The organism is Myceligenerans halotolerans, assembly GCF_054782975.1.
On the sequence record NZ_BAAGRL010000045.1, the window covers coordinates 183,451 to 268,586 of the forward strand.

An 85,136-nucleotide genomic window follows, 5' to 3' on the forward strand; every position below is an offset into this window, starting at 1 on the left:
CGTCCACATGGTCAATGACCAGCGCGACGGCACCACCATCAGTCAGCTCACCCAGCACGCCGCCGCTGCGCACGCCGATGCCGTGATCCTGCCCGGCGACGCGCTCCTGTCGGCCGCGCGCGCTCGGCTGGAGAAGGAACTCGCCCGCGTCGATGCGAGATGCATCGTGGTCGGCGCCCCGAGCGCTCCCGCACGGGGAGTGCTCGAGCGCCTGATGCCGCGTCGAGACTTCGGCGCGGTCTCCCGAGGGAGGCACTCGACGAAAGAGCACTCCGCCGGGCCGGACTCTTCATGACACCCAGCTCACGTCGTCGTCCACCGCCGATGCCAGGCGCTTCAGGCCCCGTCGAGCACGCTCTCGTCGCACCCGTCGGTCTCGACCGGACCCGAGATCCCCACGATCGGCGGATAGGCCGCGACCGTGAGCTCCCAGCCCGCCGGGTCCGTGGCCGTGACGTACACGTCGCCGCCGTTCTCCGGATAGATCACCTCGGACACGGGCTCGAACCCGTGCTCGTCCAGGACGGGGTCGAGCACGGCGGCGAGCTCGGTGAGTCCGCCGCTGGGCTCGTACAGGTCGCCCTCGCCCAGGCTCTCGGCCAGGAAGAGTACGCACCCGCCGTCGGCCTGCTCCCCGAGGTGCGGGAAGCGGTCCTTGGGGGCCCACTCCACCTCGGGAATGTTCTGCGCGAGCGCGCCGACGGCGTCGTCGTACGCCGCCGCGTACTCCGTCGTCGCGGAGTCGAGCACGGGCGGCGGCTCGGCGGGGCCGTCGTCGTCACCGGCGGTGCAGGAAGCGAGCGCGCCGACGGCGAGCAGCGCCGCGCCGGTCCGGCGTAGGTGGGACATGGACCGCATCGGTCTCCTTGGTCGCGTTCACCGGTCATCGGGCCGACGTCGTTTCCGGCCCTCAGGCCCGGGACGCTACCAGCGCGAACGCTACTTTGTCGTCGCTCGCCGCGGTATGCGCGGTGGGGACCTTTCCCCATGCCCCGCGCTCGCCCGGCAGGACGGGGACGCGAGCACGGCCCGTGTCGCGCCCGGCGCCACGACCCGGGTCCCGGGGAAACTCACCGCGCCGCCGAGGCGCGCCGCTAACGTCCTGGTATGGAGTTCATCCTCACCCTGATCCTGATCGTTCTCTTCGTCATCCTGGTCGTCAACGTCACCGGCAACCTCGGGCCCTCGGCGAGGAGCCTCCGCAGGCTGGAACGCCGGTTCGACCTGCTGCTCGACCACCTCGGCGCCGCGGCACCCGGCACTGCCGCCCTCCCGGCGAAGATCCTCGCCGAGATCGACGAGCTCATCGCCAGCGGCATGACGCAGGAGGCGGCTCGGAAGTACGCCATGGCGTCCGGGACGGACGGAACCGAGGCCACAGCCTGGGTCCGGCAGCGTGCCAAGCCCCGCCCCGGCCGCGCGTAGGTGATGCGGTCGGCCGCCCGAGAGCCGACGCCGGGCGGCGCCGGCTCAGGCTAGGGTCGGCGTCGTGGCGACGATCGGACTGGCGGCGATGCTCGAGGCGCTGCATCCGCGGGACGCGGTGGAACTGGCGGTGTACGCGGAGGAGCGCGGCTTCGGCGGCGTGATGGCGACCGACCGGTTCCAGCCGTGGACGGCCCGGCAGGGGCAGGCGGGATTCGTCTGGGACGTGCTCGGCGCGCTGGGGGAGCGGACCGCGGGAGACCTCGGCCCGGTCGCCGTGCCCGGGAACCGGATGCATCCCGCGGTGCTCGCGCAGGCCTCGGCGACGCTGGCGGCGATGAACCCCGGACGTCACTGGCTGGGCGTGGCGAGCGGGGACGCCGTCGACGAGCACGTCACGGGCGACTACTGGCCCGAGGCGCCGGGCCGCATCGCGCGCCTGTTCGAGGCCGTCGACCTCGTCAAGAAGCTCTTCACGGCCGCGCCCGGCCGCGACGTCCGGTTCGCCGGGCAGCACTTCCGGCTGGAGGCCACCCGGCTGTGGACCACCCCGGAGACCGTCCCGGAGATCCTGGTCGCCACCGGTGGTCCGGTCACGGCGCGCCGCGCCGGCCGCCAGGCGGACGGCCTGATCACGATGGCCGCGCCGCCCGAACGACTCCAGGTGCTGCTGGACCGGTTCGCGGCGGGAGCGCGGGAGGCCGGCAAGGATCCGGACGCGATGCCGAAGGTGGTGCAGGTCCCCGTCTCCTGGGCGCCCGACGCGGCGCGGGCGGAGGAGAACCTGCTGGCGAACCCGCCGATCGGAGCCGCCCGGCTGCCCCGCTCCGACCTGCGGTCCCCGCACGACATCGCGGCCGTGGCTCGCCTGCTCCGGCCCGAGGACTTCGCCGGCCGGGTGCTCGTCTCGCACGACCTCGCGGAGCACCGCAAGCACCTGCAACGCCTCCTCGACCTGGGCTTCGACCGCCTCTACGTGCACGACACCGGCCCGGACCCGCGCGCCTGGCTGGACGCCTACGCGGCCGAGGTGCTCCCCGACCTCACGCAGTAACGCACCCGGAACCGCCGTCGGCCACCTGTCGGGCGGCGGCTGCTGTGGTCGGCGCCATGTCTGATAGTCGGCCGGATGTCGGGTGGTCGGCTGCCCGGGGAGCCGATCATGCGACATCCGGCCGACCACCCGACATCCGGCCGACTATGCGACAGCCCAGCCCAGCCGAGCCAGACGCCGGGAGACAATGCCGCCATGCACCGCCTCACCGTGTGGGCGCCCGACGGGCTGCCCGAGATCACCCCCGGCACCGACCTCGGCACCGCGATCGGCGACCTGCTCGCCGCGCAGGATCCTCGGGACCGGCCCGCCGAGGGTGACGTCGTCGCCGTGACCTCGAAGATCGTGTCCAAGGCGGAAGGGCGGGCGATCGCCGCCACGGACCGGGAGCAGGCCATCACCGACGAGACCGTCCGCGTCGTCGCGGTGCGCGAGCGCCCCGACGGCGCGCCCCTGCGGATCGTGGAGAACCGGCTGGGACTTGTGATGGCGGCCGCGGGCGTGGACGCGTCCAACACCCCCGAGGGGACGGTCCTGCTCCTGCCGCAGGACCCGGACGCGTCCGCGCGCCGGATCCGCGCCGCACTGCGGGACCGGTTCGGGCTGGCCCGGCTCGGCGTCGTCGTCACGGATACCGCCGGCCGGCCGTGGCGCGACGCGCTCGTCGACATCGCGATCGGCGCCGCCGGCATCTCGCCCACCGACGACCTGCGCGGCGGCACCGACAGCCACGGCCGCCCGCTGAACGTCACGGTCACGGCCGTGGCCGACGAGGTCGCCTCCGCCACCGAACTCGTCCGGGGCAAGGCGACGGGACGCGCGGTAGCGGTCGTGCGCGGCCTCACCCGGTACGTGTCCGACGACGACGGCCCGGGCGCGCGGACCCTCGTGCGCCCCAGCGCCGACGACCTGTTCCGGGAGGGCTCCCAGGAGGCCTACGAACGAGGCATCAAGGACGCCCGCGCCGCCACCACCTGACGTCGGCCACCGGTCGGTCGTATGTCGGATGGTCGGTCGGCTGTCGGATGGTCGGCCGCCCGAGTGACCGACCATCCGACAGCCGACCGACCACACGACATCCGACCGACCATGAACTCGCCGCGGCGAGAGCCCCTTGCGCCTACGCCGCCGACGTGCGCTCCGCCACCGGGGCCGGGTCGAGGGTCACCACGTCGATCCTCGAGTCCCGGCCGTCCGGGCAGGTCGCCAGGCCCACACCGCCGACGTACTCCTCGAGCGTCTGCAACAGCTTGAGCGGCGTCGCCAGGATCATGTGGAACCCGAAGTCCCGGAACGTATCCATCGCGGTCCGGGTGAACTCGGTGTCGGCCTTGTCGAACGCCTCGTCCAGGATCACCGAACCGTAGGCCGGCGTGCCGTCGTCCAGGGTCGAGAGACGGTAGCGCAGGGCCGCGGCCAGGCAGAACACGACCAGCTTCTGGCGCTGCCCGCCCGACAGCCCGGCCGACGACTCGTGCACGTCCAGCGTCAGCCCCGCCCCGTCCAGCTCGACGCCCGTGAACCGCACATGCCGCCGCGTGTCCAGGCACAGCGCACGCCACGCCCGGTCGGCCGGGTCCGCCGACGCCAGCCGCCGCATCAGGCGCTCCAGCCGGGGCATCGCCGTGCGACGGTCCGTCGCGAGGCCGTCCAGCGCGTCCAGGAACTCGCGCACCGCCGCGGGCTGCTGCTCCTTGACGCGGATCTCCAGGAACCGCCCGGGCGCGTACTCCGACCGGCGCAACGACTCGTTCACCGGCACGATCCGCTCCCGGATCACCGACGGCGCCTGCCGGATCTCGGCGGCCAGCCGGTCCAGCGCCCGCTGCGCCCCGCCGGACAGCATCTGTTCCAGCTCGTCCTCCAGCTCGGGCAGCCGCCGCGTGCGGATCTCCTCACCGAGCTCGAGATAACGCCCCCGGTCGCCGACGCCGGCCCCGATGTCCCTCGTGAGGGCCGGCCAGCTCCGCCGGAACTCCCCGAGCAGCTCGGTGATCTCCCGCTCCGCCGCGCCCGAACCACGCAGTCCCGCCTCCCGCTCGCCGTCGAGCGCGCGCGACACCACGAGCGACACCTCGTCGACCACGTCGTGCGTCACCGTCGGCCGCACCTCCGCGTAACGTCGCTCCAGCTCGGCCCGGTGCTCCTCCGGGATCGTGCCGGACACCGTCCCGCGCAGCTCGTCCACCACCCGCTCGATCGCCCGCCGGGCCGCCCGCGCCTCGGCGAGCACGTCCGCCGCGACGGACGCGGCCTCGCGCGCCGTGGCCAGCCGCCGCTCCGCGCCCGTGACGTCGTGCTCGGCGGCCGCCAGGTCCTGCGTCCCGGACAGGAGCGAGTCGAACGTCCGCTGCGCCTCCGCCAGATCCTGCTCGGCGGACTCGATGTCGACGTCGTGCCACTCACGGCGCCGCACCTGCCGCAGGGCGAAGACCCGCTGCAGGCGCTCACGCTCCGCGGCCGTCGCGGCGGCGACGGCGTCCTCGGCCGCCGTGAGGCGCGACTGCACGTCACGGGCCTTGCCGAGCAGGTGGTCGAGCTTGTCGGTGACGTCCCCGCCGAGGACCCACGTGGCCGGATCGGCCGCGCTGTCGTCCTTCGTCACATGATCGCCCGCATGCTTGACCTGACCCGCCAGGGTGACGGCGCGCTCCGCGTCGTCCAGGCCGGACGCGTCGGCCACGCACAGGTAGTCGTAGTCCGACAGGTGACGCTGCAGCCAGCCCGACGCCGGACCGTCCGCCACCTCCACCTTGTGGATCACGGAGTCCGGGCTCGACGCCGCACGCGGCGCGTCCTGGCGCACCCCCACCACCCGGTACTCCAGACGGGTCCCCAGATCCGCCGAGTCGACCGCGCGCCGCACCGCGTCCCGGTGCGCCGACGGCACCAGCAGCGTCGTGGCCAGCGGGCGCAGCACCCGCTCGATCGCGCCCGTCCAGCGCTCCTCGCCCGGACGGACCCGCAGCAGCTCCGCCGCGAACCGCAGCGCGGACTCGCTGATCCCCGTCACGTCGCACAACGCACGGCGCGCCGCCAGCAGGTCGGCCGGCAGATTGCTCCCCGACGTGCGCAGCGCCTGCACCTGCGCCGAGATCGCCGCGTGCTCCGCGGCGACCGCCGCGCGCGCCTCGTGCGCCTTGCGCATCTGCGCCGCCGCACCCGTCAGCACCGGCATCGACCCGGTCACGGCGCCGGACCCGGCACCGTCGCCCGCCGACAGCTCAGACCGCGCCAGTTCCCGCAGCGCGGAGAACTCCCCGAACGACTCCGGCGCCGCCAGCCCCACCGACTCCAGGTCCGCCGCCAGCTCACCACGCCGCGTACGGGTCAACGCAGTGATCTCACCCGCCCGCTGGAGCCGGTCACCCTGCGTCGCCAACGCCTGGCCGCCGCGCACCTGCAGCACGCTCACGGCCTGCCGGTGGGCGCTCGCGGCCTGCTCCACCTCGGCGTCCGCCGCGTCACGGTCGTGCGCCGCCGCGTCCTCGTAGCGCTGCGCGTCGCCCAGAGCGGCTGAGGCGAGCTCCAGCTTGAGCGCGTCCCGGTACGGCTCCAGCGAACCGTGCAGCGTCGCCGCCTGGACGGCCGTCCTCGCGCCGTCGTCGAACCGGCGGCACAGCGGCGCGAGCCGGTCCAGCGCCTCCACCTGCCGCCGCGCGTCCGCGATCCGGGAGTGGGCCCGCGACACCTCGGCGAACTGCTGCGCCGCTGCCTCGGCGAGACCGAACGTGATCGGCTCGTCCAGCATGTAGTCGCGGAACAGGTCGTCCAGACTGCCCAGGTTCTTGGCCGACTGCGTGCGGTGCAGCAGCACCAGAGCGCTCGGGTCGCCCACGCCGAGGCGCTCGCTGAACGCGGCCGCGAACCCGGCGTGCCGGTCCGACACCGTCGCCTCCGGCAGATGCGCGCGCAGGCCGGGGGCGTCGAGGCCCGTGCGGACGAAGGGCTCCAGCTCGAGGAGGTCCGCCTCGCCCGGCTGGTACACGTACAGGTCCGCGGCCTGCGCCGCGGCACGGCGCAGGAGCAGCAGGCGGACGAGCGTCGCGACCTGGCCGGAGCCGTTCTCGTACCGCAGCAGGACGCCGCTCCAGGTCGTGGCCGGGCGCAGCGTCTCGGCGACGGCCTCGCCCGTGGCGCCGTCGGTACGGTGCCGCCACGCGCCCCGGACGTAGCTCGTCACGGACCGGTCCTCGCGCCCGCCCGCCACGGCCGCGGCCGCCGCCGCGTTGAACCGCAGCTCCGACGGCGGCGTGAGGACGGCGGCCACGGCGTCGACCAGGGACGACTTGCCCGAGCCGGAGTGCCCGGTGAGCAGGAAGCCCTTGCGCGCGACGTCGACGCGGTGGTGTCCCGTGAACGTGCCCCAGTTGACCACCTCGATGCGGGCGAGGCGCCATTGTCCGGGTCGTGTGCTGTGCTGCAGGCTCACAGGCCCTCCCTGCTGAGTCGTGCGTACTCGGCCTGGACGGCCTGGATCTCGTCCGCCCCGAACAGGGTGCGCAGGACCGGGGACACCACGCAACGCCGTCCCGGGCCCACGTGGCGCAGGATCCCGGCCTCGACCAGCCGGTCCCACGCGGTCGCGATGCCGACGTCGAACCCGGTGCCGTACCCGGTCGCCCCGGTGCCGCTGCGGCGCCGGAAGGGGTGCAGGTGCTCGACGACGTCGTCGTGCTCGACCACCACCTCCTGCCCGGGCGACTCCAGCAGGCGCGTGCGCAGGTGCAGCAGGAGCACCGTGTCGAGGAAGGACAGCGGGACCTCCTGGACGACAGCCGGCGCGTCGGGCGCGGAGATGGCGTCGCGGACGAACGCGATCTGCTCCTCGTGGTCCACCACCACGTCCAGGTACATGTCGGCGAGCCGCCCGCGGACCGCGTCGAGGTGCGTGAGGAGGTCGCCCCAGGTCTCGTCGTCGGCGGCGGACAGGTACGGGCCACGGACCAGGGCCGCCAGCGACCGCCGGGCGGCGGCCGGCAGCGTCCCCGGATCGCCCGGCCAGAGGCGGGCGGTCGGCTCCGCCGGGATCGCGTCGGGGTCCGACGACGGCGCGCCGTGCGCGCTCTCGGGCGCGGTGGCGTGCTGCCCGGTGTCGTCGGGCCGCGCCGGCCGGACACCGCGTGCCGGTCCGCTTCCGCCCGGGCGGGAGTTGCTCAGATGTTCCATGGGTCCGGTCACGGGACGGGCTCCTCGAAGCGGTGGCGGGGTACTCGGGCGCGACGCAGGTTGCCCCGGGCTCCGGACCAGGTGATGTCCTCGCTGTCACCCTCGCGTCGCCCGTGCCGCTCCGCGAGCGACAGCAGCCCCACGACGCTCGCCAGGCCCTGCGTCGCGGGGTGGGCCCGGAGCACGTCGCCGACCGTGGCGCTGCCCCGGCGTGCCACGACGTCGTTCACGTTGCCGCGCAGCTCGTCCTCGTCGATCTCGGCGGACCGGGCGAGCGCGCGCAGGGCGGCCAGGTCGGTGGGGGCGTCGGCGGACGGCGGCCGGGGCCGCACGAGCGGAGCCGGGCGGTCGTCGGCAGGGTCGTGCGGGCGGATGCCGGCGGGGGAAGCCGGGGAGACGGCTCCGAGCTTCAGGGTCAGGCGGGTCGGGGTGTGCAGCGGTACCTCGTCGGCCAGTTCCAGCGCGGTGGCCTCGGCCTCGCGGAGCTGTCCGGCCAGCGCCTGCTCCTGGGGGAGGTCGCCGGAGCGTGCCGCCCGCTGGAGCGCGCGGCGCAGCGCCGTCATCGTGCCGGTGGTGTCGTCCGTCGCCGCGCGCAGGTCCCCGACGAGCCCACGCAGGGCCGCCACCTCGGCCGGGGTGAGCTCCGCCGCGGCGCCCGGCGCCTTCAGCAGCTGGGTGACGTGCGCGACGGCGTCGTGCTCGCCCGCGTCGAGCACCGCGCCGAGGTCGGTGAGGCTCCGGCCGGCAGGGGTCTCGGCGAGGTGGTCGACGCCGCGGAACACGTCGTCCACGAACGCGTCCCGGGCGGGGCCGGATTCCGTGAGCCCGCGGCGCAGCTCGGCGTCGGCCGTGGTCAGGGCGGTGCGCACGCGCAGCAGGTCGGCGGGGATGCCGGCCGTGAGGGCGAGGATCTCGCGGGCACGCTCTGCGGCGCTCGCGGGGCCCAGGGGCGTCGCGCCGCCGCGCCGGACGCTCTCGATCTCGGCGTCGAGCCGCGCCCGTTCGGCCCGGAGCGCGGAGAGCCGCGCCTCGGGGTCCGGCTCGACGGCGACGGCGAGGTCGCGCAGTGCGTCCAGGACGATGGACAGGCGGGTCGGCGTGGCGACGGGGTGCGGGCCGGCGAGGCCGGCGACGAAGGTGATCGCGGCGAGGGCGCCGTCGGACAGCTCGAGCTGCTCGGGGCCCGTTCCGCCGTCGGCCCGTGCGCCCGGGCGGCGCACGAGGACGCCGTCGCGCAGCCACTCGGACACCTGCGGCCCCGCGGAGTGCGGGAGCGTGAATCCCTGGCGCCGCAGCTCGGCGATGTCGTCCTCGAGTCGCTCGACGAGGTCGGCCTCGGGCAGGCGGCGGGTGTCCTGGCCGAGGTGCTGTCCGAGCAGGGTGATGGCAGCCGCTGCGTCTCCCGACCGCAGCAGCATCCACGCGGGATGCTCGGCGGCGAGGCGTCGCGCGGTGCGCGCGATCGAGACGGTGCTCATGAGCGCAGAGAGTACTGGGTTTGGCTGACCGGCATATGACGGGCCAATACCGGACGCCGGTGGTAGGCGCAACCGTTCGCCGTTCGCCGACTGATCGGACGTGACAATGGAAAACTAGATGAATAGGCTCGGGGCAGGGCAAGGCCTGCTGGCGGATCGCCGACCGGCGGGCCTTGTCGTGCGTCCAGCCAGGCATCACAGTGCGGAGGAACCGTGAGCACAGCAGCCGAGATCGTCGCCCGCGTCCGGAGGGAGCGGGATCTGAGCATGAGCGTGCTGGCCGAGCTGGCCGGTGTCTCGCGGTCCACCGTCAGCCGGATCGAGTCGGGAAAGTTCGAGCCCACATTCGCGCTTCTGCGACGCGTCGTCGAGGCTGCCGGTTTCGACATCGACGCGCGGCCCGACGGCAGGAGGACGTGCAGGTAGGGCCCGGATTCTCAGAGGTCGCGGACGCGCGGGCGGGCGCGTGCGCCGCGGCATGATCCCAGTGATCGCGCCGATCCGGGATCACGGACGCAGGGTCGTGAAATGGGTGAAACTTCCGCTACGTTGTCTGCGCATGCCGCTGGTAATCGACCGGAAGCGCGTGGGCGACATGAACGAAGAGGCCCGTCAGGGGACACCGACGGGAGGGGGCGAGACGCCCGCTCGTGCCGTGCGGCGCTCTGGGACGTATGGTCCGGATATGCCGAACGTCAGGATCCCTGCGGGGGTGCGGGAAGACGTCGAGACGCTGTGGAACTATCACGACCTGCGGCAGGATCCACGTGAGGTCGATGTGTGCATCGGCCTGGGCGGGCACGATACCGGGGTCGCCGACTACACCGCCGACCTCTACCACCAGGGGTACTTCCCCCAGATCGTCTTCACGGGCGCGAACGCGACGACCACGCTCGAGGCGTTCCCGCGCGGTGAGGCCGTGGGATACCGCGACCGCGCCGTCGCGCAGGGCGTCCCGGACGAGGCCGTCCTGGTGGAACCGCTCGCCCGGAACACCGCCGAGAACGTCGAGTACAGCCGCAGGATGCTCGACCAGCGTTCGATCGAGGCCAGATCGGTCATGTTCGTCACGAAGCCGTACCACCAGCGCCGCGTCTTCGCGACGTGTCAGGTCGTGTGGCCGGAGGTGGAGGCGTACTGCGTCTCCCCGCCGCTGCCGCTCGACGAGTACGTGTCGAGCATCGGCGACGTGGACCGGGTGATCGACATGCTCGTCGGCGACACGCAGCGGCTGACCGTGTACGCGGAGAAGGGCTTCATCGCGACGGACCAGGAGGTCCCGCCAGGCGTACAGGTCGCGTTCGATCGGCTCGTCGCCGCCGGGTACACGAGCCGTCTTGTCCCCGAGGAGCCGGTCCACGTCTGACGGCCGGTGTCCGGTGCCGGAGTGCTCCGGCATCACGGTCTTTGGGGACAAGTCTGGCGAGTCGCGAAGAATTCCGTTACGTTCGAAGGCATGAACTGGAAGCAGATCATCGCGCTCGTTGCGTCGATCGGCACGATCGCGAGCCCGATCGATCTGATCCCGGATGCCATTCCGATCCTCGGGCTGTCGGACGACGCGGTCGCCGTCGTCGTCGCCGGCTACACGCTCTACAAGGCGGTCACGGCCTTCCGTGCCGCCCGGGCCGCGAAGGCGGCCGGTGGAGCCGCCAAGGGGGCGGCGGACGCGGCGCGGGACGCCGCGAAGCCGACCGGAACGCCGCCGCCCGCTGGCAACGGCGCGAAGATCATCGTCGACCCGGGCGAGCAGCCCGGCGGGCGCCGGAAGTAGCGCACCGTCGCCCTGACTTCGGGGACATTTATTGACCTCGGTTGTTTGCCCGGTTCTGGTAGCTTCACTTCCATCATGAACGATGGGAGTCAGACGGTGCGCGAGCCGGGTGCGGAGCAGAACGTCGTGGAGGCCGCGGGGCCGGTTGCCGGGGATGCGGTGGCGCGCGAGGCGTCGGGTGCGGGCGAGGCGATCGAGGAGCAGGGGCACGGCGTCGGGCCGGTGCAGGACGCTGAGCAGACGGCCGGCGGCGACGAGGCGGCCGGCGGCGACGAGGCCGCCGGTATCGAACCGGTGGGTGCCGAGACTGCCGATGCCGGTCGCGTCGGAACAGAGGTCGCCGACGCACAGTCTGCCGGCACCGCAGCTGTCGGTGCCGAGCCCGCCGAAGCCGCGCCCGCCGGCGCCCAGTCCGCTGCGACCGAGCTTGCCGATGCCGATGCCGAGCCCGCCGAAGCCGAGCGGCGTGGGGGTGGCCTCGAGGAGAAGGCGGCCGAGGCGCTGCATGCCCTCGTCGAGCGCGGCGCCGAGAAGATCCCGGGCGACCAGGGCAGCACGGTCTCGCGCTTCGCTGTCGCGCTCCTCTCGTTCGGCAGCGCGATGGCCGAGCGCGGGCGGGACAAGGAGGAGAAGGGGGCGTCGGCCCTGGTGCGGGACGCGGTCCAGGTCTTCAAGAGTCTCGACGACGACCCGGCCAAGCAGCGCGAGGCGATGGGGCGTGCGCTCACCGACCTCAGCTCGAACGTCGTCGGCGACGAGGAGCGGGGCAAGGCGCTCGACGTCGCTCAGCAGGCCATGGGCTTGTGGCGCAGCGCGCGCGGTGCGACGTCGGGTCTGGCCAAGTCGGACGACGCGCTCTCGTTGCGCTCGCTCGCCGGGATGCTGCGCAAGAGCGGCGACGAGGACGGCGCCGCGCAGACCGAGGAAGAAGCGCGCAAGCTGGAGAAGTAGGGGCGCGGCGGGCGTGCCGCGTTCGCGGCGCTCGCCGGGGCGGCGGGTGGCCTCGCGTCAGCGCACCATGCGGAGTTCCGTGATGTTCGCGAAGTTGTCGTCGGTGATCCGGGCGCCCTCGACGACGAAGCCGTTGCGCTCGTAGAAGCGCCTGGCCCGGGGGTTGTCCTCGGCGACCCAGAGCTGGCACGGTGCGCCTGGTGGGACGACGGCGTCGAGCAGCGCCTGGCCGACCCCCGTCCCGTGGTGGTCGCCCAGGACGTACAGCATCCAGAGCTGCGTGTCGCGGACGGGCTCCACGCCGTGCTGTTCCCGTGCCGGTGACGCGTGCGCGAGGCCGACGATCTCGCCGTCGACCTCCGCCAGCGTCGGCGCGAAGCCGCGCATCAGTGATCGCTGCCAGCTCTTGGTCCGCTCGGCGAGGGTATGGGTCCGCCAGAAGTCCGCGGGAAGCAGGTCGCCGTAGGCGGTGACCCAGGTGGTGTGATGCACCCGGGCGCCGGCGGCGGCGTCGATCAGCTTGGCGGTCCGCAGTTTCATGGCCAGGAGCTTACTGACTCGCGTTCATCAGGGTCGCGGACTCACTTATCCGGTCCAGAAGGGTCTGCGGGGCCCTGCTGAACGTCCCTCAACAGCCGGGTTGGCTGAGCCGGCCCGGCCCGGCCCGGTCTGAGCCGGCCCGATCCGGCCCGATCCGCTGGACCGGCCCGGCGGTCACGCCGCGGCCTGGTCCTCGCCCGGGTCGTCCTCCGCGCGGAGGCGGGGTTCGACGCGGTTCTCCGGGCGGACACCCGACTTATCCGCGTAGAACGCGCGGATGCGATCCATGTCCGCCCGCACGTCGCCCGTCATGCGCAGCGACGGGCCCAGGCCCGCGACCCGCCGGTCACCGTCCACGTAGCCCAGGGTCACCGGCATCGCGGCCGCACGCGCGAGCCGGTAGAAGCCCGATTTCCAGTATCCGGAGCCGCCGCCCCGCGTGCCCTCCGGGGTGACGACCAGGTGCGAGACCGTGCCCGATCGCACGCCGCGCAGCAGCTGGTCGACCAGCCCGGCCGGGTCGTTCCGGTCGACCGCGACTCCGCCGAGTGCCCGGATCAGCCCGGCGAAGGGGCCGCGCAGCCACGAGTCCTTGATGAGGAACTTGATGTGCAGGTCCAGCTCCCACGCGATCGCGAGCATGAGGAAGAAGTCGGTGTTGGAGGTGTGCGGTGCCCCGACGAAGATCGTGGGCCGGTCCGGCGCCTTGCTGGGGGCGAATCGGTACCCGGTACAGAGCCAGACGAGTCGCGCTCCTGCACGCCGGACGGCGCGGGTGACAGCGGACGGGCGGGTGCGAGACATGGGCTTCCTTGAACTCGGGGAGATGTGATTCCCAGTCTTGCAGACCTGCGCGATCGTCGGGTTCCCGCAGCCTCACCCCACAGCGGTGCCGCCGGGCGCCGCCGCTACTACGTGGCTGCGCCGTACGCCTTGTCGATCTGTTTCATCCGCCGGTGCTTGCGCACGCCGCGCACGATCATCCACAGCCCGATCACGAACAGGATCAGCACGGGAATCATGAGGAACGGCAGCGTGATGCCGAGGAACGAGATACCGACGGCGGCCACGTCCTCCACCGTGCTCATCACCGGGGCGGCCGTCCCGCCGCTCACCGTGTTCGTGATGACCCGGCCGCCCGCCTTGGCCGCGTGCACCACGAGCGCCAGCACGATGCCGATGACCACGGTGATCCACTCGCCGCCCGCCATGAACGCCTCGGGATCCTGGACCGTGACCGTCTCGGACGACGCTCCGGCCCCGAAGGCGATACCTCCCGCTGTGGGCCGGATGATCGTCTGGACGACGTCGTTGACCGAGTCCAGGGCCGGGATCTTGTCCGCGGTCATCTCCAGCACCAGGAGTACCGCGAGGATGGCCATCACCCACGGGTTCTCCAGCCAGCCCCAGCCGGAGGGCAGCGTGAGGAGATCGCTGAAGCGGGACAACAGTCCGAGCAGGAGCAACGGGATCCAGGCGTTGACGCCGGCTGCCATGGCCAGGCCGCTACCGGTGGCGAGTTCGAGCATGCGACGAGTGTTCCACGGGACACCGACACCGCACCACGAAATGCCGTCCTTGTCCGATCCGTAATTTTCCGGAGCGCCGTGCGGGCAGCACCGTGCGCGCGGCACCGGTCCTGTGGGAATCCCTCATTCGTGGCGACCAGGGGCCTTGCTAAGGTCCCGAACAAATAAGCCGTCGGGGTCCTTGACGAGTGCGGTCGGCGTCTCCGGCGGCCCAGGACACGAAACGAGGTGGTTTACGTGAGGTCACGTCGAAAGCCCTTCCTTGTCGCAGTTCTCACCGCCGCGCTCCTGACGGCGGGGGCGACGATCATCCCCGGCACCGCGGCCCAGGCCGAGCCGGTCGAGTGCAGCTCGTCCGCGTGGAACAGCGGAGCGGTCTACGTCGGCGGCAACTCGGTCACGCACGCCGGCAGCGCCTGGCGCGCCAAGTGGTGGACCCAGGGTGAGGAGCCCGGCACCACCGGCCAGTGGGGAGTGTGGGAGTCGCTCGGAGCCTGCGACGGCGGCGGGGAGCCGCCGGTCGATCCCGGCGACGGGTTCGTCGTGAGTGAGGCCCAGTTCAACCAGTTCTTCCCGAGCCGGAACCCGTTCTACACGTACGCCGGACTCGTCGACGCGCTCGACGCGTTCCCGGCCTTCGCCACGACCGGCAGCGACGCCGTGCAGCGGCGGGAGGCGGCCGCGTTCCTCGCCAACGTCTCGCACGAGACCGGCGGCCTGGTCCACATCGTCGAGCAGAACACGGCGAACTACCCGCACTACTGCGACACCTCCCAGCCCTACGGGTGCCCGGCCGGCCACGACCAGTACTACGGCCGCGGACCCATCCAGCTCAGCTGGAACTTCAACTACAAGGCCGCGGGCGACGCGCTGGGCATCGACCTGCTGCACAACCCGAGCCTCGTGCAGAACAACTCGTCTGTCGCCTGGCAGACCGCGCTGTGGTACTGGAACACCCAGAGCGGCCCGGGCACCATGACCGGCCACGCGGCCATGGTGAACGGCGCCGGGTTCGGCGAGAGCATCCGGAGCATCAACGGCGCCATCGAGTGCAACGGCGGGAATCCGGCCCAGGTGCAGAGCCGCGTCGACAAGTACCTGAACTTCACCGGTCAGCTCGGGGTGGACCCCGGCGGCAACCTGTACTGCTGATCCGGACCCCGGCGAGGTCGGCAGTCCGTCGCGGCATTGGTGGCTCGACCAACCGATGCCACGACGGACTGCCGAACTCGCCGGGTGGCCCGGCGGCCGCGGCGCCCCGCCGGCCGCGCAGAAGGGACCGAGGCCAGGGGCTCCGCGGGCTCTCGGTCCCGCGGGTACGGTGGTGATATCGAGGGGATCTGCGACGAGGAGGTCCCATGTCCGACCGTACCGATGCTCCCCGTGCTCCCCGCTGCCCCCATGACCGCACGTCCTACGCTGCCCGCCGTTTCGTCCAGGACTTCGCCGAGGGCGGCAAGGAGCAGAAGAGGCTCCTGGGTGGCAAGGGCGCCAACCTCGCGGAGATGACCAACCTGGGCCTGCCCGTGCCGCCGGGCTTCACCATCTCCACCGGGGCCTGCCGGTACTACCTCGCCGAGGGCCGCGAACCGCCGGGGCTGGCGGAGGAGGTGGACCGGCACCTCGCCCGGCTCGAGGCCGAGCGCGGCAAGCGGCTCGGCGCGAGCGAGGACCCGCTTCTCGTGTCCGTCCGCTCGGGCGCGATGTACTCGATGCCGGGCATGATGGACACCGTCCTCGACATCGGGCTGCACGACGCCTCGGTCGCGGGGCTCGCGGCCGAGTCCGGCGACGAGCGGTTCGCCTGGGACTCGTACCGCCGGCTGATCCAGATGTTCGGCAAGACCGTGCTCGGCGTCGACGGCCGCCTGTTCGACGACACGCTGGAACGGATGAAGCGTGCCCGGGGCGCGGCGAGCGATCTCGATCTCGGGGTCGCCGACCTCCGGGATCTGGTCGCCGAGTACAAGGCGATCGTGCGCGGCCGGACCGGGCGCGACTTCCCGCAGGACGCCCGCGAGCAGGTCGGCATGGCGATCCGCGCCGTCTTCGAGTCCTGGAACACCGACCGCGCCCGGGCGTACCGGCGCCAGGAGCGGATACCGCACGACCTGGGCACCGCCGTGAACGTCATGGCGATGGTCTACGGCAACCTCGGCCGCGACTCCGGCACCGGCGTGGCCTTCACCCGCGACCCCGCCACAGGCCGGCCGGGCGTGTACGGCGACTACCTCCGGGACGCCCAGGGCGAGGACGTCGTCGCGGGCATCCGGAACACCGTCCCGCTGCAGGAGCTCGAGCACATCGACCGGCGCTCCTACGACGAGCTGATGCGCATCATGGCGAGGCTCGAGCGGCACTACAAGGATCTGTGCGACATCGAGTTCACCATCGAGCGCGGCACGTTGTGGATGCTGCAGACCCGCGTGGGCAAGCGCACCGCGGCGGCGGCGTTCCGCATGGCGGTCCAGCTCGCCGACGACGGCGTCATCGACCTGGACGAGGCGCTGCGGAGGGTGACCGGCGACCAGCTCGCGCAGCTCATGTTCCCGCGCTTCGACCGGGATTCCGGCATCACCGCGTTCGCGCGGGGCGTGCCCGCCTCGCCCGGCGCGGCGGTCGGGGCCGCGGTGTTCGACTCCGCGGAGGCGGCGGCCCGGCGGGCCGGCGGTGACCGGGTGATCCTCGTGCGGCGGGAGACCAGTCCCGACGACCTGCCCGGCATGGTCGCCGCGGAAGGGATCCTCACCAGCCGCGGCGGGAAGACGTCGCACGCGGCCGTGGTCGCCCGTGGCATGGGCAAGACCTGCGTGGTGGGCGTCGAGGGCATCGAGATCGACATGGAGCGGCGGCGGTTCACCGGCCCCGGGGGAGTCGAGGTGGCCGAGGGCGACGTCATCTCGGTCGACGGCACGACCGGTGCGGTGTACCAGGGCGAGATCGCCGCCGTGCCGTCGCCCGTCCTGCGGGATCTGGAAGGCGGCCAGGATCGGGAGACCGGCCAGGATCGGGAGGGCGGGCGCGGTGCCCAGGTCCCGGGCCGGGCAGGCGGCGCCGTCGTCGGCGACGAGGGCGGGGACGGCGACGCGGAGGGCGACGCCACGGCCGGCGTCGTGCGCGCCGTCCGCCGCCTGATGCGGCACGCCGACGACGTCCGGCGCCTGGGCGTGCACGCCAACGCCGACACCCCGGAGGACGCCGCGCGGGCACGCCGGTTCGGGGCGAGCGGCATCGGGCTGTGCCGCACGGAGCACATGTTCCTGGGGGAGCGCCGCCACTACGTCGAGGACCTCGTTCTCGCCGAGTCGCAGGAGCAGCGGGACAAGGCGCTCGACACGCTCCTCCCGCTCCAGCGCGACGACTTCGCCGGGATCCTCGAGGCGATGGACGGCCTTCCGGTCACCATCCGCCTGATCGACCCGCCGCTGCACGAGTTCCTGCCGGACCTCACCGAGCTCGCGGTCAGGGTCGCGGTCGCCCGGGAACGCGGCGAGCCGGAGCGCGACGACGTGCGCCTGCTGCAGGCGGTGCGCAAGCAGCACGAGCAGAACCCCATGCTGGGACTGCGCGGGGTCCGGCTCGGCCTGGTGGTCCCCGGGCTGGTCGCCATGCAGGTGCGGGCGATCGCCGAGGCGGCGGCCGCCCGGAGGCGCGCGGGCGGGACGCCTCGCCCCGAGATCATGGTGCCGCTGGTCGGCGGCGTCGAGGAGCTGGACCTCCTGCGCGCGGAGATCGACGCGGTCCTGGCCGACGTGCGCGCCGCCACCGGGGTGGACCTCCAGGTCCCTGTCGGCACGATGATCGAGCTGCCGCGCGCGGCGCTCACCGCCGGCCGGATCGCCGCCGCCGCCGAGTTCTTTTCCTTCGGCACGAACGACCTGACCCAGACGACGTGGGGGTTCTCGCGCGACGACGTGGAGGGCGCGTTCTTCCCGGCCTACCTGGACAAGGGCGTCTTCGCCGTCTCGCCGTTCGAGTCGATCGACGAGGAGGGGGTGGGACGCCTGATCGACATCGCGGTGGCCGAGGGGAGGGCCGCGCGCCCAGGACTCGTGATCGGCGTCTGCGGCGAGCACGGCGGCGACCCGGCGTCGATCCGCTTCTTCGACCAGGCCGGCCTGGACTACGTGTCCTGCTCGCCGTACCGGGTCCCGGTCGCCCGCCTCGAGGCGGGGCGCGCCGCGGTGACGGCGCAGGACGGTGACGGCGACACCAGCTGAGCTACTTCGTCCGGCTGCCGGCCAGGTCGCGCGCCTGAGCCGGCGGGCGTGACGCCGCGGCGGGCTCCGACGGGACGATCCGCCAGCACACGACCGCGGCGGCCAGGGTCAGGGCCGCGGCCACCAGGCAGCTGACCTGCAGCGCCCCCACGAAGGCCTCCCGGGCGGCGTCGACGACGTCGGGCCGGTCGCCCGCCGCGGCCACGGCGGAGGCGAGCGAGTCGGACACGCGCGCACCGACGTCGTCGGGCAGGTCCTGCGGGAGGGCGATGCGGGCGCGGTAGCCGAGCGTCACGAGCGATCCGAGGACCGCGACGCCGAGCCCGGCGCCCAGCTCGTAGGCGGTCTCCGAGATCGCGGACGCGGCACCCGCCCTGGCCGGCGGTACGGACGAGACGACGGCGTCCGTGGTCAGCGTCATCGCCAGCCCGACACCCAGCCCCGTGGGCACGAGGGCGAGGGCGAGCCACACGTAGTGGCCGGTGCCCTCGGCCGCGGCGATCGCGGTCATGCCGAGGGCCATGGCGGCCAGGCCGGCGGCGATCGCGCGCCCGCGTCCCAGGCGCGCCACGGCCACGCCCACCAGGGCCACGACGACGATCGACGCGAGCGTCGCGGGAAGCTCCGCGACTCCGGCCACCAGCGGGCTGAACCCGCGCACGAGCTGGAGGTACTGCGAGAAGAAGAACAGCAGCCCGGTGAGGGCGAAGATCGCGATGAAGTTGGCGAGCACCGCGCCGCTGAAGGCGGGAACGCGGAAGAGGTCGATGTCCAGCAGCGGGGACAGCGAGCGGTTCCGCAGGCTCCGCTGGCGGCGGGCGAACGCGATGCCGGCGCCGGCGGCCAGCGCGAGGGCGGCGGCCGTCGTGGCGTCGAGGCCGTCGCTCACCGCGTGCTTGATCCCGAAGACGAGCGGCACCAGCGCGGCGAACGACAGCGCGGCCGAGAGCAGGTCGAGCCGGCCCGGCGCGGGGTCCCGCGACTCGGGGAGCAGGACGATCCCGGCGCCGACGAGGACCAGGACCACCGGGAGGTTGACGAGGAACACCGATCCCCACCAGAAGTGCTCCAGCAGTGCGCCGCCCACCAGCGGCCCGGCGGCGGCGCCCGCGCCGGCGGCCGCGGACCAGACCGCGATCGCCCGCGTGCGCTCGCGCGCGTCGGGGAAGATCGTGCGGATCAGGGACAGGGTCGAGGGCATGAGCGTCGCCCCCGCGATGCCGAGCAGCAGCCGGGCGGCGATGAGCACCTCGGCGCTGGGCGCGAACGCGGCGAGCGCCGAGGCGGCGCCGAAGGCGGTGGCCCCGATCAGTAGCAGCCGCTTGCGTCCGATCCGGTCGGCGACGGTGCCCATGGTGACCAGGAGGCCCGCGATGGCGAGCGAGTACACGTCGCCGATCCAGAGCACCTCGGTAGCGGTCGCGTCGAGGTCGCGGGTGAGCGAGGGCACGGCCAGGTACAGGACGGTGCCGTCGATGGCGAGCAGCCCGACCGCCAGGACGAGGACGGCGAGCGCGGCCCACCGGCGGCCGGTGGACATCTCGGTGGCGTGAGCGGTCGTGGTCATGGCGCTTACTATACCGTCTGGTCGGTACAGTAAACGCGTGACGTCGCTTACTGTGGCAAGGTAGGGCGGCCGGACCGGGAGGGGTGCACGAGGTGAGCAGGGTTGCGGGACGTGACAAGGAGGCGACGCGGCGCGCGCTGCTGGACGCGGCGGCGCGGGTGGTGCGCGAACGCGGTGTGTCCGGGTCGCTGGACGACGTCGCACGCCGCGCCGGGGTCTCCAAGGGCGGCCTGCTGTACCACTTCGCCGGCAAGGACGAACTCCTGCGGGCCCTGGTCGTCGACCGCCTGGGACGGTTCCGGGCCGCGGTCCTGGCCGCCGTCGCCGACGACGACGAAGCGCCGGGCCGTCTCGTGCGGGCCTACGTGCGCGTGACCATCGACGCCGCGAAGGACGCCGCCGCGGCCCGCGAGGAACTGGCGCTCATCGCGCACCTGTCCACCATCGAGTCGGTGGGCGAGCTGGCCCAGCAGGACTCACGCCGGTGGCGGCAGGACCTCCGGGAGGACGGGCTGCCCGAGGAGCTGTGCGCCCTGGTGGTCGCCGCCGCGGACGGCGCCAGCGCCCAGCCCATCTGGGGCGACGACTCGACCGCGGACGAACTGGAGGCCCTGCGCGACCGCCTGCTGGAGATGACGTACGTGTAGGGGGTAGGCCCGCGCCCGGTCGAGCGTGATCTACCGCCCCGCGCGGACCAGGCCCGACTCGTAGGCCCGGACCACCATCTGGGTCCGGTCGCGCAGGCCGAGCTTGTTCAGGATGCGCGACACGTGAGTCTTGACGGTCTGCTCGGCGAGGACCAGCGCGTCCGCGATCTCGGCGTTCGACAGGCCGGCCGCGACCTGGCGCATCACGTCCAGCTCGCGGTCGGTCAGCGCGGACAGTGTGGCGTCGGGCCGGGCCCGCGCGTCCGGCCGTGCGGCGTAGTCGGCGATGAGTGCCCGCGTGATCTTGGGGGAGAGGAGCGCCTCGCCGTCGGCCACCACCCGGACCGCGTGCGTCAGCTCCTCCGGCGGGGAGTCCTTCAGCAGGAACCCGCTGGCCCCCGCGCGCAGCGCGGCGAACACGTAGTCGTCGGCGTCGAACGTGGTCAGCATGATCACCTTCGGTGGTGTGCCGGGCGACGCGAGGATCGCGCGGGTCGCGTCCAGGCCGTTCACCTTCGGCATGCGGATGTCCATCAGCACGACGTCGGGCCGCGTGCGCCGCACGACCTCGGTGATGCCCGCGCCGTCCTCGGCGGTACCGGCCACGGTGATGCCCTCGTGGGCGTCCAGGAGCGCGGCGAACCCCGCTCGGATCATCGACTGGTCGTCGACGATCAGGACGCGGATGTCCCGCTCGTGGGGGTCGGGGGAGGACATCATGAATTCAACCTATCCCGATCCCGGCGCCCGGCCCGCACCCGAGATTGGCTCTGGAGAGTGACGCCGCGCCCCGTACCGACCTCTTAGTCTGACAGTGATGGACCGCCACCGTGAACCCCGCCTCCCGGCCGTCATGCGCGCCCTGACCCGGACCGACACGGCCCCCGTCTCACCCGCGCGCCGCGCCGTCGTGTGGCTGTGGACGGTCGTCTCGGTCGGCACCGTCGTGCTCGTCGCTGTCGGGTGGCCCGTCACCGCGTCCGGCTACGGCACCCACCCGTCGGCGGCCATGGCCGGCATCCTCCTGCACTGCTCCGCCGCGGCCCTGGCGGTCCGGTGGCCCTGGGCGGGCCTGGGCGCGTCGGTCGCCGGGGCGCTGGTCCTGATCCTGATCACCGCCGGAGCCGCGCCCGAGTGGCCCTGGCCGTGGCCGGTCACCGTCCTGCTCACCCACTGCCTCACCGTGTTCGTCCTCGCCCTGCGCCACCCTTGGTACTGGGCCGCGTCCCTCTGGCTGGCCGGGGCCATGCTCACGGTCCTGGCGCCCGCTCTCACCGTCCTGGTGCCCGTGGCCTCCGACCGCGAGGCCGACGACGCCGTGATGGCCAACGGCGTCGTGCTGCTCTCACTGAGCGGTGCGTTCGCCCTGGTCGGGCTCCTGGTCAGGCTGTGGATCGCCAGCGTGGGCCGCGTCGAGGAGGCCCAGCGGCTCAGCGCCGCCGAGGTCGCTCGCCGTCGCGAGCTCGAGGAACGCAATCGCATCGCCCGTGAGCTGCACGACGTCGTCGCCCACTCCATGTCCGTCATCACCGTCCAGGCCACGACGGCCGCCTACCGCCTGCCCGGTCTCGACGACGCCGTTCAGCGGGAGTTCGGGGAGATCGCGGCCTCCTCCCGGCGCGCGCTGGGGGAGATGCGTGGCCTGCTCGGCATCCTGCGCGGCCAGGACACCGCGCCCACCGCACCGCTGCCCAGCCTTCCCCACGTCGCCGGCCTCATCGACTCCACCCGCGCCTCGGGCGTCGAGATCGCCTATTCGGGGACCGACGCCGAGGTGCCCGACGCCGTCGGGCTCACCGCCTACCGCGTCGTCCAGGAGGCCCTGAGCAACGCACTGCGGCATGCCCCGGGCTCGTCGGTCGCGGTCGCCTTCTCCTACGACGGCCACGATCTCACCCTCCGCATCACCAACTCCGCCCCCGAGCGGGCCGCCGAGCCGGCCCCGGGCGCCCGGCTCGGCCTGGCCGGGATCCGCGAGCGTGTCGGTGCCCTCCGCGGCACGGTGACGGCGGGCGCGCGGTCCGACGGCGGCTTCGAACTCGCCGCCGTCATCCCCGTCGTCGAGGACGAGGACCCACTACTCACGTAGGGGGTGAAGTTGGCTCCCGCGAGGGACGCGCCCGGTACGACCGCGTTCCTACCGTGGCGCCCATGACGATCGACACCCCGGTTCGCCCGGCCCGGTCAGCCCGGCCACGCACCGCACGCACCGCCCGCAACCCGCAGACCAACGACTACTTCGACCTCATGCGCCGTGTCGACGACGCCGGGCTCATGGAGCGACGGTTCCGCTGGTACGTATGGCGCACGGTAGCCCTGGCGGCGGAGCTGGCACTCGCGATCGTGCTGCTGCTGACGCTGGGCCAGACGTGGTGGCAGCTGCTGGTGGCGGCGGGTTTCGCCGTCGTCTTCACCCAGGGTGCGTTCCTCGCGCACGACGGCGCCCACCAGCAGGTGTTCACCAGCGGGTCGCGCAACGCATGGTTCTCCCGGATCATCGGCAACCTCGTGGTCGGGCTCAGCTACGGGTGGTGGACCCGCAAGCACAACAAGCACCACGGCAACCCCAACGTGATCGGCAAGGACGGCGACATCGCCACGGGAGCGCTCGTGTTCGTCCCGGGCGAGGCGGAGGGGCGGACCGGCCTGCTCGGCTGGGTGACCCGGCGTCAGGGCTGGCTGTTCTTCCCGCTGCTCACGTTGTTCGGCCCGGTGTTCCACGCGACCGCAATCCACGCCCTGGCCACCACGCCGGCGATCAAGCACCGGGCCGCCGAGTGGTCGCTGCTCGGGATCCGGCTCATCGGGTTCCCGGTGCTCGTCATCGCGTCCCTCGGGCCGTGGCTCGGTGCAGCGTTCCTCGTGGTCCAGATGATGGCGTTCGGTGTGTACATGGGGGCCGCGTTCGCGCCCAACCACAAGGGCATGCCGCTCATCCCGAAGGACGCCGAGGTGGACTTCCTGCGTCGCCAGGTGCTCACGTCCCGCAACATCCGCGGCGGCTGGTTCGTCGACTGGGCGATGGGCGGCCTGAACCTCCAGGTCGAGCACCACGTGTTCCCGCGGATGGCCTCGGGCAACCTGCGGCGGGCGCAGCCGATCGTGCGCGAGTTCTGCGCCGAGCGGGGGATCCCGTACACGGAGACCGGGCTGCTGGAGTCCTACGGGATCGTGATCCGCTACCTCAACCGCGTGGGGCTCGGGCACATCGATCCGATGGAGTGCCCGATCACGGCGCAGTACCGGTGACGTCCGGCCGCAGCGGTTCGAGGACGTTCGGCGAGGCCTGACCGTGAGGATCGCGACCGTTCAGCCCTGGACCGATGCGGCGACCAGCCAGGCTGTGAGCAGCACGATCACGACCATCAGCGCGGTCTCCCGGCCGGCACTGCGCTGCAGCGTGCCGCTCGCCGTGCGGGAGCGTCCCGCATGGCGCACCACCCCGCGACGTCGTGCCGTGAGCCGCGGCACGACGCCGAAGTGGTTGTACGCGCCGATCGCCCCGACGACCGCAACCACACCCATCTTGGCCAGCAGGAGCAGCCCCCAGCTGGTTTCCCAGAGCTGACCCGGGCGGTCGAGGATGCTGACCGCCAGCACCGCACCGGTCACACCGACCACCGCCACGGACAGGGCCGCGACGACGGAGAAGCGAGCTCCCATCAGCGCGGCGTCGAGGTCGCGCCCGTCCCGGCGCCGGTCGCGCAGCAGGAGCCCCATCGCGACGACGCCACCCACCCACGTGGCCGCGGCGGCGAGGTGTGCGACGTCGGCGGTCACGACGAGCCATCGCGGTTCGACGGTGTTGCTGTGGCCGCCGACGACGTGTCCGGCGCCCATCAGCACGGCGCCGAGGATCGCGAGCCACGACCCCGGCAGGGTGCGCCGGGCACCCGCCACCACCGCGACGGCGCCGGCCGCCTGGAGGCCGACGTCCCAGATCGTCGTGGGGGTGAGTGAGACTCGGATCGCGGATGGCGAGACGGCCGCCGCGAGATCGCCGTGCGCCACGAGCACCGACCTGGCGAGCACACGGACAGTGAGGCCGATGAGGACCAGCACGCCCGCCCACCGTACGAGCCGTAGCACGGACGGCACGTCGGCCTCGTCCCGGCCGCGCAGCACGAGGCCCGCGAACGCCAGACCGCCGGCGGCGACCAGGCCGCCCCAGAGCGCGGCAGCGCTGCCCAGCCTGGCCACCGTTCCCGCGGCACCGGTCACGGGGCTGTCCATCGCCGAGGGGTCGTGTCCCATGTCGTGGCCGTCGTCGGAGCCCGCACCGGAGTGTGACCCGGTGCTGCTGTCGTCGGCGCCGGTGTCGCCGGTGGTCTCTCCCGGGGCCGGCGTCGCGCCGGCCGACGGCTCGCCGGTGCTTCCGGAGGTCTCTCCTCCCGGGGCCGGGCCGGCGACCGTGAAGCTGAAGCTGCCTTCGAGGGGATGGCCGTCCTGGGCCGCCGCGGTCCAGGACACCGTGTAGTCGCCGGCGGTCAACTCGTCGGACGGGGTCGCCACCAGGACGAGGCCGTCCTCGGTGGCGACGTCGGCCGCGACGGTGCCGTCCGGGCCTTCGATCACCACCCCGTCGCCGAGCGGGCTCACCGGCAGCGTGAACCGCAGGGCGACCTCGGCGACCGGGGTGGTCGACGTCGACCCCGCGGCCGGTGCCGAGGAATCGAGCCGGGTGTGTGCGGTGGCGGACGGTGCGCACCACAGCCCGAGCAGGAGCGCCGCGAGCACCGCGGCGGCTGCCCGGGTCGCCACGGCGCCGGGATGCGGGCGGGCAAGGGTCTGGCGCATGCGCGGGCTCCTTCATGCAGGGGTGGTGCGCCGGCCCCGTGCCGGCACACCACCTGTCGGTCACATCGAGGCGAGGAGCTCTTCCATCGCCTGGATCTCGGCGTCCTGCGTGTCGACGATCGCCTGCGCCATCTCGATCGCGCCGGCGTCCTGGCCGGACTCGATCTCGGTCCGCGCCATCTCGATCGCCCCCTGGTGGTGCACGATCATCTGCTCCAGGAACAGGCGGCCGGCCTCGGGGCCGGCGGCCTCGCTCAGCATCTGCATGTCCTCCTCCGACATCATTCCCTCCATCCCCGCGTGGCCGGAGTGCTCGGAGACGCGCTCGGCGCCCCAGGTGTCGAGCCACTGGCCGAGCTGCTCGATCTCGGGGGCCTGCGCCGCCTTGATCTGCGTGGCGAGCTCGGTGATCTGCGGGTCGATGCCCGGCTCGGCCAGGACGACGTCGGCCATCTCGATCGCCTGCTCGTGGTGGGGGATCATCATCTGCGCGAACATGACGTCCGCATCGTTGTGCTCCGTGTGCTCGCCCGCCATGGTCGTCGTGTCCTGCGCGGGCTCCTCGGAACCCGAGCAGCCCGTGAGGGCGAGTGCGCCGGTCAGGGCGATGACGGACAAAAGAGTGCGCTTCATGAGGTCTTCCTCTAACTCGTCTCGGGGTAGCACTTGTCGGCACGGCCGTGCCGGGGCACGGTCGCGCTCTCCGGTCGGCGCGATGTGCGGCGCGGCCGGGTCTACGTCCGGGAGATGCAGAGCTCGTGCAAGGAAGGAGCGGCGACGGCGCCGACACCGGCGGGTGCCGGCATCAGCGGCATCGACCACTCGAGCGGGGCCCGCCACAGGAGCCGTCGTGCGGGCACGGCGAGGGCCAGGAGCGCGATGAGGATCATGAGACACATCGCCGTGGCCAGGTCGTGGCCGCCGCACCCGTCATGGCAGGCGCCCGTGCTCCGTTCGCCGACGGTGGGGACGTTCACGTTCTGTGCCGCCGTGCCGATGGCAGCCACAAGCTGTGCCGCCGTGACCTGCGCCCCCGAGGCGGGAGCGGCGACGGCGGAGGAGCCGTGCGGCACGTGGTGCGCGTGCGACGCCGGCGACCCGCTCATCGAGTGCATCACGACCACGCCGAGGATCACCGTCAGGATCACCAGCGCGCCGATCGGCCGTCGCCGAGGCCGGGCGACGGCCGGACGAAGGAGCGAGATCACGCGCACGGCACGGAGGCTATCCCACCGGCGGCGCCGATGAAAACGTCGTGCGGGTGCCGGCCGGGGGCCGGAGGTCCAGGCGGCGCAGGAGCTGGGCGTTGGCGGCCACGACGATCGTGGACAGCGACATGAGGATCGCGCCGACGGACATCGGCAGGACGAACCCGATCGGTGCGAGCACGCCGGCGGCCAGCGGCACGGAGACGAGGTTGTACCCGGCCGCCCACCACAGGTTCTGCTTCATCTTGCGGTAGCTCGCGCGGGACAGCTCGATCACCGAGAGCACCGAGCGCGGGTCGTCGCCGGCCAGGATCACCCCGGCCGACGCGATCGCGACGTCGGTGCCCGCGCCGATCGCGATCCCGACGTCCGCCTGGGCGAGCGCCGGGGCGTCGTTGACGCCGTCGCCGACCATCGCGACCTTGTGCCCCTCGTCCTGCAGCCGGCGCACGGTGGCCGACTTGTCCTCGGGGCGGACGCCGGCGAAGTACCTGTCGATGCCGAGTTCGTCGGCCACGGACCTGGCCACGGCCTCGGCGTCGCCGGTGATCATCACGACCTGCACGCCCAGGGCGTGCAGCGCACCGACGGCGTCGCGGGACTCAGGGCGGATCTCGTCGGCCAGCTTGAGCGCGCCGGCGACCCGGCCGTCGACGAGTACGTGCAGGATGATCGCGCCGTCCGCGCGCCACCGGTCGGCGACGTCGAGCTCACCGGTGCCGTGCTGTTCGAGCAGGTGCGGACCGCCGACGGCGACCTGCCGGCCCTCCGCGGTGGCGCTCACCCCTACCGCCGGGGACGACGTGAACTCCGAGGCGCCGGGTACCCGCAGATCACGAGAGCGTGCGGCGCGCACGACCGCGCGAGCCAGAGGGTGCTCGGAGTCGGACTCGGCGGCCGCGGCCAGCGCCAGGACGGTGTCCTCGTCGTCGCCGCCCGCGACGTGGACGTCGGTGACGGTGGGCTCGCCCTTGGTGAGGGTGCCGGTCTTGTCGAACAGCACCGAGGTGACGGTGCGCATGCTCTCGAGCGCGAGCCGGTCCTTGACCAGCACCCCGCCGCGCGCCGCGCGCTCGGTCGCGATGGACACCACCAGCGGGATCGCCAGACCGAGGGCGTGGGGGCAGGCGATGACCAGCACGGTGATCGTGCGCACGACCGAGGCGTCCGGCATACCGGCCGCGGACCAGAAGATCGCGGTGATCATCGCGGCGCCCAGGGCGAACCAGAACAGCCACCCGGCGGCGGTGTCGGCCAGTCGCTGGGCCCGGGAGCTGGAGTTCTGGGCATCGTTGACCAGGCGCTGGATGCCGGCCAGGGCGGTGTCCTGGCCGACGGCGGTGATCCGGATCCGGACCCCGGAATCGGTCGCCACGGTGCCGGCCACCACCGGGTCGCCCTCGGTGCGAGACACCGGACGCGACTCTCCGGTGATCATGGACTCGTCCATGCCGGCCGAGCCCTGCACGACCTGACCGTCGGCGGGTACCCGACCGCCCGGGCGAACGACGACGACGTCATCCACGCGCAGATCGGACGGTGTCACGGTGACGACGTGGTCGCCCTCGACGCGTTCGGCCTCGTCCGGCAGCAGCGCGGCCAGGGAGTCCAGCGCCGACGTCGTCCGGGCCAGCGACCGCATCTCGATCCAGTGCCCGAGCAGCATGATCACGATCAGCAGCGCCAGCTCCCACCAGAAGTCGAGCTGGTGGTCCAGCAGTCCGAGGCTCGCGCCCCAGGACGCGAGGAAGGCGACAGTGATCGCCAGCCCGATCAGCAGCATCATCCCGGGCCTGCGGGCGCCGATCTCGCTGACCGCGCCGGTCAGGAACGGCCGCCCGCCCCATAGGTACATCACGGTGCCGAGCACCGGCGAGACCCACGCCAGGCCCGGGACGGCGGGCAACGAGTAGCCGAGGAGCGTCGCGAACATTCCCGAGGCGGCCACGACCGGCACGGACAGGGCGAGCATGATCCAGAACAGGCGCCGGAACTGGCCGACGTGATCGCCATGGCCGCTGTGGTCGGTATGGCCCGCGTGGCCGCCGTGGTCCGTGTGGCCGACGTGCGCGTCGGCTCCGCCGTGCTGGTCGTGGTCGTGGTGGTCCTGGCTCATGGTGATCAGCCTTCGCTGGGTGGGACGGACGGGCAAGACGGCGGCGTGTGGGCCACTCATATATACCCTGAGGGGGTATCTACTCGGGGAATGTACCCACGCCAAGGGCCTCAGGGCAAGGCCGCATGACCGATGTTCCGATGAGCGTTGCCTGGCACCGTGTCCGTTCCGTTACTCTTGGGCTCGCCATGACCCTGACCCGTCGCATTCGACCGTTCCTCGCCGGTTCCCGGCGAGACCTCGCGCGCGTCCTGACGGTCATGTGCCTCGTGCTCGCTGTCATCGGCGTGCAGGCCGTATGCAGCGTCCACCTGGACGAGTCCGGCCACGGCGGCGGCGCGCACGCGGACGCCGTCGTCGTCGTGCCGGATTCCGGACACCACGGCGAGGGCAGGTACGACTGCCACGAGGGCGGCCCGGTGACGGCGCGGTCCGACCGGGCCCCGGCGTCGTCCCCGGACCTCGCCGCGGCGCCGGAGTGTATCGAGCCGTGGCGTGCCGCCGCCGGCACGCGCGACGCGCGCCAGGTTCCGACGGGCGTGGCCGTAGCCGCCGCGCCGTCGCTGCATGCCCTGGGGATCTCCCGGACGTAGACCACCCTCCGCCGGCGCGACCCCGTACGGGAGTCGACGTCGACGGGTTCAGCGCGCCCCGACGCGGGGCAGCGCGTGTGGTTCTCCTCCGATCAGAGAGGTCCCAGTTTCATGGAGCCCAGTTTCATCCTGACCCCGGCCGTGCGCCGCCGAGGTCGTCACCGGGCGGCGCGCCGCCCCGTCCTGGCCGACGTCGCCCGCGCCGCCACCGAGCAGGCCGGCGCCTTCGCCGGTCGTGCCGCCGTGGCGGCCGCGGCCGGCTCGGGCGTACTGCTGTCCCTGGTCGCCGTCCCCGCCCAGGCCGCACCGGCCGCCGGGTCGGTCGACACGTCGGTGGCGGGCAAGCCCCTCAATGGCGTGCTGGACGCGACCGGCCTCAACGCCGTGATCACGGAGGCGCGCCAGGCAGTGGCCGCGGCCCCCGTGGTGACCGTCGCTCCGGACACGGAGCTGAAGGTCGAGCAGTCGGCCGTCTCCGTCGTGCCGGCCTCGGAGAACGAGGCGTACCAGGCGGAGCTTGCCGCCGAGGCCGCGGCGCAGGCTGAGGCTGAGGCCGCCGCAGCCGCAGCAGCCGCAGCGGCCGCGGCAGCCTCGGCTGCCTCGGCTGCCTCGGCTGCCGCAGCGGACATTCCCGCCTCGGCGGCGAGTTCCGAGGTCGTGTCGGTCGCCATGCGGTACCTCGGGGTGCCGTACCTGTGGGGTGGGTCGACCCCGGCGGGGTTCGACTGCTCCGGGTTCACCTCGTACGTGTACGCGCAGGTCGGCATCAACCTGCCCCGCACGTCCTCCGAGCAGCGCTACGCCGGGACCGAGATCCCGTTCAGCGAGGCGCGACCTGGCGACCTGCTGTGGTCGCCCGGGCACATCGCGATCTACGCCGGTGACGGCATGCAGATCGAGGCGCCGGTCCCCGGCAAGACCGTCCGGTACACCGGGATCTGGCAGTCGGCACCGATCGTCCTGCGCGTCGGCTGACCTGACCGGCGTGAGGGGGCGGCACCTGCCCGCCCCCTCACGCCACCCGGATGCGGACGCTAGCCTGCGCCGACTACGGCGCGGGCGATCTTGCCGATGTCGGCCGGGCACACCCTGCAGCATCCGCCCACGATCCGCGCGCCGTCGGCGACCCACTGCTGTGCTTGCTGCCCGGAGTGCTGCGACGTACCCGTCCACGTGCGTCCCTGAGCATCCCAGCCCTCGCCGCTGTTGGGGTAGACGATCACCGGCTTTCCCGTGATCTCGCCTGCGACGGCGATCGCCGCTGACACGTCGGACGGAGCGCAGCAGTTGACGCCCACCGCCACGACCTCGGGCACGTCCCGTGCGAGGGCGAACGCCTCGGCCAGCGGTTGCCCGGCGCGTGTGCGATCGCCGTCGATGCTGTACGTCAGCCACGCGGGGATGCCGATCCCGGAGATCACGGTCATCAGCGCTTCGGCCTCGTCCGTGTCGGGGATGGTCTCGAGTGCCAGCACATCCGGTCCCGCGCCGGCCAGCACTTCGAGGCGGGGTCGGTGCCACGCCGCCAGTTCGGCCACGCTCAACCCGTACCCGCCCCGGTACTCCGATCCGTCGGCCAGCGCCGCACCGTAGGGGCCGACCGATGCAGCCACCCAGCGTTCCCGCCCGTCGTCGGCCACCTCGTCGCGGGCGGCTTGGCCCAGCTCGACGCTGCGCCGCAGCAGCCGCGCGGCGTCGTCCCGGCCGATGCCACGTGCCTCGAACCCGTCGAACGAGGCCTGGTAGCTCGCCGTCGTCGCGATCACCGCTCCGGCCCGGAAGAACGCCAGGTGAGCGGCCTTGATCTCGTCGGGGGCGTCGGCCAGCATCCGCGCCGACCACAAGTGGTCCGAGAGGTCGTGCCCGCGCGCCTCGAGCTCGGTCGCCAGGCCGCCATCGGTGATCAGGACGAGACCGTCCGGTTCGAGGAACACCACGACGCGACTCTATGCCCCGCGCGTTCGCGCTCTCGGAATGGCCACCAGCAGCGCGACCGCCCCGGGCGCCCGACGCCGGGGCGGGCCTGCCGCTCCTGCGGGAGGCAATACCCGCGAGGGGCACCGCCACGACCGACCAGGTCACGGGAACCTACGCCGTGCTCAGCGCGCTGATGACCGGAGACGACGCCGCGGCCTGCGAGCTGGCGGCGGCCCGGGTCGACATGTGCCGCGAGAAGGGCCTCATCGGGGCGTTGCCGCACGCGCTGCAGTTGCTCACCCAGGCGCACATCCTGCGCGGCGGCTACGCCGAGGCGGCCGAGTCGGGTGCCGAGGCGCGGCGGATCGCGCACGATACCGGGCAGGCGGGGCGGCTGCGGCATCTGCACGGCATCCTGGCACGCCTGGCCGCCCTTCGCGGTGACGACGAGGAATGCCTGCGCCTCGCCCGCCACGCTCAGGGCACGCTCCAGGAGCGTCACGGCTCCGGCTGGGGCGGCAGCGCACTGACCCTGCTCGACCTCGTGCGGGCCCGGTATGCCCCGGCGGCCGAGCGCATGGCGCAGACTCTGGACGGTCCGGTGGGCCACACCGTGATGGTCACGTTCGCGATCGCCGACTTCGTCGAGGCGTGCGCCCGGCTCAGCGAACCTGAACGCGCGATGGCGGCATTCCCCCGTTTCGAGGCCTGGGCCACGGCGAGCGGCCAGCCCTGGGCAGCCGCCGTCGCGCACCGCTGCCGCGCCCTGCTGGCCGTACCCGGCGAGGCCGAGGCGCACTACCGAGCGGCGCTCACGCTGCACGCCCGCGGTGGTCGCCCCTTCGAGCATGCCAGGACCCACCTGCTCTACGGCGAATGGCTGCGACGGGAACGACGTCGCGCCGACGCGGCCGGTCAGCTCCGCTCCGCCATGGACCTCTTCTCCACGCTGGGTGCCGTCCCCTGGGCCGAGCGGGCCGGGCGGGAGCTGGTCGCGGCCGGCGGGCGCGCTGCCCGGAAGGACCCGAACGGCGCCGGCGCCGCGCTCGACACGCTGACCCCGCAAGAGCTCCAGGTGGTGCGGCTGGCCGCGACCGGAGCCACGAACCGGGAGATCGGCGCCCAGCTCTTCCTCAGCCCCAGAACCGTGGGCTCCCACCTGTACCGGGCCTACCCCAAGCTCGGCGTCTCGTCACGCGCCGAGCTGGCGGACCTCGTCGCCCGGGCACGCCCGGCGTGACGGCCTCGGGGCGCCCGGCCGGCCCGCCTGAGGCAGCTCGAACGTGGTGAGGATGACTATGCGCACTGATCGGAAGGACGTCGACGAACCGTCCGCTCAGGACGGCACGAGCGTCGTCCGGCGCACCGGAAAGGGGCGCGGTACGCACGTCAAGGCCTCCTCGTGGTGCGTCTCGGCCGAAGAAGTAGCGATGAGCCGCGAGGTGGGTCCCGGGATGGGAGTCGACGCCAACGGCTGCGTCGCCGAATCTACCTCTTGGGGCGGAAACGAGGTCATGGCGGAGTACCACCGGGCGTACGTCTGACTCCCACATCGCTCAAGAAACGGCTGGTTCGATGCCGGGCCAGCCCTTTGTCAATCGCTTCTGTGATATGCGCCCATTTGTGCATCGTGTCAATCGCGCTGGTGATCGGGGTTCCGGGCCGCTCTGCTGTTCGATGCATCTCGCGCTGCCTCAGCGTTCACGACCGCCGCTCCCAACATGAGGAGGAAGTCGATGACGATCGAGACGAGCAGTTCCCGCGAGACCCAGGACCGCGCTGACACGGGCTTGTCGTTCGTGTGGCTGGAGATCACCGGAAAGTGCCAGTTGGAGTGCATCCACTGCTACGCCGAGTCCGGCCCGGCCGGCACCCACGGCGTGATGGACACCGCCGACTGGCGGCGCGTGATCGACGAGTGCGCCGAGCTGGGCGTGCAGATGATGCAGTTCATCGGCGGCGAGCCGACTCTCCACCCGGACCTGCCCGACCTTGTCGAGCACGCCTTGACGCGCGGGCTGGAGGTCGAGATCTTCTCCAACCTGGTACATGTCTCGGACCGCATGTGGGACACGTTCACCCGCCCCGGCGTCCGGCTCGCCTGCTCCTGGTACTCCACGGACCCGAAGCAGCACCTCCTGGTCACGAAGCGCAACACCCACGCCCGCACGCGGGAGAACATCGCCGAAGCGATCCGCCGCGAGATCCCGTTGCGCGCGGGCGTGATCGGGATGCTCGACGACCAGAACGTCGAGGCAGCCACGGCGGAGCTGAAAGCGCTGGGCGTGACCGAGGTCGGGGTGGACCGCCTGCGGCAGGTCGGGCGCGGCATCCGGGACCGTGAGGCGACGACGGCGGAGCTGTGCGGCAACTGTGGTGACGGCGTCGTGGCGGTCAGCCCGACCGGCGAGGTCTGGCCGTGCGTCTTCACGCGGTGGATGCCGGTCGGGAACGTCCGGGACGGCGCCCTGGCGGACATCCTGGCCGGGGAGGCGCACTCGGAGGCGACGGCGGAGCTACAGGCGGCGTTTGCGTCGCGACTCCCGGACTGCGGCCCGAAGTGTGGTCCCAACCGCTGCGACCCCGCGTGTGCGCCGTCATGCGATCCGGCGTGCAAGCCGACGTGTCCGCCGAGTTGCGGACCGTCATGCGGTCCGTGTGCGCCGAAGAAGCGCTGCTGGCCGTACTACCGGTAGCCCACTCCTTCCCCGGGTCAGTCTTGGAGCCGGTTCAGGAACCGTTCTGGGTCGGCAAGGAATGAACGGGTGAGCGTTACCGGCAGTGCGTCGTCGTATTCAACCTGCTCGATGCCGTGTTCGTCGAGTTGGTAGATGACCGCGGTGGGTGCGGCGAGCAGGATCGGTGAGTGCGTCGCGACGATGAGCTGGGCACCGTTCTGTACAAGTTCGCCGATCCGTGCCAGCAGCGTCAGGCATCCGGTCACCGACAAGGCGGCCTCGGGCTCGTCGAGTACGTACAGGCCGTCCGGTCCGAAACGATGGATCACGAGATCCAGGAAGGATTCACCATGAGAACGCTCGTGCGGGGAGACGCCGCCGTATGCGGGTAGCAGCGGAGGAGAGCCAGGGTCCCGGTCGAGGCGTTCGATCTCGGTCGACACGTTGAAATACGACTCGGCTCGCAGAAAGAACCCGTCACGTGGTCGCTTGCCCGCGTGACGCGCTATCCGTAGCAGGTCGGCGAGCGTGTGTTCGGCGGCGCGGGTGCTGAACGCGAAGTTTCGGGAGCCGCCCTCGGGGTTGAGCCCGCACGCGACGGCGATTGATTCGACGATTGTGGACTTGCCCGAGCCGTTGTCTCCGCACAGCATGACGACCGGATGATCAAGACTCAGCCCGTTCGTGAGTGCTTGGATTGCCGGCAGGTCAAAGGGCCAGCCGGCCGAGGGCAGGTCGATGGCACGCACGTCCCGCAGGAAGGCACCATGTTCTCGCGCATCCAGCTTGACCATGGCATTCATCCTGCCCTACCGCTGGGAGGCGGCGCATGGCCGAATTCACCGAGGAGACGTTGAGTGCACGGCGCAACCGCCTCGATGAAGCCCTGAGAGCCGGAGCACGAGACCTGGGGTGTGTGCTGGACGGGCAGATCACGCGGGGTTGGGGCGACCGCACAGCGGGTGTGTCCGGGACCCGAGGCGGTGAGCCGTGCTGGGTGCGTGTCGTGGGTGAAGACCCCGCCTGGATCCGCGACGACCCGACGTTCTGGACCGGGAACCTCGATGCGAACGTGATCTCGGGAGTACCCAAGCCCGCCCTGCTGGCCTGGACGGAACTGCGCGCCGAGGACCGCTGGTTCCGCATCGAGGTCCAGACCCTGATCACCGCGACCCCAGTTTCGCCTACCCCAGAACTCATCACAGATCCCAGGCTCAACTCCGCATGGTTCACGCGGCTCGCCGCCGCGCTCGACATGTTGGCCGATACGCCGACTGAGCGAGTCGTGCGCAGCCAGGATGAGGTCGCCCAGCAGTTGCGGCAGTACTTCGGCGACAAGATCGACCCCACGGTCGAATCGTGGACAACGACGCACGCCGACCTGCACTGGGCGAACCTCACCGCGCCCGACCTGACGATCCTGGACTGGGAAGGATGGGGGCGTGCGCCCGCTGGCTACGACGCCGCGACCTTGTACTGCCACAGCCTTCTTGTTCCCGAGGTCGCTCAGACCGTCCGCGCGCAGTTCGCGGACATTCTGGATTCACCGGACGGCCGCCGCTCCCAACTTCTGGCGGCGGTCCGCATGCTCCGCCGCAGTGAGATCGGTGACTACCTCGACCTGGTGGTTCCGCTGCACCACCTCGCGGATCGGATTCTCGGATGCTGAGATCTTGGTCCAGCCACGCATCTGAGGGGAACCGCGCTCGTGAATGACCATCTGCTGACCTACCGCGATCTCTTGCCACGCCACCTGGTGCAAGCCGTTGAAGAACTCGACTGCTCACCAGCAGGTGAGCCGGTGTACGGCTGGCATGACCGCACCCTGGGCATCAAGGTCCGCACCGCTGACGGCGGTGACGCCTGGCTCCGCATCGCTTCGGCCAGCGCCGACTGGGCTGACGAACCCGACTGGGTCGGCAACGCCGAGGCTGTTGGCCCGCAGTTCGCGGCCATCCCGAAGCCGCACCTGCTTGGGAGCCTCGACTGGGCCGACGGTGTCCGCATCGCGCGAGCCGACCTGATGACCTACGTTCCTGACCAGGCACTCGCAACCGGACTCGTACTCGATCACCCAGTTGACCTGCCCGATGTGTGGTGGCAGAGGCTGCGTGCAGGTCTCGGTTCCCTGTCAACGATCGACACCGAGCGCGTCATGGCGGATGAAGAGTCGATGTGGTTGCGCATCCTCGCGCTGTTCGGCGTCGAGGTCGATCCCTCGCGTGTCGATTGGACCGTCGCACACGGCGATCTCCACTTCGCCAACCTCACCGCTCTGACGCTGACGATCCTCGACTGGGAGGACTGGGGCTGGGCACCTGCCGGCTACGACGCCGCGACACTCGCGTGCGCCGCCGTCCTCCAGCCCGACGTCGCGGCCACGGTCCGCAATGTGTTCGCCGATCAGCTTACCGGGTACACAGGAGGGGTCGCCCAGCTCGCCGCCGCGTCCAAGTACCTCGCTTCCGTCGAACTCGGCGACGACACCGAGATCGCCATCCCTATCCGACGTCACGCGGAGAACATCATCCGCAAGCAGCTCGCTTCGTGACCTACGCGACCGGGAGGCGAGGCGCGGACCGCGCGAACACCGAGGCAGCGTGCCGAGGACCGGCCGCGTCGGGGAGGGCCAGCTCGAGGTCGAACCACGATCCGGGCACGTCGCTGCCCAAGGGCGGTTGCGTGCGACGCCAGCGTGACCGGACTCCATGAGCGGGCTGCGGGAGGACGAAGCCCGCGTTCTCGGCCGCCTTCTCGATCAAGTCCGTCCGGAGTTCGATTCCGGCCGACAGACCGCACACTCGGCGCAGGTTGGGATTCTGGCCGATCACGGCCCACAGCTCGCACAGGTCCTGCTGGACGCCCTCGCTGAGGCGCTGCACACTCCTGCTGCCGGCGCGGTGCACCCGGATGGTCGGTCGAGCGCCTACCAGGTTCAGCCCGGTCGTCGCGACCCGCAGTTGTTCGTGCAGGTCCGCCACTCGGCGGGCCTCACGTCGGCTCATCCCCATCAGCGCATCACATCCAGCGTGTACGTCGTGCCCCCATTGAGGTCCACGCGCCACTTCGGACGGTGCTCCTTGGTCAAGGGGAAGTGGAACCCGGCCGCGTTCACCGCCTGCGTGAGCTCCTCCATCGACATGCCGGCGACGTCGATGGCTGCCCGTGATGTCCACGCCGTCGACGGCGTCGCCGCCCAGACCTGACAAGAAGCCAAGCCCGAGGATGAGCCGTCCAGCCGGACGCGCACCGCGACGACCCCGGAGACCTCGATCCACCTGCCGGCGACTGCCCGCAGGGCCTCCACCAGCCGCGTCCACCGATCAGATGTCGCAGTCGACCCGCGATCCGCGGACTCGGCCGCGAAGTCCTCCCCGTCCTCGAAGATGGTCATCGCGTGCCCACCTCCACCTCAGCCACCCGGGACGCGCGGGTCGACAGGGTCAGGGAGTTCAGGGCCTCCACGACGCCGTGGTGGTCGATCGATCCGACGACGTAATCGGCGGCGTCCTTCACGGCCTGCGCCGCATTCCCCATGGCGAAGGCGTGATGCACCTGGTGCAACAGCGGAATATCATTCACGCCATCGCCGATCGCCGCAGTGTCATCAGGGTGAATCCCCCACCGCAGACGCAACGCATCCGCCTCTGTCGCCTTCGAAAGCCCACGTTTCGTAATATCCAACCAGTTCGGGCCGTTCGGAGTCGCGGTGCAGCCGGTGCCTTCGATCTGCGGCACGTATTCGGCGATGCCGGGTGCGTGCACGACGGCGCGGGTCACGTGCTCGGACCACAGCACCTTCTCGTGCACGACATGCTGGAGGCCGTTCAGGCGATGGGCCGGGAAGGGCTTGTTCACGCGCCATCCCACCCCGACCCGCTCCACCGCCATGGCCACCTGCGGTTCCACGGCCATCGAGACGGTGAACGCGGCCCACGGGTCGAACACCTGCTCGCGCAGGATCTCGAACGGACGACGCCGGTTCCCGGTCAAGGCCCCGGTGACCGCGCCGTTGGAGGCGATGAAGAAACTGCCCTTGACCAGTCGCAACTGCTCCGCGATCGGGAGGATGCCGACGACGGAGCGTCCCGTGCACGGCACCACCAAGATGCCCTTGGCCACTGCTGCGGCCACCGCGCGGCGCGCCGGCTCCGGCACGACATCGCCGCCCGCCGGGAGAAGTGTGTCGTCGGCATCGACGAAGGCCACCTTCACCGGGCGGCTGGCTGCCATCGTGGGTTGGGTTGTCATGTGTCGACCTGCTTCCGTCAGGTTGACCACGTTCCCGAACCGTCCACATCGGGTCGCGGGGGTTCTGCGTGGTCAGGTGTCGTCTGACGGTATGGCCGCTGGAAAACGCCGAGGGGTAGAACTTCTACCCCCTCGCGGAGGGGTACAGGTTGTACCCGTTACGCGTCGGCGAGAATGCCCATCTTGGCCGACAAGTACCGCACGTCATCACGGACGATGGCACTTGCCGACTCTGCGAGATCCATGACCGCTGAGCGCGCGAACAGATTGAAACGCGCCGTTTCCGGTGAGATATCGAGCGCCTTCTTCAGGAGGTGAACGACGGCGACCTGCTCGCCTTGCATGCTGTAGGCCCGAGCCGACTCGATCATGTGGAACGAGCGGCGGGTCGCTGACGGCATGGGGTTCAGGTCAACGTGTCCAGCTACGTCGACAGCCTCACTACCTCGCACCAGGTCGGCGTTCATCGTGATGGCGTAGGCATCGACCATGCCCCGACCAAAGATCAGGTACGGGTGTGTGTAGTCGTCCCCGAGCCGACGGGCCGCGTTGTCGGCGTGATCCCAGAACCGTTCCGCGTTCCCGCGCTGACCGATCTTGGCATACGACAGGGAAGCTGCCAGGTGCAGAAGGCCCCATCGGGCGAGGTCTTCCTGTCCGCTGTCCGGGCGCAGTAGATCCGCCGCTTTCATCGCGAGATCCACCCGCGCGTCGTGCCGCTCCCCGGCGTCACGGAAGACATGGTTCATGTACCAAGAGGCCGCGGCAATGGCCTGAGGGCTGTCCGCGTCCTGCGCGGCCGACATGGAACGGTCACCTGTGAGCATCACAAGTTCCGGCACCGGCTGAAAGGACAGGTAGAGCTGCGCGAGGTGATAGGTCTCGGCCAGGGCGACAAGAACTCGCCGCCGCTCGCTGCCTTCCCAAGCACGTGCCGCGTACTGCAAGTCCGCCAGGAGATCCGGGATCACCATGGCGACTCGTGTCCGATGGCCACCAGAGCCGTGCCACATCCGCCACGCTTCCTGGACGCGCCCGAGGAGAGCTCCGGCACTCTCTGGTTCCTCATCCCGGCGACCCAGAGCGTACGTCGTGAGAGCCTCTCGAACGGCCGGCAAGGCATCGTGCGCGGCCTTGGTGTAGCTGGAAGCCGAGATGCGTTCATCTCCCGTAAGCTCCGCGAGATCCTCAACCCCGAGCACCTCGGCGAGGCGGAAGAGCAAAGGGAGCCGAGGAACCTGAAGACGCCCGTTCTCAATCGCCTTGACCCACTCCGACGAGCGCCCGACGAGACCGCCCACGACGGCCCGCGTCTGTCCGTTACGCTCGCGGACTCGGCGCACTCGCCGGCCGAAGGGAAGTGCGTCGGGGGAAGTTCCATGGGGTGTGGACATCGTGGTCTCCGTTCCGAGTCCGTCACCCCGCACGGTACTCCGGTTCTCACACGAGGAGAACGGCCCCACCATAGGTGCCGCCGCTGTTCGAGGAGCCGCACAATCCCGCAGTAGACGGCTCCGGCCGATGTTCTGCCGTTCCCGGTCCAGCAACGTGTCGCGCAGTTCCTTCAGGCTGCATGCCCGTGGCAGGCTTTACCCGAGGCCCGAGAGGTGCGTGAGCTTGTCACGGACCGTTCCCGCAACCAGAGGGAGGGCATGGATGGCGTCGCAGGAACTGGCGAGCTTCGAGGAGCGGTGGGCCGAGTTCGGCCGGCTTGAGCGGCTGGTAAACCACTGGTGGTGGCGGCCTGGATGGCGGTTAGGCCGTAGCTTCTACACCTGGCACATCACCTTCGACAACGAAGGATCCGAGCCGCTGCACGACCTGGTCTCGCGTCTGCACGACGGGCTTGACGGCGTCGTCGGCCTCGACCCGATTCCGCGACGCTGGCTGCACCTGACGATGCAGGGCCTGGGGTTCACCGACGACGTCCCGGATACTGACGTCCGGGACATCGTCCAGGAAGCGACTGCTCGGCTGTCCAAGGTGCCGGTCTTCGACATGACCCTCGGCCCGGTTGAGGGCGACGACGAAGCAACCGGACTGCTCGTGCGCCCACGGGACGCCGTGCATGCGGTGCGGGATGCTATCCGCGAAACGATCGGCACCGTCTGGGACACCGTCCCCGAGGCCCCTGAATTCCGCCCGCACGTTTCCATCGCGTACTCCAACTCCGATGTGCCTACCGGGCCTCTGCGCGAACGCCTGGCCGTACTCCGCGAGCTGGAACCAGTGACCATCCCGATCCGCTCGGTCCAGCTCATCCGCCTCAACCGCGACCACCGGATGTACCAATGGGACACCATCACCGACGCGCCACTGGGTAGCTGACGATGGAAGGAGACTGATGGAACCGATCGAGATGATCCCCGTTGCGCGCGTGGTCGGCGGGCGGGCGGAGCCGACCGACGACTTCTGGGGTGGGACCCGGTCGATCATCCGGGTCGACGGCGACCGGTTCCCGGTCGAGGCGACCAAGGGACTGGAGGATTTCTCCCATCTGGAGATCGCGTTCTTCTTCCATCTGACCGACAAGGCCGACCTGAATCCTGGCGCGCGTCGTCCGCGTGACAACCCTGACTGGCCGGAGGTCGGGATCTTCGGGCATCGGAACATGCGCCGTCTCAACTGGCTCGGCGTGAGCCGATGCCGGCTCATCGCCGTCGACGGCCTCGATCTGCACGTCGAGGACCTGGACGCGGTCGACGGGACCCCGGTGCTGGACATCAAGCCGTGGTTCACCACGTTCGGCCCCCGAGGTGAGGTCCACGAACCGGCGTGGCCGGCAGAGATGCTCCGCGACTACTTCGCGCCCCACCGTGATGCGGACGTCCTGACAGATCGCCCCTGATGGCCTGATCAGGGCGAAGAGACGTCAGCGGAGAGCCAGGGAAGCAACCGAGACGACGGCGGCGAGCGCCAGGAGGCCCAGCACGATGTGTTCGTATCGTGCGTGGCCGAATCGCTGGAATGCCTGGGTGCCCAGGAACTGCCCGAGGAGTGCCGCGACGATGAGCGCGGGCCAGAACTCGTAGGTCTCCCAGACGCCAGCGATGAGCAGCGACACGACGCTCAGGGGAAGCCGGATCAGCGACAGGGCGACGAGCGTGTCGCGCATCGTGTGGGGCTTCAGGCCTCGGTGGACGAGGTAGTAGACCGTAGGCGGGCCGCCGAGCGACGTCGAGGTGCTCAGCGCTCCCGACAGCACACCTGCGGGGGCGGCCCACCGGCTGCTGACGGCGACCAGGCGTTCGCGCGACCGCAGCCGCAGGAGGACGGCGGCGATGGCGATGCCCGCGACGAAGAGTTGCAGGCCGGTGGCGGGGAGGGCGGCGAGCAGCCATGCGCCGGCGAGCATGCCCGGGGCCGACCACCCGGCGAGGGTGAGGGCTTCGCGAGGTTCCGGTCGGGGAATGCTGCGGCGCATCGCAAGGATGGCGACGTCGCAGACGGTTCCGGTGATCAGGATCGTCGAGACGGCTGCGGGGCCGCCGATGGTCGCGGTCAGCAGGGGAGCGCTGAACAGGGCGAAGCCGAATCCCGACAGCGACTGCACGATGCCGGAGACCAGGACGAGCGCGAACAGTGCGACGAGGAGTGCGGTGCTGCCCAGGTCGATCACGGCGGCTCCGCCCCGTCGCGTCCAATCATCAGCACGGCCGGTTCACTCGAGCGCCCGGTATTCGGCAGGAGGCTGCGCCAGTTCGGGGTGTTGCCGCCAGTACTGGTCACCGTGAAGACCCAGCATCGCCCAGTGCCAGGCCTCATCATGGAAGACCAGCTCGCGGAACGGGACGTCGTCCGACTCGTACGGATAGCACGCCAGGGCCGCCGCGTCAGCCTCGGCCTGTCCGAGCCCGCCGTAGCGGCGCATCACCCACGCGTAGCGGTGCCGCTCGCCGTCCAGGTAATCGGCATACTCGGCCTTGCCCCACGCCATGTGTCCGTGCGAAGACGAGGAGTGCATCGGGCGAGACCTCCGCGTGGGTACCCGGGGCGGCTGAGCGGCCAAGATATCCGACCCGAACAGGTTGCCGCCACCTGGTGAGCCCGCTTCTGGTCGGTCTGCCGTTGACGGCCCGCAGAGCCCGCCGTACGGTCCGAGCATGTTTCGCAAGAGCCCCGGCACCAGGAGCGCACGGTGAGTCGCGGAGGTGAGGTCTGGACTCTCCACCACTCCGGCGAGGCCATCGGCACGATCACCATCGACGGGGGTGATTTCCCCTGGCTGGAGGGCGCCTTCGAGCCGCATCCTGGGTTCGCGCAGTTCCAGCCTCTGTTCGATCGTGAGCTGGAACTGATCCACGCAGACCTGCCCGAGCAGGTGCCCACCTGGGAGTCGCTCTACGACCAGATCACGCGCCAGCTCTCCTTGCACGACCCGGACGGCCCGGTCGCCGAGTACCTGCTGCACATCGAAGGAGACCGGGCCTGGTTCCGGTGGAGCGACACCCCCTTCGAATGATCCGAGCGCTCGTCAGTCCTCCCGGTCGCCCGTCCAGGTGCGGACTGCGCCGATGGTTTGCGTGACGTCGTCGGGCAGAGGGTAGGGCAGGGCGTCTTCCTGGGCGCCCATCAGGCGTCGAAACTTTCGATGCTTGAAGGCGTCATCTATGTGGGCGAAACTTGGCCCTGGGGCGTCGATCGGTCCGACCGTATCGAAAGTTTCGGGGGGTCGCCGGGAGAAACAGTTCGAGTCCCTGGCCTGCACGACATGGATCAACAACGGAGTGACACCATGCGCAACAGGAAGACCCGCACGAACCTCGCCCGACCGCCGGCGCTCGTCATGCTCGTGGCGACGGCTCTCGCCGCCGGCGGAGCAGCTGCCGTCGGCGAAACGGCCGCGGCCGCGGCCGGTCAGCCGGTGGTGTTCTCCAGCGACTTCGAGAACGGCACGATCGAAAGCTGGGTGAGTCGTGGCGGCGTCACGCTCGAGGCCAGCGACGCGCAGGCCGCCTCGGGTGAGTACAGCCTGCTCACCACCGGACGCACCTCGGCCTGGAACGGGCCGGCGCACAACATGCTGGACGTCGTCGAGGCGCTGGGCGTGTACGAGTTCTCGGTGAGCGTCCGGCTCGCCGAGGGTGAGGATCCCGCCGACATCAAGCTCTCCATGGAGACCACCTCCGAGGAGACCGGCGAGACCAGCTACCCGGGCATCGCGACCGCCGCCGTCGTGACCGACGGGGCGTGGGTCGAGGTGACGGGGACGTACGAACCCGCCGAACGCGCGACGAAGCGCCAGTTCTACGTCGAGAGCAGCGACCCGACCCTGTCCTACTACATCGACGCGATCTCGGTCACCCAGCTCGAGGCTCCTCCGGTGATCGACCTGCCCACCGAGGAGTCGGCCACCGTCGACTTCACGGCCCACGAACAGGAGATCGACGGCTTCGGCTTCTCCCAGACGTTCGGCCGCGCGCAGAACCTGCGCGACCTTCCCGCCGACGCGCGCCGCGAGGTGCTCGACCTCCTGCTCGACCCCAAGGCGGGCATGGGCATGACCATCCTTCGCCTCGGGATCTTCGGGATCCAGCCCCGGGACCCGGGCGGTCCGGACGCCGATCCGCAATATGTGTGGGACGGCGACGACGGCGGTCAGCTGTGGCTCGCCACGGAGGCGGCCGACTACGGCGTGCAGCGTTTCTACGCCGACGCGTGGAGTGCCCCCGGGTACATGAAGACCAACGGCTCGGACACCGACGGCGGTGAGCTGTGCGGCAGCCCGGGCACGGACTGCGGCGAGGACTGGCGGCAGGCGTATGCGGACTACCTCGTGCAGTACGCGAAGTTCTACGCCGAGGAGGGCATCGACGTCACCGACCTCGGATTCACGAACGAGCCGGACTTCACGACGTCGTACGAGTCCATGCGGTTCGACGACGCGCAGATCACGGACTTCCTCCGCGTCTTCGGTCCTACGGTCGAGCGGTCCGGCCTGGACATCGATATCGCGTGCTGCGACGCCGCCGGCTGGGACCGGCAGGTGCAGTACTCGCAGGCGATCGAGGCCGACCCCGAGGCCGACCGGTGGGTGGACGTCCACACCGGCCACAGCTACGTCACCTCGGCCCGCGGCCCCCTGCCGACGGACGCGAAGACCTGGATGTCGGAATACGCCCTTCCGGCCACCGCCTGGAACGAGCTCTGGGACGGCGGGGGTGCCAACTCCGGGCTGGCGCTGGCCAACGACATCCACGACACGCTGACCGCTGCGCAGGTCAACGCCTACGTGTCGTGGTTCGGGGCGTCCCTGAACAACACGGCTGCTCCGATCCAGATCGACGGCGACACCTACCACGTCTCCAAACGCCTGTGGGCGACCGCCGCCTACAGCCGGTTCGTCCGCCCGGGAGCCCACCGCGTGACCGCCGGGACGGAGGGGCAGCAGCTCAAGATCTCCGGCTTCCGCAACGCGGACGGACGCCGCGTCGTGAACGTGATCAACAACCGCGACACCGCGCTCACCCTGGACCTCGAGCTCCAGGGCGCGGAGGCGGGCGATTCGCTGACCACCTACCGCACCGACGAGGGCCACGACCTCGCGGCGACGTCGAACACCGAGCTCACCGGCGCGTCCACGCGCGTCGACCTGGAGCCACGGTCGCTCACGACGCTCGTCATCGACGACGACGACGGCAACGGTGACGGCGAGGGCGACGTCTGCACCGCCACGGTCGAGACCGTCGGCTCCTGGCCCGGGGGCTGGCAGGGCCGGGCCACAGTCACCGCCGGCGACGCCGCGCTCGACGGCTGGGACGTCGCGTGGCAGATCCCCGACGGCCAGGAGGTGAGCCATGCCTGGCAGGTGGAGTGGGATCAGGCCGGCGCGACCTTCACGGCATCGGACGCCGGCTACAACGCCGAGGTCCCGGCGCGGGCGAGCCGGACGTTCGGTTTCGTCGCCACGGGCGAACCGGCGTCGGACCTGGACGCTTCCTGCAGCGGATGACCGGCCGGCACGCCGGGCGGGTGGTGCGAAGGATGTCCTGCCGTTTCGTCGCCGGCTCGGGCGCGCGCGGTAAGGATCTCGGGGACGTGAGTCTCGGCCCACTGCCGCACGGCGCGCAGCGGGACCAGCAGGGAGAGGCCGAGGTCGGTGAGGGCGTACTCGACGTGGGGCGGGTTGCCACCCAGGTCGGTGCGCCGCACGAGCCCGTCGGCCTCCATCGCGCGCAAGGTCTCGGTCAGAGCCTTGGGCGTGATACCGCGGATGTGGTTCTTCAACTCCGTGAACCGCTTGGGTTCGTGCTCCAGGGCGTTCACGACGAACACCGTCCAGCGGGCGCCGATGCGGTGCAGCACGGTGCGGCTGGGGCAGGTGGCAGCCATGACGTTGTATGCCTTGCCCATCGACGCCTCCCGGTAGCGTTGTAGATACCGGTAGCGAATCTATACCGTCCAGGTCATGAGCGAAAACCTTGCTGGCAAGCGTGTCCTGGTCATCGGCGGCGGCCGAGACGCTGGGCGGCTTCGACCATGTGGTCTCGACCGCCTCGGCGCACCGCGACGTCCCGATCCCTGACCTGGAGCACGCCAGGGTCGTCGCCGCGTTCGGCGCGAAGGTCTTCGGGCCGCTTCTGCTGGCCAAGCACTTCGCGCCGACGATGCCCGACGGCGGCTCGTTCCTGTTCTTCTCCGGCATCGTGGGCTGGAAGCCCAAGGGGGGCACCGTGGTCAAGGGCGCCGCGAACGCCGCTCTGGCAGCGCTGGTCACCCATCTGGCCGTGGAGCTGGGCCCGCTGCGGGTCAACGCGATCGCCCCGGGGATCACCGATTCCGGCGCCTGGGACGCGTTGCCCGACGAGCGTCGCACGGCCCTCCTCGGCAACGCCGCCACCGGATCCCTTCTGGGACGGGTGGGAAGCCTGGACGACGTCGCGGACACGGCCCTATGGCTCCTGGGCGCCGGCTGGGTCACGGGCGAGACCATCCACGTCGACGGAGGCACCCGCCACCGCTGAGAGGGATCTGAGCACGTCGAACTCGCACCCCGGTTCATCCGGATCGAAGCCGTGCTCGATCAGCCAGCGCGACACCACCAGACTGCGCAGTGACCACCAGGCGCGGATCACCTCCCGGTCCGCGCCGGCGCCGTAGCCGGCAAGCAGGTCGTCCAGTCGTTCCTCGTGCCCGAGCGTCAAGGTGGCGAGGTCGAACATGGCGTCTCCGGGGGCGGCCCCCGACCAGTCGATGACGCCGGTGACCTCGTCGCCGTCGACGAACACGTGGGTGATCTGCAGGTCACCATGGATGAACACCGGCTTCCACGGCCGGAGCGCGGCCTCGGCGATCTCGCGGTTGCGCCGGACGACCTCGGCGGGCAGAACGCCGTTGGCGAGCAGCCACGCGCACTCGCGGTCGAGTTCCGCCGCCACATCCTCGAGCCTGCGCCCCGGCCACGGCGGCAACGGCGCGTCGTGCAGCCTCCGTATGGCGGCACCCGCCGCAGCCCACGCCGCCGGCGACGCGGCCGACGGTTCGCCGAGGACTCCGAGCGCCTTGCCGGGTACGGCGGCGATCGCGAGCACGGGCGGCTCGCGCCAGAGGATCGCCGGGGTCGGTACCGGCGCCATGGCCATCGCCCGCACCTCGACGTCGGCGTGCGCCGGGTCGCCGTCGACCTTCAGGAACACGTCACCGACGCGCAGCGTCGCACGCTGACTGTGCGCGACGACCACTTCGACATCTTTCATACCGGCCATCCTGGCGAGGACGGCCGCCCGTGTCACCGGAATTGACCTGGGTGGTGACGGAGGTCGAACAGGGGGGCCGTCGGCTGTGACGAAGCGATCCAGGACGTGCCCCGCCCGCCTGGCCGACGCGCTGGCCTGCGGCCTCGTGGTGCGGGCCGCGGCTCGCACCGATCAACGGGTGGCGCAGAAGTCGACTGCCTCCTTCTCGAACTCGGCTTTGGTCCGGATGACGTGGACGGACTCCTGGCGTGCTTCGCTCCAGCGGACACGCAGGAAGTCGCCCTCGTCGAGCTTCTCCAGGTCGTCGCGGGAGACGTCCGGAGCGTAGGCCAGTCCTGAGGCGTCAGAAGTCGCCGACACGGTGTAGACCGTGGCGGGGTCCATCGCGTCCAGGATCTCGGGACCGATCACGATCGACGCGGTGCTGGCGTGCGGCTTGTCGGCGGGCACGTTGAACAGCGGGGCACCTGGGGGCCGGGACTCGGACAAGGGGTCGTGGGTGTCGTCGGTCTGCCTGGCGGTGGAGTCGTCACTCGTGCCGCGCGCTTCATCGATCCTCAGAGCCAGCGCGGGATCTTCGCACATCCGGACCTCGGCCACGATCTCGCCGTCGTGACGCGTCAGCGCGACGATGCCGAGTGGATCGGGCGTGCAGCCGGTGAGCGTCGTGGCGACCAGAGCCGCGAGACCTGCACGCCGGACTGCTCGCCCGACACGCATCGTCCTGGACGGAGCATTCACGCGGGAAAGTATCGTAGAGGTCGAGAATGGCCTGCAAGGGTGTGCTGACCGATCCGGGTCCGACGCGCTCGACGCCCGGAGGAGGACCCCATGGTCGACGTCACCCGCGACACGATCCGCGCCGCGGAGAGCCTGATCCGCCCGTACATCCGCCACACGCCGGTGCTGGACGCCGACCTGGCCGACTTCGGCCGCCCGGCCCACCCCGTCGCGCTCAAGCTCGAATGCCTGCAGCACTCCGGCTCGTTCAAGGCGCGCGGTGCCTTCACCAACCTCCTGACCCGCGACGTGCCCGACGCCGGCGTGGTCGCGGCCTCCGGCGGCAACCACGGGGCCGCCGTCGCCTACGCCGCGGCCCGGCTCGGGATCCCCGCGACGATCTTCGTGCCCAGCGTGACCTCACCGGCCAAGGCGGACCGCATCCGCGGATACGGAGCCAAGCTCGTCGTGGGCGGCGAGCGGTACGCCGACGCGCTCGCCGCGAGCGAGGAGTTCGTCGCGAGCACCGATGCCCTGACCGTTCACGCCTACGACCAACCGGAGACGCTGATCGGGCAGGGCACGCTCGGGCTGGAGATCGCCCGGGACCTGCCGGACATCGACACGCTGCTCGTCGCCGTAGGCGGGGGTGGGCTGATCGGCGGCATCGCGGCCTGGTTCCGCGGCGACGTGCGCATCGTGGCCGTCGAGCCGGAGGGCGCCCCGACCCTGCACCGCGCGCTCGCGGCCGGTGCCCCGGTGGACGCGCCGACCGAGGGGATCGCCGCTGACTCACTCGCACCGCAGCAGGTGGGCCGACTCATGTTCCCGCTGGCCCAGCAGTTCGTGGCCGGGTCCGTGCTGGTCACCGACGACGCGATCGCGTCGGCCCAGGTCTCCCTATGGGAAGCGGTACGGGTCGTAGCCGAGCCCGGCGGTGCGGCGGCGCTCGCGGCCCTGCTGTCCGGGGCCTACGTCCCCGAGCCGGGGGAGCGGGTGGCGGTGCTGGTGTGCGGGGCGAACACGACCGCTGTCGCGTTCTGACCGACGACGGCGCCGGCTCCCCGGGTCGTCAGGGCCTCTCTCGATTCAGCGTCCGAGCGGCTCGACCGTGGTCAGAGACCGGGCGACGCGGTCGAGGGAGCCGGGGATGGTCGCGTAGTAGGCCCACTTGCCGCGCTGGGTGCGGGTGAGGATTCCGGCGCCAACGAGGCCAGCAGGCGCCGCACTCGACCAACCCGGGCCGCGGCCTCGATCCGCTCCGTCGTGAGTGGCACCGGTGGCGCCCAACCGTGTCGGCCCGCCGTCGGCGCCGGGGTCGGTCCAGATGCGCGAGGCGTCGCCGTCGTACTCGTCGACGACGGCCTGGGCGAGGGCCTGGACGCGTCCGGCCATGGATCGTCCGTAGCGGTGGATGGCCGGGGGAGTGGTGGACAGCTCGACGAACCGGTCCGGGTCGGTCTCGGCGATCACCTGCGGATCCATCGACCCGAGCCGGTCGAGGATCTTCCGCGGTCCCGCGAACGCGTGCTCCATCGGATACTGCTGGTCCCGGGTGATTCCGACACGGGCGATGTGTCATCTGTAGGGTTCATCGGGCTGGCAACCTATGGTGTGTCTCCCAAGAGGCCTTCTGCGGCTCTGGGATGATCTGCGTATGGCTGACCACCGCTGGGGCATGCTCGTTACGGCACGTGCTGAGATTCTCGATGCTTTCGCCTCGGACGCGGTGGGTCGGGTCGAGTACGTCTCAGCGTTTCCGGACCAGGTGGAGTTTTCCGTCTGGCTCGGAACGTCTACGGATGCCGAAGCCGACAGGCTTCGGTCGCAGTCAGGCGTTGTGGTACGGGTGGCTGAGGTGTTGCGACGCGTCGGCTTTCGTGATGCCGAGTTGGCTGGCCTCGGCGTCGTTGTGCAGTCGCAGGAGACCGTGGAGCGTGACTGTGCAGGAAACTGGTTCTATGCGTTGCGCTGAGCGCAGTCATCCGAGATCTTGAACGGTTCAGCTCTCGTTCGCTGGTTCCTTCGAAGGCGGAGGCCTGTTGCCGAGCGTGCGCTGCCAGTCGGCGAAAAAGTCCCGCAGCTTGTTGACCTCGCCCGGCGGTACGGGGATCTCGTCGTCGGTGAACCGCTGGTGGCTGCCGATCATCTGGGCCAGGATCGTCCGGTCAAACCCAGGGTCCTCGGCTTCCGCTTGGGCCAGCAGTGCGTCGGTTCCGAATCGCTGTGCCAGGACGTAGACGTCGGCGAAGTCGCGTGCCTCGGCGCGGCCGAAGAGTGCGAGCAGCTTGCGCCCGGCCAGGTCCAGCGGCGCGAGGGTGGGGCCGAGGACGGTCATCGTCGGCGGAGCGGCCGGGGGTGTGTCGACCGCTAGGTCGACGAGGACGTCGTCCATGCCGTTACCGACGATCAGGCGGCAGAAGGTCGCGCCGTCTTGCACGGACGTCGCATCCCAGCCTCGGGCATCGAGCGCTGCGAAGAACGCTTCTCGTGCGGGCGCGATCGTTGTCTGGCGTCCGTGGGTGAACAGGTCGAGGTCCTCGGTGGGGCGGTCGATGAGTTCCGAGGCGATCAGCGCTGCCCCGCCGGCGACGGTGTATCCGGCCGAGGCGGGCAGGCTGAAGAACAGCCGCGCCACCTCGACCTGGAACGGCGTCAGGGCAACGTCCATCACGCCGCCTTCTCGGCCCTCGTGCGCGTCACCAGCGGTTCCCACGCCGCGTGCACCGGCCGAGGCAGGACCAGCTCGTCCCACAGGTCGGCGAGCAGTACCCCGTCGATGTAGGTGAGTACGTCTTCCGGTCCGCCCTCGCGTAGCACGATCTCGTAGACCCGAGCGCGCTGGCGGCGGTCGCGCAGGTCGAACGCCCGGCCGCGATCGGACCAGTTCAGGTGCAGCGGCAGGCATACGGTCGCCAGTGCCGTATCGGCACTCAGCCGCGGCAGGACCGTCGGCACCAGGACTGGGCGTCCCCGCCCGCCGGGATGCTCGACGAACTCGACGCGCGGTTGCAAGGCCAGGTCAAACCCTGCCTCGGCGACGATCCGCTCCGCCGTGGACAGTGCCGGTGATTTCCGGCCGTGCTCGTATGCCGACAGGGTGGTCCGAGACGTCCCCGCCCGCACCGCGAGGGCAGCCTGGGACAGACCCGCCGCCACACGGGCTTCCTGAAGCAGATTTCCACGAGTCATGGAGACGATTGTATCCGATCGGATACCTAGCGCCTATGCTGCCGCATCGGCATCTGCACCAGGCTGGGTGACCAGGGTCGATGAGTCGAACCAGGTGAACGGGTGATGTTCTTGGATGGCTACGGGCAGGAAGGTCGCTGGAGGGTCGAGGAAGTCTCCGATCGGGTAGCGGCTCGATGCGAGGAGCCACTCCTCCAGGTTCTCCCAGATGTCTCGGTCGTTGAGTTCGAAGAGTCCGCTGGCGTCGGCGGAGACCGAGGTGGCGTCTGTCTCCTACCGTCGCCAGGTCGCGAGGCTGACCCCGCCTTCCGTGCCGCGTCTGACTGAGTCAGTCCGGCTGCCTTCCGCTGCTCTCGTTGAGTGCTCACTGAGTGATCATGGCTCAGCTCGCAGCCCTCGCGGCTGCTTTCTTGGCTTTCTTGAAGTCGCGGACTTTCTGGAGGGTTTGCTGCTGGTCCAGCAGCACCGCGACCACCACCGCGAACGGATGCTCGTCCAGCACGACATCGGCCTCGGGCAGTCCTGTGACCTGGAAAGACATGCGGTCACTCCTCCTTTCGCTGTTAAGGGCTAGCGGAGGTTCTGGTCCCGGGTGATTCCGACACGAGGGATGTGTCCGGAGCGGCTCGCGTGTCGGTGCGTTCTGCTCACTGTGTGTGGTTCGAAGAGGGCTGGAGGGCGAGGGGATGTTCACCAGAGCCGTGTCCACCACCGTTCGAGCCACCGTTCGTAGAAAGCGTCTTGCTCGGCCAGGGTGCCTACCTTGTTCAGCGGTGCGGGGGCGAAGATGTCGACCAGATCCCTGGTCCTGGGGTTGCGCCAGGCGCGCAGGAGGTAGGCGAGCCGCCCGCCGGACATCGATCCGCTCATGCCCGAGACGCGGGCGTCGATCCGGGCGCCCTGGCAGCACATCTGCACGCCGGCCGGTTCCACGACCGCTCGCAGTGCTCGAAGCGCGTGCCAGGCGTCGAAGTCTTCGACTTGCCAGGACTGGCCGTCAGGTGCCGTCAGCCGCAGTACGTGGTCCCGATCGTTTTCGGTCACCGTGAGGTTCCACGTCTCGGTGGTGCCGTTGCGTAGGACGGTGAGGGGTAGCGACGCGGCCTCGTTCTGGACGTCCGGCGGGCGATCGAGGGCGGCGACGGCCTGGTCGCGGACCCAAGAGTCGACCTCGTCACTAGCGCGACCCGTGTGCTCGAGAATGTCGTACTCGTCGTCGGCCTCCACGAATGGCTGGGCGGCGTCCAGCTCGTCGTGCCCGAACTCGGAGTGCGCCCACCTGGTCAGCTCTCGTGGACTGAGGTTCCCGGCGAGTAGCGCTTCGAGCTTGCGTCGCAGCTGGGCCGTTGCCACCTGCGGCATCGTCGGGAGCTGAAGATCCAGCTCATGTACGACGGCGTCGGCCGTCTGGCCCAGCTCGGACCAGGGATCGTCCGGGTATCGCCCGGCGAGTTCGGCCAGCGCGGGGGAGTCCAGTCCGGCGACCAAGGCGTCGACCGCAGCTGCGATGAGAGTTTCACGTGTGGCGGGGCGGACGTCGTCGTGAAACACGCGGATCGCCTCCGCCAGCCGAGTGCGGGCGTGATCAGGCTCCATGGCGGGCAACCTACCCGCCGCCGGCGCGACGGCGGAATATGTACTCGTCCGCTGCGGTGGCGATCGGTGACGTGCTCACCGGTGTCGGGTCAGTTCCAACCCGCCGTTAACAGCTGGATGTGCTTCAGCCCGCCTATATGATCCGGGCCCATGATGGAGAACCTCGTAGAAGACCGTGATGCGACGATCTTGGGCGCGCGGTGGCTGCAGTGGGCGGCTTCGATGGGTGTTTCTCGACACCCGATCGCGGACCAGTCAGGTCGAGATGCCGGTCGCAAGCAACCGAACGACGTCTGGTTCGTCGCTGGGACGTTCGGTGGACACGCACAACGTGAGTTCTCGCTTCCCGCTGGCCGCCGGTTGTTCCTGCCTGCGTTCTGCATGTGGTCGACCGGACCGCTCGATCCTGCGAACTTTGGTCGAGCGTTCGGGAGTGTGGACCTGGACGGACGCGCCGTCGAGCTCACGCCCGCCGGCACGGCCGCCGTAAGGATGCGCGGTTCGTTGGCGAACCCTGTCACAGGGTTCCAGCTGTGGTCGAAGCGCTACGTGTTCGGACTCTGGGCACTGGTGCCACCTTTCGCGCCTGGGCAGCACCAACTCGCGGTTCGTGGGGGAGACGGCTACGGCTTTGAGACCGAAGTCGACGCCGTCATCCATGTCGTCTGAGAGGCCTCGTGCACTTCCACGAATGGCTTGCGTTTGTCCGACATGCCGGATCTGTCACGCGTGATGGCCGCGCCATGCTGTCGCGATGCGTTCCTAACTGTATACAGGTACCCTTGGGGTGTAAGCAGTTAGGAGTTCCACATGGTGTCCTTTTCGGCGGTGCTGACTCTTGACGACGCGCGAGCTGCTGGGCTGCGCAAGGACCAGGTGTATCGCATGGTTGAGAGCGGTGAGTTGGAGCGGGTTGCGAGGGGTGTGTTCATCCGCCCTGACCTGATCGATCCGACGTTGGTTCCTCTCGCGGCGGCAACGGCGCTCCGGCCTCAGGCGACGATGTGTCTGACCAGTGCGCTGGTCCACCATGAGCTGAGCGACGCGATCCCGTTCGGTCCAGACATCGCGCTGCCGCGGGGAGTTCGTCATCCGGCGGGGTTCGACCACGTGACCTGGCACAGCTTCGATCCCGCGACGTTCAACGTCGGGCGGATCAGGCTGGATGACGAGGGGGATCTGGAGTTATGGGTCTACTCCGCCGAGCGCACCATAGTCGACAGCTTCCGCCTGGCCCATCACGAAGGCATCGATGCGGCCCATACGGCGCTACGTCGCTGGGTGCGCCGACGGGGGAACTCACCTGCCGCCCTGCTGGCGACGGCTGGCGCGTTCCCGCAGTCCCTGCCCCGCGTTCGACAAGCTCTGGAGATTCTGCTGTGACTCGACCTACTCGCGACACGCCGTCAGGTCGCGCCTACAACGACCTGCGGAACCTGGCCCGCCGCGACGGCCGTGACGTCGCCGAATACCTGACTCTCTACGCCCTCGAAGGTTTCCTGGCCCGCCTGGCCGTGTCGAAATACGTCGAGGACTTCGTGCTCAAGGGTGGTGTCCTGATGGCGGCCTTCGCCGCTCGTCGGCCCACGCGTGACGTCGATCTTGCCGCGTCGGGCTTCCCGAACGACATCGACGACGTCGCCGAGCGGGTGCGTCAGATCGTCGCTGTCGATCTGGACGACGGTCTGGGTCCGGGCATGGCCCGGACTCTCGCGAACCGGTCGTCACCGGAGGTGGCCTCGCGCCAGATGCGGGTGGCGTCGCCGTCGTACTCCTCGACCACGTGACGGGCCAGGTCTTGGACGCGGCCCGCCATGGAGCGTCCGTAGCGGTGGATCGCCGGGGGAGTGGTGGCCAGTTCGACGAACCGGTCGGGGTCGGTCTCGGCGATCACGGCCGGGTCGATCGACCCGAGCCGTGACTTGATCTTCCATGGCCCGCGGAACGCGTGCTCCATTCCGTACGGCTCACCCCAGACGATTCCGACACGGGCGACGTGCCGGGCGTGTGGGCAGGTTCGTTGGCTGCTCCCGCGGGGGCACCAGGTTGCCGTTCTGGACCTCTCGGGCCACACGATGTAGATTTCGTTTGTTGCGGTTAATGCGTCTGCTGCGATAGGAGGTCTTCATGTCTGCTGCAAAATCGCTTGTTCCCGAGCCCGCCGACGCGGAACTGGCCCAGTCGGCGCTTCCGGCGTTCGAGGCCGCATTGCGGGCGGATGGTCCTGTGCACCTGCGTTTCGGCGAGGGGGCCGATGTCGTGGTGCCCAGGTCTGCTCTGGCCGCGTTGACTGACGTGCTGGCGAGTATCGCGGACGGCGAGACGGTCACCGTGGTGCCGGCCAGGTCTGAGCTGACCACTCAGCAGGCGGCTGACGCGTTGAACGTGTCGCGCCCGTTCCTGATCGGACTGTTGGAGGCCGGGGAGATCGAGTATCGGACTGTCGGGACACACCGGCGGGTCGATGCGTCGTCGTTGGTCGCATACCAGCGTCAGGACGACGCGAAACGGCGTCGGGCTGCTGCGTCGCTGACCGCGGAGCTCGACGAGTTCGGGATCGGCTGATGCGCGAAGTCGTGGTGTATGACGCCTGTGTCCTGTACCCATCGACGTTGCGTGACGTGCTGATTCGGGCGGCAATCGCCGGCCTGGTCCAGGCGCGATGGTCCGAGCAGATCCTTGACGAGGTGTTCCGCAACCTGGCGGCCGATCGCCCTGACCTCGACTCTGCTCGTTTGGCGCGCACGCGTCGCCTCATGAACCAAGCGATCCGGGATGTGAACGTCACAGGCTACGAGCACCGTGTAGATTCGCTCGCTCTGCCCGATGCGGACGATCGGCATGTGCTCGCCGCAGCGATCGAGTCCCGCGCCGCATTGATCGTGACACGGAACCTCAAGGACTTCCCTGCTGAGGCGCTGGCTCCGCATGACGTGCAGGCGCGGCATCCTGACGCGTTCCTCCTGGGTCTGCACTGGCAGCGGCCTACGGCATTGCCGCGGATCGTCGCTGACATCGTGGCAGACCGTCGCGCCGGCGCGACGGTGGACGATGTGCTCAAGGCCCTTTCGACGGATGCCCCGTCCGCTGCGGTGGCGATCGGTGATGCGCTCGCCGGTGGCGGGTCAGCTCCAACCCGCCGTTGACAGCTGGATGTGTCGTGAGGTCAGGCCGGGGTTCGTCGGCCCCGGCCTGGCCGACAGAGCGTGGGTTCGAAATCGCTGGGCCGGGACGTAGGCGTCGGCAAAGTCGCGTGCCCACGGTCTCGTACCGTCGTGGCCAGGATCCATAACTCGGCACGTCGCGGCGCGCTACGGGCGGCTCTGCCGAGCAGGTGATCAGTTCGCGGCTTTGGCGGCTGCCTTTTTGGCCTTCTTGAAGTCGCGGACTTTTTGGAGGGTTTCGGGGCTGGTGACGTCGGCGACGGAGCGGTAGCCGTCCAGGGCGTAGTCTCCGGCGGCCTTCTCCCAGCCCTCCGGACGCACGTCCATCTGCTTGGCGAGCAAGGCGATGAAGACCTTGGTCTTCTGGTCGCCGTACCCGGGCAGGGCCCGCACCCTGGCGAACAGGTCCTCGCCGGTGGCGGCCTCGCGCCAGATGCGGGTGGCGTCGCCGTCGTACTCCTCGACCACGTGACGGGCCAGGTCTTGGACGCGGCCCGCCATGGAGCGTCCGTAGCGGTGGATCGCCGGGGGAGTGGTGGCCAGTTCGACGAACCGGTCGGGGTCGGTCTCGGCGATCACGGCCGGATCGATCGACCCGAGCCGGGACTTGATCTTCCACGGCCCCCGGAAGGCGTGCTCCATCCCGTACTGCTGGTCCAGCAGCATCGCGACCACCACCGCGAACGGGTGCTCATCGAGTACGGCGTCGGCCTCGGGTAGTCCTGTGACCTGGAAAGACATGCAGTCACCCTCCGGATGCTGTTAATGGCTAGCGAATTCTGTGGTCCAGCAGCATCCCCGTGAGCAGGGCAAACGGGTCATCGCTCAGGAGTTCGTCGGTTTCGGGGTCGCCGGTGATCCACAGTCCCATGCGGCCCATTATCACGCCGCGCTCAGCCGCCGTCCTTCGGAGCCGCGTCGGTCCTCGCCGCGCCGCCCCGCGCATCCAGGTCGACTCCGGAGAGCAGCGGCGGCACGGGCACGTCGTCGTTCTCGAGCGTCACCTCGGCCCATGCGTCGCCGACCTGCACGTCCACGCGGTGCGCCAGCCCGTCGTCGTCCACCCAGTACCGGATGCCGGAGGCATCGTCCTCGCGACCGCCGTCCGGTCGCGGCCCCGCGAACACCGTCACGGGCGTGCCCGCGGTCTCGTCCTCCCGCAGCCAGAGCGCGCCTCCGGTCCGGATGAGCGCCGCATCGTCGGACCGGTCCGCGCCGAGCCCGGCCAGGACGGCGAGCACCACGGCGAGCGACGACCCGCGTGGGTCGAGCGGCGCGGCGACCCACCCTTCGAGCGACGTCAGCGGCTCGCCCATGCGCTTCTCGCCCGACGTGGCGACATACTTGCGATTCCACGCCACGCGGTCCGAGGGCAGGCCGTCGGAAGAGACCATCCCGTACCCGGTGTGCGTCGTGTAGTCGAACCAGCCCGCGAGCCTCATCTCGCGTCCCTGGTCGGGGTAGGTCGCGGCGATCGCGCGGCTGCCGGCGTCGACGTTCCGCACGCGCACGTCCGCGAGGAGCCGCGACTCCGCGACCGTGACCGGGCGGGCGGAGCCCGAGGCCGGCCCGGAATCGCCGGCGCTCGCGGTGCATGCCCCGATCACGAGCGCCAGCGCCACCGCCGCTCCCGCCGCCTGCCTCGCCCTCCACGGGCCCGGAACACGGGGCCGCCTCATCGGCCGCCGCCCCGGCCGACGGAAGCCAGGACACTCATCGATGCCATGGGCAAAGTGTTATCAGGGATGTGTCGAGCGCGCCCGATGAATGACGCGGGTGCCGGCCGGGTTTCCTCGCGGACCGCTCAGCGCACCAGCCGGACCTCCAGGACGCCGTCCTCCCCGTTGCCGGTGGTGCCGTCGGGCAGGAAGCCGTTCTTCTGGAAGAACTTGCGCGCCCCCGTGTTCGCCGCCGCGATCCACAGCTCGGCGGACCGGGCGGGCGGGAGGGCGCCGTTCAGCAGCGCCCGGCTGATCCCGCTGCCGTGCATCTCGGGCATGACCCACAGGTCGTGCAGGGCGAGGTCGCGTTTCGGCTCGTGGCCGAGCCGCGGCGTCGCGCGTCCGACGACGGCGAATCCGACCACCAGCCCGTCCACCTCGGCCACGAGCGGCGTCTCGCCCGCGGTGAGACGCCGCTTCCAGGCCTCGATGCCGGCCGCCTGCGTGTCCGTGGTCCAGTGCTCCTCGGCCACGAGCGGCAGGTAGACGGCGCGGCGCCCGGTCCAGTGGACGGCGGCGATCGCGGCCGCGTCATCAGGGCGTGCGTCGCGCAGCGTGTACTCAGACATGGGCAGACGGTACCCGGCGGAGTCGCCCCACCAGGCATTCCTCCAGCGCGAAGGTCTGCAGCAGCTGGCGCGGCACGGGCGCGAGGATCGTCACGGCCTCCTCGGCGGGCAGGACGCGCAGCAGGTCCACGTGGAAGGTCGTCGTCCCGCGCGTGAGCTCGAACGTCCCGGCGCCGGTGATGTTCCGCATCCAGTCGGTCCGCGGGCCCCAGGGGAGCGGGATCACGGCGAGGATCTCGGCGGAGTCGGGGTCGCGGCCGGCGAACGCGACGACCGGCGTCGTGTACGCCTGGCCGGAGGTCCGGCCGACGTGGTGGACGACGGCGAACGGCGGGAGGCCGTTCGCGACCTTCTCGAAGGTGGGGTTGATGGTCTTGGCCAGGGCGGCAACGGGCTCAGGCAGGTCCATGCGTACATCATGGCGAGAAGGTGGCCGGGGAGCGAGCCGCCGTGCGGGGTCTCTCAGATTCGTGTCGGTCGTCAGGTTGGCGTTATGGTCGGTTGAGGAGGGGTGAAGTCGTGACGAAGATGACGGCAGGGGTACGGCCCCTGGAGGAAGGCATCCAGACGGATTTCCGGGAGGAGATGGACTACGCCTCCTACCTGGGCCTGGACCAGGTGCTCGCCGCACAGCATCCGGTGAGCGAGCCCGAGCACCACGACGAGCTGTTGTTCATCATCCAGCACCAGACCACGGAGCTGTGGCTGAAGCTGGTGCTCCACGAACTCGGCGCGGCCCGCGCGCGCCTGGACGCGGACGACCTGCTCCGCGCGCTCAAGGCACTCGCCCGGGTCAAGCACATCCTGCGCACCATCACCGAGCAGTGGTCGGTCCTGGCGACGCTGACCCCGAGCGAGTACGCGGAGTTCCGCGGTGTCCTCGGCTCGTCGTCGGGCTTCCAGTCCTACCAGTACCGGGCGGTCGAGTTCATCCTCGGCAACAAGAACGAGAAGATGCTGCCCGTCTTCCGCGGGAACACGGAGGCGTACGAGCTGCTCGACGGCCTCCTGCACGAGCCCACCGTCTACGACGCGTTCCTGCGCCTGCTGGCCCGGCGGGGCTACGCCGTGCCGGACGAGATCCTCGAGCGCGACGTGACCCGGGCCTGGGTCGAGCGTCCGGAGCTGATCCCGGTGCTCACCGGCATCTACCAGGATCCGACCGCCGCGTGGGACATCTACGAGGCGTGCGAGGACCTGGTCGACCTGGAGGACGCCTTCCAGTTCTGGCGGTTCCGCCACCTGCGTACCGTCCAGCGCACGATCGGGTTCAAGACGGGCACGGGAGGGTCCTCGGGCGTCGACTTCCTCAAGCGGGCCCTCGACCTGACGTTCTTCCCCGAACTCATCTCGGTGCGGACGGAGGTCGGTGCCTGATGACCCGGTCGTTCCTGCCCGCCGTCGTCGACCACCACGTGCACCTGGGTCTCGTGGACCCGGACCGGCTCGCCGGCTCGGTCGTGGCCGAGGTGCACGACCTCGGCTGGGACCCCGTGGTCATCGCCGCCATCGCGAAGGCGCCGCCGCCCGGGGTCAAGGTCCGCTTCGCCGGCCCGTTCCACACCGCGCCGGGCGGCTACCCGACCGGGCGTGCCTGGGTGCCGCGGGCCGCCGTCCGGCCCGTCGCCGGCCGCGCGGACGCGCAGCGCGCGGTCGCCGGCGTCGTCGCCACGGGCGGGTCGTTCGTCAAGATCGCCCTGCACGCCGGCATGCCGTTGCTCGACGACGTCACGCTGGTCGCTCTCGTGCGCGCCGCCCGCGCCGCCGGGCTCCCCGCCGTCGTGCACGCCGAAGGTGCCGGCCAGGCGGCCCGCGCGCTCGGCGCGGGTGCCGAGGTGCTCGTGCACGCGCCGTGGTCGGAACACCTGCCGGACAAGCTGCTGCGCGCCTCGGCCGGCCGCACCACCTGGATCTCCACGCTCTCGATCCACGAGGGTGACGCGCTCGGGATCGCGCTGGACAACGTGCGCCGGTTCTCCGCCGCCGGCGGCGCCATCGCGTACGGCACGGACATGGGCAACGGCAACACCCCCGTGGGCCTGAACACCCGGGAGATCGAGCTGCTCGGCGAGGCGGGCCTGACCGGCAAGGCGCTGCTGCGCGCCGTCGTCGGCGCCCCGGACCGCGTCGTGCCGGGGCGGGCGCTGATCTCGCCGCACCCCAGGCCGGAGAACGCCGACGAGCTGGTCGACTGGCTCGCCGACGCCCGCCGTCTGACCCCCGCCGACCTGGAGGCCCTGACATGACGATCGTGACGCCGCCCGACGTCGCCGAGCGGGCCGCCGCGCTCGACGCCGCCGATCCCCTCGCGCACTACCGGGACCGGTTCGTCCCGAGCCCGGAGCTCGTGGCGTACCTGGACGGCAACTCGCTCGGCCGCCCGCTGCGCGCCACGCGGGACCGTCTCGCCGGGTTCGTCGACGACGTCTGGGCCGGCCGCCTCATCCGTGCCTGGGACGAGGGCTGGATGGACGCGCCCACGGAACTCGGCGACACCGTCGGCCGGGTCGCGCTCGGCGCCGCGGCGGGGCAGACCGTCGTCGCCGACTCCACCACGGTCATGCTGTACAAGCTGGCGCGCGCCGCCGTCGCCGCACGCCCCGGGCGCGACGAGATCGTCGCCGACACCGAGAACTTCCCGACCGACCGCTTCGTCCTGGAAGGCATCGCCGCCGAGCGCGGCATGACGATCCGCTGGATCGCGCCGGACCCGGCGCTCGGCGTGACGGCGGACGACGTCGCCGGCCTCGTCTCGGAGCGCACCGCCCTGGTGCTGCTCAGCCACGTCGCGTTCAAGTCCGCCTTCATCGCGGACATGCCGGCGATCACGCGCCTCGTGCACGACGCCGGGGCCCTCGTCCTGTGGGACCTGTGCCACTCGGCGGGCGCCGTGCCCGTGGAACTCGACGCGTGCGGCGTGGACCTGGCCGTCGGGTGTACGTACAAGTACCTGAACGGCGGCCCAGGCGCGCCCGCGTTCGGCTACGTTGCGCGCCGCCTGCAGGACGAACTGCGCCAGCCCGTGCAGGGCTGGATGGGGGCGGCCGACCCCTTCGCGATGGGGCCCGCGTACGAGCCCGCGCCGGGGATCCGGCAGTTCGTCAGCGGGACGCCGCCGGTCGTGGGCATGCTGCCGATGCGCGACATGCTCGCCCTCCTTGACGAGGCGGGCATGGCCGCGGTCCGCGCGAAGTCGGTCGCCCTGACGGAGTTCGTGATCGAGGCCGCGGACCGGCACCTCGCCCCGCTCGGGGTGCGCGTGGCCTCGCCGCGCGACGCCGCCGTGCGTGGCAGCCACGTCACGCTGGAGCACCCCGGCTTCCGGGAGGCGACGGCGCTGCTGTGGCGGTGGGGAGTCGTGCCCGACTTCCGTCCGCCCGCCGGGATGCGGATCGGGCTGTCGCCCCTGAGCACGTCCTTCACGGAGGTCGCGCGCGGTCTGGCGCTGGTCGCCGAGGCGCTGCGCGATCCCGGGGCATGACCGTCCTCGACGACTTCGAGTCGCGTCCGGGCAGCGCCACCTCGCTGCTGCGGACCCTCGTCGGCGCCACCCTGCGGGACCAGGGCGGGTGGATGCCGGTGTCGGCCCTGGTCACACTGATGTCGGAGCTCGGCGTCCCGCCCGCGCGCACGCGCACGGCGCTCGGGCGGGTGAAGACGAAGGGGCTCCTGGTCGCCGAGGCCCGCGCCGGTGCCGCCGGCTATGCCGTCGCCTCGGCCGCCGCCGGCATGCTCGGCCGCGGCGACCGCCGGATCTTCGGCGTCCGGCGCGACGGGGACGACGCCGATCGGTGGTGCCTCGTCTCCTGGAGCGTGCCCGAGGACCAGCGGGACCTGCGACACCGGCTGAGGCGCCGGCTCGCGACGATCGGCTGCGGGTCCGTGTCGTCGGCGCTGTGGATCTGCCCGGAGCACCTCGCCGACGACGTCGCCGTCATCCTCGACGACCTCGAGCTGACCGGCCGTGCCACGGTCTTCCTCGCCTCCGAGATCCGGTACCCCGGCGGTCCCGCGGCCGCGATCGCGCGCTGGTGGGACCTGCCCGCGCTGCGGGAACTGCACGAGCGGTTCCTCGCGGGGCACGCGGAGCCGATCGCCCGGCTGCTCGACGGCGGGTCGCGCGCGGGCGGGCCGGAGCCGTCGGAGGCGTTCCGCACCTGGATCCGGGCGCTGGACGCCTACCGCCCCATCCCGTACCTGGACCCGGGACTCCCGCCGAAGTTCCTCCCCGACGACTGGCCCGGAACCCGCAGCGCGGAGGTCTTCGGCCGTCTAGCGACGGCGGCCCGTCTCCCCGCCGGTGCCTACGCCGCGGAGATCGCGGCGGAAACCGGCCGGTCGATCAGTGGGCCGGGGCGGGGGCGAAGGTGAGTACCGGGCGGCCCGTGCGGGGGTGGCGGAGCACATCGCAGGTCACGCCGTAGGTCGGCTCGATGATCTCCGGGACCAGGACCTGCGTCGTCGGGCCCGCCGCGACGACCCGTCCCCGGTCGATCAGCACCACCCGATCGCAGGACGCCGCCGCCAGGTTGAGGTCGTGCAGCGCTGCGAGCACGGTGACGCCGTCGTCGGCGAGGGTGCGCAACACCTCCATGGTGTGCAGCTGCGCGGCGATGTCCAGGTGGTTCGTCGGCTCGTCCAGCAGGAGCAGGCGCGGGGTCTGCGCGAGCGCGCGGGCCAGATGGACGCGCTGGCGCTCGCCCCCGGAGAGCGTGGCGATCTGGCGGTCCGCCAGGTCGCCGGCGCCGGCGCGCTCCAGGGCACGGTCGGCGGTCTCGCGGTCCGCGTCCGAGGGGCCCGCGAGCAGGGAGCGGTGCGGGATGCGGCCCAGCAGGACGGCGTCGTGCACGGTGATGGGCAGGTCGGTGCTCGCGTCCTGCTCGACGAGCGCGAGTGTCCGGGCGCGGGCGCGGCGTCCCAGGTGCATGAGGTCGTCGCCGTCGAACACGACGTCCCCGCCGTCCGGCGGCCGGACGCCGGCGATCGCCCGCAGCAGCGTCGACTTCCCGGACCCGTTCGGCCCGAGCAGGCCGGTCACGGCCGCGGCGGGCGCCGCGAGGCCTACTCCGTCGAGAATCAGCCTCCCGTCGACGCCCCACGACACCCGCTCGGCCGTCAGCCCTGGATCCGTCCCGTCCGTCCCGCGCAGGCCCGGGGTGATCGGGTCCAAGGCCGACGGCGGCGCCTGCCCCGTCATGCGCGGGCCCTGCCCTTCCAGAGGAGGAACGCGAAGACTGGCGCGCCCACGGCGGCCGTGACGATCCCGACGGGGAGCTCGCGCGGGGCGAACACGGTCCGGGCGAGCGTGTCGGCCCAGACCAGGAACGACGCCCCGGCCAGCGCCGACAGCGGCAGCAGGAGGCGGTGCCGGGCTCCGGTGACGAGCCGCACGGCGTGCGGCAGGATCAGCCCGACGAACCCGATCGACCCGCTCTGCGACACGAGCGCGCCGGTGAGCAGCGCGACCGCGACCAGCAGTCCCCAGCGGACCCGCTGCACGTCCACGCCGAGCGTGGCCGCCGCGGACTCGCCGAAGGTGAACGCGTCCAGGACCGATCCGGACAGCATCAGCCCGGTGCCCAGCACCAGCGTGGCCGCGCCCGTCACCGCGACGGACATCCAGGTCGCGGACCCGACCGAGCCCATGAGCCAGCTCATGACCTCGCGGAACGCGTCCCCCTTGACCGACCAGAAGATCACGAACGACACGGCCGCCGCGCACATCTGGCTGATCGCCAGCCCGGCAAGCACCGTCCGGGTCGGCGTGACCTGCCCGAGCGCGCCCGCCAGGCCGAGCGCCGCCGCCAGCGCGAGCACCGCGCCGCCGAACGCCGCGACCGGCAGCAGGGCCAGCGCGGCGCCGCCGCCCGCGACCAGCACCAGCACCGCCCCGAGCGACGCGCCGGAGCTGAGGCCGAGCAGGTATGGGTCGGCGAGCGGGTTCCGGGTCAGGGACTGCATCACGACACCGCACACGGCGAGGCCCGCTCCCACCGCGGCCGCGGTCAGCGCGCGGGGGGCGCGCAGGTGCCACACCATCCCGTCGCGGATCGGGGACAGCGGCTCCACGTGCAGCCCGAGCAGGTCCAGCCGGAGATGCGTGGCGAGCGCGCGCCCCACCTCGGCGGCGGACAGGTCGGCGGGACCGATCAGCACCGCGGCGAGCAGCGACACGAGAAGCACCACTGTCAGTGCCACCGCTGCGGGCAGTGCCCCGCCGGGACGCGGGCGCCCGACGACCGCCGTCGTACCCGTCACGCTCACAGGTCGAGTTCGCCGAGCTGCTCGACGACGTCGGCCACCGCGTCCACGTTCCGCACGCCGGCCTCGGTCGCGGGGAACGGCACGACGACGTAGTTCTCGTGGCGCACTGCCGTCATCTCGGCGGTCGCGGGGTTCTCCGCCAGCCGTTCCTTCTTGGCCTCGGCGGTGTTCCAGGCGGCGTCGACCAGGACGATCACGTCGGGGTCGGCGTCGACGGCCTCCTCCCAGGCGTACGACGTCCAGGTGTCGTGCACGTCGGCGGCGACGTTCTCCAGCCCGGCCGCGTCCATGATCATCTGCGGCGCGCCGATCCCCGCGCCGACGTACGGGACGTCGTCGCCCGACGAGTACCAGAGGGCCGTCAGCCCGCGGTCGTCGGCCTCGATGGCGTCCAGCGCGGACCGCTGCTCGGCGACGAGGTCCGCAGCGGCGTCGTCGGCCGCGAAGATGGCGCCGACCTCCTCGATCTCGCCGAACACGTCCTCGAACGAGAGCGGGTCCGGCATGTGGTCGGGGTCCTTGCAGGCGGCGGGGGAGACATAGGTGGCGACGCCGAGGTTGGCGAGGGTGTCCCGGTCGCCGGCGGTCTCCGCGGTGATGTTCGACTCCCAGCCCGCGTAGATCAGCTCGGGCTCCAGCTCCAGCACCGCCTCCGAGCCGGGCGCCTCGTCGGTCATGGGGTCGGGAACGCCATCGGGCACGGGTCCGTCGAGGAACGCGGTGCCGACGATCCGGTCCCCGAGGCCGAGCGCGAGCAGCATCTCCGTGGTGGACGACTTGATCGTCACCACGCGCTCCGGCGGCGCGAGGATCTCGGTGCCGAAGCCGCAGTTGTCGAGGAGGACCGGGAACATGTCCGGCGCCGGGCCGTCGTCGTCCCCCGCGGCGGTGGCCGAGCAGCCGGCGAGGCCGAGCAGCGCCAGCGTGACGGCGGCGGGACCGACGAGGGGGCGGATCAGGGCAGGAAGGGGGGTGCGCACGATGGCTCCTGTGCAGGGTCACGGAGGACACCCGCGCCGTACGGCGCCGGGTCTGGGTGACGCGCCATCTCGCGCCGGCGGACCAGCGGCCCACAGCTCGGGCCGCGACGACGGGGCAGACCTGGAGGGCCCCGCGATCCGGCCCACAGCATACGCCGGGACAGGTGTCACTTCACGCAGGTCCGGAAGTTCTTGCTCGGGAGGGACCACCTGCCGGCGGACCAGTCGCCCCTCTCACGGACGGCGATCGCGTAGGTGCCCGGCTTCAGCGTGATCGTCACGGTCTTCGCCGCGGAGCACGTCTTCCCGCCGGCCGGGATCGTGATCGAGTCCGTCTCCGTGCCCGTCCACGCGACATAGAGCTCGCGGCCCGTGGCGTTGCGGACGGTCAGGCGCGTCTCGCTCCCGCCGTCGCCCACCTTCCGGGGCGGCGCGAGGTCGTCACCGCCGCGCAGGGCGGCCTGGACCTGCTGCCGGATCGCGGCGACCCGCTGCCGTTCCTTCGCGACCTCGGCGGCGCGGGCCCGCGCTCCCGCGGCGGCGGCGGGCAGCGTGTCAAGCTGCCGCTCCGCGAGCCGGCCCGGCTTCGTGTCCGGATAGTCCTCGGCCGCCCGGGTCAGGACGGTCCGGGCCCCGTCGAACGTCTTCGGCTCGTAGCGGGCGTCCCGTGCCGCGGCCTGCCCGCGGGCGATCCGCGCCTCGCCGCAGCGCAGCAGGGACCAGGACAGGCTGTCGTGCGCGGCGGCCCGCACGGGTGCGAGCGCCTCGCCCTTCTGCTTCGCCCACCTGCGTGCGGGCTTCAGCGCCTGACAGGGCTTCGTGTTCCTGCCCCGCTCGACGTCGCTCTCGTAGAGCGCCCAGATGCGCTTGCTCGCCGCCTCGGCGGACGCGGTGCCGGGCGCGTCGGCCATGACGGCGGCGTACTGCCGCACCGCACGCAGCTCGTCGTCCCGGGCCTCCAGCTCGCGCCCGAGCGCGATCCGCGCCTCGGACTGCTCGCCGAGGGCGCCGGCGTAGCGTGCGACACCCGAGGCGAGGTAGTCGTCGAATCCCTCGATCGCCCTGCCGTACTTCTCCCGCCCCGCCAGGTGCCGCGCGAGCTCGAGGCCCTCGCACGCGGTGATCTCGGCACGCAGCGCGGACCGGTCGACCGGGGAGTCGAGGAAGGAGACGCTGCCCGAGTTCAGCGCGGACTTCAGGTGCCGGTCCGCCGCGTCGCAGTCACCCGCGGCGTGCGCGCTGTGTCCGAGAGCCGCCTCGCTCCGGGCCTCCGCCCGCGAGCCCTCCAGCAGGGTCACGAACAGCCAGACCACGGCGCCGACCACCAGCACCAGTGCCAAGGCGAGGACCACCGACCGGCCGCGTCGCGGCCCCGGATCGTCCCGCCCGTCCGGTGCGAGCAAGTGCAGATCGCTCACTGGGGCTCCCTGTCGTCATCCCTGCGCTCGGCATTCTGTAGCGTGGTATGTCGGAAATATTGCCACGATGTGCGGCCGCTGCGGCCAGAACCTCCGCGTACCCTCGTGCCTCATGAGCAACACTGGGAGAAGAGCACTCGTCACCGGAGCGTCGTCGGGCATTGGCGCGGCGACCGTGCGCCGCCTGACGGCCGACGGCTGGAAGGTGGTCGCCGCCGCCCGCCGCAAGGAGCGGCTCGAGGCGCTCGCCGCCGAGACCGGCGCTGAGCCGTACGCCGTCGACGTGACCGACGACGACGCCGTGGCCGCGCTCGCCGATCATCTGGCGGCGACCGGCGGGCTGGACGCCGTGATCAACAACGCCGGCGGCGCGCTCGGCCTGGACAAGGTCGAGAACGGCGACGTCGACGGCTGGCGCTGGATGTACGAGGTGAACGTGCTCGGCACGCTGCGCGTCACCAAGGCCATGCTGCCGCTGCTGCGCGAGGCCGGAGCGGCACGCGGCGTCGCCGACGTCGTGAACCTGACCTCCACGGCTGCGCTCGGCGCGTACGAGGGCGGCGCCGGGTACACGGCCGCCAAGCACGGCGAGCACATGCTGTCCCAGACACTGCGCTGGGAGATCGCCGGCGAGCCGGTGCGCGTCATCGAGATCGCGCCCGGCGCGGTCGCCACCGAGGAATTCTCCCTGGTGCGGTTCGACGGCGACGCCGAGAAGGCCGCGCAGGTCTACGCGGGCTTCACGCCGCTGACCGCCGAGGACGTCGCCGACACCGTCGCGTGGACGGTCTCCCGCCCGGACCACGTCAACATCGACCAGGTGACGATCCGCCCCCGCGCCCAGGCCCACAACAGCAAGATCGTCCGCGACACAGGCGTGTGAGCCGGCGTCGGTGGGACGCGCGGTCGGCTGGATGTCGGATGATCGGTTCCCCGGGCGACCGATCGTCCGACATCCGACGGACCACCCGGCAACGTGCCCTTACGGAGTTCTGACGATGTCCGCCGTCGCGTGGGATTCGCCGGGCGGCGGTGGCAGGCTGGCACACATGAACGCACGTGACAAGCGCGGTGTGCTCGCCGCAGTGGCCGGGGTCGTCGCCGGAGGTGTCGGCCTGGCGATGTCCGAGCTGCTGGCCGCCGTCATCGCGCCCGGCGCGAGCACGATCTTCGCCGGCGGCGCGGCGGTGGTCGACACCGTCCCGCCGTGGCTCAAGGACTTCGCCGTCGAGTGGTTCGGGACCGCTGACAAGGCGGTGCTGCTCGGCTCGATGGGCGTCGTGCTCGCCGTGGGCGCGGCCCTCGCCGGGTGGCTGGAGCGCCGCCGGGCCTGGACCGGTGTCGCCCTGCTGGCTCTGGTGGGGGTGGCGGGCGCTGTGCTCGCGGTCTCCCGTCCGGGCGCGACCCCGCTGTGGGCGGCGCCGAGCCTGATCGGCATCGGCGTCGCGGTCCCGGTGCTCCGCGCGGCCATCGGCTCGCTGGGCACTGCCCGCGTGGTCGGTCCGTCCGTGAGTGATCGGCAGAACGATGTGCCGATCACTCAAGGAGATGCCGACCACTCTGCCGGGGCCACCCACGCCGGGGCCGCGCCGGACGACGAGAACCCGCCCGCCGCTCCGCCGTCGTCGGCCCCCGACCGCCGTCGCTTCCTCCAGATCACCGGGATCGCCGCGGCCGGCGCGGTCGTGGCGCTCGTGGCGTCGCAGGCGATCAGCGCCGGCGGGCGCGCCGTGGAGGCGGTGCGCTCGACGTTCCGGCTCCCGGGCGCGGCCCACACCGCCGACCCCGTTCCGGCCGGCGCCGACCTGGCCGCCGCGGAACCGTCGTCGTCCCTGGACGGCCTGGCCCCGTACGTCACGCCGAACGAGGACTTCTACCGGATCGACACGGCCCTCCGCGTCCCGGAGGTGGACCCCGCGGGCTGGTCGCTGCGCGTGACGGGGATGGTGGACGAGCCGTTCGAGATCGGCTGGGACGAGCTGGTCGCGCTGCCGATGACGGAGCACTACGTGACGCTCGCGTGCGTGTCCAACTCCGTGGGCGGCGACCTCATCGACAACGCGCTCTGGCTCGGCTACCCGATCCGGGAGCTGCTGGCGCGTGCCCGGCCGCAGGCGGGCGCCGACATGGTGCTCTCGCGGTCCGTGGACGGCTTCACCGCCGGCACGCCGCTCGAGGTGCTCACTGACCCGGAGCGGACGTCGCTCCTGGCCATCGGCATGAACGGGGAGCCGCTGCCGACCCGGCACGGCTTCCCGGCCCGGCTCGTCGTGCCTGGCCTGTACGGATACGTGTCGGCGACGAAGTGGGTGTCCGAGCTCAAGGTCACCACGTTCGAGCAGGACCAGGGCTACTGGACGCCGCGCGGCTGGTCCGCGCTGGGGCCGGTCAAGACGCAGTCCCGCATCGACGTCCCGCGGGACGGCGCGTCGGTCGGCGGGGGCGAGGTCGTCGTGGCCGGGGTCGCGTGGGCGCAGCACGTCGGCATCGAGGCCGTCGAGGTCAGGGCCGACGACGGCGACTGGGTGCCCGCCGAGCTCGCCGAGACCGTCGGGCCGGACACCTGGCGGCAGTGGCGCGCGGTGCTGGACCTCTCCCCGGGCGACCACACGGTGGCGGTCCGCGCGACGGACGTCGCCGGCGAGACCCAGACGCCCGAAGAGGCCCCGCCGGCCCCGGACGGCGCGACGGGTCACCACACCGTGACGTTCAGCGTGGGATAGCGCGGCTCGCCCGTCGACGACGGCGTGGTCGCGGGCAGCGGTATTCCGGTTGCGACCTGGCGATAGGATTGCCCCACAGGCATCGACCCGGCCATCACCGGTGAGCCTCCGGAAGAACGGGAACCCGCACCAGGGTGCCTCAGTAGAACCGGACGGGCAGGCCCGTCACAGCCGTCAACGAGCGGCCGCTCGCGGAAGCGGGCGGCAAGCGGGGTGGTACCGCGGCACGCAGTCTGTTGTCGTCCTCGCAGCAGCGCTGCCGGACCGACCACCACCGCAGGAGCCACGAGACCATGGCTGACTCAGCCCGCTATCCCTTGCACCGCGACGACGACCACGTCGCTGCCTCCCCGGACCTGCCCGCGCTCGAGCGCGAGGTCCTCGACCACTGGGAGGTCGACGGGACCTTCCAGGCCTCCATCGACCAGCGTGACGCGGGCGAGAACGGGGAGAACGAGTTCGTCTTCTACGACGGCCCGCCCTTCGCGAACGGACTGCCCCACTACGGCCACCTGCTGACCGGGTACGCGAAGGACGTCGTGCCGCGGTACCGGACGATGCGCGGCGAGCGCGTCGAGCGCCGGTTCGGCTGGGACACGCACGGCCTGCCGGCCGAGCTCGAGGCGATGAACCAGCTCGGCATCAAGACGAAGGACGAGATCGTCGAGCTCGGCATCGACACGTTCAACGCGGCCTGTCGCAGCTCGGTCATGAAGTACACCGACGAGTGGCGCGCCTACGTCACGCGCCAGGCCCGCTGGGTCGACTTCGCAGGCGACTACAAGACCCTGGACCCGACCTTCATGGAGTCGGTGATCTGGGCGTTCAAGTCGCTGTACGACAAGGGCCTGATCTACGAGGACTTCCGCGTCCTGCCGTACTGCTGGAACGACCAGACGCCGCTGAGCAACCACGAGCTGCGCATGGACGACGACGTCTACCAGAACCGCCAGGACCCGGCGGTGACCGTGGGCTTCGACGTGACCACCGTTCCGGACGCGGCGGCGTCGGCGGGCCTGCGGCCCGGCGACAAGCTGCTGATCTGGACGACGACGCCGTGGACCCTGCCGTCGAACCTGCTGGTCATGGTGGGGCAGGACATCGATTACGCCGTCGTCGAGTCCGCCGCGGGCGCGGAGCCGGGTGCGACGCACCGGTACGTGATCGCCGAGGCGCGGGTGGCCGCGTACGCCCGGGAGCTGATCGACGAGGGAGCGGAGGAGCCGCGCGTCGTCGCCCGCCTCACCGGCCGCGACCTGCTCGGGGTCGCCTACACGCCGCCGTTCTCCTACTACGCGGGCCGCGAGCGCGCGCACCGTGTCGTCGAGGCGGACTTCGTCACGACCACCGACGGCACGGGCCTGGTGCACAGTGCCGGCGCGTTCGGCGAGGACGACAAGATCGTCTGCGACCGGGAGGGCGTGGAGTCCGTCATGCCCGTCGGGGCCGACGGCCGGTTCACGCATCCGGTGGACGAGTACGCCGGGTTGCAGGTCTTCGACGCGAACCCGCCGATCATCGACCACCTCAAGGTGCAAGAAGGCTCGGTCACGGCCGGCACGGTCCTGCTGCGCCGCGAGTCCTACGACCACTCCTACCCGCACTGCTGGCGCTGCAAGCAGCCGCTGATGTACATGGGCGTGTCGTCGTGGTTCGTCGAGGTGACGAAGTTCAAGGACCGGATGGTCGAGCTGAACAAGGACATCACCTGGGTCCCCGAGCACATCCAGGAGGGGCAGTTCGGCAAGTGGCTGTCCAATGCGCGTGACTGGTCGATCACGCGCAACCGGTTCTGGGGCTCGCCCGTGCCGGTGTGGAAGAGCGACGACCCGGCCTATCCGCGCATCGACGTGTACGGGTCGTTCGAGGAGCTGGAGCGTGACTTCGGGCGGCTGCCGCGCGATCCGGCCAACCCGGAGGAGCCAGACCTGCACCGCCCGTTCGTCGACGAGCTCACCCGGCCGAACCCGGACGACCTGACGGGGCGGTCGACCATGCGGCGCGTCGAGGACGTGCTGGACGTCTGGTTCGACTCCGGCTCCATGCCGTACGCCCAGGTGCACTACCCGTTCGACAACCGGGACTGGTTCGAGCACCACTACCCGGGCGACTTCATCGTGGAGTACATCGGGCAGACCCGCGGGTGGTTCTACACGCTGCACGTCCTCGCGACGGCGCTGTTCGACCGCCCGGCGTTCCAGACGGCCATGTCGCACGGCATCGTCCTCGGCTCCGACGGCCGCAAGATGTCCAAGTCGCTGCGCAACTACCCGGACGTCAACGAGGTCTTCGACCGCGACGGGTCCGACGCGATGCGCTGGTTCCTCATGTCCTCGCCGATCCTGCGCGGCGGCAACCTGGTCGTGACGGAGGACGGTATCCGCGACGCGGTGCGCCAGGTGCTGCTGCCGCTGTGGAGCACGTACTACTTCTTCACCCTGTACGCCAACAGCGTGAAGGGAGGAGGCCGGGTCGCGCGGAACCTCGACCCCGAGCGCGTGGCAGGGCTGGGCACGATGGACCGTTACCTGCTGGCGCGGACCCGGTCCCTGGTGGAGACGGTCACGGAGCAGCTCGACGGGTACGACATCGCGGGCGCGTGCGAGTCGGTGCGCCAGTACCTGGACGCGCTGACCAACTGGTACGTCCGCACGCAGCGGGACCGGTTCTGGGAGGAGGACGCCGACGCGTTCGACACCCTCTACACAGCGCTGGAGGTGCTGTGCCGGGTCATGGCGCCGCTCGCGCCGCTGACCACCGAGGAGGTGTGGCGCGGGCTCACGGGCGGCCGGTCGGTGCACCTGGCGGAGTGGCCCTCCGCGGAGGACGCGATCCTCGTGGCCGACGACGCGCTGGTGGCCGCCGTCGAGTCGGCGCGGGCCGTCGTGTCGCAGACCCTGGCGCTGCGCAAGGCGAACAAGCTGCGGGTGCGCCAGCCGCTGCGGTCGCTGGTGGTGGCCGTTCCGGACCCGGACGGGGTCGCCCCGTTCGCGGAGCTGCTCGCCTCCGAGCTGAACCTGAAGTCGGTCGAGCTGGTGGCTTTCTCGCCCGAGGTGGCGGCGTCGTACGGGATCACCGAACGCCTCGCCGTCAACGCGCGGGCCGCGGGCCCGCGCCTCGGGAAGGGCGTGCAGGCCGTCATCAAGGCGTCGAAGGCGGGCGCGTGGACGAAGTCGGTGGGCGGCGACGGCACCGAACGCGTCGTCGTGCGGACCGACGACGGCGACGTCGAACTGCTGGGGTCCGAGTACGAGCTGGCCACGGTCGTGGGCGCGGACGCGGGAGCCGACGTCGCGGCAGCGGTCCTGGCCGGGGGCGGGTTCGTGGTGCTCGACCTGGCGCTCGACGACGACCTGCGGGCCGAGGGGTACGCCCGTGACGTGATCCGCGACGTGCAGGAGGCGCGCAAGGCCGCGGGCCTGCACGTGACCGACCGGATCGCGCTCGCGCTCGCGGTGCCGGGCGAGTGGGTCGCCGCGGTGCGGGCGCACGAGCCGCTCGTGGCCGCGGAGACGCTGGCGGACTCGGTGGAGGTGTCGGCCGCGGATGGACCGGACCGGACAGTTTCGGTGCAAAAGTCCGCATAGTTGACCTGAATGGAGATAATTTGCCAGGATCGCCCGCGTGAGTGAGCTTCGCGCGGGCGGGCCCGGCCTGGCGCGCCGGGAGTGGTTGCTGCTGACGGGCGTGCTCCTGGCGGCCGTGGTGGCGTGGCTGGCGTTCGCCGTGGTTCCCGAAAGGCTGGCCGACCTCGTCGCGGCGGATCCGCCGGGAACCGGTGTGGTGGTCACCGGAGCGGTGGCGGGCGGCGCGGCCGCCGGGTGCGTGTCCGGGCTGGTCCGGGGCCGGGCCCGGACGGTGCGTCGGCTCGCGGTCGCGGCGGTCCTCGCCGGCGGCCTGGGGGCCGCCGCCGTGACGCTGCTGTGGGGGAGCGGTGCGCCCGGTGGAATCGCCGCCGCCGTCGTCGTCGTGGCTTCCACCGCCGGAGGACTGGCCCTGGGACTGCTCGCCACACACGGTCCCGGGTGGCTGCGCGCGTGCGCACTGGCGGTGCCCATCACCTTCGGCCAGGACGCGCTCGCCCCTGTCGTCCCGCGGATCTCTGCGCTGGGCCTGGACACCCACTGGCTCGTCGCCGTGCTCATCGGACTGGTGCTCGGCATCAGCATCGCGCGCGGGAGGCGATGGACCTGGCTGATGTGGATTCCCGCGCTCGTGCTCGTGTGGTTCGCGCAGTCGGCGGTGCTCGCCGTCGACGCGATGCTGCAGCAGCTGTACATGGGCGGCTACCTGCGGGAGTACCCCCTGGAGCCGCTGCTGACGCTCGGGGAGCACCTGTCGCAGACGCTGGTGACGCCGGGGGATCACGGAGTGGTGGCGATGTGGGCGATCGCGCTGCAGGTAGGGCTGGCGATCGCGGCGTGGCGGCTACGGGGGCCGCGCTGAGGTGTCCCGTCGGACCGTGCGATCGGCCACGCAGGCGAATGTCGTCGTGTCAGTCTCTCGTGAGAGGCTTGACCGCTGTGAACGACCCCGCTGATCAGAAGCCTGCGGACGCGACCGGCCAGCCCCCTTCCGCCTATGGCCCGTTCACGTACCTGAGCACGCCGAACGCCCCGCTGTACCGGCGGGTCATGCGCGCGCTTCTGGCGGAGAAGGAGCGCTTCACGGTGCACGTCCGCCCGGAGCAGGTGCTCGCCACCGTGCGGGCCGACGGTGGCGCCCCGGTCACTGAGGAAGCCGTCGCCGAGGCGCTGGAGAAGCTCAGCGGCGAGTCCTGGGGAAACCTTCTCGCGTTCCCCGACTCCAGCCGCGTCACGGCGCTGGAGGACTTCTACCGCCGTCGCATGCTTTACCAGATGTCCCGCCAGGGCGAGGCGGCGGAGCGCGCGCTCGCCCAGTACGACGCCGCGCTCGGCACCCGCGGTTCGCTCCAGTCGGTGGCGCTGGAGGACATCGTCGTGCTCCTCACCCACCTGCGCGACACGGTCCGCGCGCACGCGGCCGGCGAGCCCGTCGACGTCGCGCAGGCACATCAGGCGCTGCGGAGCCTGCGCGAGCGCTTCGCCGAGCTGGCGGAGAACGCGGTCGCGTTCATGGGCTCGATCCAGCGCACGATCGACCTGTACGACGCCGATGTCGAGGCGTTCCTCGCGTACAAGCAGCAGCTCATCGAGTACCTGGAGCGGTTCATCAACGACCTGCTCGTCCGTGGCGCGTCGATCGCGGAGCTGCTTGCCGCGATCCCTCCGGCCGCCGTCGACTTCCTCGCCGTGACGGCCGCCGAGCGGGAGGCGCAGGACGCCGCCCCCGACGAGAGGGCCACGGCCACGGCGGCCGCCCGCGAGACCTGGCTGCGCCAGTGGACCGGCCTGACCGACTGGTTCGTCAGCTCGCCCGGCCGGGACAGCGAGGCCAAACTGCTGCGTGCCCGGGCCCGGTCCGCGATCCCGCAGCTCCTCGCGGTGGTGAGCGCCCTGCACGACAAGGCGAGCGGCCGCACCGACCGCACCCAGGACTTCCTCACGCTCGCCCGCTGGTTCGCCGGCCTGCCCGACGACCGCTCCCGCCATCGTCTGTGGCGCTCGGCCTTCGGGCTCACTCCGGTGCGTCACCTCACGATCACGGGCGCCACGCAGGACGCCTGGGAGATGGCAGAACTGGACAACTCGACGCCGTGGTCCGAGGCGCCGCCCGTCGAGATCAGCCCGCAGCTGCGCCGCACGGGCTCGTTCGAACGACGCGGCAAGGCGAACCGGGTCGCCGATCGCTCCGAGAAAAAGGCGATGCTCCTGGAGCGCGCCCGCCAGGAGGCGGAGCAGACGGCCGCCGCCCGGCGCCGCATCCTCACGCGGGGCCCGCGCAGGCTCTCCGCGTTCTCGGAACTCGATCCGGAGGCGTTCCGCCTGTTCCTCGGTCTGCTCGGCGACGGCCTCGCCGCGATGGGGCCGCGGGCGGACCACGCCGAGGTGCACACGTCCGACGGCGAACTGACGGTGACGCTGACGCGCGTGCCGGACGCGGGCATCGCGACACTGCGCACCCGCGACGGCGAGCTGTCAGGTCCGGACCATGTCATCGACATCGTCTCGGCCACGCAGGAGCCGCTTCCTGTCGACGACGCTTCCGATGGCGCCGTCGTACACGACCAGCTCGCGGAGGCGAACGCGTGAGCCGCGTCGACCTCGCTCCGGACATCGCCGATGCGCTGGCGGATCGCGACGCCGAGGGCCGGACCCGTGCGCTGCGGGCGCTCCTGCGGCGCCCCGTCCTGCGGGCGCAGGCCGACGGCGAGGTGTTCCGCCTGGCCCGGCGGCACGCCGAGGCGTTGCGCGCCTGGTTCGACAAGGAGACGGGCTGGCGGCTCGACGTCGAGTCGCAGACGGTGCGGCTGCGCACCTCGTACGTGCCGCACGGTCCGACGGCGGTCGCGGTGGCCGAGCGTCATCCGGCCCGGGCCCGGCGGGGGGACCCGGGGTTCACCCGCCGGCGGTACGTGCTGCTGTGCCTGGCCCTGGCCGTGCTGGAGCGGTCGGACCCGCAGATCTCCCTGGGGCGCCTCGCCGACCAGATCGTCCTCCTGGCGCAGCAGCCCGGCCTGGCGGCGATCGAGTTCACGATGACGGGGCGCGAGCAGCGCTCGGATCTCGTGGCCGCGATCCGGCTCCTGCTCGGGTACGGGGTGCTGGTGCGGGTCGCGGGGGACGAGGAGGCGTACGTGTCGTCGTCGGAGGGGGACGCGCTGTACGACGTCGACCGGCGGGTCCTCGGGACGATGCTGTCCGCGGAGCACGCGCCGGGACTCGCCGCGTCCGCGCTGGGCGCCGCTCCCGCGATCGGTGACGTCGAGGCAGCCCTGCACGCTCCGCCGCCGGCGTACACGGAGGACGAGGTCAACCTGCGGCTCCGGCACGCGCTGACCCGGCGCCTGCTGTGCGACCCGGTCGTCTACTACGACGAGCTGCCCGGCGACGAACGCGACTACCTGCGACGGCAGCGTGTCGGTCTCACCGGCCGGATCGCCGCCGCGACCGGACTCGTGCCGGAGATGCGCGCGGAAGGCATCGCGATGGTGGACCCGGACGACCAGCTCACCGACCTGCGGATGCCCGAGCAGGGCACCGAGGGGCACGCGACGCTCCTCCTCGCGGAGCACCTGGTGACCGAGGGACCGGCCGACGTTCCCGCGCTGCGGCGGAAGATGCGAAGGCTCGCCCAGGAGCACGGCTCCTACTGGCGCAAGGCGTCCCGGGATCCCGGCGCGGAGAAGGCCTTGGTCGCAGAGGCCCTGGAACGGCTCGCCGGACTCGGCCTGGTCTGTATCGACACCACAGGGCCGGACGTCGTCGTCCACCCTCTGCCGGCGTTGCGGCGGTTCGCCGTCACCGCCCCCACCATCCGTGAGAGGAAGAAGTCCCGATGACCGAGGCCATCCTGCCGCACCCGACGACGGAGCGCTGGCAGCCGCTGAGGCTCGGCCTCGTGGACCTCTTCTACTACGACGACGAGCAGTTCTGGTTCCATGACGGCCGCCTGCTGCTGCGCGGCAACAACGGCACCGGCAAGTCCAAGGTGCTCGCCCTCACCCTCCCGTTCCTGCTCGACGGATCCATCAAGGCGAATCGTGTCGAGCCGGACGCCGACCCGAAGAAGCGCATGGAGTGGAACCTCCTGCTCGGCGGCGCGCACCCGAACAGCGAACGCACCGGGTACTCGTGGATCGAGTTCGGGCGCCTCGACGAGGACGGCACGCAGCGGTTCTGCACGCTCGGGATCGGGCTGAAGGCCGCGGCCGGCCGCGGCATCGTCAAGACCTGGTACTTCACCAGCTCCCAGAGGATCGGCGACCTGCGCCTGCTGGACGACACCCGCACGGTGGTCAGCCAGGAGAAACTGCGCGACGCCCTGGAATCCGCAGGTTCGGGCCATGTACACACCACGCAGGAGGCGTACCGCCGCGCGGTGGACGAGGCGCTGTTCCGCCTGGGGGAGGAGCGCTACGGCGCGCTCGTCGACCTCCTCGTCCAGCTCCGCCAGCCGCAGCTGTCCAAGCGCCCGGACGAGAAGGCCCTTTCCGGCGCACTGACGGAAGCCCTCGCACCGCTGGACCAGGCCGTCGTGGCCGACGTCGCCGAGGCCTTCCGCTCGCTCGAGGACGAACGCGTCGGCATCGAGGAGTCGCGCGCCACACTCGCCGCCGCCGAGGCTTTCCTCCGCCACTACCGCTCCTACGCGCGCGTCGCGACCCGCCGGAGCACGACGGCGGTCCGCATCGCCAACAGCCGCTTCGAGCATGCCGGGCGGGACCTGCGTGAGGCGGAGGAGGTGCTCACCGAGGCTGCCGCCGACGTCGACCGGCTCGCCGCCGGTCATGCCGCGGCCGAGGAACGCCAGGGCGAGCTGGAGGGACAGAACCAGGCGCTGCGCGAGAGCCCGGAGATGCGCGAGGCCGACCGTCTGGATCGCGCCGAGCGGGAGGCCGGTGACGCGGAGCGTCGCGCGCGAGCCTACGCGGACGAGGCCGAGCAGGCCCGCCGGGTCAGCGGCCGAGACGCCGCTGCCGCGGCCGAGGCCGCGGAACGGCACGAGGACGCCTCCATGGAGGCGGAACGCCGTGACGCCGAAGCGCTCCGGCTCGCCCGGCCCGCCGGTCTGACAGATGTGCACCAGCCGATCGCGACCGACGAGACAGCCGCGAGGATCGCCCTCGACCGGCGCCGGGACCAGATCCACCACGTGCGGCGCCTCGCCGAGGCCGCTCGTGACGCCGGGTCGGTGGCCACCCAGCGCCGGACCGCCCTGGACGCCGCCGAGGCAGCCGCCGCCCGGCGGACCGAGGACGTCAGCGACGCCGACGCCGCGGTCGAGGAGTCGGTGGCGGAATACCGCGAGACCCTGCACGGCTACCTGAGCGGGCTGACCGCCGTCGTTCCCGCCGTCGGACCGGCCGACCTGGCAGAGCGTGCCGCCGAGTGGGGCCGCGGCCTGGAAGGCGACTCACCCGCCCGCGAAGCGGTGGAGGCCGCGGCGGCCGAAGCCCTCGGGCAGGCGGAGCGAGCCCGCGCGGCAGCCGACCACGACGCCGGACGCCTGGCCGCAGAGTGCGACGTGCTCCGCGACCGGATCGCCACGCTCGAGTCCGGCCACGATCCGGAACCGCCCGCGGCCCCGGGCCGGGACGCGGCCGCACGTGAGACGGCCGACGGAGCACCGCTCTGGCGCGTCACCGACTTCGCCGACGACGTGCCCGACGCCGAGCGCGCCGGGACCGAGGCCGCCCTCCAGTCGGCGGGCCTGCTCGACGCCTGGATCCACGCCGACGGATCGGTCACCGCGAACCGGGACGTCGTCCTGGGCCCGGCCGGCCCCGAGCTGCCGGCGGAAGGATCCCTGGCAGCGGTGCTGCGCCCCGCCGTAGGGCCCGGCCAGCACCTGGACCACCGCGTCGTGACCGGCGTGCTGCGCCGGATCGGGCACGGCCCGAACACCGCCGCCGCGCTCTGGGTGGACGGGACCGGCCACTGGGGCGCAGGCCCCGCACGAGGCGCCTGGACGAAGCCGGCCGCCGAGTTCGTCGGCGCGGGAGCGCGCGAAGCCCACCGGCAGGCACTCCTGGGGCGGCTGAGGGAGGACCTCGCCGCGCTGGAGTCGGCGCTCGACGAGGCACGCGCCCGCTCCGCCGAGGCGCAGGAACTCACGGCCCGGATCAACGCCGAACGATCGGCCTACCCGGCCGGCTCCGAGCGGAACCTGGTGACGGCCCACGAACGCGCCGCCGCCGCACGACGCGAACTGGAACGCGCCGAGGCCGCCGTCGCCGACGCCGAGACCGCCTGGCGCGACGCCGCCGACACCGCCGAGCAGGCCGCGACCGACCTCGCCGAGGCGGCGGAAGACCTCGGCACCGGAACCACGACCGAGGCACTCGACGACGCGAACGCCGCACTCGGCGCGTACGCCGAGGCGCTCGCGGGCGTCCGCAGCGCCGCCCGCGCGGTCCGCGACGCCGCGCGGGCACGGGAGGCCGCCGAGGGGCGCGCGGCCGAGGCGGCGGAGACGCTGGAACGACGGGAGGCCGCGGCGCGCGAGCAGAGGGCCGAGGCGGCGAGCCTGCGTGCCACCGCGCAGGCCCTGTCCGAGACCGTGGGGGCGTCGGTCGCGGAGCTCCAGGCGCGGCTGACGGCGGTGTCGAACGCACTCGCGGACGTGGCCACCGAGCTGAAGCGGCTCGTGACCGACCAGCAGAAGGCCGCAGGCAGGCACGGCATGCTGACCGAGCGTGTCGAGGATCTGGAGCGGCGTCGTGGGGAGACCGCGGAGGCCCGGGAGCGCGTCATCGATGCCCTGCGGGTGTTCACGGGGACCGGGCTGATGCGTGTGTGCCTGCCGGACCTCGACACGCCGGATCCGTCCGTCGCCGACGACTGGACGGTGACCGCAGCACTCGCCGTCGCCCGGACCGCGGAGCAGGAACTCGACGGGACCGACGAGTCCGACGAGGCCTGGTCGCGCGCCCAGCAGCACGTGTCGAACGCCTCGACGGAGCTGTCCTCGCAGATGAGCCGGCACGGGCACACCGCGTTCGTGGAGCAGCACGGTGACGTGCTGGTCGCCCGGGTCCGGTACCTGGGTGACGAGCTCGACGTCGACCGCCTCGCCGTCGTCCTGGAGGAGCAGGTCGCGGACCGCGAACGTCTGCTGAGCGCCCGTGAGCGGGAGATCCTGGAGAACCACCTCGTCAACGAGGTCGCCGGGCATCTGCACGAGCTGCTGGGAAGCGCGCAGGGATCGATCGACCGGATGAACCGGGAGCTGGCGGACCGCAGGACGTCCACCGGGATGCAGCTGCGCGTCCAGTGGAGGGAACGGGCGGACGGGCCTGCCGGGCTCGCGGCGGCGCGCAACCTGATGACCCGCTCGGACGCGACGTGGACACCCCAGGACCGTGAGGCGATCGGTGACTTCCTCCAGGCCCGGATCGCCGAGGTGCGCGAGGCGGACCCGACCGCGAGCTGGCAGGAGCATCTCGAGCAGGCGCTCGACTACCGGCAGTGGCACACGTTCGTCGTCGAACGGCGGCAGAACGGGCAGTGGCGTTCCGCGTCCGGCCCGGCGTCGGGTGGTGAGCGGGTGCTGGCGATGTCGGTGCCGCTGTTCGCCGCGGCGTCGTCGCACTACAACTCCGCGTCGCCGCACGCGCCGCGCCTCATCCTGCTCGACGAGGCGTTCGCCGGCGTCGACGACGACTCGCGGGCCAAGTCCCTCGGACTGCTGGCGACGTTCGACCTGGACGTCGTCATGACGAGCGAGCGCGAGTGGGGGTGCTATCCGCAGGTCCCGGGGCTGGCGATCGCGCAGCTGTCCCGGGTGGACGGGATCGACGCGGTGGGTGTCACGCGCTGGCGCTGGGACGGGCGACGGCGTGCGCAGGAGGCGGAGGTCGCCGAGGTGGCTCGCGCGGGTGGCGAGCCGGTCGATCCGGTGTCGGTGCAGGTCATCGGTGAACCCGCGGGTGATGGTGGCGAGTCCACCCTGTTCTCGTGACCGCTGCTGGCGGCGGCCGCGTCGCCGCGATCGACGCGCTGCTCGGTGTGGCGGGCGCGCGGTGGATCGTCGAGCGGGTGCGTCGGCGACTCGAATCCGGCGATGTGATGGACGACGGCGGCGACGGGTTCCCCGCGATGTCCGGCACGATCCGCCTGGCACGCCCGACCGATGAGCAGCGCGAGGCGGCAGCCCGGATCGTGGGGCGGCCGCGGCGTGCGGGATCGGGTCTCACCGTCGATCTGGCGGACGTCGAGGCGGTGCTGCGTCGCGGCCCTTGGCCCGCGGGGCTCGCGGACGCGGTGGTGACGCTCACCGGTCCTGTCGTCGACCGCCGAGCGGTGCGGGATGCCGAGGCTGCCGCGTGGCAGCGGGCGCGGGACGGGCTCGCCGGGGCGGCCGAGCGGTTCCCCGGGCTGGGGGAATGGTGGGAATCCTGGTGCGGAGCGGGAGGGCTCAAGCGGGTGGCTCGGGCCGAGGTGGCTCGGGTGGCGGGTGACGGACGGCCGGGGAGCGATGACGGGCGGCAGGAGCCTGGACCACCGGGCGTGGCGATCGGCCTGGTTGCCCAGGTGGCCGCCGTTCTGGAAGAGCTGCCGGTGTCCGGTGAGCCGCTGGCCGTGCTGGCCCGGCGGGTGGTGGGTGACGCGCACGGTCTGGATGCGTCGCGACCGCTCGGGCGTGTGGCCGCGGCGGTGGTGGGAGCGGCGTTCGCAGGCGGCGGTGCTGAGAGGGACCGGGATCGGGAGCTCTCTGTCCGCGAGGCATGGGCGGCGGCCGGGGTGGTGATGTCGGCCGTGGCATCGACGGTGCTGTGCCTCGGTGTCCCGGGGACCGGGAGCGGCCCGACCTCGGCCGCAGCGGCGACCGCCGCGATGCTGGACGCGATGCGCGCCGCGCGGATGCCGACGGTGCTGACCCTGGACCAGGTGCGGTCCGGCGGAGTGGGCGAACTCGGGCCGGGCGGCGTGGTGCACGTCTGCGAGAACCCGACAGTGGTGGAGGTGGTCGCGGCGCGGTGGGCGTCGTCGTCGGCCACGTCCTCGGGAGCGGGCAGCGGTCCGGTGCTGGTGTGCACCTGGGGACAGCCGTCGACGGCTGTCGTGGAACTGCTGCGCGCCCTCACCGCGGATGGAGTGGAGTGCCGGTACCACGGGGACTTCGACTGGGCGGGGCTGCGGATCGCGCGGGCGCTGGCAGAGCGTCTGCCCTGGACGCCGTGGCGGTTCACCGCGGCGGATTACCTCGCGGCGGTGCAGGCCGGGGCGCCGTCACGCGCACTGACCGGGAGCCTCGCGGAGTCGCCATGGGACCCGGAGCTGGCCGACGCGATGGCCGCTCGCGGGCTGGCGGTCGACGAGGAGGCGGTGGCGGATCTGCTGGCGGGGGATCTGGTGGGGTGAGTGCATCCGGCGTCAGACCGGGACCCCGCCCCAGAGCGCCGACACGGGGAGCGAGAGTATTCGGTCCCCGAGAGGCAGCACCGTGTCGCCGAGATGCATGACATAGCCCGCGACGAACCGGTCGCCCAGCTTGTCGCGCAGCCAGGCCAGGTGACGTGCGGCGTCAGGACCCACCGATGCGGATGCCTTGACCTCGATGGCGACGACCGACCCATCACCGCGTTCGAGAATGAAGTCGATCTCGCGCTTCTCGCGGTCGCGATAGAAGTACACCTCGGCAGGGTCGTCGGTGGTGGTGAGCTGGCGCCTAAGCTCGCTGAGTACGAACGTCTCGGTGAGCGGTCCCGCCTGCCGGTGCCCCGGGACAGCGCCCGACTCCGGACGCACGCCGAGCAGGGCCGCGGCGAGGCCGGAGTCCGTGATGAAGACCTTCGGCGTCTTCACGATGCGCGACGTCAGGTTGGCGAACCACGGGCTCACGGTCGTGGTCAGGTACACCATCTCCAGGTACGAGAGATAGTTCGCCACGGTGGTCCGGTTGAGTCCCAGCCCGCTCGTCAGATCGGACACGTTCAGCTCCGAGCCGAGCCTGGCCGCCAGGAGGCTCGCGAGCCGGGGGATCGCGCTCCCGTGCTGCACGGTCGCGAAGTCGGTCACATCCCGGAGCACCACGGTGGACAGGTAGCCGTTGAACCACGTCCGACGGCGTGAGTCGGAATCGATGCGACGCGCTTCCGGGTAGCCACCGGCGCAGAACAGATCGAAGTACTCCTGTCGGGTCCAGACGTGCGGTATGGAGAGCCGGGCCATCCGATCTACATCGAACAGTGCGGTAGGCGCGTCGAGAGATGAACCCGTGGTCTCCGCGGCACTCAGGGGCCAGAGGTCGAGAAATACTGCCCGGCCGGCGAGGGATTCCGAGAGGGTCGGGACCGTCAGGAAGCGTGTCGATCCCGACAGGACGAACTGCCCCGGAACGTCATCCCTGTCCACGGCCAGCTTGATCGCCCGGACGAGTGCGTCGCCGCCACGTTGCACCTCGTCGATGATGCGCGGCCGGTCGCCGAAGTCGGCGAGACCGCGCGGATCGGAGACGGCAAGGTTGAGGGTGTCGTCGTCGTCCAGTGTGATGAACGAGCCTCCAGCAGTCTGCTGGAGCTGCTTGAGCAAGGTCGTCTTGCCGGCCTGGCGGGGTCCGCCCACGATGACGACGCGGAAGTCATCGACAAGACCGGAGAGTGGTTCGGCGGCTCGGCGGGGATAGATCTCGGGCACGACGACAAGGGTAGACCTCCATCCGCAGATTTGGTACTGGGAGCGCTGCAGATTTGCTAACCAATCGTCCGCGGATCTTATAGTCCGCTGGTAGATCCGCGGCCCTGCAGGTGTGCTCGGTCGACCGGGCCGCCGCCCACATCTTCGGCGCCGGCCGCGAGCTACTCCTGCTGAACTGCGGCGTCGACGGCGGACGCCGATCCTGACGGGTTGTGGATAGCCCGAAGCCGAGGTCGGCGACGCCAGGAAGAATCGGAGCATGGATGTCAACACGGCGCAGGAGCGGGCGAATCGGCTCATCGACACGTTGCACGAGTACGCGGCGACGCCGGGCTTCCGGACCCGGCTGGCGCGGGAGATCGCTCAGGGCGGTACGAGGCTGGACGGTCCCGGATTCGCGGGCGGTGAGAGGCCGGAGGCCGAACGCCGGCGGGCGATGGACCGCATGCTCCACGACCGGGCCGTCCTCGGCAAGCCCACGCTGCTCGACCGCTACGTCAGGTTCTCGCCAGACCTGGCCGGCGAGGACCGGGCAATGCTCGAGCGATGGCGCACCGGGCATGTCAACGGCGTCTTCGAGGTGGTCGGGCACGAGCCGGGCCATGTGCTCCTGCGTGAGCTCATCGATGACCTGACGCGGCCCGTCCACATCGGGCACATGGACCGATCCGGCGAGAACCGAATGCTGGACCTCTACCGCGCCGGGCGGTACGTGTCGACGCGACTGCTGGAGATCGGCGACGACGTGTGGATCTTCGGCGGCAGTTCGACGCTACTGGATCCCCAGGAGACCATGTCGCTGCGGTCGGAGGTCGAGGAGCGGGCATCCCGTGAGCCATGGCGTGCCTTCGTCAACCCGGCCCGCCGCACCCAGGGGCGGGAGATCGTGGCACGGAATCATGCGAGGTTCGTCCGGCTCTTCGACGGATGGCGGGTCGCGGGCAAGCCGGAACAGATCATCGAAGCGATGGACGACTTCTCCCGGAGACTTGTCGGGAACGGTACGGAGTACGAACTGGGCGCGGTCGAGTGGAGGGTGAACCTGCTCAGAAACCGCTTGGATTTCCTGGATTCTGACGCTCTGCCCGGTGACCTGTGGGAGGAGCGCGAGGAGCTTGAGGGGCTCGATCTGGATCTCGTGCATCACCCCGTGCGCGGGTTGCATCTCCTGGAAGGCGCCTCGATCGTCCACGCGGCGCTGGACGACGAGTTCGACAGCCTGTTTCGTCATACCAGCCTGAGCGGCTCGGCAGGGCGGAGAGCGGAACTCCTGCGCCTGGCTCTGGACGATCCGGCGATCCCCTCGTTCGTCTTCGAGATGTTCGCGCCACGGTGCCGGGACCTGGATGCAGTGTGGTCCGCGGCCACGGGGGAGCCCGGATTCTCCTGGAGGGTCGACGGTCCTGCAGTGCTTCGGGACCGGGAGCCCGACGTGGACCCGACCCTGCCCGGCATCACGTTGCTGCCGGTGTGGTGATCGGCAGGGTAGCCGGACGAGTGAGGGAGCTTTTCGGGCGGCGGTGACCGCGGCTTACCAGCGGACCTGCGCGTTGACGGGGAACCGGATCACTCCCGCGCTGGAGGCGGCACACATCGTGCCGATGTCGGCTCACGGGCAGCCCCGTGTCGACAACGGACTCCTGGTGCGCTCGGACGTGCACCGGCTGTTCGATCTGGGGTATATCGGGTCGACCGCGCCTATCGGCTCCATGTGAGCCCGCGTCTGCGCGAGGACACGGGGAACGGCGACCGGTTCTACGCACGCGCGGGCGAAAAGCTGACGCGGCTGCCGGAGCGGAAGGCGGACCGCCCGGGCGTCGATGCGTTCGAGTGGCACATGAACACGCGGTTCCGGCGTCGCGCAGGCTGAGATGCGCCGCTCAGGCGGCGTGTTGTGCGGGTGTGGGTGGTGGTGGTGCGATGGAGTCGTATCGGAGTCCGGTGGGTGTGGTGGTGG

The 85,136-nt window shown here is 71.5% G+C and carries 84 protein-coding genes and 1 pseudogene (1 of these 85 running past the window's edge); 47 read left to right on the plus strand and 38 right to left on the minus strand.

The window, feature by feature from the left end; translation table 11 throughout:
- Positions 1-295, plus strand: the 3' portion of a protein-coding gene (locus tag ACYVK5_RS22555) for a hypothetical protein (RefSeq protein WP_460708219.1). The gene continues 137 nt to the left of window position 1, outside the view; the window shows 295 of its 432 coding nt (coding positions 138-432); its start codon lies off the left edge, out of view; its stop codon occupies positions 293-295.
- A 41-nt stretch (positions 296-336) separates the two neighbouring features.
- Here the strand turns inward: ACYVK5_RS22555 and ACYVK5_RS22560 are convergent, their stop codons facing one another.
- Complete coding sequence (locus ACYVK5_RS22560) at positions 337-849, minus strand: hypothetical protein (protein WP_460708220.1); 513 nt, start codon at positions 847-849, stop codon at positions 337-339.
- A gap of 258 nt (positions 850-1,107) precedes the next feature.
- Between ACYVK5_RS22560 and ACYVK5_RS22565 the strand changes: the two genes are divergently transcribed.
- The 3 genes from ACYVK5_RS22565 to cofE all read left to right on the plus strand — a co-directional run bounded on the left by ACYVK5_RS22565 (position 1,108) and on the right by cofE (position 3,457).
- On the plus strand, positions 1,108-1,425 hold the full coding sequence (locus ACYVK5_RS22565) for a hypothetical protein (RefSeq protein ID WP_460708221.1): 318 nt from the start codon (positions 1,108-1,110) through the stop codon (positions 1,423-1,425).
- Between the two features lie 64 nt (positions 1,426-1,489).
- Positions 1,490-2,479, plus strand: coding sequence for a TIGR03557 family F420-dependent LLM class oxidoreductase (locus ACYVK5_RS22570; RefSeq protein ID WP_460708222.1), 990 nt, complete (start codon positions 1,490-1,492; stop codon positions 2,477-2,479).
- Positions 2,480-2,674: 195 nt separating this feature from the next.
- Positions 2,675-3,457 carry a coenzyme F420-0:L-glutamate ligase gene (gene cofE, locus ACYVK5_RS22575; protein ID WP_460708223.1) on the plus strand — a complete coding sequence of 261 codons (783 nt, stop codon included), beginning with the start codon at positions 2,675-2,677 and terminating at the stop codon, positions 3,455-3,457.
- Between the two features lie 142 nt (positions 3,458-3,599).
- On the opposite strand, the gene ACYVK5_RS22580 is transcribed toward cofE, so the two are convergent.
- The 3 genes from ACYVK5_RS22580 to ACYVK5_RS22590 are packed head-to-tail and all read right to left on the minus strand — an operon-like array spanning position 3,600 to position 9,126.
- Complete coding sequence (locus ACYVK5_RS22580) at positions 3,600-6,911, minus strand: ATP-binding protein (RefSeq protein WP_460708224.1); 3,312 nt, start codon at positions 6,909-6,911, stop codon at positions 3,600-3,602.
- The gene (locus ACYVK5_RS22585; protein WP_460708225.1) at positions 6,908-7,660 is read right to left on the minus strand and encodes a DUF4194 domain-containing protein; all 753 of its coding nucleotides are present in this window, start codon (positions 7,658-7,660) and stop codon (positions 6,908-6,910) included. Before ACYVK5_RS22585 ends, ACYVK5_RS22580 begins: the two co-directional genes overlap by 4 nt.
- Positions 7,657-9,126, minus strand: a complete 1,470-nt coding sequence (locus ACYVK5_RS22590; RefSeq protein WP_460708226.1) for a DUF3375 domain-containing protein — start codon at positions 9,124-9,126, stop codon at positions 7,657-7,659. Before ACYVK5_RS22590 ends, ACYVK5_RS22585 begins: the two co-directional genes overlap by 4 nt.
- Positions 9,127-9,339: 213 nt before the next feature.
- Between ACYVK5_RS22590 and ACYVK5_RS22595 the strand changes: the two genes are divergently transcribed.
- From ACYVK5_RS22595 to ACYVK5_RS22610, 4 genes are all read left to right on the plus strand, one after another.
- Positions 9,340-9,552, plus strand: coding sequence for a helix-turn-helix transcriptional regulator (locus ACYVK5_RS22595; protein WP_460708227.1), 213 nt, complete (start codon positions 9,340-9,342; stop codon positions 9,550-9,552).
- Between the two features lie 259 nt (positions 9,553-9,811).
- Positions 9,812-10,492, plus strand: coding sequence for a YdcF family protein (locus tag ACYVK5_RS22600; RefSeq protein ID WP_460708228.1), 681 nt, complete (start codon positions 9,812-9,814; stop codon positions 10,490-10,492).
- A 90-nt stretch (positions 10,493-10,582) separates the two neighbouring features.
- Entirely contained in the window at positions 10,583-10,900 is a 318-nt protein-coding gene (locus ACYVK5_RS22605; protein WP_460708229.1) for a YkvA family protein, read from the plus strand.
- Positions 10,901-10,975: 75 nt separating this feature from the next.
- Entirely contained in the window at positions 10,976-11,851 is an 876-nt protein-coding gene (locus ACYVK5_RS22610) for a hypothetical protein (RefSeq protein ID WP_460708230.1), read from the plus strand.
- Between the two features lie 57 nt (positions 11,852-11,908).
- Here the strand turns inward: ACYVK5_RS22610 and ACYVK5_RS22615 are convergent, their stop codons facing one another.
- The 3 genes from ACYVK5_RS22615 to ACYVK5_RS22625 form a co-directional block, all read right to left on the minus strand.
- Complete coding sequence (locus tag ACYVK5_RS22615; protein ID WP_460708231.1) at positions 11,909-12,391, minus strand: GNAT family N-acetyltransferase; 483 nt, start codon at positions 12,389-12,391, stop codon at positions 11,909-11,911.
- Between the two features lie 174 nt (positions 12,392-12,565).
- Complete coding sequence (locus ACYVK5_RS22620; protein ID WP_460708232.1) at positions 12,566-13,195, minus strand: 1-acyl-sn-glycerol-3-phosphate acyltransferase; 630 nt, start codon at positions 13,193-13,195, stop codon at positions 12,566-12,568.
- A gap of 107 nt (positions 13,196-13,302) precedes the next feature.
- Positions 13,303-13,920 carry a DUF4126 domain-containing protein gene (locus tag ACYVK5_RS22625; RefSeq protein WP_460708233.1) on the minus strand — a complete coding sequence of 206 codons (618 nt, stop codon included), beginning with the start codon at positions 13,918-13,920 and terminating at the stop codon, positions 13,303-13,305.
- A 237-nt stretch (positions 13,921-14,157) separates the two neighbouring features.
- Here ACYVK5_RS22625 and ACYVK5_RS22630 point away from each other — a divergent pair, with 237 nt between their 5' ends.
- Positions 14,158-15,072, plus strand: a complete 915-nt coding sequence (locus ACYVK5_RS22630; RefSeq protein ID WP_460708234.1) for a glycoside hydrolase family 19 protein — start codon at positions 14,158-14,160, stop codon at positions 15,070-15,072.
- 206 nt (positions 15,073-15,278) lie between these two features.
- Positions 15,279-18,140 (plus strand): pyruvate, phosphate dikinase, encoded by a 2,862-nt coding sequence (locus tag ACYVK5_RS22635; RefSeq protein WP_460708235.1) that lies wholly within the window; start codon positions 15,279-15,281, stop codon positions 18,138-18,140.
- A 1-nt stretch (position 18,141) separates the two neighbouring features.
- On the opposite strand, the gene ACYVK5_RS22640 is transcribed toward ACYVK5_RS22635, so the two are convergent.
- Positions 18,142-19,707: an MFS transporter gene (locus ACYVK5_RS22640; protein ID WP_460708236.1), complete on the minus strand. Its 1,566-nt coding sequence runs from the start codon at positions 19,705-19,707 to the stop codon at positions 18,142-18,144.
- A 92-nt stretch (positions 19,708-19,799) separates the two neighbouring features.
- Here ACYVK5_RS22640 and ACYVK5_RS22645 point away from each other — a divergent pair, with 92 nt between their 5' ends.
- Entirely contained in the window at positions 19,800-20,354 is a 555-nt protein-coding gene (locus ACYVK5_RS22645) for a TetR/AcrR family transcriptional regulator (protein ID WP_460708237.1), read from the plus strand.
- A 30-nt stretch (positions 20,355-20,384) separates the two neighbouring features.
- On the opposite strand, the gene ACYVK5_RS22650 is transcribed toward ACYVK5_RS22645, so the two are convergent.
- Entirely contained in the window at positions 20,385-21,074 is a 690-nt protein-coding gene (locus tag ACYVK5_RS22650) for a response regulator (RefSeq protein WP_460708238.1), read from the minus strand.
- Between the two features lie 97 nt (positions 21,075-21,171).
- Between ACYVK5_RS22650 and ACYVK5_RS22655 the strand changes: the two genes are divergently transcribed.
- Positions 21,172-22,443 (plus strand): sensor histidine kinase, encoded by a 1,272-nt coding sequence (locus ACYVK5_RS22655; protein ID WP_460708239.1) that lies wholly within the window; start codon positions 21,172-21,174, stop codon positions 22,441-22,443.
- A gap of 62 nt (positions 22,444-22,505) precedes the next feature.
- Positions 22,506-23,603, plus strand: coding sequence for a fatty acid desaturase family protein (locus ACYVK5_RS22660; protein WP_460708240.1), 1,098 nt, complete (start codon positions 22,506-22,508; stop codon positions 23,601-23,603).
- A gap of 60 nt (positions 23,604-23,663) precedes the next feature.
- Here ACYVK5_RS22660 and ACYVK5_RS22665 read toward each other — a convergent pair whose 3' ends face one another.
- The 4 genes from ACYVK5_RS22665 to ACYVK5_RS22680 form a co-directional block, all read right to left on the minus strand.
- Positions 23,664-25,151 (minus strand): copper resistance CopC/CopD family protein, encoded by a 1,488-nt coding sequence (locus tag ACYVK5_RS22665; protein WP_460708241.1) that lies wholly within the window; start codon positions 25,149-25,151, stop codon positions 23,664-23,666.
- A 60-nt stretch (positions 25,152-25,211) separates the two neighbouring features.
- A complete protein-coding gene (locus ACYVK5_RS22670; protein ID WP_460708242.1) occupies positions 25,212-25,784 on the minus strand; it encodes a DUF305 domain-containing protein in 573 nt (190 codons plus the stop codon).
- Positions 25,785-25,885: 101 nt separating this feature from the next.
- On the minus strand, positions 25,886-26,365 hold the full coding sequence (locus ACYVK5_RS22675; RefSeq protein WP_460708243.1) for a hypothetical protein: 480 nt from the start codon (positions 26,363-26,365) through the stop codon (positions 25,886-25,888).
- 10 nt (positions 26,366-26,375) lie between these two features.
- Positions 26,376-28,475, minus strand: coding sequence for a heavy metal translocating P-type ATPase (locus tag ACYVK5_RS22680; protein WP_460708244.1), 2,100 nt, complete (start codon positions 28,473-28,475; stop codon positions 26,376-26,378).
- 188 nt (positions 28,476-28,663) lie between these two features.
- On the opposite strand from ACYVK5_RS22680, the gene ACYVK5_RS22685 reads away from it, so the two are divergent.
- Positions 28,664-29,068, plus strand: coding sequence for a hypothetical protein (locus tag ACYVK5_RS22685; RefSeq protein WP_460708245.1), 405 nt, complete (start codon positions 28,664-28,666; stop codon positions 29,066-29,068).
- Positions 29,069-29,179: 111 nt separating this feature from the next.
- Positions 29,180-30,043 carry a C40 family peptidase gene (locus tag ACYVK5_RS22690; RefSeq protein ID WP_460708246.1) on the plus strand — a complete coding sequence of 288 codons (864 nt, stop codon included), beginning with the start codon at positions 29,180-29,182 and terminating at the stop codon, positions 30,041-30,043.
- A gap of 59 nt (positions 30,044-30,102) precedes the next feature.
- On the opposite strand, the gene mmuM is transcribed toward ACYVK5_RS22690, so the two are convergent.
- A complete protein-coding gene (gene mmuM / locus ACYVK5_RS22695; protein WP_460708247.1) occupies positions 30,103-31,005 on the minus strand; it encodes a homocysteine S-methyltransferase in 903 nt (300 codons plus the stop codon).
- A gap of 11 nt (positions 31,006-31,016) precedes the next feature.
- On the opposite strand from mmuM, the gene ACYVK5_RS22700 reads away from it, so the two are divergent.
- The 3 genes from ACYVK5_RS22700 (at position 31,017) to ACYVK5_RS22710 (ending at position 33,681) form a co-directional block, all read left to right on the plus strand.
- Positions 31,017-32,225: a helix-turn-helix transcriptional regulator gene (locus ACYVK5_RS22700; protein ID WP_460708248.1), complete on the plus strand. Its 1,209-nt coding sequence runs from the start codon at positions 31,017-31,019 to the stop codon at positions 32,223-32,225.
- Between the two features lie 58 nt (positions 32,226-32,283).
- Positions 32,284-32,529: a hypothetical protein gene (locus ACYVK5_RS22705; protein WP_460708249.1), complete on the plus strand. Its 246-nt coding sequence runs from the start codon at positions 32,284-32,286 to the stop codon at positions 32,527-32,529.
- 192 nt (positions 32,530-32,721) lie between these two features.
- Complete coding sequence (locus ACYVK5_RS22710; RefSeq protein ID WP_460708250.1) at positions 32,722-33,681, plus strand: radical SAM/SPASM domain-containing protein; 960 nt, start codon at positions 32,722-32,724, stop codon at positions 33,679-33,681.
- A gap of 17 nt (positions 33,682-33,698) precedes the next feature.
- Here ACYVK5_RS22710 and ACYVK5_RS22715 read toward each other — a convergent pair whose 3' ends face one another.
- Positions 33,699-34,457: an AAA family ATPase gene (locus ACYVK5_RS22715; protein ID WP_460708251.1), complete on the minus strand. Its 759-nt coding sequence runs from the start codon at positions 34,455-34,457 to the stop codon at positions 33,699-33,701.
- A gap of 212 nt (positions 34,458-34,669) precedes the next feature.
- Here ACYVK5_RS22715 and ACYVK5_RS22720 point away from each other — a divergent pair, with 212 nt between their 5' ends.
- Complete coding sequence (locus tag ACYVK5_RS22720; RefSeq protein ID WP_460708252.1) at positions 34,670-35,332, plus strand: hypothetical protein; 663 nt, start codon at positions 34,670-34,672, stop codon at positions 35,330-35,332.
- A gap of 39 nt (positions 35,333-35,371) precedes the next feature.
- The gene (locus ACYVK5_RS22725; protein ID WP_460708253.1) at positions 35,372-36,214 is read left to right on the plus strand and encodes a phosphotransferase; all 843 of its coding nucleotides are present in this window, start codon (positions 35,372-35,374) and stop codon (positions 36,212-36,214) included.
- Position 36,215: 1 nt separating this feature from the next.
- Here ACYVK5_RS22725 and ACYVK5_RS22730 read toward each other — a convergent pair whose 3' ends face one another.
- From ACYVK5_RS22730 to ACYVK5_RS22745, 4 genes are all read right to left on the minus strand, one after another.
- On the minus strand, positions 36,216-36,668 hold the full coding sequence (locus ACYVK5_RS22730; protein ID WP_460708254.1) for a hypothetical protein: 453 nt from the start codon (positions 36,666-36,668) through the stop codon (positions 36,216-36,218).
- A 5-nt stretch (positions 36,669-36,673) separates the two neighbouring features.
- Positions 36,674-37,057 (minus strand): hypothetical protein, encoded by a 384-nt coding sequence (locus ACYVK5_RS22735; RefSeq protein WP_460708255.1) that lies wholly within the window; start codon positions 37,055-37,057, stop codon positions 36,674-36,676.
- Positions 37,054-37,914 carry an HAD family hydrolase gene (locus tag ACYVK5_RS22740; protein ID WP_460708256.1) on the minus strand — a complete coding sequence of 287 codons (861 nt, stop codon included), beginning with the start codon at positions 37,912-37,914 and terminating at the stop codon, positions 37,054-37,056. The genes ACYVK5_RS22735 and ACYVK5_RS22740 overlap by 4 nt, the downstream gene beginning before the upstream one ends.
- Positions 37,915-38,072: 158 nt before the next feature.
- Entirely contained in the window at positions 38,073-39,380 is a 1,308-nt protein-coding gene (locus tag ACYVK5_RS22745) for a helix-turn-helix domain-containing protein (protein ID WP_460708257.1), read from the minus strand.
- 190 nt (positions 39,381-39,570) lie between these two features.
- On the opposite strand from ACYVK5_RS22745, the gene ACYVK5_RS22750 reads away from it, so the two are divergent.
- Together ACYVK5_RS22750 and ACYVK5_RS22755 are read left to right on the plus strand one after the other, a co-directional pair.
- Positions 39,571-40,242 carry a 2'-5' RNA ligase family protein gene (locus ACYVK5_RS22750; protein WP_460708258.1) on the plus strand — a complete coding sequence of 224 codons (672 nt, stop codon included), beginning with the start codon at positions 39,571-39,573 and terminating at the stop codon, positions 40,240-40,242.
- Positions 40,243-40,258: 16 nt separating this feature from the next.
- Positions 40,259-40,762 (plus strand): SAM-dependent methyltransferase, encoded by a 504-nt coding sequence (locus tag ACYVK5_RS22755; RefSeq protein WP_460708259.1) that lies wholly within the window; start codon positions 40,259-40,261, stop codon positions 40,760-40,762.
- A 24-nt stretch (positions 40,763-40,786) separates the two neighbouring features.
- On the opposite strand, the gene ACYVK5_RS22760 is transcribed toward ACYVK5_RS22755, so the two are convergent.
- Both ACYVK5_RS22760 and ACYVK5_RS22765 read right to left on the minus strand, forming a co-directional pair.
- Positions 40,787-41,533, minus strand: a complete 747-nt coding sequence (locus tag ACYVK5_RS22760; RefSeq protein WP_460708260.1) for a sulfite exporter TauE/SafE family protein — start codon at positions 41,531-41,533, stop codon at positions 40,787-40,789.
- A 42-nt stretch (positions 41,534-41,575) separates the two neighbouring features.
- Positions 41,576-41,878, minus strand: coding sequence for a hypothetical protein (locus tag ACYVK5_RS22765; RefSeq protein WP_460708261.1), 303 nt, complete (start codon positions 41,876-41,878; stop codon positions 41,576-41,578).
- A 174-nt stretch (positions 41,879-42,052) separates the two neighbouring features.
- Between ACYVK5_RS22765 and ACYVK5_RS22770 the strand changes: the two genes are divergently transcribed.
- Both ACYVK5_RS22770 and ACYVK5_RS22775 read left to right on the plus strand, forming a co-directional pair.
- Positions 42,053-42,376, plus strand: coding sequence for a hypothetical protein (locus ACYVK5_RS22770; protein WP_460708262.1), 324 nt, complete (start codon positions 42,053-42,055; stop codon positions 42,374-42,376).
- Positions 42,377-42,649: 273 nt separating this feature from the next.
- Positions 42,650-44,866, plus strand: coding sequence for a carbohydrate binding domain-containing protein (locus ACYVK5_RS22775; protein ID WP_460708263.1), 2,217 nt, complete (start codon positions 42,650-42,652; stop codon positions 44,864-44,866).
- On the opposite strand, the gene ACYVK5_RS22780 is transcribed toward ACYVK5_RS22775, so the two are convergent.
- A complete protein-coding gene (locus ACYVK5_RS22780) occupies positions 44,770-45,267 on the minus strand; it encodes a winged helix-turn-helix transcriptional regulator (RefSeq protein ID WP_460708264.1) in 498 nt (165 codons plus the stop codon). The two genes, ACYVK5_RS22775 and ACYVK5_RS22780, sit on opposite strands and share 97 nt — an antisense overlap.
- A gap of 80 nt (positions 45,268-45,347) precedes the next feature.
- Between ACYVK5_RS22780 and ACYVK5_RS22785 the strand changes: the two genes are divergently transcribed.
- Positions 45,348-45,878, plus strand: a complete 531-nt coding sequence (locus tag ACYVK5_RS22785; RefSeq protein ID WP_460708265.1) for an SDR family oxidoreductase — start codon at positions 45,348-45,350, stop codon at positions 45,876-45,878.
- Here the strand turns inward: ACYVK5_RS22785 and ACYVK5_RS22790 are convergent.
- Both ACYVK5_RS22790 and ACYVK5_RS22795 read right to left on the minus strand, forming a co-directional pair.
- Positions 45,807-46,610: a phosphotransferase family protein gene (locus ACYVK5_RS22790; protein WP_460708266.1), complete on the minus strand. Its 804-nt coding sequence runs from the start codon at positions 46,608-46,610 to the stop codon at positions 45,807-45,809. The two genes, ACYVK5_RS22785 and ACYVK5_RS22790, sit on opposite strands and share 72 nt — an antisense overlap.
- A gap of 171 nt (positions 46,611-46,781) precedes the next feature.
- Positions 46,782-47,351 (minus strand): hypothetical protein, encoded by a 570-nt coding sequence (locus ACYVK5_RS22795; RefSeq protein WP_460708267.1) that lies wholly within the window; start codon positions 47,349-47,351, stop codon positions 46,782-46,784.
- Between the two features lie 90 nt (positions 47,352-47,441).
- Here ACYVK5_RS22795 and ACYVK5_RS22800 point away from each other — a divergent pair, with 90 nt between their 5' ends.
- Positions 47,442-48,374 carry a threonine/serine dehydratase gene (locus ACYVK5_RS22800; protein WP_460708268.1) on the plus strand — a complete coding sequence of 311 codons (933 nt, stop codon included), beginning with the start codon at positions 47,442-47,444 and terminating at the stop codon, positions 48,372-48,374.
- Between the two features lie 45 nt (positions 48,375-48,419).
- Here ACYVK5_RS22800 and ACYVK5_RS22805 read toward each other — a convergent pair whose 3' ends face one another.
- Positions 48,420-48,866 carry an HhH-GDP family DNA glycosylase gene (locus tag ACYVK5_RS22805; protein WP_460708269.1) on the minus strand — a complete coding sequence of 149 codons (447 nt, stop codon included), beginning with the start codon at positions 48,864-48,866 and terminating at the stop codon, positions 48,420-48,422.
- A 121-nt stretch (positions 48,867-48,987) separates the two neighbouring features.
- Here ACYVK5_RS22805 and ACYVK5_RS22810 point away from each other — a divergent pair, with 121 nt between their 5' ends.
- The gene (locus ACYVK5_RS22810; RefSeq protein WP_460708270.1) at positions 48,988-49,305 is read left to right on the plus strand and encodes a hypothetical protein; all 318 of its coding nucleotides are present in this window, start codon (positions 48,988-48,990) and stop codon (positions 49,303-49,305) included.
- Positions 49,306-49,332: 27 nt separating this feature from the next.
- Here ACYVK5_RS22810 and ACYVK5_RS22815 read toward each other — a convergent pair whose 3' ends face one another.
- The 4 genes from ACYVK5_RS22815 to ACYVK5_RS22830 all read right to left on the minus strand — a co-directional run bounded on the left by ACYVK5_RS22815 (position 49,333) and on the right by ACYVK5_RS22830 (position 52,118).
- Positions 49,333-50,001 (minus strand): nucleotidyl transferase AbiEii/AbiGii toxin family protein, encoded by a 669-nt coding sequence (locus tag ACYVK5_RS22815; protein WP_460708271.1) that lies wholly within the window; start codon positions 49,999-50,001, stop codon positions 49,333-49,335.
- The gene (locus tag ACYVK5_RS22820) at positions 50,001-50,522 is read right to left on the minus strand and encodes a helix-turn-helix transcriptional regulator (RefSeq protein WP_460708272.1); all 522 of its coding nucleotides are present in this window, start codon (positions 50,520-50,522) and stop codon (positions 50,001-50,003) included. Before ACYVK5_RS22820 ends, ACYVK5_RS22815 begins: the two co-directional genes overlap by 1 nt.
- Positions 50,523-50,904: 382 nt before the next feature.
- Complete coding sequence (locus ACYVK5_RS22825; RefSeq protein WP_460708273.1) at positions 50,905-51,063, minus strand: hypothetical protein; 159 nt, start codon at positions 51,061-51,063, stop codon at positions 50,905-50,907.
- Positions 51,064-51,212: 149 nt separating this feature from the next.
- A complete protein-coding gene (locus ACYVK5_RS22830; RefSeq protein WP_460708274.1) occupies positions 51,213-52,118 on the minus strand; it encodes a hypothetical protein in 906 nt (301 codons plus the stop codon).
- A 150-nt stretch (positions 52,119-52,268) separates the two neighbouring features.
- On the opposite strand from ACYVK5_RS22830, the gene ACYVK5_RS22835 reads away from it, so the two are divergent.
- From ACYVK5_RS22835 to ACYVK5_RS22855, 5 genes are all read left to right on the plus strand, one after another.
- Positions 52,269-52,787, plus strand: a complete 519-nt coding sequence (locus ACYVK5_RS22835) for a hypothetical protein (RefSeq protein WP_460708275.1) — start codon at positions 52,269-52,271, stop codon at positions 52,785-52,787.
- A 141-nt stretch (positions 52,788-52,928) separates the two neighbouring features.
- Positions 52,929-53,501, plus strand: a complete 573-nt coding sequence (locus tag ACYVK5_RS22840) for a type IV toxin-antitoxin system AbiEi family antitoxin domain-containing protein (protein ID WP_460708276.1) — start codon at positions 52,929-52,931, stop codon at positions 53,499-53,501.
- Positions 53,498-53,905, plus strand: a complete 408-nt coding sequence (locus tag ACYVK5_RS22845; protein ID WP_460708277.1) for a nucleotidyl transferase AbiEii/AbiGii toxin family protein — start codon at positions 53,498-53,500, stop codon at positions 53,903-53,905. The genes ACYVK5_RS22840 and ACYVK5_RS22845 overlap by 4 nt, the downstream gene beginning before the upstream one ends.
- A 340-nt stretch (positions 53,906-54,245) precedes the next feature.
- A complete protein-coding gene (locus ACYVK5_RS22850) occupies positions 54,246-54,683 on the plus strand; it encodes a helix-turn-helix domain-containing protein (RefSeq protein ID WP_460708278.1) in 438 nt (145 codons plus the stop codon).
- Entirely contained in the window at positions 54,683-55,264 is a 582-nt protein-coding gene (locus ACYVK5_RS22855; RefSeq protein WP_460708279.1) for a PIN domain-containing protein, read from the plus strand. Before ACYVK5_RS22850 ends, ACYVK5_RS22855 begins: the two co-directional genes overlap by 1 nt.
- Positions 55,265-55,456: 192 nt before the next feature.
- Here ACYVK5_RS22855 and ACYVK5_RS22860 read toward each other — a convergent pair whose 3' ends face one another.
- The 4 genes from ACYVK5_RS22860 to ACYVK5_RS22875 form a co-directional block, all read right to left on the minus strand.
- Positions 55,457-56,023, minus strand: a complete 567-nt coding sequence (locus ACYVK5_RS22860; RefSeq protein WP_460708280.1) for an HhH-GPD-type base excision DNA repair protein — start codon at positions 56,021-56,023, stop codon at positions 55,457-55,459.
- 152 nt (positions 56,024-56,175) lie between these two features.
- On the minus strand, positions 56,176-56,904 hold the full coding sequence (locus ACYVK5_RS22865) for a hypothetical protein (protein WP_460708281.1): 729 nt from the start codon (positions 56,902-56,904) through the stop codon (positions 56,176-56,178).
- Between the two features lie 182 nt (positions 56,905-57,086).
- Positions 57,087-57,572 carry a GNAT family N-acetyltransferase gene (locus tag ACYVK5_RS22870; protein ID WP_460708282.1) on the minus strand — a complete coding sequence of 162 codons (486 nt, stop codon included), beginning with the start codon at positions 57,570-57,572 and terminating at the stop codon, positions 57,087-57,089.
- A complete protein-coding gene (locus tag ACYVK5_RS22875) occupies positions 57,565-57,981 on the minus strand; it encodes a nitroreductase family deazaflavin-dependent oxidoreductase (RefSeq protein ID WP_460708283.1) in 417 nt (138 codons plus the stop codon). The genes ACYVK5_RS22870 and ACYVK5_RS22875 overlap by 8 nt, the downstream gene beginning before the upstream one ends.
- 119 nt (positions 57,982-58,100) lie before the next feature.
- Between ACYVK5_RS22875 and ACYVK5_RS22880 the strand changes: the two genes are divergently transcribed.
- From ACYVK5_RS22880 to ACYVK5_RS22895, 4 genes are read left to right on the plus strand one after another with little or no spacing between them, the layout of a single operon-like run.
- Positions 58,101-58,949: a tryptophan 2,3-dioxygenase gene (locus ACYVK5_RS22880; protein WP_460708305.1), complete on the plus strand. Its 849-nt coding sequence runs from the start codon at positions 58,101-58,103 to the stop codon at positions 58,947-58,949.
- The gene (locus ACYVK5_RS22885; RefSeq protein ID WP_460708284.1) at positions 58,949-59,818 is read left to right on the plus strand and encodes a hydrolase; all 870 of its coding nucleotides are present in this window, start codon (positions 58,949-58,951) and stop codon (positions 59,816-59,818) included. Before ACYVK5_RS22880 ends, ACYVK5_RS22885 begins: the two co-directional genes overlap by 1 nt.
- Positions 59,815-61,053, plus strand: a complete 1,239-nt coding sequence (locus tag ACYVK5_RS22890) for a kynureninase (protein ID WP_460708285.1) — start codon at positions 59,815-59,817, stop codon at positions 61,051-61,053. The genes ACYVK5_RS22885 and ACYVK5_RS22890 overlap by 4 nt, the downstream gene beginning before the upstream one ends.
- Positions 61,050-61,943 carry a PaaX family transcriptional regulator gene (locus ACYVK5_RS22895; RefSeq protein ID WP_460708286.1) on the plus strand — a complete coding sequence of 298 codons (894 nt, stop codon included), beginning with the start codon at positions 61,050-61,052 and terminating at the stop codon, positions 61,941-61,943. The genes ACYVK5_RS22890 and ACYVK5_RS22895 overlap by 4 nt, the downstream gene beginning before the upstream one ends.
- 163 nt (positions 61,944-62,106) lie before the next feature.
- Here ACYVK5_RS22895 and ACYVK5_RS22900 read toward each other — a convergent pair.
- The 4 genes and pseudogenes from ACYVK5_RS22900 to ACYVK5_RS22915 form a co-directional block, all read right to left on the minus strand.
- Positions 62,107-62,769: pseudogene (locus tag ACYVK5_RS22900) on the minus strand (ABC transporter ATP-binding protein); the annotation flags it as partial.
- Positions 62,766-63,782: a putative F420-0 ABC transporter permease subunit gene (locus tag ACYVK5_RS22905; protein WP_460708306.1), complete on the minus strand. Its 1,017-nt coding sequence runs from the start codon at positions 63,780-63,782 to the stop codon at positions 62,766-62,768. The pseudogene ACYVK5_RS22900 and the gene ACYVK5_RS22905, both read right to left, overlap by 4 nt.
- A gap of 50 nt (positions 63,783-63,832) precedes the next feature.
- Entirely contained in the window at positions 63,833-64,816 is a 984-nt protein-coding gene (locus ACYVK5_RS22910; RefSeq protein WP_460708287.1) for a putative F420-0 ABC transporter substrate-binding protein, read from the minus strand.
- Positions 64,817-64,983: 167 nt separating this feature from the next.
- Entirely contained in the window at positions 64,984-66,234 is a 1,251-nt protein-coding gene (locus ACYVK5_RS22915; RefSeq protein ID WP_460708288.1) for a hypothetical protein, read from the minus strand.
- A 112-nt stretch (positions 66,235-66,346) separates the two neighbouring features.
- Here ACYVK5_RS22915 and ACYVK5_RS22920 point away from each other — a divergent pair, with 112 nt between their 5' ends.
- From ACYVK5_RS22920 to ACYVK5_RS22955, 8 genes are all read left to right on the plus strand, one after another.
- Entirely contained in the window at positions 66,347-67,117 is a 771-nt protein-coding gene (locus ACYVK5_RS22920; protein ID WP_460708289.1) for an SDR family oxidoreductase, read from the plus strand.
- Positions 67,118-67,283: 166 nt separating this feature from the next.
- Positions 67,284-68,957, plus strand: coding sequence for a molybdopterin-dependent oxidoreductase (locus tag ACYVK5_RS22925; RefSeq protein WP_460708290.1), 1,674 nt, complete (start codon positions 67,284-67,286; stop codon positions 68,955-68,957).
- Positions 68,958-69,250: 293 nt separating this feature from the next.
- Positions 69,251-72,544, plus strand: coding sequence for an isoleucine--tRNA ligase (gene ileS, locus ACYVK5_RS22930; RefSeq protein ID WP_460708291.1), 3,294 nt, complete (start codon positions 69,251-69,253; stop codon positions 72,542-72,544).
- 37 nt (positions 72,545-72,581) lie between these two features.
- Positions 72,582-73,403 carry a hypothetical protein gene (locus ACYVK5_RS22935; protein WP_460708292.1) on the plus strand — a complete coding sequence of 274 codons (822 nt, stop codon included), beginning with the start codon at positions 72,582-72,584 and terminating at the stop codon, positions 73,401-73,403.
- A 77-nt stretch (positions 73,404-73,480) separates the two neighbouring features.
- Positions 73,481-75,130 (plus strand): TIGR02677 family protein, encoded by a 1,650-nt coding sequence (locus ACYVK5_RS22940; protein ID WP_460708293.1) that lies wholly within the window; start codon positions 73,481-73,483, stop codon positions 75,128-75,130.
- Positions 75,127-76,380, plus strand: a complete 1,254-nt coding sequence (locus ACYVK5_RS22945; RefSeq protein WP_460708294.1) for a TIGR02678 family protein — start codon at positions 75,127-75,129, stop codon at positions 76,378-76,380. The genes ACYVK5_RS22940 and ACYVK5_RS22945 overlap by 4 nt, the downstream gene beginning before the upstream one ends.
- Positions 76,377-80,501 (plus strand): TIGR02680 family protein, encoded by a 4,125-nt coding sequence (locus ACYVK5_RS22950; RefSeq protein ID WP_460708295.1) that lies wholly within the window; start codon positions 76,377-76,379, stop codon positions 80,499-80,501. Before ACYVK5_RS22945 ends, ACYVK5_RS22950 begins: the two co-directional genes overlap by 4 nt.
- The gene (locus tag ACYVK5_RS22955; protein ID WP_460708296.1) at positions 80,498-81,904 is read left to right on the plus strand and encodes a TIGR02679 family protein; all 1,407 of its coding nucleotides are present in this window, start codon (positions 80,498-80,500) and stop codon (positions 81,902-81,904) included. The genes ACYVK5_RS22950 and ACYVK5_RS22955 overlap by 4 nt, the downstream gene beginning before the upstream one ends.
- Positions 81,905-81,916: 12 nt before the next feature.
- Here ACYVK5_RS22955 and ACYVK5_RS22960 read toward each other — a convergent pair whose 3' ends face one another.
- Positions 81,917-83,179: an ATP-binding protein gene (locus tag ACYVK5_RS22960; RefSeq protein ID WP_460708297.1), complete on the minus strand. Its 1,263-nt coding sequence runs from the start codon at positions 83,177-83,179 to the stop codon at positions 81,917-81,919.
- A gap of 259 nt (positions 83,180-83,438) precedes the next feature.
- Here ACYVK5_RS22960 and ACYVK5_RS22965 point away from each other — a divergent pair, with 259 nt between their 5' ends.
- Genes ACYVK5_RS22965 through ACYVK5_RS22975 form a run of 3 tightly spaced genes read left to right on the plus strand, consistent with a single transcriptional unit; the run spans position 83,439 to position 85,049 of the window.
- On the plus strand, positions 83,439-84,656 hold the full coding sequence (locus tag ACYVK5_RS22965; RefSeq protein WP_460708298.1) for a hypothetical protein: 1,218 nt from the start codon (positions 83,439-83,441) through the stop codon (positions 84,654-84,656).
- Between the two features lie 43 nt (positions 84,657-84,699).
- Entirely contained in the window at positions 84,700-84,894 is a 195-nt protein-coding gene (locus ACYVK5_RS22970) for an HNH endonuclease (protein WP_460708299.1), read from the plus strand.
- Positions 84,891-85,049 (plus strand): hypothetical protein, encoded by a 159-nt coding sequence (locus ACYVK5_RS22975; protein WP_460708300.1) that lies wholly within the window; start codon positions 84,891-84,893, stop codon positions 85,047-85,049. Before ACYVK5_RS22970 ends, ACYVK5_RS22975 begins: the two co-directional genes overlap by 4 nt.
- Positions 85,050-85,136 lie beyond the last annotated feature (87 nt).

Coding starts and splice junctions, on each gene's coding strand:
- ACYVK5_RS22560 (WP_460708220.1), bottom strand. CDS start 849: ATGTCCCACCTACGCCGGACCGGCGCGGCGCTGCTCGCCGTCGGCGCG.
- ACYVK5_RS22565 (WP_460708221.1), top strand. CDS start 1,108: ATGGAGTTCATCCTCACCCTGATCCTGATCGTTCTCTTCGTCATCCTG.
- cofE (WP_460708223.1), top strand. CDS start 2,675: ATGCACCGCCTCACCGTGTGGGCGCCCGACGGGCTGCCCGAGATCACC.
- ACYVK5_RS22590 (WP_460708226.1), bottom strand. CDS start 9,126: ATGAGCACCGTCTCGATCGCGCGCACCGCGCGACGCCTCGCCGCCGAG.
- ACYVK5_RS22600 (WP_460708228.1), top strand. CDS start 9,812: ATGCCGAACGTCAGGATCCCTGCGGGGGTGCGGGAAGACGTCGAGACG.
- ACYVK5_RS22605 (WP_460708229.1), top strand. CDS start 10,583: ATGAACTGGAAGCAGATCATCGCGCTCGTTGCGTCGATCGGCACGATC.
- ACYVK5_RS22610 (WP_460708230.1), top strand. CDS start 10,976: ATGAACGATGGGAGTCAGACGGTGCGCGAGCCGGGTGCGGAGCAGAAC.
- ACYVK5_RS22615 (WP_460708231.1), bottom strand. CDS start 12,391: ATGAAACTGCGGACCGCCAAGCTGATCGACGCCGCCGCCGGCGCCCGG.
- ACYVK5_RS22620 (WP_460708232.1), bottom strand. CDS start 13,195: ATGTCTCGCACCCGCCCGTCCGCTGTCACCCGCGCCGTCCGGCGTGCA.
- ACYVK5_RS22625 (WP_460708233.1), bottom strand. CDS start 13,920: ATGCTCGAACTCGCCACCGGTAGCGGCCTGGCCATGGCAGCCGGCGTC.
- ACYVK5_RS22635 (WP_460708235.1), top strand. CDS start 15,279: ATGTCCGACCGTACCGATGCTCCCCGTGCTCCCCGCTGCCCCCATGAC.
- ACYVK5_RS22640 (WP_460708236.1), bottom strand. CDS start 19,707: ATGACCACGACCGCTCACGCCACCGAGATGTCCACCGGCCGCCGGTGG.
- ACYVK5_RS22650 (WP_460708238.1), bottom strand. CDS start 21,074: ATGATGTCCTCCCCCGACCCCCACGAGCGGGACATCCGCGTCCTGATC.
- ACYVK5_RS22655 (WP_460708239.1), top strand. CDS start 21,172: ATGGACCGCCACCGTGAACCCCGCCTCCCGGCCGTCATGCGCGCCCTG.
- ACYVK5_RS22660 (WP_460708240.1), top strand. CDS start 22,506: ATGACGATCGACACCCCGGTTCGCCCGGCCCGGTCAGCCCGGCCACGC.
- ACYVK5_RS22665 (WP_460708241.1), bottom strand. CDS start 25,151: ATGCGCCAGACCCTTGCCCGCCCGCATCCCGGCGCCGTGGCGACCCGG.
- ACYVK5_RS22670 (WP_460708242.1), bottom strand. CDS start 25,784: ATGAAGCGCACTCTTTTGTCCGTCATCGCCCTGACCGGCGCACTCGCC.
- ACYVK5_RS22680 (WP_460708244.1), bottom strand. CDS start 28,475: ATGAGCCAGGACCACCACGACCACGACCAGCACGGCGGAGCCGACGCG.
- ACYVK5_RS22685 (WP_460708245.1), top strand. CDS start 28,664: ATGACCCTGACCCGTCGCATTCGACCGTTCCTCGCCGGTTCCCGGCGA.
- ACYVK5_RS22690 (WP_460708246.1), top strand. CDS start 29,180: ATGGAGCCCAGTTTCATCCTGACCCCGGCCGTGCGCCGCCGAGGTCGT.
- ACYVK5_RS22700 (WP_460708248.1), top strand. CDS start 31,017: ATGCCCCGCGCGTTCGCGCTCTCGGAATGGCCACCAGCAGCGCGACCG.
- ACYVK5_RS22705 (WP_460708249.1), top strand. CDS start 32,284: ATGCGCACTGATCGGAAGGACGTCGACGAACCGTCCGCTCAGGACGGC.
- ACYVK5_RS22710 (WP_460708250.1), top strand. CDS start 32,722: ATGACGATCGAGACGAGCAGTTCCCGCGAGACCCAGGACCGCGCTGAC.
- ACYVK5_RS22715 (WP_460708251.1), bottom strand. CDS start 34,457: ATGGTCAAGCTGGATGCGCGAGAACATGGTGCCTTCCTGCGGGACGTG.
- ACYVK5_RS22730 (WP_460708254.1), bottom strand. CDS start 36,668: ATGAGCCGACGTGAGGCCCGCCGAGTGGCGGACCTGCACGAACAACTG.
- ACYVK5_RS22735 (WP_460708255.1), bottom strand. CDS start 37,057: ATGACCATCTTCGAGGACGGGGAGGACTTCGCGGCCGAGTCCGCGGAT.
- ACYVK5_RS22740 (WP_460708256.1), bottom strand. CDS start 37,914: ATGACAACCCAACCCACGATGGCAGCCAGCCGCCCGGTGAAGGTGGCC.
- ACYVK5_RS22745 (WP_460708257.1), bottom strand. CDS start 39,380: ATGGTGGGGCCGTTCTCCTCGTGTGAGAACCGGAGTACCGTGCGGGGT.
- ACYVK5_RS22750 (WP_460708258.1), top strand. CDS start 39,571: ATGGCGTCGCAGGAACTGGCGAGCTTCGAGGAGCGGTGGGCCGAGTTC.
- ACYVK5_RS22755 (WP_460708259.1), top strand. CDS start 40,259: ATGGAACCGATCGAGATGATCCCCGTTGCGCGCGTGGTCGGCGGGCGG.
- ACYVK5_RS22765 (WP_460708261.1), bottom strand. CDS start 41,878: ATGCACTCCTCGTCTTCGCACGGACACATGGCGTGGGGCAAGGCCGAG.
- ACYVK5_RS22775 (WP_460708263.1), top strand. CDS start 42,650: ATGCGCAACAGGAAGACCCGCACGAACCTCGCCCGACCGCCGGCGCTC.
- ACYVK5_RS22780 (WP_460708264.1), bottom strand. CDS start 45,267: ATGGGCAAGGCATACAACGTCATGGCTGCCACCTGCCCCAGCCGCACC.
- ACYVK5_RS22790 (WP_460708266.1), bottom strand. CDS start 46,610: ATGAAAGATGTCGAAGTGGTCGTCGCGCACAGTCAGCGTGCGACGCTG.
- ACYVK5_RS22800 (WP_460708268.1), top strand. CDS start 47,442: ATGGTCGACGTCACCCGCGACACGATCCGCGCCGCGGAGAGCCTGATC.
- ACYVK5_RS22805 (WP_460708269.1), bottom strand. CDS start 48,866: ATGGAGCACGCGTTCGCGGGACCGCGGAAGATCCTCGACCGGCTCGGG.
- ACYVK5_RS22810 (WP_460708270.1), top strand. CDS start 48,988: ATGGCTGACCACCGCTGGGGCATGCTCGTTACGGCACGTGCTGAGATT.
- ACYVK5_RS22815 (WP_460708271.1), bottom strand. CDS start 50,001: ATGGACGTTGCCCTGACGCCGTTCCAGGTCGAGGTGGCGCGGCTGTTC.
- ACYVK5_RS22820 (WP_460708272.1), bottom strand. CDS start 50,522: ATGACTCGTGGAAATCTGCTTCAGGAAGCCCGTGTGGCGGCGGGTCTG.
- ACYVK5_RS22825 (WP_460708273.1), bottom strand. CDS start 51,063: ATGTCTTTCCAGGTCACAGGACTGCCCGAGGCCGATGTCGTGCTGGAC.
- ACYVK5_RS22830 (WP_460708274.1), bottom strand. CDS start 52,118: ATGGAGCCTGATCACGCCCGCACTCGGCTGGCGGAGGCGATCCGCGTG.
- ACYVK5_RS22835 (WP_460708275.1), top strand. CDS start 52,269: ATGATGGAGAACCTCGTAGAAGACCGTGATGCGACGATCTTGGGCGCG.
- ACYVK5_RS22840 (WP_460708276.1), top strand. CDS start 52,929: ATGGTGTCCTTTTCGGCGGTGCTGACTCTTGACGACGCGCGAGCTGCT.
- ACYVK5_RS22850 (WP_460708278.1), top strand. CDS start 54,246: ATGTCTGCTGCAAAATCGCTTGTTCCCGAGCCCGCCGACGCGGAACTG.
- ACYVK5_RS22855 (WP_460708279.1), top strand. CDS start 54,683: ATGCGCGAAGTCGTGGTGTATGACGCCTGTGTCCTGTACCCATCGACG.
- ACYVK5_RS22860 (WP_460708280.1), bottom strand. CDS start 56,023: ATGTCTTTCCAGGTCACAGGACTACCCGAGGCCGACGCCGTACTCGAT.
- ACYVK5_RS22870 (WP_460708282.1), bottom strand. CDS start 57,572: ATGTCTGAGTACACGCTGCGCGACGCACGCCCTGATGACGCGGCCGCG.
- ACYVK5_RS22875 (WP_460708283.1), bottom strand. CDS start 57,981: ATGGACCTGCCTGAGCCCGTTGCCGCCCTGGCCAAGACCATCAACCCC.
- ACYVK5_RS22880 (WP_460708305.1), top strand. CDS start 58,101: ATGACGGCAGGGGTACGGCCCCTGGAGGAAGGCATCCAGACGGATTTC.
- ACYVK5_RS22885 (WP_460708284.1), top strand. CDS start 58,949: ATGACCCGGTCGTTCCTGCCCGCCGTCGTCGACCACCACGTGCACCTG.
- ACYVK5_RS22890 (WP_460708285.1), top strand. CDS start 59,815: ATGACGATCGTGACGCCGCCCGACGTCGCCGAGCGGGCCGCCGCGCTC.
- ACYVK5_RS22895 (WP_460708286.1), top strand. CDS start 61,050: ATGACCGTCCTCGACGACTTCGAGTCGCGTCCGGGCAGCGCCACCTCG.
- ACYVK5_RS22920 (WP_460708289.1), top strand. CDS start 66,347: ATGAGCAACACTGGGAGAAGAGCACTCGTCACCGGAGCGTCGTCGGGC.
- ACYVK5_RS22925 (WP_460708290.1), top strand. CDS start 67,284: ATGAACGCACGTGACAAGCGCGGTGTGCTCGCCGCAGTGGCCGGGGTC.
- ileS (WP_460708291.1), top strand. CDS start 69,251: ATGGCTGACTCAGCCCGCTATCCCTTGCACCGCGACGACGACCACGTC.
- ACYVK5_RS22950 (WP_460708295.1), top strand. CDS start 76,377: ATGACCGAGGCCATCCTGCCGCACCCGACGACGGAGCGCTGGCAGCCG.
- ACYVK5_RS22965 (WP_460708298.1), top strand. CDS start 83,439: ATGGATGTCAACACGGCGCAGGAGCGGGCGAATCGGCTCATCGACACG.